Here is a 113,119-nt window from a genome sequence, read left to right as displayed (position 1 = left end):
CGCGGTGATGAGGGAGGCGATGCGGGAACTTCCCCGCATCGGGCGATACGCAAGGAGCTCGATGATCACACCGACCACGGCGCACACCGCCATCGAGCAGAGGATCATCAACAGCAGGTTCATCGGGTTGGACACCTTGTCCCCCTTCATCAGGGCCTCCGGCGTGAAGCCGAGGGCCCATGAGACGAAGAGCGAGGTGTAAGCGCCCAACATAAAAACTTCGCCGTGGGCGAAGTTGATCAGTCGCAAGACGCCGTAGACCATCGTGTAACCGAGGGCGAGCAGCGCATAGATCCCGCCGAGCAGGATCCCGTTAATCAATTGCTGTGGCAGGCCGGCGAAATCGAGGCCTGCCACAAGAGATGACGCCAAGTGCATGCGGTGCTACTCAGCAGGAATGCGCTGGGCGAACTTCCAGCCAGTCTTCGTCACTTCGACGACGATGGCGTCTTTCTTCGGGTTGCCACCCTGGCCCTTCAGGGTGATCGTGCCCGTCACGCCCTTGAAGCCGTCGGTGTTCTCCAGTTCGGCGATGATGTTCTTGGCGGTCAGTTCCTTGCAGCGCTTCATCGCTTCAAAGGTCATCATCGCGGCGTCGTAGGCGAGCGGCCCCATCGTCGTGCCGGGGTCTTTGCCGCCGTTGACCGCCCTCCACTTCTCGAGGAACGACTTGATCTCCGGTCGGTCCTCCGACTTGATGAAGTGGTTGCAGAAGTAGCCGCCGATGATCGCGTCGCCTCCGCCGGTGATCAGCGACTCGCTGTCCCAGCCGTCGCCGCCCAACAACTTGACGTCCTTCATCCCCGCCCCGCGGACGGCCTTGGCGATAGCGCCCACCTCGGTGAAGTAGCCGCTCAAGAACAGGCCGTCGGGGTTCAGGGCCTGCAGCTTGGCGACCTGGCCGCTGAAGTTGGCCTGGCCGGTCTCGTACTTCTCTTCGCCGACGATTTCGCCGCCAAGGGCCTTGAACGCGTCGATAAAGGTCTTGCTGAGTCCCTGCGAGTACGGCTGCTTGCTGTCGGTCATCACGCCGACCTTCTTGAGTTTGAGGCCGTTATAGGCGAACTTCGCCATGACGCCGCCCTGGAAGTCGTCGTTGTAGCAGACGCGGAAGAAGTTGGTGCCCGAGTCGGCCAGGCTGACGCGGGTGGAACCGATCGTGACGACCGGGATCCCCTTGGCAAACGCGACCTCCTGGACGAGGGCGGTCGTGCCGCTGGCGACCTCACCGAGGATCGCGACGACGCCGTCGCTCACGAGTTTCTCCGTGGCCGACTTGCCGCCTTCGGGTGTGCTGCCGCTGTCACCGACCAAGAGGTCGACCTTCTTGCCGTCGATGCCGCCCGCGGCGTTGATCTCGTCCACTGCGATCTTGACGCCGATCTCGCTGTCCACGCCCCACGGCCGTTGGTCACCGTTCTTGGCCGCGACCAAGCCCAGCTTGATGCGGTCGCCGTCGACTTTCACTCCGGTGTCGGGGGCCTCGGGCCGCTTGGCGGCGGTGCTGCCGGAGGTGCCTTCAGTCTTAGCGGGGGTGTTGCCCGAACCCGAGGGGGTCTCGGCGCCACCGTTGCAACCGGCCATGAACCCCACGGCCCCAATTCCGATGGCGGCTAGACCTGCGATCAAATAGCTGTTCCGAATCATAGCGCGTGTCCTTCTCCAGGCCTGGCGTAGCAGGGCCCGTCGCGTAACGTCCGATTATAACCAGAAGTGTGATGGGACGTTGGGTTGGCACCCGATAACCGTGCGTCCTGGTGCCGTATAACTGGAAAGAAGAGAAGAATGACCACCGCCCTGCTCCTTGGAATCGCCGCGGTCACCCGCGCCGAACCGATCGAAGTGCCGTTCCGTGTCGGCGAAAACGCGATGATCGTCGATGTCGAGGTGAACGGCAAAAAGATTTCCTGCATGTTCGACACCGGGTTTTCGGGGTCGTTCGTGCTCAGCGAAGAGGTCAACGTCGGCCCGCCGACGGGCACGACCCGCATCCAAGACTTCGTCGGCACGGCCGAGATGAAGACGATCGCGATCAAATCGGTCAAGTTGGCCGGAAAGAGCATCGTCCAGACCGACAAGGAGATCATCCAAGAGCCCGGCGGCTCGGACTACTCCTTCAGCTACGGCACCCACGTCGACGGCATCATGGGCCTCTCGGTCGTCGCCCCCTATGTGGTGGAGATCAACTTCCAGCGCAAGGTCATGCTCTTGCACCCCAAGTCCACCGACATCACCCAGCGGCAACCGGACAACAAGAAGACCTTCCTGGTCAAGATGCTCCCCATCGGCAACAAGTCCATCGAGCTCTCGGTGAAGACCAAAGACGGCCAAAGCATGCACCTCGCCCTCGACACGGGCAACGCCTTTTACGCCACGACCCATCGGGACGTGCTCGAGCGCGTCGGTATCTGGAAAGAAGGACGCGAAGCGAAGTTCCTCAAGAAGTCCTTTGTCGCGACCGGCGCGGTGGACTCGTGGTACTGCCGGATGAAGGACTTGACCGTCTTCGGGGTCCCCGTGCCCGAGAGCGTCTGGAGCATCATCGACCTCCCCTCCAGTTCGGCCGAAGGCGACGGCACCGTCGGGTTCGGGTTCCTCAAAAACTTCAACCTCACCTTTGACCTCGAACGCCGACGGGTGTGGCTGGAGAACTTCACCGGCCAAGTCAGCGAGCCCGAGGTCGCCCACACCGGCGTCTCGGCGATCTACGACCCCCGCGTCAAGCGTGTCCGCATCGCGCGGGTCACTCCCGACAGCCCGGCCGACAAGGCGGGCATCAAGGCGGGAGACTTCCTTCTGAGCGTGGGAGGGGTGGACATGACCTCGCAAAGTTACCGGGCCATCGAAGCCATGATGGAGGGGCCGGTCGGCAGCGAAGTGAAGATTCAGACCTCACGCAACAACGCCCTGCGCACCTCGGTGATCAAACGCGTCGCCATGGTCAACGACCCCTGACCAGGGCGGCGAACCGCCCGACCACGTCGTCAAGCATCGCCTCAGTCAGGCGCCCGGTGAAGGTGTTCTGCTGGCTGGGATGGAAACTTGCCAAGACCGGCGTCCCCTCGCGGCTCGCTGAAATGGCTCCATGGGTGAACTTGGGCGGCCGGACTTCGAGGACACGGTGGAGTTCCGTCCAGGCGACAGAGCCCAGACACAAATAGACCCGCCAGGGCCGGCTGCAGACGATTTCCTGGAGGAACGGTCGGCAGTTGGCGACCTCCTGGGAGGTCGGCTTGTTGTCGGGAGGCGCGCAATGGCAGGTCGCGGTCAGGAGGGCGCAGATGAGCCGCAGTCCGTCGTCCGCCGAGACCGCCGTCGGCTGGTTGGCCAGACCTGCCCGATGGAAGGCACGGTACAGCCAGTCCCCGCTCCGGTCACCGGTGAACATCCGGCCTGTCCGGTTTGCCCCATGGGCGGCGGGAGCCAAGCCGACGACCAAGCCGGTCGCCTCGGGGTCGCCAAAGTCGGGCACCGGCTTCCCCCAGTACGTTTCGTCGGCAAACGCCTTGCGCTTCTCTCGGGCCACCTGCTCGCACCAGGCGTTCAGCCGTGGACACCGCCGGCACGATACAATGTTTTCGTCGCGCGTCGGCACGGCGGGCGGTGTACCCCATGCCCCTTTACGAATACGAACTGCTGGAGACCGAGGCGATGTGCCCGATGTGCCCGGGCCGCTTCGGCGCCCTGCAAGACATCGGTGACCAGCCCCTCGCCCATTGCCCGGACTGCGGCTACCGCGTCCGGCGCGTCGTCAGCCAGGTGACGATCAAGACCCGGGGCGGACTGACCGCCGCCAAGGCGGCCAAGAAGGGTCTCACCACCTGGAAGAAGACCGGCGAGGGCCGATGGGAAAAGGTCGACGGGCCGGGTGTGGACGCCATCGTCGGGTCGCCTGACGACAACGCCTAAGGGAGTACGACGGCGCTTCCGTCCCGCTCCTCAAAGACCCGCCACATGTACCACGCCGCCGCCGATCGGTAGGGCCGCCACCTCTCGGCGAAGGCCGTCGTCTCGGCAGGCTTCATGTCCTCGCGCCGCAGGAGTTTGGCCAGGCCCTTGCGGACACCCAGGTCGCCGCTTGGCCAGACGTCAGGCCGGTTGAGGGCAAAGATGAGGAACATGTCGGCCGACCAGTCGCCCAGGCCCTTGACCTGCACGATCTGGGCCCTGACCTCGTCGTCGTCCATCGCGTCGACCGCTTGGAGGGGCAATGCCCCGTCGGCCACCTTGCCTGCCAAGTCTTGGATATAGGCCGCCTTTTGGCGGCTCAGGCCGACTGACCTCAGCTGGTCCGTGCTGACGGCTGCCACCGCTTCGGGGCTGGGGAACCCACCGGGCGGGAAGAGGCCGAGGAACCGGTTGTAGATGACCGTCGCGACCGCCCCGTTCAGCTGCTGGTAGACGATGGCCCGGACGAGCGACCTGAACCGGTTGTCGGAGAACTCGACGTCAGGGCGCGGAAGCCGGGCGACCGCCGGGCCGAGCACCTCGCACCGGGCGAGCGAGGCGACAGCAGCCCCGACGTCTAGGCGCGGTGCGCCGCCCACTTCAGGCCTCCGACGACAAGTTTGCGGAAGTCCTTGTCGGCGTAGGCTTCTTTCGTGTGCCCCAGGCCGCAATAGAACGAACGGCCCTTACCCACACTGTGGTACCAGACGATCGGGTGGTCGCCGTTCATTTCGCCGCCCTTGTACGTGCTCTCGTCCAGCTTCGCCAGGATATGGCACCCTTTCACCGGCTGCGCCCGATAGTTGTACAGCTCGTCCGTCCACACCCACTTCTCGGGCAGGTGCTTGGTCGCCGGGAACCTCCGGTCGACCACGTCGACGGTCACCTTCTGGATCGCCGGGTGCGACTTGAACCAAGCTCCACACAACTGCCCGTACCAGGGCCAGTCGTACTCGGTGTCGGCGGCCGCGTGGACGCCGAGCCAGCCCTTGCCCTTCTTCTCGACAAAATCTTGAAGGGCGGCCTCTTGATCTCCGGCGAGGACGTCTTGGGTCGTGTTCAGAAAGACGACGACGTCGTACTTGGCCAGGTTCTCTTTCGTGAACTTAGTGGCGTCTTCCGTCGCATCGACGGTGTACCCCTCACCGCCCGCGAGTTCTTGGAACATCGCCACCCCGGTCGGGATCGAGTCGTGTCGGAACCCGGCGGTCTTGCTGAAGACCAGGACGTGGAACGGCGCCACGGTGGCGAGGGCCAGAGCGGTGATCATGCCTAGATTATGCTCGCTCGTTCAGTTCTTGGCCCGCGTGGCGGAAATGGTGATGAAGGCGCTTTCCGTGTCCTTGTCCTTCATTGCCCGGACGAACGACAGCGTGTCTCCTGACCACGTCATCCGGATCGTCTGGCGCCGGTCTTTGGTCATGGCCGAGAGGGTGTCGCCCTGGACGTCGCCGAAGAAGTCGGTGAAAACCGCCCCGCCGTTGGTGACATGCACGACGACGTGGGGGTGCACCGTCCCCTGCTTGTCCTTCTCACTCGTCGTTTTGTCGCCATACAGCCCAAAAACGAGAAGGCTCTTGTTGTCGGTGGACCGGTACTCCAAGACGACGGCGTCGTCTAGGGCGGGCCGCACCTCGAAGGTGCCCTTGATCTCGCGCAACGCCCCCTTCTCCACCGTCGACCACGTGCCGACCAGAGTCCGCATTTTCTTGGCCAGCGCCTCATAGGGGTCGGCGGGTTGGGCCTGGGCGAGGGCGACGAAGACGGCTAGGCTGACCACGCCGCGATTGTACGCGGTCCCTTGCCGTGTCCTGCCCCTAGATACACTGGGGGGATATGGTCTCGATGCCTTGGCGTGCGCTGCTCGCGGGTTGCGCGGCGGTGTTGGTGGCCGGGTGCAACCTTTTCCCTAAGCGTGACCCGCTCCCGGTCGTCGACGAGCCCCAGAAGCCGGTCGCGTCAGACGCGCCGCGGGACACGTGGCCGTTGCCGATGAGACCCATGGCCGTCTCCGGGGCCACCGGCGACGTGATGGTCGTGATGGTCCACGACGTCATCTACAAGCGCAACCGCAAGAGCGAGTGGTTCGACTGCGAGGCCGAGAACCTTGAAAAGATCGTGAAGTGGGTCGTCAGCCAAGGCGGCACCTTCCTGACCATGGACGACCTCTACGCCCACTTGACTGAGGGCAGGCCCGTGCCGGAGAAGAGTGTCGTCATGACCTTTGACGACAACTACCAGGGGGTCTATGACTGGGCCTTGCCGGTCCTCGACCGTTACGACGTGCCCTTCACGGTCTTCGTCCACACCGACTTTGTGGGGAGCACGAAAGGCCACCCCAAGATGACATGGGACGAGTTGCGCAGCCTGGTCCGCGACCACCGGTGCACCGTGGCAAGCCATACCGCCAGCCACCCTGACGACTACACCAAACTCACCGCCGAGGAGCAGGTCGCCGACCTCCAAAGGGCGTCTGACGCGATCAAGGCCAACCTTGGGATCAACACCCCTTACCTGGCCTACGCGAACGGCAAGTACAACCAGGACACCCTCGTCGCGGCGGAGAAAGCGGGCATCCGTATGGCTTTTCTGATGCAGAGCGGGTCGGCCGAGGACTCGAACAGCATCCTGGAAGTCGCCCGCGTGCCCTTCAACAAGTTCTTCGAGTACTGGGACGTGATGGCCGCCCAGCGGGCCCTCCGGTTCACCCCGGCCGGCGGCAACCTGGCCACGGCCCCGGTCCAGGAGGAGAAGGTGCAGATCCGGCGGAACGAGTTCGTCGCCCTGACCGGAGGCGAACCTCGGTCGGTGATCGGCGACCACCGCAAGACCGTCCGCGAGTTTATGCAGGAGACCGGTGCGGTGGCGGGGGTCAACGGGGGGTTCTTTGCGCTGGCTGCCGTCGCCGCCGACGACAACCAGATGATGGGCCCGTGCAAGACGTCCAACCAAGGCGTTTTCGTCCCCAGCAAGCCTGAATACAACGTGGCGAGGTTGCGACACCGTCCCTTGGTCGTCTGGTCCCGCGACCGCTACGCCGTCGTGCCCTATGTCCCGGGCGAGCACAACCGGGAGTCCGCCGTCGAAAAAATCCTGCCCGGTTTTACCGACTGCTTCCTTGCCGGTGCATGGCTTGTCGTCGACGGCCGGCCCATGGGTAAGAACGCCATCCTCGCCCACGGGGCCCAAGACGCCGAAGACCCGCGGCGCCGGGCCTTCCTCGGGTTCCGTGACGACGGCGCCGTCGTCTGTGGGGCGTCCCTGGGCAGCGTGCCCAGTTCCATGGCCGCCCAAGCCGCCGTCGCACTTGGTTGCCGTACGGCCGTCCTCCTCGACAGTGGTTTTTCCACGTCCCTTGTGATCGGCGACGACATCCTGGCCAGCGGCCACAGCACCAAGACCAAACCCAGCCGGCCGGTCCCCCACGCGATCATGCTGATGGGCACCCTGGCGCCGCGAGAACCCAAGACGATCGTCGCCACCGAGGTTCCCGCCGTCATGGTCCCCGCCGTCCCCAAGCGGCCCCGCAACGAAGACGCCGCTCCGAAGCCTGACAAGGTCAGGCCCGCCCGGACACCAGACGATGCCGCCGGCCCTGCGGCCGCGCCGCCGGACGAGCCCGCCGTCAAACCCAAGAACGAAAGGCCCGTCAAGGAGGAAGAGCCCCCGTCAGCACCAGGGCCGGGGCTTCCCGACACTCCACCGGCGAAAGCCAAGGACAAGGGCAAGGGCGGCTAGGATCCGGCCCGGGCGCGCGCCTCGGCGATCCAGGGCTCAGGCTCGATCTGTTGCCAGTGTTCGGGTCTGATGACGGCCAAGACCTGCTCCGGCGTCGTCGCGGCAAGGTCGGCGAAGGTGAGGATGCCGGCGTCCCACAACCGCCTCTCGAAGACCGGCCCGACCCCGGGAATCTGACCCAGGGGGTCCGTGCCTGCCGGGACGCTGACGGCTGCCACCGGAGCCAGAGGAAGAGGCCCGACCTGGGCCGGGTCGACTGGTCGGGGTTCCTCGACCTTTTCGGCCGGTTCGGTGCCGGGGGCACCTTGGAGGTGGGCGACCAGGACCGACGTCGTCCGACCGACAGCGGCGATCCGCTCACGATGGCTGGCCAGGTCACTGGCCAGTCGGGCGTTCTCCGCGCCAAGAGAAGCGGCCTCGCCGCTCACCCGGGCCAGTTCCTCACGCAACTTTTGGGCGTGGGCCCGCGCGAGGTCGAGTTCGGCCTCAGCCAAGGCGAGGGCCTCGACCTTGGGCCTGAGCTCGATCAGTTCAGACTTCAAGGCGGCATAGTCGGCGGTGCGCTTGCGCAAGTCGGCCAGTTCCAACGTTTTCTCGCCGAGTTCGGCCATCAGGGTGGTCCGCGTCTCTCCGTCAATGCCTGGCCCGGCTGCGGCCAGGGTCGACCTTGCGGCTTCGGCTTCAGCCCGGGCGAGCCGAGCCTGCAAATCGGCCGTCTCCTTCCGGGAGCTCGACTTGACGAACACCGAATAGACGATCGTCATGGCGACGACCCCGATCACGAAACCGATCAGCAAGGCAAACGGATCCATCAGAACACAACCCGGCCCCCCACGGCCAGGCTAAGCCGACAGAGTACAACGCGCCGCCTTCCCGGCGGTAAGTCTGCGGCGAAACCTGTTAGAAATCGGGGATCAAAGCCCGTACTTCCCCGGGGTCTACCGGCCTTCCCTCGCGGGCCGACACGCGGGCTGCCTCCATGAGGCAAAAGACGTCGATGCCTTCCCTCAGGTCGGGGGAACAGGTCGTGCCCTCGACCAGCGCCTGGCAGAAGGAGTCGGTGTAGTTCGAGAACTCGCCGAAGTGCATGCCGTGGACTTCGTTGTCAAAGTAGTAGCCGCGCTTGGCGTACAGGAAGTCTTCGGTGACCTCCTCCCCCTCCGGTCCGGTGTGGCGGTGACGCATGTCGTGGTATTGGGCCTGGCTCGTGCCCCGCGCCCCGTACAGCATGAGTTCGATACAGTTCCGGGCGCTGGGGAGTTCGTGCAAGCCGTAGTGGCCGAACGCCCGCCCGATCCGGCCGTCGCGGGCGGTGAATTGGGCGCTGTAGACATCGTGGCCTGCCAAGCCCCACTCTCGGGCCAGGCTTGACTGGTAAGAGACCGCCGAGACGGAAGCGATCTCACCCAGGTACCAGCGCACGAGGTCGATGGGATGGCTGAGGCCCAGGAACACCCAGTCGGTGGAGTCGCGCACCCACGGGCTCTTTTCGTAGTACCAATCCATCCGGTGGACGTAATGCGCGTCCACAAACTCGACCTCGCCGATCTCGCCGCGAACATAGGCGGCCCGCTGGCGGCGGAACGGCTCGAAGAACCGTGTGCTTTGCCCCACCATCAGCTGCCTGCCGGTCTCCCGATGGGCGGCGACGACCCGTGCCGCGCCTTCGACCGTGTTGACGAGGGGCTTGGTGCAGATGACGTGCTTGCCCGCGCGCATCGCCTGTTCGATGTGCTCGGCATGGAGGGCGTCCGGCGTATAGATGACGACGACGTCCACCTCGGGCCGGGCGAGCATCTCGGCGTAGTCCTGGGTGTAGAAGACGTCGGGGCACACCGCGCGGCAGGCGTCGATCTTCTCCTGACGCAAGTCGCAACCGGCGACCGGGCGGCAGAAAGCGGCCCGTCCAGTCTCGCCCTCGGCCAACAGACGCCCGTGACTGACCCAATCTGGCACCGTGTGGCTCAGTCCGACGAGCAACGTGCGTCCCTCGTGCAGGCCCAGCACGCCGACGCCAAGTTTCCGGTCACCCATGCCCTATCGTCGCCCGCGACGAGGCGGTGGCCATGGGAAAGTCCCACCTGACCGCGAAGGAAGGGACGATTCCGACAAGCGAGGTCGGACAAGAAGGCGTCGAGGGGCCACAATCCACCCGATGATCGGTCGCACAACCCTTGGCCAACTCCCCTACTTGCGGCAATACCTGTCGCGTCGGTCAAGCAGTTGGGACACGACGGGGGGCAACGAGGACTGGTGGGTGGTCGAGCCCGGTCAGACCAGGACGCTGCTCGCGGTGGACAAGCCTGGGTGCGTCAAGCACATCTGGATGACGGTCGGCAACGACGACACGTTCCCCCGCAAACTGGTGCTGCGGGCGACGTGGGACGGCCAGGCGCACCCCTCGGTCGAGTGTCCGGTCGGTGACTTCTTTGGCCTCGGCCACGGCATGCTCAAGGAATTCGTCTCCCTCCCCTTGCAGATGTCTCCCGAAGACGGGCGGGGCATGAACTCCTGGTGGCCGATGCCCTTTGACCAAGCCGAGATAACCGTGGAGAACCAGGGGGAACGGGCCGTCAACGTCTACTTCTACATCGACTACGAGGAGTATCCCGTCCCCCACGGTGAGGGAGTCGCCCGGTTCCACGTCCAATGGCGGCGGGAGAACCCTACCGATGGGTGGTTGAAGGAGCGTCTTGGGCCCGACAACTACCTCGACGTTTGGCGTGACAACCCCAATCTCGATGACAGCGGCAACTACCTTGTCCTTGAGGCCGAAGGGTCAGGGGTCTACGTCGGCTGCCATCTGGACATCGACTGCTTCCAGCGCCAAGGGAACGACTGGTACGGCGAGGGCGACGACATGATCGTCATCGACGGCGAGCCCTGGCCGCCCCGACTGCACGGCACGGGGACGGAAGACTACGTCTGCACCGCGTTTGGACCGACGACAGAACACTCAGCCCCGTATCACGGGATCATCTTGAACTCCGGCAACAAGGACTGGCGGTGGAAGGGCAAGAACACTGTCTACCGCTATCATATCGAAGACCCGGTCAGGTTTGAAAAGTCCATCAGGGTCAGCGTCGAGCACGGGCACGCGAACAAGTTGGCGAACGACTACTCCAGCACGGCGTACTGGTACCAACTCCTCCCTAGTCGGCCCCTTGCCCCGTTGCCGCCCGTGGAGCGACGACTGCCCCGCCCCAACGAGCCGCAGTTCCCTTGACCTCGCCTTGATGTAACTTTTGGGGTCAAGGTGCGTTATGATACGCAGAGACCATGAAGCGTCCGCTGTTTGCTCCTGTCGTCGCGATCTCTGCGCTCGTCGCGGTTTTCGCGTTCACGCCCGCCAAAGCCGGCCAAGACCCCAAGCCGAAAGAGGTCACCTGGACCGAAGTCGCCCCGGTTTTCAAAAAGAACTGCGCCGGTTGCCACTCGGGTGACTACGCCAAGGCCGGGATCCACTTGGACAAGAAGGAAGCCCTTCTGAAGTCGAAGAACGCCATCGTCGCGGGCAAACCGGACAAGAGCCGGGTCTATCTCGCCGTCAGCGGCGGCAAGGGTGTCAAGAAGATGCCGCCCGGGCCGAAGAAGCTCGACGAGAAGAGCGTCGAACTGATCAAGGCTTGGATCACCCAAGGCGCCAAGTAAAGCGAAGCAAGTCATGGCGCCCCCGTGCCGCACGGCGCGGGGGCGTCTTCATGTGTCGACCGAGCTAACTTGAGGGGCCGCCTCGACCGACAATCTGCAAGAGATGGCCTCGGCCCCCGCACCAGTCGTCCGCGGTCTGTGGGACCTGTTCGACCTCACCACGTTGTTCGAGTCGGGCCTCCAAACCTACCTGGTCGAAACCCTCGAACGGAGCGCGCACTGGTTCCGGGCCTCGGGCGGCTCGATCTTCCTCCTCGACCCCAAGTCGGGGGAGCACACCCTGCGCGCCGCCACGGGCACGCAGCGGCACCTCTCCAAGAATGCCAGTGTCCGGATCGGCCACGGCATCGCGGGCCTTGTCCTCCAGACCGGGGAACCCCGGATCATCGAAGACCCCACCAAGGATCCGCTCTTCAAGGGGTCGGGCATCCAACGCAACCAATCGCTGACCAGCGCGATGGTCGTGCCCCTGGTCGGCGACGACGGGTTGGCCGCCGGCGTCATCAACCTGTCCCGCACCCTTGACGAGCCGCCCTACACCCTGGAAGAGCTCGACCTCGCCAGTACGCTCGGTGCCCAAGTCGTCCTGGCTGTCACCAACGCCCAGATCGTCTCCGCGATGGCCGCGCGGGAGAACGACCTCCGGGCCATGAACGAGAAACTGACCGCCGTGCTCGACAGCGTGGCCGGTGCCGTGGTCGTCGTCGACGACCATGGCGACGTCGTCAACCACAACCGGGCCGCGGCCGAAGACTCCTTCCTGACCGGTGGGGCGGACGCCGACCTCAGTGAAGTCCAGAACGCGCTCAAACTGGTCACGCACGAGACCCTGAAAGTCCAGCGGCCCACGCGGCACCAGGCCCATGAGTCCGGTGCCGACCGCACGTGGCTGGTCGAGGGCGTCCCCTTGCGGTCGGGCGGTGCGGTGGTGACCGTCAAGGAGACGACCGCGATCGAACGCCAGAACCGGGAGGTGGCCCGGGTCAAGCGGCTGGCGGAGATCGGCCAGATGACCGCCGCCGTCGCCCACGAGATACGCAACCCGCTGACAGGAATCCGCTCTGCCGCCGCGATGATCGGCCAAGACCCCGCGATGACCCAGGAACTGGTCCAGATGATCGAGGAGGAGGTGCTCCGCCTGAACGACCTGTGCGAGGACTTCCTTGAGTTCGCCCGGCCGCTCCAGATCCACCCCGAACCCACGGACGTCGCGGAACTCTGCCGCGCCGCCGTCCTACTGGTCGGACCTGATTTTGACGAAGTTGGCGTCTCGCTCCGTGTGGAGGTCGCCCCTGGTCTTCCGAAGATTGAACTGGACCCGCGACGGATCAAGCAAGTGGTGGTGAACCTGCTCCGCAACGCCGCCCAGGCGTCGCCAAGGGGCAACACCGTCCGCTTGTCTGCCGACGCGAACAGTTTGAAGGTTGAGGACGAAGGGGCCGGCATGACCGAGGACCAACTCGGCAGGCTGTTCTCCCCGTTTTTCACCACCAAGGCGGACGGGACCGGGCTGGGGCTGAGCACGGCGCGGAAGATCATGGACGCGCACGGGGGCAGCATCCGGGTCGAGTCGGCACCGGGCAAAGGGAGCACGTTTGAACTGACATGGGAAGCGCCAAGGGCATGAAGGACAAGAAGCGGGTGCTCGTCGTTGACGACGAGCAGAACATCAGGCGCATCCTCCAGGCCGCGTTCGAAAAACATGGCTGGCTGACCCTGACCGCCGAAGACGGCCTCCAAGCTCTGGAGACCTTGGCCAAGGAACCGGTCGACTGCCTCCTGACCGACGTGACCATGCCCGGCATGACGGGATACGAACTCCACCGCCGGGTCGCGGCGTCCCATCCCGGACTGCCCGTCATCATCATGACGGCCTTCGGCACGATCCCCCAGGCGGTCGACGCGATCCGGCGCGGGGCCTACGAATACATCACGAAACCGTTCGACCTGGAGTCCTTGAAGCGGGTCATCGGTGCCGCTCTGGAGGGCCGGGGCGTCGGCCAAGCCCCTTCGCCCAAGCGTGCCGCGAAAGGTGACGTCGGTCGGACGTTCATCGCCGAGTCTCCCGCGATGAAGGAGATTCTTGAGACCGTCCGCCAAGTCGCTGACTCCCGGGCCACCGTGCTGGTCACCGGCGAGAGTGGTACAGGAAAGGAAGTCGTCGCCCGGCTGCTCCACACCATGTCGCCACGGGCCGAGCAACCCTTTGTCGCCGTTTCGTGCGCCGCCCTGCCGGAGACCTTGCTGGAGGCCGAGCTCTTCGGCCACGAGAAGGGGGCCTTCACCGGGGCTGACAGCGCCAAGCCCGGGCGGTTCGAACTCGCCCACAACGGGACGCTGTTTCTCGACGAGATCGGCGATATCCCCATGGCCACGCAAATCAAGTTGCTGCGCGTGCTGCAAGAGCGTGAAATTGAGAGGCTTGGCGCGACAAAAACTACTCACATTGACGTGCGGCTCGTCACAGCGACAAACCAAGACCTCCAGCATCTGGTCGACGAAGGCACCTTCCGGCTGGACCTCCTCTACCGACTCCAAGTGGTCGAGATTCCGTTGCCTCCCCTGCGCCATCGGCGCGAGGACATCTTGCCGCTGTGCCGCCACTACCTCGCCAAGTACAGCGAAGAGAACGGGCGGGGGCTGGAGCAGGTCGGCCAGGAGGCGGAGCGTTGCCTGTTGGCCTACGATTGGCCCGGCAATGTGCGCGAACTGGAGAACACCATGGAGCGCGCCACCGTCATGGCCGGGTCGAACGAGTCCGAACTGGCCCTCAAGCACCTGCCCGTCAAACTTCGTCCCGCCGCTTAGAATTGGGACCATAGCGGGCCTTGTGGCTTAGGCCGTGCTCCAGTCGGGCGACAATCCGCCGTCAAGATAAGCAAGTCACTGGAGACTCAAGGCGTGTGGACAAGGATCGTCCATGCATCAGGCCGCAGATGAGCCTGGCCTTACCACGGGTAGACGTGGGTTCGTACAATAAGGAGACACAAACATGGTGGTATCACCATCACGGCGCCTGCCGTGGACGGGGTGGCTGGGTCTGTTCCAACGGAAATCGGAACCAAAGGCCGAACCGGTGAAGGAAAGCCAAGAGAGCATTGTCGAGCAAGTCGAAAAGATGTTCTCGCACGTTTTCGCACTGACGTTCAAGCAGGACTGAGCCTGAACAAAACCTCCGCCCATCGGGCGGAGGTTTTTGCTGTCGAGGGCCCTACTGGCGAACCTAGCTCCTCGGGCAGGCATTTCCACGGTCAGCAGCCGTTCCATTTGACCCGGGACCCGGGAACGATATGCCCTGGGATTGCTTTCAGATGTATGTCTGAGTCAATATTGGACTAGAACCATAGAACAATGGCACAAACACTCGCAATCGGCAACGACTCTCGGTTCAACGACCTGATGCAGGGGAGCTACAAGAAGGTGTTCAACCTGGCATACCGGCTGTCCGGCGACCGTGGGGACGCGGAGGACCTTACCCAAGAGGCCTTCTACCGTGCCTATCGCGGTTTTGACGCTTATGAGGGCGACCGCCCCTTTGAAAACTGGATCTTCCGCATCGTCACCCGCCTGTTCCTCGACCTCAAGCGGTCGCGGAGCCGGCGTGTCCAGGCGATGTCATATGACGCCCCGCTGCGTCCGGACGGTCGGGACGAGACAGTCCACTTTGAAACCGCCGACGACCGCCCCGGCCCCGAAGAGGTGTTGCTGGACGGCATCCTCTCCGAAGAGATGGAGGCGTCGTTGAAGCAATTGACCGAGGAGCAGCGCCGTCTGGTCTGGCTGGCGGACGTCGAGGGTGTCAGCTACAACGAGATCGCCGAAATGTTCGACGCGCCGGTCGGCACGATCCGCTCCCGCCTCCACCGCGCCCACAAACAACTCCGGTCGGTCTTCGAAGCGATGAAGACCAAGCCGGCCGCCTCACCCTGCATGGGGTGCTAGGAACCAAGTCGCGCGGGGTGGCTCACACACCCTGCGCGGCGCGGACTTGCCACACTTCGTAGACCCAGACGCCGGGCACGATGACGGCCAACGCCGGCAAGACAAAGACCCCGAGCCGCTGGACCAGCAACCCGGCGACGAGGACACCTGCCACAACAACAATCGTCGTGGACAATGCGGGCCGCGCTGCCTGCTTGATCTCTTCTCGACTGGGGAGGAACACGATGGTAAGTCTATCAGGCACGTGAACTCAAATATGGTCACGCAAGCCTGTTAGTCCTACCGGATATCACGCACTCTACACATCAAGAAATGCACCTGTGCAAGCTGACAATGAATGTCTGGACATTTGCTGTCCAGCCAGTGTCGTCAGGCGTTCAGGGCTTCTGCACCGCCGACGATCTCCAAGATTTCCTTGGTGATACCGGCCTGGCGGACCCGGTTGGCGGTCAGGGTGAGTTCCCCGATCATCTTGCCGGCACTGTCCGTCGCGTTGCTCATCGCCGTCATGCGCGCACCGTGCTCGCTGGCGGCAGACTCTAAGAGTGCCTGATAGGTGACGGTCAAGAGGTACTTCGGCAAGAGCAATCCAAGCAACTCTTCGGGTGCCGGCTCGAAGTCGTACTCCTTGCTCGGGCCGTCCACCGCCTTCTCCGCCGACGTCGGCGGTTCGATGGGCAAGAGTTGGACGATCTGAGGTTCTTGGCGGATCGGCGAGTAGAACTTTGAATAGACCAACTGCACCGAATCAAACTCGCCTGACTCGAACACTTTGCGGAGGTAGTCGGCCAGTTCTACCGCGTGGCTGAGGTCGGCGCCCGCCGTGGGCAACGACACCGAATGCACCACGTCATATCCGCGCTTGCCAAAGAATTGCTGTCCCTTCTTGCCGACGCAAGCCAGCGACGTCGGGACGGTGGCGGACTTGAGGTGTTCGGCGGTCTTCCGGATCAGGGCCGAGTTGAACGAACCAGCTAGGCCTCGGTCGCTAGTGACCAAGACGAGGAGGGCCTTCTTGACCTCGCGGCGCTCAAGCAGGGGGTGGCTGGGCAATTCGCCGGCAGAACCGATGCTGAGGATGAGCTCCCGCATCTTTTCCGCATAGGGCCGTGCCTCTTCCACGCGCAACTTCGCCCGGTTGAGCCGTGCGGCGGCCACCAGCTTCATCGCGCGGGTGATCTGCCGGATGCTCTTGGCGCTTCGGATGCGCTGTCGGATCTGCTTGAGCGTCGCCATGTCGTGTCCTCGTCACAGAGCGGCGACGAACGAGTCGGTGTACTCGCGGGTCGCCTTGCGCAGGGTCTCTTCGACGTCCTTGTCCAGCTTCTTCTCGCGGGAGATCGTCTCGACGACGTCGGGATACTTCTCCTTGACAAAGGAGAGCAGTCCCGCCTCGTAAGCCCCGACCTTGTCATTCGGCACGTCGTCCAGAAAGGCGTTGGTGCCGGCAAAGATCGAGATGATCTGGTCGACGACGTCGTACGGCACGCCCAGGCCTTGCTTCAGCAACTCGGTGAGGCGGAGGCCGCGCAGCAACTGGAGCTGGGTGGCGCGGTCAAGGTCGCTGGCAAACTGGGCGAAGGCCTGGACCTCGCGGAAGTTCGCCATCTCAAGCTTCATGCGGCCCGCGACCGACTTCATCGCCTTGATCTGGGCGTTACCGCCGACGCGGCTCACCGAGATACCGACGTTGATAGCCGGGCGGACACCAGCGAAGAACAGGTCAGGTTCCAGGTAGATCTGTCCGTCCGTGATCGAGATGACGTTGGTCGGGATGTACGCCGAGACGTCGCCGCTTTGGGTCTCGATGACGGGCAGGGCGGTCAAAGAACCACCGCCGAGTTCGTCGCTCACCTTGGCGGCGCGCTCCAGAAGGCGGGAGTGCAGGTAGAAGACGTCGCCGGGGTAGGCCTCGCGTCCGGGCGGCCGACGCAGGAGCAACGACATGGCGCGGTAGGCGACGGCGTGCTTGGAAAGGTCGTCGTAGACGGCCAAGGCGTGCATTCCGTTGTCACGGAAGTACTCGCCCATGGCGGCACCGGAGAACGGCGCAAGGTACTGCATCGCGTTCGAGTCGGAGGCCGACGCGGCGACGACGATGGTGTACTTCATCGCGTCGACTTGGCGAAGGGTCTCGACGACGCGGGCGACGTTGGCCATCTTTTGTCCGATCGCCACGTAGATGCTGTAGACGCGGTCCTTTTCCTCGCACTTCTCGTTCAGGCGGGCCTGGTTGATGATGGCGTCGACGCAGATGCTGGTCTTGCCCGTCTGGCGGTCGCCGATGATGAGCTCACGCTGGCCGCGGCCGATGGGGATCATGGCGTCGATGGCCTTGATGCCCGTTTGGAGCGGTTCAAAGACCGGCTGGCGGTCGACGACACCGGGGGCGAGGACTTCGACGTTGGTGAACTGCTCTGCGGCGATGGGGCCCATGTCGTCGATGGGCTGACCCAAGGCGTTCACGACACGACCCAAGAGCGCCCGGCCGACGGGGACCTGGATGATCTTGCCGGTCTGCTTGACGGGGTCGCCTTCCTTGATCTCGGTCGAGTCGGACACCAAGACGGCGCCGATCGAGTCTTCTTCCAAGTTAAGGGCCAGGCCGATGACACCGCCCGGGAACTCGAGCATTTCACCGACCTGACAGTGCGGCAGCCCATAGACACGGGCGATGCCGTCGCCGACCTGGAGGACGGTGCCGACGTGCTCGACGTCGACTTTTCGTTCGAAGGACGCGAGTTCCTGTTCGAGGATCGAGGTGATTTCTTCGGGTTTGATGGCCATGGTCGTGGGTGGTCCTCAGGCTTGTTTGAGGAGGTCGTAAAGCAATGTTTCCTTCATGCGGTCCAGCTGGCCGCGGACGGAACCGTCCAGGATGTAGTCGTCATAGATGACCTTGACGCCACCGATCAAGCTGGTGTCGATGTCGAACTCGGCCTCGACAGTGCGGCCGGTCTTGGCGGCGATCTTGGCGACCACCGCGTCTTGCTGGCCCTTGTCGAGGGGGGTCGACGAGGTGACGGTCGCCTTGGTCACGCCGTCCATTTGCCGGCGGAGTTCGGCGAATTCCTTCTGCAGGGCGAAGATCTCGTTGTCCCGGCGCTTTTTGATCAGCAGGCGAAGGGCCGACATCGTCAACGGGGTGACGCGGTCACCGAACACCTTCTCCATCAGCCCGGTCTTTTGGGCGTCGTCGGTCTGCGGGCTCTCAATGAACACCCGAAAACCGCTGCTGTCGCGAAACGCGGTGGTGACGGCCTTGAGGTCCTCGTCGACACCAGAGACGACGCCCTCCCGCTTCGCCGCGCTAAAGAGCGCGCGCGCATACCGCTTGGCGACGCGGGTGTCGTCCATTAGTTCTTAGCCTCGACAGTAGTCAAAAAGTCGTCGATGAGCTTGCGGTTCCGGTCGTTGTCGACGTTCTCCTGCAAGATCTTCTCGGTGGCCTGGAGCGAGAGGGTCGCGACGTGGACGCGCAACTCTGCGAGGGCCTGGCGGCGCTGGTTCTCAATCTCAGTCTCCGCCTCCTTGCGCAAGGCGTCGGCCTTCGCTTGGGCGTCGGCCATCAGCTGCTTCTTCAGTTCCTGGGCTTCCTTGATCTGGGCCTGGATCTGCTCGCGGGCGTCCGCCTCGGTCTTGTGGAGCCTCGCTTCGTAGTCCGCCTTGGTGCGGCTCATCTCGTCTCGCAGGTTCTCCACGTCGGCGAAGGTGCCTTCGATGGCGGAGTTCCGCTCGTTGATGATGTGCCACAAGGGGGTCGTGTAGAACTGCTGGATGACGCCCCACAGCAAGAAGATCAGGCCGATCGTGCCGATGATGACGGGCACGTTGAGATCGAAGAGCTTCAGCAACGCGTTGCTCTCCTTGACCGCCTCAAAGTCCCAGATCTTCTGCATGACGATGCTGAAGATGAACAGGACTATGCCGATGCCCATCCGGACGCCGGATCCACCCTTCTCTGGTGGGACTTCTTTGTGTTCGCTTGCCACTTGTGGTGCAGTTCCTAGATTTGTCAGTCCGCTCCCAGGCCGTCGGCACCGGGAGCGGGAAGTTGAAGTGACGCCTTTACTTGGCGATGTTGACGCCCATGACCATCATAAGGATGCCAAGGACGAAGGTCAGCAGGAAGACAAGCTCGGGGAAGACGAGCGAGATGAGGAGGCCCTGGCGGATGTTGTCCGAGTTCTCGGGCTGGCGGGCCATGCCGCTCAAACCGCCGTTAGCCATGATGCCTTGTCCAATGCCGACGCCCAGACCGCAGAGGCCGACGCCGATTCCGATTCCGATGAGTCCCATGTTTCTTTAGTGTTCTCCGTGATGTTTGTTCAGGTGAGTAAAAGCGTTCTTAGTGGGCGTGGGCGACCCCGTGGTCGTCGCCGTGGTCCGCGTGGGTGACGTTGTTCAGATAGACCGCGGTGAGCATGATCCAGACGAACGGCTGGAGCACGGCAGTGAGGAGCTTGATCGGCAGGAGGAGCGACCCGATCGGCACCTCGATGTGGAAGCCGTCGATGTGGAGCATCTGCTGGCCGATGACGACACTCAATTCGTCAAGGTTCTTGACGACGACCCCGCCACCGGCGATGTTGCCGAAGAGGCGCAGGCTGAGCGACACGATCTTGGCCGACTCCGACATGATCTCGACCAAGAAGATCAAGACGTTGATGAGGGCGAGCGCACCGACCATCTTCGGCCCGGCGAAGTGCTTGAGGTGACCAGCCAGGCCGTTCTGCTTGATCCCCACGACCTGGACGTAGGCGACGGTGAGGAGGGACATCCCCAGGTTGAAGCTGAGGTTGGCCGTCGGAGTCACGTGGATGACCAAGCCGAGGACGTTGCCGCAGAAGACGACCGTCCAAATCGCCGCCATAAAGGGCATGAACTGGCGGCCATGGGGCCCGATGACTGAAACGCAGACCTTCTCCAAGAAGAAGTAAGAGTGTTCGGCCAGTTTGGCGACGGTCGATTCCGGGCCCCTGACGGAATATCCCTTCTGTGCGACGACCAAAAACGCCCAGATGAACGCCACCAAGAGCGCGCCGATCCAAAGGGCCGCGTTCCCCATGACCGGGAGTGGCGGCGCGGCGTGTCCCTCGGCGAGGAGTCGGGTCGTCAACAACAAAGGCTCGTACATATAGGGAAGCACGTCAGGCCGGCCGTTGCTTGGCGACGGCGTCCCAGACGAAGAGGGAGTATACCGACACGACCAATATCAAGAAGATGGTCAGGGCTACAGGCCCAGACTTTGCCGCGCCAAAGGCGATCAGCCCGATCAAGGGGAATTTCGCAAGGATCGCGAGGAACATCATGAGCCGTGGTGCCTTGCCTCCGCGCATGGCCTCGGCCACACGGTCGACGGTACGCCGCGTGAGTTCGACCGACCACAGGGTCGCCGCCGATGTGACCACCGCCCACAACGCACCAAGCGGCGACTTCAGGACAAAGGCGACAATGACCGCGACCAGCGTCAGGACGGAAACCGCGACGACCAGGCGTTTGCTCATGCCCGTTTCTTGCCACCGCTCCGCAAAATCAGGAGGACAGCCCCGCCGATCCCGGCCACGGCACCAAAAATGATGCCGCCCACCTGCCCCCAGTACGTGCCGTTCGTGACCTTGTCAAACCCGAACCCGAGCAACCAGCCACCCAGCACACAGCCGACGAGGTTGTAGGCCACCGCGAAACCCACCGCGGTGCCGACGCTGGCCTCGGAGTGGGCGTAGTCAGTCTTCTTCCGGTAGTCATGGCGCTTTGCCTGGGCGGTCTGCTTGAGCCGGTCCAGGGCCTCCTCAAGGTCGTCGTGGCCGTCCGCCGGACTAACGGCCGCCCGGGTCGCCCCACCGACCTTGCCAAGCATCGACTCGACTTTGGCGCGGACCCGTTCGGCCTCTGCCTCCTCCTCGCTGAGTTCCTTCCCGGCCGTCTCGTCGTCCATTGGTATGGTGTCATTAAAGCAGATGGCTTCCGGCCACACCGACCGATTGGCGACCGACGTCCAGTACCTGAAGGGCGTCGGGCCGAAGCACGCCATGACCTTGCGCAAGCTGGGCTTGGTGACCGTCGGCGACGTCTTGTGGCACCTGCCCCGACGCTATGAAGATCGGCGCCACCTGCCCCTTGTCCGCGACCTGAGGGCCGGCGAGGCGGCGACCGTCCGCGGCCGCCTGCGGGGGGTCACTTCCCGTCCGACCCGGGGCGGCAAAGTGATCATCAAGGCACGCCTCGCCGACGCGAGCGGGGAGATTTCCCTCGTGTGGTTCAACCAGCGCCACGTACTGACCCAACTGCAGAAGGTGCAGGGAGAGATCGTCGCCTTCGGCGTGGTCAAGGAAGGGGAGCGGTACCAATTGGAGATGGCGTCCCCCGAATGGGAGGCGATCGACGAAGACGACGACCCCGAAGAGTTTGCCCGGCTCCAACCGGTCTATCCCTTGACCGAGGGTGTGCCCCAGTGGCTGGTCCGCCGCGCCGCCCGGTCGGCGGTCGAGCACTTCGCCCAAGACGTCCCCGACCCCCTGCCTGCCAGCTTGCGTGAGGCGCAACGGCTGCCCAAACTTGCTTGGGCGATGCGGCAGATCCACCGGCCCGACTCGCCGAAGGCCCAGGAAGACGCCCGAAAGCGGCTGGTCTTCGACGAGTTCTTCTTTCTCCAGGTCGCCCTCCAAATGCGTCGCCGCGAAGTCAAACAAGAGGTCGGGACCAGCTTTCCCATCTCGCAGTTGGCCGGGGCCCCGGCGTCCGGGGCCAACCTGTTCTCTGCCATGGAGGACCATCACAGCGGCGACCTCTGGGAGCAGGTCCACGCGATCCTGCCGTTCGAACTCACCTCCGCCCAACGCCGCGTCGTGGGCGAGGTCTGGGCGGACATGGAGCGGCCCGTGCCGATGAACCGGCTCGTCCAGGGCGACGTCGGTAGCGGCAAGACCGCCGTCGCCGCCTGCGCGATGTTGGCGGCGGTGCGGTGCGGCTACCAGGCCGCCCTCATGGCCCCCACCGAGATCCTCGCCGAACAGCACTTCATTAACCTCAGCCGCCTGTTTGAGCCGGCCGGGGTGGACATCAAACTTCTCGTCGGCAAGCAAGGAAGCCGGGAGAAGAAGCGCGCGATGGAGGCGACCGCCAACGGCGAAGCCCAGATATGCGTCGGGACCCACGCGATCATCCAAGAGCACGTGACGTTCCATAAGCTCGGGCTGGCCGTCGTGGACGAACAGCACCGGTTTGGCGTCGTGCAACGCATGGCCTTAAGGCAGAAGGGCTACGGGAACCCTGACTTCCTCGTCATGACGGCCACGCCGATCCCCCGGACGCTGACGATGACCCTGTACGGCGACCTCGACCTCAGCGTCATCGACGAACTGCCGCCGGGCCGCAAACCGATCAAGACCCACTGGCGTGCGCCCAATGACCGACCCCAGGTCTATGCCGGAGTCCGCAAGCTTGTCGAAGAAGGACGTCAGGCGTACTTCGTCTGCCCCATGATCAATGAGAGCGAGAAGATGCAGACCCAGGCGGCGGAAGACCTTTTCTACCGCCTGAAGGACTCCGAGTACCCCGACCTGCGCATCGGACTCCTCCACGGTCAAATGAAGGCCGCCGACAAGGAAGCGGTGATGGACCAGTTCCGCCGCCATGAGCTGGACATCCTCGTGGCGACGGTGGTGATCGAAGTCGGCGTGGACGTGCCTAACGCCTCGGCGATGGTGATCGAGGACGCCAACCGGTTCGGCTTGGCCCAGCTCCACCAACTCCGCGGACGGGTGGGCCGCGGCTCGACCCAGAGCTTTTGTGTCCTTGTCGCGGACGCCAAGACCGAAGACACCCGCAAACGCATGGAAGTCCTTGTCGAGACGACCAACGGGTTCGTGATCGCCGAGGAGGACCTAAAACTTCGTGGGCCGGGCGACCTCGCCGGCACCCGACAAAGCGGCGACGTCGAGTTCAAGATTGCTAACCTGGTCGACGACGGCCCGATGCTCGAAGTCGCCCGGCGTGCCGCGATCACCTTCCTTGAGCGAGACCCCGACCTGTCGCACCCCGAGCACGCCCTCCTCATCGACCGTGTCCGTGAGCGCCGGTCCGACGAGGCCCTTATCGCCGTGTCCTGATTCTTGGCACAATCAGGCCGTGGAGACGATCACCCCCGCTGCGTTGAAGGCCGAGCTTGATTCGGGCAAGGAACTGTTGGTCCTCGACGTCCGTGAAGAGCACGAACTCGCCAACGGCGCCATTCCCGGCCATGTCCACGTCCGCATGGCCCAAGTCCCCCACTCCTTGGACAAGCTGCCCAAGGACGCGGACATCGTCGTCGTCTGTCGGACGGGCAACCGTAGCGGACAAGTCGCCACCTTTCTGGTGCGTCAAGGCTACGCTAAAGTCCGCAACCTCGAAGGCGGCATGAACGGCTACGCCAGAGACGTCGACTCGTCGATGTCGGAGTATTGAACGCGGCTCACTTCGCCTTCTTATTGAAGCCGCCGCGCTTGAACGGCTTCTTCTTCGGCCCGGCGGCGGCCCGGGCCTGGATGAGGCGGACGGCGTCCTCCAAGGTCACGGCGGCCGGGTCGGTGCCCCGGGGGATCGTGGCGTTGGTCTTGCCGTCGGTCACATAGGGACCGAACCGACCGTCCATGACCCGGACGGGCCCTTCGACACCTTCCGCTTGGCCGAGTTCACGGAGCGGCGCGGGGGCCGACCCCCGCTTCGATCCTCGACCGTTCTTCAGCGCCTCGACCGCTCCGGCCAAGTCGAGGCCGGCGGCCGCCTTCCAGTCACCGACATTGCTGTTCGACGCACCGCTGGTGATGTAGGCCCCAAACCGACCCACGGCCACCGTCACCTCGTCGCCCGTCTCGGGGTGCTTGCCCAAGGCGCGCGGGAAGGTCAGGAGAAGGTGGAGTTCGTCCTCGCTGAGTGACGACGGCGCGACTCCGGGGGGGACGGTGACGCGCTTTGGTGGCTCGCCCTCCACTTCCAAGTAGTCGCCGAATCGGCCCTTCTTGTGGAAGACCGCCCGGCCGGATTGGTCGTGACCGATCGACGCGGGTCCGGCCCCACGCTCCTCAAGCAAGGCCAGGGCCTTGGCCAAGTCAAGTTCCGCCGGCGCCATGTCCTCGGGGACGCTCGCTGTGTTGCCGGTGCCGCCCGCTCCCCGCTGGATAAACGGGCCGTTCCGGCCGATCCGGACCACGACGTCGTCGCCCAGAGGGATGGCTGGGAACGGGATGTCCTTCGCCTTAGCGTCCACTTCGGCGACCAGGCCCGGCGACGTCCCGTCGCCCCGGTAGAACCGGCGCAAGTGGGCGACCATGTCGGCCGACCCATCGGCGATGTCGTCGAGCTCGTCCTCCATCCGGGCGGTGAAGCCAAGATCGACCAAGTCGCCAAAGTTGTCTTCCAACAGCCCGATCACCGCGAATGCGGTGAAGGTCGGCACCAGTTCGTTCTTCCGCTTGAAGACGTAACCCCGGTCTTGGACCGTGCCGATGATCGCGGCGTAAGTGCTGGGCCGTCCGACGCCCTCGTCCTCCAACTTGCGGACCAAGGTGGCCTCGGTGTAGCGCGCGGGGGGCCGGGTCTCATGGTCGCTGACTTCGACGCCTTCGCAGGCCAGAACCTCCCCGTCCTTGATCTCGGGGAGGATCTTCTCCCTTTCGCCGAGTTCGGACTCCGGGTCGTCCGTGCCCTCGACATAGACCCGCAGGAACCCGGGGAACGCGATGCGCTTGCCCGTCGCGGCGAACAGATGGTCGGTGCCGCCGTGGCCGACGGTCGCCTCGACTCGCGTCCGCTCGACTCGCGCCTGCGCCATCTGGCTGGCCATTGTGCGCTTCCATACCAAGTCGTAGAGGCGGAACTGGTCATGCGTCAGCCGGCTTTTGACCGAGGCCGGTTCACGGGACATCTCGGTCGGCCGGATCGCCTCGTGGGCCTCTTGGGCGTTCTTCGATTTGTTCTTGTACTTTGGTGAGGATTTGGGCAAGTACTCCGAACCAAACTTGCCGGCAATATACTTCCGGGCGTCGGCCACCGCGCGCTCCGCAAGGTTGAGGCTGTCGGTCCGCATGTAGGTGATCAGACCGACCGCGCCCCCGCCGATGTCGATTCCCTCGTAAAGTTGCTGGGCGACCTGCATGGCCTGGCGCGCGGTCATGCCCAACTTGCGCACGGCCTCTTGTTGCAGGGTCGAGGTCATGAACGGCGGGGGCGGGTTCTCGACCCCCGGTTTAGTCTCGACTTTGGTGACCGTCCATGGCTTGGCCCCCGCGAGGGCAGACGCCAGAGTCTCCGCCTCGGCACGCTTCAGCCAGTGGTGCTTCTTGTCCAGTTCGCCTTTGCTGTTGAAGCTGCCACCGTCCGCGACCGGCGTCGCTCCGATCGACTCAAGCGAGAATGTGGCGTCGCCCTTTGCGGCCCGGAGCTTGGCAGAAACCCCGCAGTAACCGGTGACGACGAAGTCACGGCGCTCGCGCTCACGCAGGACGATGAGCCGCACCGCGACGCTCTGGACCCGGCCCGCGCTGAGCTTGGGGCCGACCTTTTTCCAGAGCAGGGGCGACAACGTGTAGCCGTACAGGCGGTCGAGGATGCGCCGGGTCTCCTGGGCCCGCACCAGGGCCATGTCCACCTGTCGGGGATGGGCCAAGGCGGCCCGGATCGCCTCGGGGGTGATCTCGTGAAAGACGATGCGGGCGACATCGACCGACTTTTTGGGCTGAAGCACCTGCAGCACGTGCCAACTGATGCTTTCTCCCTCGCGGTCTTCATCCGTCGCGAGCAGGAGCTTGGCCGCGCCCTTGGCGGCGTCCTTCAGTTCTGAGACGCGCCGCTTCTTGTCGGCGGGGACGATGTAGAGGGGTTCGAAGTCCGCGTCGGTGTTGACCCCGAGCTTGGCCCACTTCTGCTTCTTGAGGTCGGCAGGGATGTCGTCGCTACTTTCGGGCAGGTCGCGGACGTGGCCGTATGACGCCTTGACCTCGTAGCCGTCGCCCAAGAACTGACCGATCGTGCGGGCTTTGGCGGGCGATTCGACAATGACCAAGGTCTTCGACATAGAGGGCGGCGTCATTCTTGCTGAGGGAGGCCCTGCTAAGTCAACAGGACAGGGCCATGTGCTGGGTTTGGAACCTGAACCAAAGGGCCCTTGGTATCATAATCACGGGAGTCGGGCGATGCTGCCAGACGTCCATCCTTTTGACGTGGCGTCATGGCACGAACGATCACCATCCTCCGCGCCGTTGTCTTCTTTGGCCTAACGCTTGTCGCTGCCTTCGTCCAAGCGGAAGAGACTTGGCTTGGCCTCTATATCGGGGCGGACAAGCTGGGCTACACGTACTACGACACCACCACCGCCGCGGGAAGCCGGACGCCCACCAAACGTGTCGCCAAGACGGTCCTGACCGGTAGGATGCTCGGCCAGAACTTGAATATTTCTGTCGATTCGACGACGACATTCACCACGAAGGGCGACCTTGACGTCCAGCAGTTCCACATGTCCAGCGGCGGCCGGGTCGTCAATGTGACAGCGAAGTTCACCGCCACCACCGTCGAGGTAGAGACCTCGGACGGCGGACCCAAGACAAAGCGGACTCTGCCGGTGCCGCCGGGCGGCGTCATCAAGGACGACCCCACCGCCGACCTCATCGAGGGTCAAGCGACCACGACGACTTGCTATGTCTTCGACCCCCAGACCGTGTCACTGGTCAAGACGACGCTGGTCAGGTTGCCCGACGAAGAGATCGACACGCCGCAGGGCAAGGCCAAGGCTCATGTCGTGAACGTCGACGACCCGCGGGCCCCGACCAAGGTGTACCTATCGGCCAAGGGCGACTTGATCCGTGCCGAAGGCCCCTTTGGCATGGTCATGAGGCCGGTCACCAAGGCCGAGGCCCTCGCCAGCGCCGACGGTGACCTCACCGACATCGCCGAGGCCTCGACGATCCCCATTGACGGCGACCTCGGCGACTGGGCGACGGCCAAGTCCATCTCCTTTGTTTTCCACGGCCCCAAGCTCGACAAAGTCCCTTCTGACGCGCACCAGACCGTGGCCAAGCAGGGCGACGACTGGCTGGTCGAGGTCCACCCGGTCACTTGGCACGACAAGACGACCACGATCGCCGAAGCCGCCAAGACCATGGCCCAATGGACGAAGCCCGAGACCCACGTCCCTTGCGACACAAGCCGGTTTGTCGAACTGGCCAAGCAAGTCACCGGAGGTGAGGACAGGGTCGCCGTGGCGGCAGAGAAGGTCCGCCAATACGTCCACGGCCTCGTCGCCGCCAACGCCGGTATCGGCGTCGTGCGTGACGCGGGCGAGATTCTGGACTCCAAAGAAGGCGTCTGCCGTGACCACGCCGTGCTGATGACGACGGTCCTCCGGGCGGCCGGCATCCCGACCCGGGTCTGCACCGGCATCGTCCAGTACGCCGGTTCTTTCTACTACCACGCGTGGGTCGAAGTGTTCGACGGCACCGGGTGGGTGGCCCTCGACTCGACACGGGCTCCCGAAAGGGTCGACGCCACGCACATCAAAACCGCCCAGGGCAGCGTCGCCGACGCGTTCACCAGCTTCATCCTCGACCGTGGCCGAGCCAAGGTGGTCACAAAGTGAAGGTTCCGGCGCGTGCATTGTTCATATCATGTTGCGCCCTCATCGGCGCGGTCTGCGCGGTGACGTTCGTGCCGCCCGTCCTTGACGCCCTGTTCAGTGGCCTGACCCAGTTGGCGAGCAAGCCCCAACAACCTTCGGAGACGGCGGCGATCGAAGAGCCCGCTCCGGCGGTGGCCAAACCGAAGCCACCGGCCGACTTCATCGGACCGCGCGACGCCCGGGTGCTCCAGATCCAAGCCGAACGGGAGGCTAAGTTCAGCGCCAGAGGCAAGAAGCTTGTCGCCGCGGCGAACAGCCCCAACCCGACGCCGACGCGATATGACCAAGGACGTCAACCGATCACGATGGTCGCCTTGGCCCTGCTCGGCCTGATCTTGGGCGGCGGCGTCGGCAGTTCCATGTCCAACGCCCAGGAGCGCCTCGCCGCCACATGGGAGAAGATGGCCACCGGTGACAAGGTCACCCTCTTCATGGGCGTGTTTGCCGGCATCATCGTCTCGATGCCCTTCTTGTCGATCTTCCAGTCGCTCGGCGCGGTCAACGCCCCCGTGATCGTGGTCGGCATGGTCATCGGCCTGTCGGCCCTGTCGGTCTACGCCCTCAAAACCATGGAGGAGGCCCTTCCCTGGTACTCCAGTTCGGTCAGACGCCGCAAGACCGGCATCAAGGTCCTTGACACCAACGTCTTGATTGACGGCCGCGTCTACGACCTCGTCCGCACCGGCTTCATCGAAGGTGAGATTTACGTCCCCGCCTTTGTCCTCCAAGAACTTCAGCACATCGCCGACAGTCACGACTCCCTGCGCCGCCAACGCGGACGCCGGGGTCTGGAGGTGCTCCGTCGCATCCAGGCCGAGTTCCAGGTGGAAGTCGGCACCCACGACCGCTTCGCCCCGGACGCCAAGGAGGAAGTCGACGCCCGCCTGGTGCGGTTGGCCAAGGCGATCGGGGCCGACCTGGTCAGCAACGACTTCAACCTCAACCGCGTCGCCACAATCCAGGAGGTGCGGGTCATGAACATCAACGACCTCGCCCTGGCCCTGCGGCCCAACGTCCTGCCGGGGGAGCCGCTGGACATCACCGTCATCAAGGAAGGCAACCAGTACCGTCAAGGTGTCGGCTACCTGGACGACGGCACCATGGTCGTCGTCGAGAACGGCGTCGACCTGATCGGCCAGGCCGTGAAAGTCCGCGTCACCCAGGTGATCCAGACCGAGCGTGGCAAAATGATCTTCGCTGATGCCAACGGGGAACCCACCGAGCCAGAGCGGAGCGGCCGACGACGCCACCAGCATTGACGGCCCGGTGTGTGCCGTCGTCCTTGCCGCCGGTTCGAGCAACCGGTTTGGAAGCGACAAGCTGGCCCAGGCCGCGGGTGGCAAGCCGGTTTGGCGGCGGTCCTTCGAGGCGTTCCGCCACCACCGCGACATCGACTACGTCGGCCTGGTCGCTTCCGCCGCCAACATCAACGAGCTTCGTGAGGCGGCACCGGACGCCGATTTTGTCGTGCTCGGCGGCGCGTCCCGCGCCCAGAGCTCCGCAGCAGGTTTGGCGGCGTGCCCGCCAGACGCCCAGGTCGTGCTCTTTCATGACGCGGCACGCCCGTTTGTGACCCCTGACCTGGTCGCCCGGGTCGTCGAGGGCGCAAGACGGGGCCCCGTGTTCCCCGGTCTTCCCGTCACCGAAACAATCCGGCAACGTGACGGGGAAGGCTTTTTCACCCTTGACCGATCTGGATTAGTGTCGGTGCAAACGCCGCAGGGCGCGCCGCGGGCAATTTGGGAACGCTCCTTTCAGGATGCCGACCCGGCGGCCACCGACGACATGCTGTTGGTTGAAAGGTTGGGGCTCCGACCCGCGATGGTCCATGGTGACGTCGCCAATCGAAAATTGACTTATCAAAGTGACCTACAAGTAGCTCTGGAGTACCGGTCGGGCATCGGTTATGACATCCACGGGTTTTCGACCGACCCAAACCGCCCGATGTGGATCGGCGGCGTCGAGTTTGCCGACGACCGGCCCGGACTCGAGGGCCATAGCGACGCCGACGTGCTCCTCCATGCCATCGTCGACGCGCTCTTGGGTGCGGCCGGTTTGGGCGACATCGGCCTCCACTTCCCTGACACCGACGCCAAATGGAAGGACGCGCGGTCGACCGACTTTCTTGTTCACGCGGCCGACCTCCTGAACGGCCGAAATTGGCTTATCATGAACATAGACGCCACCGTGGTGGCAGAACGGCCGAAGATCATGCGCCGTCATGGCGAGATTTGCGAGTCGGTGGCCCGTGCGGCCGGCGTCACGGCCGACCGGGTGAGCGTCAAGGCGACCACCAACGAAAGGTTGGGCGCGCTGGGCCGCGGCGAAGGAATCGCCGCCCTTGCCGTCGCCACCCTTGCCCGGGCCAGGCCCTGACAAGGTGACCAAACATATGAGACTGGTGGTCAGATCAGTCGGTGCTCCGCCCAGCAAGCGGGAAAACGACTACGCCGAGAAGAAGTTCCAACGACTCAGCCGGCTCGCCGGCCCTGTTGACAACGCCGAAATCGTCTACCGAGAGGAGAAAGTCGGCAGGAGGGTGGACCTCGTGTTCCAGGCCGCGGGCCGGGTGCACCGCGCCACGGCCCGCGACGTCGACCCGCTGAAAGCGGTCGATGTCGTCATGGACAAGGTCCAAGCCCAGTTGAGGAAGGCTCACGGCCGGTTGACCGACCATGCCCCGGCGCGGGGAAAGCGTGAGATCGCAGACCAACCCTTGGGTGACCATGTCCTCCCCGGCGAGGCGGGGCACGTGGTCCACACCAAGACCGTCAGCCTGCGCCCCATGACGCTCTCTGAGGCCACCTTGGCCTTCGAGGCGTCCAAACTCCCGATGTTCCCGTTCCACAACGTGGAGACCTCCCTTCCCGAGGTCGTCTACCGACGGGACACCGGCGGACTCGGCGTCATGCGCCTGCGCTGAATCCAACCCTGACTGCCTGACCGGGTGCCGAATCAGCCCGGTCAGGCGACCGCCGCGGTCTCAGCCCTTCAGTTCGCGGATCTTGATGTTCTTGAACGAGACGACGCCGTGGTCGCCCTGGATGGCGATCATGCCAGTCTTGCTCTTGGCAAAGAACGGGTACTCGCCGAACTTGCTGTCCTTGACCTTCTTCCAGAACTCAGGAGTGTCGATCTTGAACTCGTAGTACCGCTTGCCGTTGACTTCGGTCCAGCACGTGTCCGGCGCGATGTGGATCACGAACGAGTTCCAGTTTCCGGGCGGGACGGTGGCGTCGACCTTGGATCCGTACAACTCGTAGAGGAAGCCGCTCTTCTGGGCGCCCTCTTCGCCGTGGTCGTCGTAGATCTGGATCTCCGGCCCGCTGTTCCACGTCTCCTCGCCGTCGTTGGTGACGCGGAACATGATGCCGCTGTTGCCGCCCTTGGTCAGTCGGTAATCGACCTTAAGTTCGAACCACGTGAACGTCTTGTCGGTGCAAATGTCGCCGGCGTCGTCCGGGCTCTCCGACGTGAGCACACCGTTCTTGACGACCCAACCCGGCTTGACGGTCGTGGACTTGAAGTTGTGCCAGCCCTTCGTGGTCTTGCCGTCGAAGAGCAGTTGCCAACCCGCCTTCGTCTCCGCGGCGGATAGTTTGTTGTCGTCGGAGAGGGCGAGAACGAATGCGAGCATCGCGGTCATGCCCCTATTGTGCCTGCAACCGGGGTTTCTTGACCACGCCGGGGCCCGCGCCCCTATCGCAGGGGCCGGACCCGAATGTTGCGGAAGGCCACCGGGCCATGGTTGCCTTGGAACATGATCGGGCCGACCGGATGTTCGACTCCGGTGACACCACCGGGGGTCGGGCCGGTCAGTTCCAAGTCACGATGGATCTCGCGGCCGTTCAAGCGGACAGACAGGAGCCGGGCGTTCTCGACCTTTTTGCCTTGGGCGTCGAAGCGCGGGGCGCGGAACTTGATGTCGAAGGAGTTCCAGTCACCCGCCTTCCGATATCTGGGGTCGAAGGGGGCCCGAACGCCGTAGACCGCCCCCATGGCGGTGGCGTCCGGGTTTCGGTCGTGACCGTAGCTGTCCAGCACCTGGACCTCGTACTCGCCCATCAGGTAGATGCCACTGTTGCTTCCGTGCGGCACCATGACGTCGAGGGTCAGATGGATGTCAGGATACTGGGCCGTCGAGTGGATGTCTTGGCTCGTGCCATGGTCCGTCGCCAAGTTCACAAGTTCATTTCCTCGGCCCGAGACGACCAGGCGGGCGTCGTCGTGGGGGTCGATGACCGCATGGCCGACCGTCCACTTGTGCTCTTTGTCCGGGGCGGCGGGCAGCCAACCGTCAAGCGTCTTGCCGCCGAACGGCCGCTCCACCCACTGGACGGCCTGCGCCTGTTGCAGGAGGAGGGATGTGGCGAGCACAGCGGTGGTGAGCATGACGGCCTCATTGTGACGCACAAAGCGCCGCCACGGCCTCCCGCCCGGCCGCACCCGTCAGGCCGTGACCGAGTCCAGCCGCGCGAGGGCCGACTCCAACCGGTCGATTTCGGCCGGGGTGCCCACGCTGACCCGCAGGTATGTCGGCAGACCCAGCGGGCCACCGGCCCGGACAATGACCCCCTGCCGGAGCAGCGCGTCAAAGAGGGGCTGGGCGGGCTGGCCGGTGTCGACGCAGATGAAGTTTGCATGGGACGGGACGGCCCGCCAGCCCCGCTGCGCCGCGAGGGCGGCGATGCGGGCCAGGCCCTCGGCATTGACCGCCCGGCTCCTCTCAATATGGTCGACGTCGTCGAGGGCGGCTACGGCGGCCACCTGGGCCAAGGCGTTGACGTCGAACGGCTCGCGAGCCCGGTTGACCGCGTCGACGACGGCCTCTGACGCGAACCCATAGCCGATCCGGATGCCCGCCAGACCGTAGGCCTTGCTGAACGTCCGCAGGACGACGACCTCACGCCCCGCCCGCACGTAGTCCAGGCCGTCCGGCGAACCCGTGCCGTACTCAAAATACGCCTCGTCGAGGACGCAGGTGCACGTCGGGGGCAGCCGGTCAAGAAACGCCTCGAACGCCGCCCGGGTCACGACCGTGCCGGTCGGGTTGTGGGGGTTGGCGACAAAGACCAGCTTCGTCCTCGGGGTGACCGCGTCGGCCATCCTCTCCAGGTCGTGGGTGAGAGTCGCGTCAAGGGGCACACGGACCAGGGTCGTCTCGGCCAAGTGGGCCGCGGCTTCGTAGCGGACGAACGTGGGGTCAGCGACGACCATCTCGTCGCCCTTTTCCAGGAACACGAGCCCCAGAAGGTGGATCAACTCGTCGCTCCCGTTACCGAGTAACACCTGGGCCGGAGAGACACCGTGCTTCTCGGCCAACTTCGTCCGGACGGTGTGGGCGCTGCCGTCGGGATAGACATGCATGCTGGCCGCCGCTTCGCGGACGGCGGCGACCGCCTTGGGCGAGGGACCGAGAGGGTTCTCGTTGCTCGCGAGCTTGACGACGCTGTCCACGCCCAACTCGCGTTTGACCTCGTCGACCGGCTTGCCCGGGACGTAGGGCTGCATCCGCAAGACGTTAGGTCGCAAGCGTGTGGACATGGACGGCCAGTTTACTGACTGCCGCGGTTCCCCACGGGGGAGGCGGCCCTAATGAGCTTCGTCCAGTGCGGTCGGTTCGGGCTCCGGTTCTCCAAAGGTGTCTACCCAGAGCGTCAGTTCGTCGTCGCGCGGGCCGACGAAGTAGCCCGCGATGCCCCGGTGTTTGAAGTACCGGTCGCAAGCGACCACGACCACCAGCGGGGCGACCAAGCCACCAAACGGCAAAAGGCAACCAGCCGCCACGACCCAGGCCTTGGACCGATAGAGACTGTCGCTCGCCGGCTGGACAAACGTCAGGGCCGCCGAAAGCATATAGGCGGAGAGTGCTTGGGCAATGGCCATGGCAAACCACTTCTCCAGGGTGACAGTCGGCTTGCCCACATACCACCCGTTGGCTGCTCCATACGTCATGAGGATGGTCAGGCCGACGATGCCGAATATGAGGGCGGCCAAGGCGAAGCGCCGGCCTGACGCGACGCCCCAAAGGTCTTGCGACGGTGTGGCCGGCATACCGCCCGCATTTCCGGTGCGGGGATAGTCCACAAACGTCGGAGGTTCAGAAGACATACCCGTGACCCGACAAACACAAAGCCGTCACTGAAATGGCACAGGCGGCGCCTGCGGCGCGACAGGGTTTGCCGCCGCCCAGGCGACCAGTTCCGCGTCTTTCGGTCCCGCGATCCGTGGCTTGAATTTCCTCTCCTTGAAATACATGCCGCTGAGCATGTCCACGATCGCGGCGAACCAAACCGCGGTGACCGGGAGCAACAACCCCATGACCAGCCCAGGGGTCGCCCACCGGGCCGACGACCTCCAGAGCGGGTCGAGCTTGACCAGCATCTCCCGGACAAGGAACGCCGACCAGACGTGGCCGACCACCAGAGCCACTCCCGCAGGCACCAAGGGCCAGAACCCGCCGCCCGGGGGACTGACGGCCGCCCCCGCGACAAAGAGCAAGAGCGGTATCAGCACGTACACCAAGGCGATCCTTGCCCCGAGCCGCTTTCCTGCGGCGGCGGCGCGCAGCTCCTCCAGCGTCGCGGAAGGGAGGCGGGGCCGTCCGGTCAGGCTCGGGTGGGCTTGGTACGGCCCCCCTGGGGGTGGCATGGGAGGAGGCGGAGGGGCCTGCATAGCGTTTCCTGCCGCCATCTTATCGCGGGCGACGGGTGGTTTTGACCTTAAACCGCGATTTGCTTCAAGGCCGGCGAAACCACGAAGGGCGTCCCCGTCTTCGCTTGGACGTCCTCGACCGTCACGTCGGCGGCGTGCTCGACAAGCGTCAGGCCCGTCGGTCCGACCTCAAACACCGCCAGGTCGGTGATGATCAAGTGGACGCAGTTCCTTCCGGTCAGGGGCAGAGTGCACTCGGGCAGGATCTTGGGTTCTCCCGCCTTGTTGGTGTGCTCCATGACGACCACGACCCGCTTCACACCCGCGACCAGGTCCATCGCGCCGCCCATACCCTTCACCATCTTTCCTGGCACCATCCAGTTCGCGAGGTCACCGTGGTCAGAGACCTCCATCGCCCCCAGGATGGTGAGGTCGATGTGTCCACCCCGGATCATGGCAAAGCTGGTGGCGGAGTCGAAGAACGCGGTGCCGGGGATCTGGGTGGTCGTCTGCTTGCCCGCGTTGATGAGGTCGGGGTCTTCCTCGCCCTCGTAGGGGAAGGGCCCCATGCCAAGCATGCCGTTCTCGCTTTGGAGCACCACCTCGACGCCGGGTGGGATGTGGTTGGCGACCATCGTCGGGATGCCGATCCCGAGGTTCACGTAGTACCCGTCACGCAACTCAAGCGCCGCGCGCGCCGCCATTTGGTCTCGCGTCAAAGGCATGCCTCAGTTTAGCCCGGCGCGCCGGTCCCGGCCCACAAATGTCTTGCCCACCGCAGTGGGCCGCCGGTCGCTACGGCTGCGACGAATTTGAGAAAACTTTGACGACAGGCTGGACACAGGTTGAAGTTGGATTTGACCCAGCCGTACATGCTCATTTCTCTTGCGGCCCGACACCCTTTTGTCCGGGTTCAAATTGACCTTGCACTTCAACGGGTTTACTAGCCATGTCTTATTGAACATAATCTCACGTGCCCGTTGTCCGGGCATGAGACTTGGAGAAGAGCAACTTGAAAAGAATCCTTGCCGCAGCACTCGTGCTGAGCCCGTTGTCGTCGTTCGCAACCGTGTACGACGCCCACACTGATTTTTCCCTGGCCACCAATCCCAACGGGGTTTGGTCGTACGGCTACGCAAACACGCTGGGAGGCTCGTTCACGAGCTTCGACCAGACATCGACGGGCAGCTATGACCGCTGGTTCACGGGAATCGACTCACTGGGCGTCTACGACACGGTCAGTGGCGTGACGTTCAGCACGCTGGTCGTTCCTGCGGCTCAACTCTGGATGCACCCTGGGCCCAACGCCCAATACGCAGTCCTCCGGTTCACGGCGCCGACGACGGCGACCTACAATTTGAGCGCGGGTTTCTTCGGTGTGGACAACGTAGGCCCGACAACGACGGACGTCCACGTCTCGCACAACAACGTGCTTGTCTTCAGCGGCGTCGTGAACTCCTTCTCGTCGTCCCCGACCACGGGATATGTTGCTCCCTTGTCGTTGTCGGCGGGAGACACGGTCGACGTCGCCGTCGGCACCAATGGCAACGGCTACGTCTTTGACAGCACGGCCGTCAACCTGTCGCTGGAGTCTGTGCCAGAGCCGACGTCACTGCTCGCGCTGGGGGGCTTGGCGCTCCTCGTGCGCCGCCGCAAGGGCTAAGCTTCCCGAGGGCGCGTCGTCCGCCGCTCGATACGCTTCTCGTACTTGGGCCCCTGGAGGATGCGGTCGACCGCAATCCCGGGAGTATGGATGGAGTCGGCGTCTAGCTCGCCGACTTCAACCAGGTTTTCAACTTCTGCCACGCACACCTTGCCCGCAGTCGCCATCATCGGGTTGAAGTTCCGCGCCGTCTTGCGAAAGACCAGGTTGCCCCAACGGTCACCCTTCCATGCCTTGACGATGCTGAGGTCGGCGCGGAGGGCCGTCTCCATGACGTACCACTCGCCGCCGAACTGCCTGGTCTCCTTCCCTTCGGCCACCATCGTGCCATACCCGGTCTTGACGTAGAACGCGGGGATGCCGGCGCCGCCGGCCCGACAGCGCTCGGCCAACGTGCCCTGGGGGTTGAACTCCAACTCCAGCTCACCCGACAAGAACTGCCGCTCGAACTCGGCGTTCTCGCCGACATAGCTCGAGATCATCTTGCGGATCTGCCGTGTCTGGAGCAAGAGGCCGAGGCCAAAGTCGTCGACCCCGCAGTTGTTGCTCACGACGGTGAGGTCCTTGACCCCGCTGTCCCGGATCGCGAGGATCAGGTTCTCCGCGATCCCGCACAGGCCAAAGCCCCCGGACATGATGGTCATCCCGTCGAAAAGGAGGCCGTCCAAAGCGGCGGCCGCGTCGCGCACCAACTTGTCCATTGCCGTCAGTCTACTGAATCACGTCAGACATAAAAATAGGGACACGCTTGAATGTGGCGTGTCCCGAGATCAGGATGACGACTTGTTCCTCTCCAGTCGTGAGCAGATTGTGCACCGGGCCTTGTGCCAAAACAAAAGGAAAATGGTCCACTCTGGTGAAATTACGTGTGCATTTCTAAGACTTTTGCCAGGTGAAACGTTATCGTGCTGTTGCTCACGACCTGGTCACAACCAAGGTCGTTGCCCAACTGGGCCAAAGGACGCTCTTTATGCCCGGCATGCCCGACGACGTGCACCCCGGCCGACTTCAGACGGGGCACAAGCTCGGCGGCAGGCAGACGGGCCGAACCGAGGTTGACGATGGCCACCTCGCCCGACGGCAGACCGCCGGTCATCTTGTCCACCACGACGGGCTCGTGCCCCAGCGACCGCACCGAGTCGCGGAGCCGGGCACTCCACATCAGGTTGTCTTCAAAGATCAGGACCCGCATCCTCTAGTCTCTTACGGCCGAGAAGACCCGCTGGTACCCTGCTCCCGATGGATTTGAGGCCGATGGTGTGGGACGACGGCGTCCTGAGGATGCTGGACCAACGGGTGCTGCCCCGCACGGAGACCTGGTTGGAACTCCGCACCTGGGAGGAAGTCGCCGCCGCGGTGCGCGACATGGCTGTCCGGGGTGCACCGGCCATCGGGGTCGCCGCCGGATACGGGATGGCGCTCGCCGCCCTTGCAGGAGCGGATCGTGCCACGGCACGCGCCGGGTTGGCCGCTTCGCGGCCCACGGCGGTGAACCTTTTCTGGGCGCTTGACCAGACCGACCAGGCCCCATGGGACCCCTCCGCCGTCCTTGAGGTCGCGCGAAGGATCGAGGCGGACGACCTCGCCATGAACCAGGCGATCGGTCGGCACGGCGCGGCCCTCGTCCCGGAGGGGGCGCGGGTCCTGACGGTCTGCAACACCGGCTCCCTCGCCACGGCCGGCCACGGAACGGCCCTTGGTGTCGTCCGCACCGCCTATGCCCAGGGCAAGGTCCGCCACGTTTTCGCCTGCGAGACCAGGCCACGCCAACAGGGTCTGCGCCTGACCGCGTGGGAGTTGATGCACGACGGCATCCCGTTCCAAGTCATCCCCGACGGGGCGGCCGCATACCTGATGTCCAAGGGCGAAGTCGATTTTGTCGTCGTCGGAGCCGACCGGATCGCGGCAAACGGCGACACCGCCAACAAGATCGGCACGTACACCTTGGCCGTCCTCGCCCGGCACTTTGGCGTCCCCTTCACGGTGGCGGCCCCGACATCGACCCTTGACCCTTCCACCCCGACCGGGGCGGGGATACCCATCGAAGAGCGGGACGCTTCCGAAGTCACCCACGTGGACGGCGTCCCGGTCGGGCCAGACCGGTGCCCGGTCTGGAACCCCGCGTTTGACGTCACACCCGGTGACCTCGTCACGGCGATCATCACCGAAAGCGGCGTCCACCAGGGCCCCTATCGGTTCATGGGCCCCTCACAATAGGACCAACTATCCGGTGGCGCACCGGCGGGGTCTGGATTCCCGAGAGGCGCGCAGCGGATGTCCGACGGAGACCTGATGACCGACCAGACCACGGTGACTGCCTGGGTCTTGGCCGCTCAGAAAGGAGACGTCCGGGCGTTTGACGCCCTGGTGCTCCGGTTCCGGCCGGCCGTCCGTGCCGTCGTGCGGTCTCTCCTTGACAGTGAGGACATATGTGAAGACGTGGGACAAGCGGTCTTTCTTGCCGCCTTCCGCCACATCCGCAGCCTGGGGCGTCCCGACCGGTTCGCCCCTTGGCTCCATGCGATCGCCCGTAACGAGGCCCGCCGGGCCTACCGGGCCGGAAAGCCGACGCACTCCCTCGACGAGTTCGACGCTTTGGTCGTCAAAGCAAGCCGGACGATGTCGGATGCGGCGTGGGCAAGCGTGGACGCCAGCCTGGACGCAGGCCCGGTGGACCGGGCCGTCGACGAACTCGACGAACGGCAGGCCGTCTGCGCCCGCCTCGTCTATATCGAAGGCTGGAGTGTGGCGGAAGCGGCCTTGTTCCTCGACCTTCCCGTGACCACGGTCAAGTGGCGCCTCCATGAAGCCCGTCGCGCCTTGCGCGGACGCTTCCCCGACCTCGGTGACAACCCATGAGCGAAACCCAACTGCACATCTTCAAGAACCTCCTGCGCGAACTGGCCGACTTGGCCGAACACGCCAGCCTGACCGGGTCTATGGCAGGCGGACAGGCGACCGCCGTCCGCCGCTATAACCAGGCCCTTGCCGTCCTTGTCGACGAGGACGTCGTCCCCGAAGGGGTCTTCAGCAAACTGCCCGAAAGCACCACGTTCGACGAACTCGCCGTGGAGTGCAAACTGCTCCTCGCCACCCTGAAGGGTGACGCGGGCGAGCCCGACCGGAAGGGCAAGGGACGGCGCGGTGGGGACTTCGATTACAACGTCCTTATGGGTCTCGCCCCGTTCACGCGGGGTGAGGACCTCGCCAGGCTGGTCGAAAGCGAGATCAAGAGCGGTGCCCGGATCCCCGGCCACGTCCTCGTCGCTCTGGCCCCGTTCCTTCCCGGTGAAATGATCACCAAACTCGTCTCGGCCCGGCTGAACCAGGTGTCCGACCATGACGACCGGCCCGGAAACGAAGAGGACGACGACGTCCATGACGACGTGACCCCCGAGGAGCGACGCGCGGCGTCCACTGAGCTGGCCCAATACCTGGACGGAGACGACGCGGTCGACCGCATCATGGGCGACCCTGACCTCCCCGCCGAGGCCAAGCTGGAGCTTGTCCGGAAGGCTTTGGAGAGCAAGAAACCCTGACACGGGCCAAGCCCGTCCGGCGTCAAGCTGGGCGGGCCCTAAGCCAACCGAACGCACCGGACTGCCCCGGGAACCTCGGAGGGTGAGCCGCAGGTCTGGGTCGCCCCGGCCTGGACCAACTCTTCGCGGGTCCCGAACCCATAGAGCACTCCCACGCTCCGCATTCCGACTTGCCGCGCCCCCAGCACGTCGTGCTTGCGGTCGCCGACCATCACGCCGTCACCGGGGACAAGGCGCTCGGTGTCCGCGACATACCGAACCAAGTCGCCTTTCTTGCTCCTCGTCCCGTCCAGTTCCGACCCGTAGACCGCCCGGAAGCGGTCCGACAGGCCGAAATGGTCGATGATCTTCGTGGCGTAAACGGTCGGCTTGGATGTCGCGACGAAGAGGACCGAGTCGCGGCGCAGGTCGTCCAGCATTTCGGGGACCCCTTCAAACACGCTGTTCTCGAACATGCCGACGTCTGCGAACCGCTCCCGATAGAACTGCATCGCCTCGTCGGCTCGGCCGGGGACAAGGGTCTCGAACGACGCCCGCAGGGGCGGGCCGATACACCACAACAAGGAGTCTGGGTCGCGGGCCGGTTCGCCCAGCCGCTCGAGCGCATGGTTGACGCATCGCGTGATCCCGGGGGAGGGGTCGGTGAGCGTGCCGTCCAGGTCGAAAAGGACGGCCCCCTTCACTTCTCGGTCCTCTTCCGACCCGCCAAGGACCCTTCCACGGCGACCCAAGCGGCGACCAGGTACGACAGCCACAGGAACGCGGATTTGTATGGGAACGCGTCGGAGTGGTCGGGGACGGCGACCTCGACACGGAGCGCCTTCTGCTCAAAGGGCTTGGCCGCGACGATCACCTGGCCTCGGCAGTCGGTCGCCAGGGTCATGCCCTCGCCACCCACCCGCAGGAGGGGCAGGCCGGTCTCGATCGACCGGTACACAGAAGACATCCAGAGTTGCTCCCATGCCGGGGTCTTGATGTACCAGTCGTCGATGCTGATCTGGACAAGAAGCTGCGCCCCGTTGCGGGCGTGGATCTCGCTCAGGTCGGGGAAGACGCCCTCGAAGCACACCAGCGTGCCGACCTTGGTTCCGTCGATGGTGGGCGTCACCACCTTGTCACCGGGCGAGATGTCCGCCGTCGGCAAGTTGAACCCGGCCAACAGCGGTGAGTCGCGGAAGGGGACGTACTCGCCGAAGATGACCAACCTGGTCTTGTCGGCCCTCTGCCACTTGCCGTCGTAGAGCCAAGCGGTCTGGTACGTCTTCGTCCCGTCCGAACGGTGCGAGCCAAGGATGGTGGGCAGCGGCGGCCGGGGCCCGACGCCGCTGACCGGGGTGTCGCCGTCGGTCATCTCGCCGAACCCTTCCGGGAACACGACGAGCCGGCTGCCGTTGGACTCGGCGGTCGCCATCGTCGCCGCCGCGGCGGCGCCCAACTTCTGCCACCGCTCGACCCCTTTGGTGAAGGCCATGTCGACTCCCGGCTGGCCGAGGGTGGCGACCAGCTTCTTTGTCGGGGGCAGGTTGGACATCCGGAGCAACCCCGCGAGGAAGACGGCAAAGAACAGCAGGGAGAGGACCGAAGCCTGCCGCACGGACATTGCCTTCTTGGCCTCCTTGTCGGCGAAGAGGGCGTGGACCACAAAGAGGTTCACGACGACCGCCCAGGCCGACACCAGGAACACGCCCCCGAACGCGGCGTGCTGGACAAGCCAGGGCAGGCGCGCCATCGGGGTGCCCAGCAGCCCCCACGGGAAGGCGAGGGCAGGCACGTAGGCGCGGAAGCCCTCGCCCGCCGCCCAGACAAGGGGAACCATCCACGGCCGGCCGACCGCCCAGCACCGGTTGACCAACCACCCGACCGGGGCGACCAACAAGCCGCCGAGCAGGGCGGTGACGAGGTAGGGGACGACGGCGACGGCGGGCTTGTGGATCCAGTCGGTGACAAACTGCTGGACCCAGAACATCTGGACGAGGTAGTAGAAGAAGCCGAAGAGGTAGCCCGACGCCAAGGACTGCTTTGCGTCGAGGTCGCGCAGCTTGGCGAGCCACGGGGCGAGGGCGACAAAGACAAGCAGGAAGACGTTGAACGGCGGAAAGGCCAGGCCGGTCAAGACGGCGCTGAGCAGGGCGGCCCCGTGGCGGCCCAACCAAGCCTTCATCGGGCTCCGGCCAAATGTCTGGTGTCGTTGTAGCGGATCAACTGCCAGTGGCCGTCTGGCCGGCGCACCAACTCGGTGACCGAGGCGTTGTCAAACCGGAAACTGCGCGACGATTCGACGGTGGCGTTCACCAGCCGGGCCAGCAGGAGGGCGCATGTCCCGCCGTGGGCGACGACGACGGTGGTCTCGGTGCCCCGGTTGATCTCCCGGTCGACCGGGGCCAGGCGCTTCCACACGTCTTTCACCGACTCGCCTCCGTCGGGCCGCAACTCGAACTCGGTCAGGCCCTGGGCCCGGGCTTCCGCTTGGAACCAGAACCGGAGGTCAGTGTAGTGCTTGCCCTCGAGCACACCGAAAGTCCGCTCGCGAAGGGCCTCACGCTCGACGACTTCGACGCCTGTGGCCTCGGCCAACGGCCGGGCGGTCTGGACACAACGCTTCAGGTTGCTGGACAGGATCCGTCTGGGGCCAATGCTGACCAAGGCGCCCTTGAGCACCTCGGCCTGGGCAAGGCCGGTCTCGTCGAGCTCGACGTCGCTGTGACCTTGGGCGCGGCCGTCGGCGTTCCAAGCCGTCTGGCCATGGCGCACAAGGAAGAGACGCATCATTTCGTTATACCGCCCATGGTTTGAGGTCTTCGATCTCTTTGCCTAGGCTGTCGACCCGGAGAGTCCCCACCTTCAAGATGCGGACCGGGGCCGGGGCGACGGCCAAAGCGCGGACGTGAACCACCCGGCGGACGAGGTCGAGCGAAGAGACTAGGCCAAGGCCGAAGTCGGAGCCGTCCTGACGGGCGAGGCTGCACACCAAGCCCGCGTAGCGGTCGGGGGAGACGATGACCGACCGGTCGGCTTGGACCGAGTCCATCACCCTTCCCACCTCGGCGTCACCCATCGGGTCGTTGGTGACGACCAGGGCGGCCCCACCGCAGACCTCGGTGTAGGGGTCGGCGTCGACGACCTCGCCGCTACCCAGTCGAGAACCGACCACCACGACTTGGTCGAGGTCGACGCTGTGCTTCTCCGCCCGCTCGATCAGGTCTAACCACTGGGCGCGGCGTTGGGCTTCCTGGACGACGGGCGGAAACGCCTCGGGGAGGTCGACTCCTTCCGCGCCGACCGGCCACGGCTGGTGGGCCAGCCCCGACCCCTCCGGCACCAAGACCCTGCTGGGAGCGACCATCGTGGCCAGGTTCAAGGCGAGGTGCCGGCCCAGCGGCGAGGAACGCCAGGGGAACATCTGGACGACCGCGTCCGCGTCCGCTTGTCCGAGCAGCCGGGCGGCCCCGGCCAAGAGGGCCACCGGGTCACGAAACGGGTCTGGCGAACCGATGTGCGCCCATGCCGCCACCTTGCCGGCCCGGACGAGGAGGAGTCGGGTGGCCGGGCCGTGGTCGGCCACCGACGGGTCAAGCACGAGCAGGTCGCGGCCCGCCGCGTTCTCGCGGGCCCAGTCGCGCCAGCTCCAGCGGCAGTCACCGACCAGAAGGGTGCGGCCCATCTACGGCTATTGTGCCAGTCAGTGGTCGGCGTCGTGTTTGGCGCTGGGCCTCGCCCGGAGCTTGGCCCACTCGCGCAAGGCCTCGATGTCTTCCGCCATCATCCGGCTGAGCGGCACCTGGGCACCGGCTTCGTCAAGCAGGTACTTGTTTGTCAGCTCCTTGCCGTCGAAAAACGCCTCGTTGAGGGCCCCGATGACGACTTGCTCGATCTCCGCCCCGCTGAACCCATGGGTGGCCTTGGCCAGTTCGGCCAGCTTGAACTTCTTGGGGTCGCGGTCCCTTTTCGCCAGGTGGATGCGGAAGATGTCGGCGCGCTCGTCTTGGTCGGGTAGGTCGACAAAGAAAATCTCGTCGAACCGGCCCTTGCGCAGGAGTTCCGGCGGCAGGGCACTGACGTCGTTACCCGTGGCGATGATGAAGACCGGCTTGGTCTTTTCCTGCATCCAGGTGAGGAATGTGCTGAAGACCCGGGCGGTCGTGCCGCTGTCGCTGACACCGCCGCTGACCCCGGCGAAGCCCTTTTCCAGCTCGTCGATCCACAGGACGCAGGGGGCCAGGCTTTCGGCGATGCGGATAGCCCGGCGCATGTTCTCTTCGCTCTGGCCGACCAGGCTGCCAAAGATCCGCCCGACGTCGAGTTTAAGCATCGGCAGGTTCCAGGACGTGCTGACCGCCTTGGCCACCAACGACTTGCCGCCTCCTTGGACGCCGATGATGAGGATGCCCTTGGGCCACGGGATACCGAACTCTCGGGCCGCGTCGCTGAAGCTCTTCGTCCTCGTGGTGAGCCAGTTCTTGAGCAAGTCAAGACCACCCACGTCCTTCAGGTTGCTGGAGCTGGGATAGAACTCAAGGATCCCCGTCTTGCGGACGATCTGTTTCTTTTCCTCGATGATCTGGTCGACCACGAGCCTCTTCGCCTCGACCAGGCTCCGCGCCAAGGCGCTCTCAATCTCGTCGGCGGTCAGGCCCTGTGCGCTGCGGACGAGGGCCTCGTGTTCCTCGGGCTTGAGTTCGACGTTGACGCTGGGGTTGTCCTTCATCGCCGCCATCACGTCGTCCACTTGCTTCTGGATGTCCTCCGCGGTGGGCAGAGGGAACTCCATGACGGTCAGGTCTTTCTCCAACTCGGTGGGCAGGGTGAGTACCGGCGAAATGAGAATCAAGGTCTGACTCCGCGTGCGTAGGCGCGCGGCCAGATCGCGGAGGAGGCGCACCACCCGCGCGTCCTTCATGTAAGGGTGGAAGTCCTTGAGGACGAACAGAGTGAACTCGGGAGCTTCGTGGACCTGGGCCAATGCTTCCAGTTCGCCAGGCAGGTTGCTCGTCTTGGGAACAGCCCCGGGGCGGCTCACCGCCGGCCTCATGCCCTGGGTGACGCTCCAGGTGTGGACGTCGCGGCCCAGCCGCTTGGCGACGTCGGCGACGGCCGCCTCGACGCGCCGTTCTTCCCAACTCACGATGGAAACGATGGGGTACTTGGCCCGGACAAGGACCTCGATCTCGCGGGTGGCGTCCATGCGGTTCGGAATCTACCACGAGGGGGCGGGTGCTGCCGTTGCACCGGCCCAGCGGGTGGGCGCGTGGGGGGAGCCGACATTACGCCCCCTCCCACGCACCACTTGTCGTCAGCGGCGGCGGCGCGCGACGAGCAGGGCCAACCCACCGAGCACCGCCATCGTCGCGGGCTCGGGGACGGGGTTCAAGGACTCGCCGACCCGGCCCAATCCGGCGACTTCGTCGCTCGACAGGGCACTGTCCCAATAGGCGACTTGGCTGATCGACCCGGCGCCGTTGTCGCCGTTCTCGTCCATGAGCAACCAAAGGTTGTCGCCGTCGCTGTCACCGTCGCCGGTGGTGTAGAGCGCGAACCTTCCGTCGACGCCGCCCGCGACATCGACCGAGTTGACCAGGGTGCCGTCAACGTAGTAGTTCATGGTGTCGGTGTCGTGGGTCAGGTCGACAGTCATGACGACCCGGTGCCAGGCGTTCAGGATGGAGAAGTTCGCTGAACCGTAGTCGCCACTGATCCCGAGATTGCCGTCGTCGCCGCCGGAACCCTGAAAGAACATGTCGCCGTCGTTTGAGTTGTTGGCACTGGTCTGGTAGAAGCTCGCCCAACCTCCGCTGGTGTCGGTCAGCATAATGTCGAAGAGGATCGTGTAGACGTTGCCGTACGAACCGCCCCCATTGGACGGGATACCGTGGTCGGAACGGAAGCCCTGTGTCTTGGCGAACTGGGCCACCCGCTTGTTCGTCGCCCCGACCATGTCGGTCGCGTAGGTCGGCCCGCCCGGCTGGAACGTCGGGTCGCCTCCCCCCATGTAGAACTCAAGCGGTTTCGTGTCGGCCGACTTGGCAAACGAGGGGTTCAAGGTGTCGTTGAAATCAAAGACGCCGATCAAGGACGCCGGTGAAATGGCGGCAAGGGCGGCGAGGGAAAGAAATATCAGAGACTTCTTCATTGTGCTCCTCCGTGAGTCCACGCGGACTCAAGTAACAATGCTGGCACGAACCTCCACTAAAAGTACAGGGGTGACGGCCGGGACGCCGCCCGGGTCGCTGATACACTCCGGCCGTGTCCGCCACTGCCCAAAAACGGCTTATCGCGACCATGCGCCAGGCCGGCGGCCGGCCCGGTCGTTGGGACGTCCCCCTGATCGTCGCGGGATGCGCCGTGATGGCCCTGTCGTTCCGCCTGTTCCTCAACGGCAACGGCTTGGTCGCGGGCGGCATCGTCGGTGTCTCGACGATCTTGGAGAAGTCCCTCGGCTGGGAGCCGGCCTACTTCCAGTGGGGGGTCAACATCCCCCTGCTGGCCCTCGGCTTCCTGGTCCTCGGCCGGGCGGTCGGTGTCCGTTCGCTCATCGGCTCGTTTGTCTTGCCGTTGGCGGTCCTTGTGACCGCCAAGCTCCCCGTCCTCACCCATGACCCCCTGCTTGCCGCCCTGTTCGGCGGTTCGCTCTACGGCCTTGGGCTCGGCATGGTGCTGGTCGGTCGAGGCTCGGTCGGCGGCTACTCGCTGGTCGCTCCGATGGTGGTGAAGTTGGTGCCCGCGTCGGTGCCGGCGGTCATCCTCGTCTTCGACGCCTGCACGATCCTGTCCGGGGCGGCCGTCTTCCCGTTCGACAAGGTCCTTCTCGGCATTCTGTCGGCCGTCCTGGTCAGGGTGGCGGCCGACCGGGTGCTGGTCGGGTTGACCCCTTCGATGGCCGCCTTCATTGTCAGTGCCGAGCCCACCGAGCTCAAGCGCCGGGTGACTGAGGAGATGGACCGAGGGTCCACCGTCCTCCCCGCCCAAGGCGGCTACACCGGCGAAGCCAAGCACGTCCTGATGGTCGCGGTCACCAAGGCGGAGGTGGGCTGGCTCCGCCAAGTCGTCCGTGAGGCCGACCCAGACGCCTTCATGGTCGTCACCGAGGCGGCCGAGGTACGGGGCAAGGGATTCCGTCGGGATTGAAGCCGGCGGCCCGCCCCACCCGTCTTGAGGCATTGAGCCTATGAAACACGTCGCCTTGCTCCTCGCTTCGGCGCTCGCCCTCGGCGGGTGCGCGCGCCTGACCGCCGGGACCGACCTCCATCCCGACGGATCGTGGTCGAGGCACGTCCGCGTCGCCCGGTCTCTTGCCGCCAACCAAGCAAGCCCCGAGGACAAGATCACCGACCTCGTCAAGTTTTCCGGCCCGGGTTGGAAAACGGAGACCAAGACAGAAAAGTCCGACGAGGTCTACATGGGCACCCGGTCCTTCGCATCGGGTGAACCAGGCGGTGAGGACTTCACCCTCGGCTACAAGGACAAGGTGGCGGTTTCTTGCGCGGTGAAGTGGACCCCCCAGGGTGACGGCAAGATGCTCTACGAAGAGACCTACACCTGGAAGGGTGAACTGCCAGACCAAGCCAAGGAGAAGGAGAACCGGGCCAAATTCAAGGCAAGCGTCGCCAAGGGCCTTGCCGCGCTCAATCTCACCGACGCCCAGACCGACAAGTTGGTCGACCGCCTGATGGACCGGTTGTGGGCCGAGCTTATGGGGCCGAACAAGCCCAGGCTCTTTGACCTGGTCCTTCGTCCGGAGGAAACCCTGCGCGAACTCCGGACCGCCTTCTTCCAACAGACGCTCGACGAACTCCGGGCCGACAAGCTAGGGTCGTCCGAGTCCCAACGCAAGGACGCCGCACGCGCCTTGGCCAAAGACGTCATCGAGAACAGCCCGTTCGCCGACAAGACCGAGGTCGAGCCGCCTGCCGGCCCCCCCGATGAAAAAGAGAAGAAGGCCGGCCCCATGCAAGTCACCTCGTCGCTTGGCTTCAACGGCGACGTCATCGAGACCAACGGCGACGTCGACATCGTCGACGGACGGATCTACTGGTCGATGATCAGCGAGGCCTGTCAACGGGGCAAGGTCACCTTCCGCGCCCTTATCGACACGAAGAAGTAGTTTGCTAGGGCCGTAGACACATGGCTACTCGATTCGGCGTATGATGTTCGCAGGCCTATGTCTGCGACGATCGTCCGCTATGACGCCCCCTACGCGCTGAGCCAGGATTTCACCCCCAAGGGTGACCAAGGCACGGCGATCGAGGGCCTGCTCGACGGTCTGGACTCGGGATACCGGTTCCAGACCCTCTTGGGTGCGACGGGCACGGGCAAGACCTACACGATGGCCAACGTCATCGCCCAGTCGGGACGACCTGCCTTGGTGATGGCCCACAACAAGACCCTGGCCGCTCAACTGTGCCAGGAGTTCCGGGCGTTTTTCCCCGAGAACTCGGTCGAGTACTTCATCAGTTACTACGACTACTACCAACCCGAGGCCTACGTCCCCCAGACCGACCTCTACATCAGCAAGGACTCAAGCACCAACGAGGAGATCGAGCGTCTGCGCCACTCCGCGACCCAGGCCCTGCTCGAACGGCGGGACGTCGTGGTCGTCGCCAGTGTCAGCTGCATCTACGGCATCGGCTCGCCTGACGTCTACGCCGACTCGGTCGTGACGTTCGAGACGGGCGTGGAGTACCCCATGGACGAAGTGCTCCAAAGGCTGGTGCGCATGCAGTTCGTCCGCAACGACGTCGCCCTGGACCGCGGCGCGTTCCGGGTGAAAGGCGACCTGCTGGAGATCCAACCCAAAGACGAGGAGATCGTCACGAGGATCGAGTTCTTTGGCGACACCATCGAACGGATCCGCCTGGTCGATCCCTTGACCCAGGAGGTCATCGACCAGCCGACCAAGTGCAGCGTCTTCCCCGCCACCCACTACGTCACCCCGTTTGAAAAGATCGACATGGTGCTGGAGCAGATCCAGGAGGAACTCGCCCAGCAGGTCGCGCTCTTTGAGTCGCAGAACAAACTGCTTGAGGCCCAGCGGCTCCGGCAACGCACCGAGTTCGACCTGGAGATGATCCGCGAGGTCGGCTACTGCAACGGCATCGAAAACTACTCGCGCTACTTCGACGGCCGCAAGACCGGGGAACCTCCGTACACCCTCCTCGACTTCTTGCCCAAAGACGCGGTGGTCTTCATCGACGAGTCACACCAGACGCTGCCCCAGGTCAGGGCGATGTTCAACGGCGACCGTCAGCGCAAGTCGGTCCTCGTGGACTACGGCTTCCGGCTGCCCAGCGCGCTCGACAACCGGCCGCTGAAGTTCGAGGAGTTTCTGGAACGGGTGCCCCAGGTGGTCTTCGTCTCGGCCACGCCCGGCCCCTTTGAGACCGAGCACGAGAGCAACCGCGTCCAGCAGGTCATCCGGCCGACCTACGTCGTCGACCCCGAAGTCGTCGTCCGTCCGACCAAGGGTCAGATCGACGACCTGATCGGCGAGATCCAGACGCGGGTCGCCAAGAAGGAGCGGGTGCTGGTGACCACGCTGACCAAACGGATGGCCGAAGACTTGACCGGTTACCTCCAGGACCTCCACGTCAAGGTGAACTACATCCACAGCGAAGTCCATTCCCTGGACCGGCCCGAGATCCTGCGCGACCTACGCCTTGGCGTCTACGACGTCGTCATCGGCGTCAACCTCCTCCGCGAGGGCCTCGACCTTCCCGAGGTCACCCTCGTGGCGATCCTCGACGCCGACAAGGAAGGGTTCCTTCGTTCGGAGACCTCGCTGATCCAGACCATCGGCCGCGCCGCCCGCAACGTGGACGGCAAGGTGATCATGTACGCCGACACGGTGACCGGCTCCATGGAGCGGGCCATCGAGGAGACCAACCGACGCCGGGCCGTCCAGCAGGCCTACAACGACACCCACGGGGTCGCCCCGACGACCGTCCTGAAGGAAGTCCGCGAGACCGTCCGAAGTTACGACGCGGTGGCCGAAGTCGTCGCCCAGTACAGTGTCGAAGGTGAAGCCAAGGCGGGCCAGGCCGGCAGCCCGATCCGGGTCGAAGACATCCCCATGCTCATCGACAAGCTGGAGAAGGACATGAAAGACCTGGCCCGCGCCATGGAGTTCGAGAAAGCCGCGGCGGTCCGCGACGAAATCGCCGAACTACGTAAGACGATGGGCCTCAGCGAGGGCCGGATCGGAGTCGACAAACGGAAGATGCGTCGCCGAGGCCGGTGAGACCGACACGGTTCCCGGACGAACTGCGCCTCCCGGTATCCTCACTTCATGCGTCGCTTTGAAGTCGCCGAGGAGTTGTGCCGTGCCTCGACTCTTCCGAGCGCGTTCTACACCGACCCGGCGGTGTTTGAAGAGGCCAAAGAAAAGGTCTTTGCCCGTACTTGGCAGTGGGTGTCACCGGCCGAGGCGGTCAAGGTCCCCGGGCAGGTTTTTCCCTTTACTCTCCTTGAAGGATGCCTCGACGAGCCTCTGCTCCTGACCCGCGACATGGACGACACAGTGAGGTGTCTGAGCAACGTCTGCACCCATCGCGGCAACCTGGTCTGCGAAGGCGCCGGGAACGAGCGCAGCCTGCGTTGCCGCTACCACGGTCGGCGGTTCGGGCTCGACGGGAAATGCACGTTCATGCCCGAGTTTGAGGGAGTGGAGGGGTTCCCTTGTCCCGCCGACGACCTCCAGGAAGTGCCGCTGGGCCTCTGGCGGCAATTCCTCTTCACCTCTCTGGCACCCCAGGACGCATTGCCGGACGTCTTCCAGGCGGTGGAACAGCGTGTCGGATGGATGCCGGTCGAGCAGTTCGTCTTCGCCCCTTCCCGCGCCCGCGACTACCTGGTCAAGGCGCACTGGGGGCTGTACGTCGACAACTACTTGGAAGGCTTCCACATCCCCTACATCCACGCGGCATTGAACTCGACCCTCGACTACGGGGCGTACACCACCGAGCTCTTCGCCCATGGCAACCTCCAGTTGGGGGTCGCCGGAGACGGTGAGCCCTGCTTCGACCTCCCCGCCGGGTCTCCCGACCACGGAAGGCGGATCGGGGCGTACTACTACTGGCTCTTCCCCAACCTGATGCTCAATTTCTATCCGTGGGGACTCTCGGTGAACGTCGTCCGCCCCCTCGGCCCCTCCCTCACCAAAGTCTCGTTTCTTCCGTTTGTCTGGGACGAGGGCAAGCTGGACCAGGGGGCCGGTTCCGCTCTGGACCGCGTCGAACGCGAGGACGAGGCGGTCGTCGAGATGGTCCAGAAGGGGTTGAGGTCCCGATTCTATGACCGGGGGCGGTACTCCGTCCAGCGTGAAGGCGGCGTCCACCAGTTCCACCGCATGGTCGCGGCGGCGATGGAGAGGCCATGAGGGCGGCGGCCGGCGTGGCCTTCGCTAACCTGGCTTTGGCGGTGATGTTGGGCGCCTTCGGCACCCACGCGCTCCAGGAACGTCTTGCCCCCGACCAACTCCAGGTGTGGCGGGTCGGCCAGAGCTACCACATGGGTGTCGCGGTCGCGGTGCTCGCCCTGTTCGGCATGCCCTTTCTGACGGACAAGGCGAAGCGGGGCGGCGCATGGGCGCTCTTGGCCGGGACCGTGCTCTTTGCCGGAAGCTTGTATGCCCTGGCCCTCGGTGCACCCCGTGTCGCCGGCGCCATCACGCCGATCGGTGGGGCGACTTGGATTGTCACCCTCCTTGTCTTGGCGGTGGCGGCGGTCCGTGACAAGGGCAAAAAATAGCGCGGGACCCTGGAACAATCCCAAGTCTTGTGGTATTTCAACATTTGGGAACATGAAAAAGATCTTCGCCGCCGTAGCCCTGCTGGCCGTCGCCGCCTTCGCGACTGCCGCCGACACCTGGACCAACGATTACGCAAAGGCCGTCGAGATGTCCAAGAAGTCGGGCAAGCCGATCTTGGCGTTCTTCACCGGCAGCGATTGGTGCGGCTGGTGCAAGAAGCTGAACGCCGAGGTGCTGGTCACCAAGGAGTTCGCCACCTGGGCCAAATCGCACGTCATCCTTCTTGAGCTCGACTACCCGCGGGCCGTCAAGCAGAGCGATTCCTTGAAGCGCCAGAACCAAGCCCTGCAGCAGAAGTACAAGATCCAGGGTTACCCGACCGTCCTCTTCCTGAAGGCTGACGGTAAGGTCATCGGCGAGTACGGTTACGATGAGGGCGGCCCCAAGAAGTGGATCGCCAAGGCCGACAAGATTTTGAAGAAGGCCTGAGTCAGCGCCGCTGACATGAAGTACCGCCCCTAGCGACTGCTAGGGGCGGTTTTTCCTTACCTCCAGACTTTCGCCGCCACGCGCACCGCGACGTCGAGTTCGTCGTCGGTCGTGAGGATGTCGGGCCCGAACCGGACGAACGCCCCGCGAGCGTCGGTGTTGACCCCGTTCTCCCTCATCTCCTGGGCTGCCGACGACGGCGCAGGGTGGCCCACACAGACAAATGCTCCGAACTGGTCGGCGTCCTCCCCGCCCAAGACGGGAATGCCGGCATCCAGAAACTTGGCCCGCAACCGACGGGACATCCTAAGACCGTGATCTCTCAACCGGTCGGGACCGATCTGCCGGGTGAACTCCAGCCCTGCCCGTGCCTGAAACACGGGCAATACGGCTGGGGTCGACTCCAGCCATCCGTCCCCGCCCGGCTTGCGCTCCGTCTTCTCGGGCCGGGCGTAACCGAACGTGTCGGCCTTGGCAAACCATCCCGTGTCCAGGGTCCGGGGGCCGCCTGACGCCAGGTGGCGTGGGTGCACGGCCAGCCAGCAACAACCGGGGCCTCCCCGTAGGTACTTGTAGGATCCACCCATGGCAAAGTCGGCCTGGCCGACGGCATAGGGCAAGACGCCGACCGCATGGTAGGCGTCGACGAGCACCTGGGTCCCCCGCGCTTGGCATTCATGGACGAGGGTGTCCAAGCCGGAGACGACCTGGCCGGTCATGAAGACCACCGCGCTGACGACGACGAGGTCGGTGCCTGGCGTGACCGCCTCGACCAATTGTCCGACGTCCACCCACGGGGCCCCACCCTGGCGACCGGAGGCCACGAACCGCACGTCGGCCCGACCGGCCTCGTGGTACGACCGGAGGACAAAGTCGATGCTGTCGAACTCGACGTCGGTGGTGACGACATTGACCCGGCGTCCGGTGGGGAACGAGTTCAACACCGCCCGAAGGGCCTGGCCGCAGCTGGCCCGCGGGACGACCGCGTCCCCAGAAGGGAGCCCGACCAAGTCGGCCACGCCAGCCCGCCACGAGTCCGACTCCGCCATCCACGCGTCCCACGCGGAGTCCATCTCCCCGTACCAGGAGGCGACACCCTCCTGGACGTCCGCCTCGGTGCGGTCGAGGGGACGGCCCAGGGAGTGGTTGGCCAGATACACCTCGTTTCGGGCCAGCACCCTCGTGAACAGGGGGTTGACGTGGCGCTCGACATACGCGGCGTCCATCGGCCCCGGGGGCAGGTTCAACGACCGATCTCCGTCCGCACGTCCCACAGCTCGGGGAACAGGCGGATCTTGAGGGCTTGCTCCAGGAACCGGGCCCCCGAACTCCCTCCCGTGCCCATCTTGAACCCGATGATCCGCTCCACCGTCTTCAGGTGCCGGTACCGCCAAAGAAGGAAGTACTCCTCGACGTCGACCAGCTTCTCCGCCATTTCGTAGGCGTCCCAATGTCGGGCGGGGTCGTCGTACACCCGCTTGAAGGCGGCCACGACGGCAGGATGCGAGGCGTACGGTCGGCTCCAGTCCCGGTCCACGGCCTCCGCAGGCAAGTCAAACCCCCGACGGGCGAGGAGGCGCAGAAACTCGTCGTAGACGCTGGGCGAATTCAACTCCGTCTGGAGCTCGTCGTAGACCTCGGGCCGGTGTCGGAAGACGCTGACAGCGTCGGCGTCCTTGTTACCGAGCAGGAACTCGACGAGCCGGTACTGGTGCGACTGGAAGCCGCTCGCCCGACCCAAGACACCCCGGAACTGGGCGTACTCGGTGGGGGTCAACGTCTCCAGGACGGCCCACTGCTCAAAGAGCATCCGCTGGACTTGTTTCACCCGGGCAAGGACCTTGAAGCTTGGCCCAAGGTCGTCCTCCTGGACCGACCGTCGGGCGGCGCGGAGTTCGTGCACGACAAGCTTGAGCCAGAGTTCGCTCGTCTGGTGCTGGATGATGAAGAGCAACTCGTCGTGATGGGGCGGGTCGCTCAAGGTCTTCTGCGCACCGAGAAGACTGTCGAGACAGAGGTATCCGCTGTAGTCGAGCCGGCCGGTGAAGTCGGTCTCGATCGTCGGTTCGAGGGGGCGCGAGCCCATACCGTTCCAGACGTGCCTTCTGCGCACTGCGCGTCGGCCTTTAGAACCCGGCGTCGGCCTGGCCGTCCAGCATGGGGAAGTTCCAGACCGCCTCACCGCGCCGGTCGGCCCTCAAGCGGGCCCGGCGGACTTTGTCGATGAGTCCGGGCACGTTGTGGGGCGCCTTGGCTGGCTTGGCGAAGACCTTGGCGAAGACCGGCCAAAACTTGTCGATCCCGTGGGAAGCGTCGAAGACCATGACGCCTTCGCTGTTCGTCGTCGCCGCGCGGAGAGCGGTCTCCAGTGCGGCGGGACGGTCGGTGTAGTCCGTCAGCATGACGCCTGCGTACGTCCACGTGGCGTCATAGGCGGCGGCGACACTGACGAGGGCCCCCGCCTCCACGGTGAAGCCGACCGGCTTGCCGCTGGCCTGGGCCGAGGCGACGGTGGGGGTCGGATAGTAGCACCCGGTGACGAGGAGGTCGAGCCACGGGGCGAACCCGGCCTTACGGTAGTCGCTGGTGAGGAACGGGAATCCCGCCCGGTTGTCGGGCGACCCGTAATTGCTGCCGAACTTGTAGTAGTGCCCGTATGACGAGCCGGCGTAGACGCCGAAGGAGGCAGCGGGACGGGCTCGCTTGAGCACGGCCCGGGCGCGTGTCACAAACGACTTGACCGCCTCGGCCCGGACCACCAGCCAGTCCTGGAAGTACTTGCCGGGGATGATCGTCGTCGACTTGTCCGGTTGGTGGCGGACGGTGTAGACGTCCTCCGGCCATGCCACCGCACCGACCTTTCTCTCGAGGGCGGACCTTGCCTCGGGGCTGAACCCGCCGTCAAGGCCGGTGAACCGGAGCCGGTCGTCGAAGAGCAGGCCGTCGATGGGGTAGCCCCGGGCCACCTCGTCGACCATGACCAGGACATGGTCTCTGACCAATTGGTCAAACGGGTTCATCATCAGGGGGATCTGGTTTTGCACGGCGCCCGAGGGCCGGAACGTGTAGGCCGCCTTCGTCGGGTCCATCGGATCGGGTTCTGACCGAAGGACGACGGCCTGTCGTTCCGGCCACCGGTAACCCGGCCCGGCGTCACCAAACGGGCTGTCAGGCTTCCCCACCGCCGCCTTCGCGTAACTGTGCCCTTCACTGAACGCGTTCATCGAGACGCAGACATTGAGGCCGACGTGGTGCCCGGCCTGCAAGACCTCGGCCAGCGGGTTGTATCCGGGAGGGAACGCGACGCCCTTCCAAGAGGTCAGGGGGGCGGCGAACTCTGACGGGTAGAGCGTGCGGCCGACGATCGGCTTGATGTCGTACACCACGGTGTTGAACCCGACGTCCTTCGCCTGCTTCATAAACCGGCCGAGCCTTGCCCGGTCGGCGACCAAGTCGATGTTCGCGGTGCCGTCGATCCAGAGGAGCCTGCCCTGCAACCCGCGGTCGCGCGCGGCGCGATAGGCAAAGCTCGGCTCGGTGAACTGGGGCAGGCTGCGCCATGGCAGGATTGCCATCACGGCGAACGTGACTAAGGACACAGCCCGGTTTACCTGGTCCAGGTCTCAGGTGGCCGGGTTGCGCCAATGGGACTTCTGGCCCACTGGCAGAGCCCGACTTGGTGAACCGATTCAGCAAAGTTCTCGCCCATTGCGGCGAATCTGCAAAAAAGCTCTTGTGGTGAACCGGTTCAGCGGATAGAATCCAGCGTGAAGATGCGTTGCGACGTGGCGATCATCGGAGGCGGGCCGGGCGGTAGCACTTTGGGCTCGTTCCTGAGGCGGTATGGCCAAGGGCTGGACGTCCGCATCTTCGAGCGGGACAAGTTCCCCCGCGACCATGTCGGCGAAAGCCAGTTGCCGCTCACGTCCCACTTCCTTGCCGAGATGGGTTGCTGGCACAAGGTCGAGGCGGCAGACTTCCCCGTGAAGGTGGGGGCGACCTATAAGTGGGGCGTCACCAACGAGCTGTGGGACTTTGACTTTATCCCGCCCGCCCGCTTGGCCGACATGCAGCGGCCCGGAGACTTCGAAGGGCCACGCCAGTTCACCGCATTCCAGGTCGACCGCGCGGTGTACGACAAGATCCTTCTCGACCACGCGGCCGAGTTGGGGTGCACCGTCTATGAGGAGACGAAGGTGACCAAGGTCGCCCGCGAGGGCGACCGCGTCACCCACCTGACCCTGGACTCAGGCGAGACCGTCGAGGCCAAGCACTACATCGACGCCTCAGGGCATGTCGGGGTGCTCCGTCGCGCGCTCGATGTGCCCGTCGAGGTCCCCACCAGCCTGCAGAACATTGCGGTCTGGGATTACTGGCAGAACGCCGACTGGGCTGAGTCGATCGGGGTCGGCGGCACGCGCATCCAAATCATGAGCGTCGGATTCGGATGGCTGTGGTTCATCCCCCTCGGCCCGACGCGCACCAGCGTCGGACTGGTCATGCCGGCCGAGTACTACAAGAAGTCCGGCAAACGTCCAGAAGAACTCTACACCGAGGCCTTGGCCATGGAGGACCGCATCGCCGCCCTGATGCGCGACGCGGTGAGCGAAGGCAAGTTCACCACCACGAAGGACTGGTCGTTTTTGGCCCGACGCCTCTATGGGGAGAATTGGTTCTTGGTGGGCGAGTCGGCGGGCTTTGCCGACCCGATCCTGTCGGCGGGCCTGACCATCACCCACGCGGCGGGCCGGGAGGCCGCTTTCACGATCCTTGAGTTGGAACGCGGGCAAGAGGACCCCACGTGGCTCAAGAACGAGTACGAACGGCTCCAGTTCAACCGCGTGCGCAACCACATCCGGTTCGCCGACTACTGGTACTCGGCCAACGCCCAGTTCAAAGACCTCCAGGACTTCACCAAGGAGGTCGCGGAGATGAACGGCCTGGACTTGGCCCCGGACAAAGCTTGGGCGTGGCTGGCCCAGGGCGGGTTCATCGACGACGACCTCACCGCCGGCCGGGCGACGTACTCTGTCTCGGCGATCAAGGGCCTGGGCCAGCACCTCTCGCCCCTGGACGTCACCGACCCATTGAGCACGAACAATGTGTTCACTCTCGCTCTAGACGAGTCCGAGATCATCGAGCGTGCGCGTTATGTGGAGGGCGAAGTCCGACGCTATCAAGCTTATTTCCGCAACGGCCGGATGTTCCCTCTCGAAGGCCCGTACATCTTGATCCATGATGTGCTGCAAAAGTATCAGAAGCTCCCTGAGATCGGCGCCGAGATCAGGCGCGTCGCAAGCCTCAATCCCGACAACCAGCATTTCCAGAAGTTCATCTTGGGACAGGTGACCGTCGCGTTGGAGGCTCTCATCCATTCGGGCTGGGTCGTCCCCTCTTATGATCCAAGCCTACCGCTCTTTCCGCGGGACACTGAGTTCAAAAACATGCACTGGCACATTGATCTTGACAACCCCGTCCGGATGAGTAAAGAAGTCGCCAAGAGCACATAAAAAGACCAATGGAGAAAGCAGACGAAGAAGCCTTTTCCAGATAGATATATACAATATCTCTCATTGACAAGATGAGAGTCATGTCACAGTGATGTACCGGGCCGAATATTCGGCTCTTGATCGGATCTTTGCTTTGCCTGTAGATTGAACTCTTATCGAGTGATCATGCGTCGTCAAACGACACAGTTTTCAACATTTCTTCTTGCGAAATCTAGCAACCTATGATATAATGCGACCAGTTGGCTTGCGCACGCCTCGATGGCTGCGGCCAGGTGGCGGTAGACGTACCGGCGACGGCACAGACGCCCCGCCTCATTCCAACGGTGGGATATCGATGAAACGAAAGAAACGAGCCTTTACCCTCATTGAGCTGCTGGTGGTCATCGCGATCATCGCGATCCTGGCGGCCATCCTGTTCCCCGTCTTCGCCCAGGCGAAGATGTCAGCGAAGACTGCCGCGGGTCTGTCCAACGTCAAGCAGTTGGCGGTCAGCAACCAGCTCTACTACGCTGACTACGACGACACCCGCATGGGACGCCAGCAGATCGACGACAGCACGTGCATGAGCTACCGTCAACTGACCGACCCCTATGCCAAGAGCTCCGAGATCTTCACAGATCCTGTCAACCCGCTCGCCCGCTACTACGAGGGCTTCTCCGACCAAGCGATCCGCAACGTGATCTGCCCCGTGACCTCGGCGCCGATCGGCAACCTCAAGCGGTACCGCCGCGGCTACGACTGGGTCAACCTCTTCGGCGCCCGCGGTAACGGCGGGTATTGGGACGGCCACGGCCTCAGCCTGAGCGCGGTGGACGCCCCGGCGTCCACCGGTGACATCGCCGAAGCCAGCAACCTCTTCGCCGACCTTGGCCCGTTCGCCGTCTGGCACACGCCGGTCGACGACGACACCTCGTGGCTCGGCGCGGGCATCGCCCCGGTGACCGGCGGCGGATGGAACAACGGCAACGGCGGCAAGTACGGTGGAAAGGCGATGAACGTCGCCTACCTCGACGGCCATGCCAAGCGGACGAGCTACTCGTCGATGTGCGGCCCGTGGATGTCCGTCACCGCACCGGGTGGCACCGTGACGGTCACCGACCCCGCCTACAAGACCTTCTGGAACTTCTCGATCGACGAAATCAACGCGACGGGCCAAGGTTGGATGGCCGGCGCGGTCGAGCAGTACTGCCAGACCTTGCCGAACGAGTTCAAGTAAGGCACACCGGGCCGCGCCCCGCCTCTGGTCGGGGTGCGGCCCAAGACACGAACACGATCTATGAAGAACCTGGCTATCGCCGTCACTGCCGCCGCCTTGGTGCTGAGCGGGCTTACCTTGGTCGGTTGCGATGATAAAGTCCCTCCGGCCGAGTCTCCGGCCCAGGAGAAGGCCCGCGCCGACAACGGCACCAAACTCCGGACCTACTTCGACAAGTGCAACGGCAATTTCGACGCCCTGAGTCCGACGGACAAGGCCGAGGTTGTCAAACTCGTCGGCACGGAAGACAACGCCCGCAAGGCGTTTAGCTACATGGTGCCTAGCCGAGGTGCCGGGGCAGCCCCGGGGGGGCCGCCCGCGAGCGGCCCTGGCGTCCGCTGACTTCGACCTCACCTCTCCCGCCCAAGTCCCTTGGGCGGGAACTCGTTCATCCGGGCCTGGCGGAAACAACCCGTCGGTGACGTCGTCCAAGATGTATGGAACGTCCGCCTGTCTCCAATTTTGCCAAGTTGGCGGTGATCGGTGTCGGGGCATTCTTGGGTGGATACGCCGCCAACCTCGGCCCGAAGCCGGCCCTCGCCCAGATCAGGTCGCTACCCTCCCAGGGTAACCCTCGGGTCCAGCCCACCTTCACCGACACGTTCTTGGTGCCGCCTCAGGGCGTGCGGTTTGTCAATTCGGAGGGTCGCCCGGTCATGGTCTTGGCCGCCCAAGGCAGCCAATCGACGCTGGCCCTCTTCGACAGCAACGGAACGCCGTCGGTGACGATCGCGGCGGGCAACGGTGGCATGGTCAACATCTCCACCGCCACCGGGGCGCAGATCAAGGCAAGCTCGAACAACCGGGCGAACGTGGTCTCGCTGGACGCTTCGGGACAAGGCACCGGCATCTCTTTGGAGCGCGCGGGGCGTGACTCCGTGGTGCTGAAGGACGACGCTGCGAACGGCTCGCGATTAAGCATGGCGAACCGGGCCGGCCGCACCGCCCTGGAGATTCTGTTCTCGACCAACCGGGGGACACTCTCCATGTCCGACGACAGCGGTCAGCCCCTCGCGACGCTCGGGTTCACCGGCACCAACGGCACCATGGAGTTGAAGGACTCCAAGAAGAAGACCTCCAGCCAGATCACCGGGGAAGGCAAGGTCACCCTCACCGAAGGAGACAAGACCCTGTGGGTCGCCCCGCCTGCGGACAAAGGCGGCGGATCCGGGGACTAAGGGGACACTTCGTCAAGGGCCAGGCGGCACATGATCTCGATCGACTGGGGCAACACCGCGTCATTGAAGTCAAACCGTGGGGTGTGGACGCTGGCCGGGCTATCGTCTCCTGGCCGCCGTAGGCCGACGAGGAAGAACGAGGCAGGCGCATAGGCGCCATAGAAACTGAAGTCCTCGCCCCCCATGACCGGCGTCTCCTTCTCGCGGAGGTTGTCGGCCCCGACCACGTCACGGCAGACCGTGCGGAACCGGTCGGTCGCCCAAGGGTCGTTGGCGGTGACCGGATAGCCGACGTTCCAGTCGATGTCGGCGGTGCATCCGAACGCGGTGGCCACGGCCTCAACGACCTCATAGAACCGAGACCGCCCGAGGACCCGGGTCTCCGGCTTCAGTGTCCGCATCGTCCCGACAAACTTCATCGACTCGGGGATGATGTTGTGGGCGGTGCCCCCGTTCACCGCGCCGACGGTGAAAACGATCGAGTCTAGAGGGTCGACGCTGCGGGAGGCGATCGTCTGCAATGCGGTCAAGATGTGCGCGGTCGCGACGACGGGGTCTTTGGCCAGGTGAGGCGCGGCGGCGTGACCCCCCCGCCCCTTGACCGTCACGCGGTAGTCGTCGGTCGCCGCAAGGAGCGGGCCGGTGCGCGTCTGGATCTCGCCAGCCCGGACCTCGGGCCACCCGTGCAGCCCGTACACCACGTCGGCCTTTGGGCCAAGGACCGATCCGTCGAGGGCACCCTCCTTGCAGATAAGGTCGCCGCCCGCCCCGCCCTCCTCGGCGGGCTGGAACACAAAGAGGGTGTGGTTACGTCGGTGGGCCTCGCCGGCCAGGGCCCTCACCACGCCGATCAGGTTGGCAGTGTGGCCGTCGTGGCCGCAGGCGTGCATCTTGCCGGCAGTCTGGCTCGCGTACGGCAGTCCGGTCTCCTCGTGGATCGGCAGTGCGTCCATGTCCGCCCGGAGAGCGACCGTCTTGGCCCCTTCGGGCTCGGTCGCCGGCAAGTAGCCGAGGACGCCCGTGCCCTTGGCGAGCCCGCCGACAAACTGCACCCCGACTTTCTCCAACTCCCGGCGCACGACCCCGCTGGTGCGGTGCTCTTCGTACATCAGTTCGGGATGCTGGTGCAGGTCGTGGCGGATCTCGGTGATGTAGGCGTGGTCGGCCAGGACACGCTCGCGCAAGGTCGGCATGGGGCTACTTTACCGGGCACAATGTCGCCATGGCCGACCACACTGCCGTCGAGAAGTACGCCGCCCTTTGCACGGCCCTGGGAGAGATCCGATGGCGGGCTATGTTCGGCGGACACTGCCTCTATTGCGACGGCTTGGTTTTCGCCATCGTCGACGACGGGAAACTCTGGATCAAAGTCGACGCGGAGAATGCCAGGGCCTTCGACGAAGCCGGGGCCGCCCCTTTCACCTATCCTCTCAAGGACGGGACACTGCAGGAGATGCGGTACCGCCTCTGCCCCGACACATCGTCGGCCGAGGCCGTCGAGCCGTGGGCCAGTCTCGGGGTCGACGCGGCCCGCCGTGCGGCTGCCCGGAAGGGGAAGAAGAAGCCCAAGAAGTAGCGCATGCCCACCGGTTGGTTGACTTGTCGCACCGGCGCCACCTGGACAGCGTCATGAGCGGACAAGGTCAGGGACGGTGGGATTGGTTGAATGTCAAGGTGGAGGGGGCCGACCTTGTGGCGCGAGGCGTGCGGGCGACCCACTTTGGTCATTCCCGTGACCGGGAGGACAACGGCATCGGCTCGGGCGGCTGGCCCGTCGCCGCCCGTCCGGACGTGCCCGTCGTCGCCTTGCCCTACCGTGTCCCCGGCCACCGACAGTTCAAGGATTCGCCCCTGCCACGGCTCGCGGTCAAGACTCCTTCAACACCGGGCGCGGCGGTGCGCGTCTTCTGCCCTGCCACCGGCCGGTCGGTGCTGGCCGAACTGGCCGACCTGGGGCCGAGCCTTTACGTCGGGCGTGGTGCCGCGCGACGATACCTGCACACCGGCATCGACCTCAGCGAGGCCACCGTCCATGCCCTCGGCCTGACCCTCGACCAAGGGGTGTACACAGTGGACTTCCGCATCGTCGGTGGGGCCGGCCGGTGAGTGTCGGCGCGGCTTTACCGACTTCGGGCCACAACTGAGCTTTTGGAGGAGAGAGTGGGAATACCCACACAGGGAACCTAAACCTTCTCCGACCGACTCGAAGTGTACCAGCGGTTGAGTCTGCGCTCGACGTGAGGGCGAAGACAACGTGAGTACAGACCTGCGTACAAATCTGGCTCACGGAACCGCTTGCAGCAAAAGCTGCAAATGACTGACCGAAAACAATCGAAAGCGCATGACAGACCCCGTGTGCGAGCATACGCCACAGGGCATTTCGAATACCGAGAACGAGTGGGCGCAACAGGTCGAGTGACCAGATTTGCGTACGGCTACGTCTTCTCGAAGCACCCACTACCCAACGGGCTGCGCAAGCATTACGCTTCCGGGAAAACGAAAACGCAGGCAGAGCTGCTCGTGCAAAAGCAGATGCTCATGACGCCGAATGGCAGTTCAGGAACGGAGTGGCTCCCATGGTCGTTCCGACGCTTCGCCAAGCACTGACCGAGCGCCACTTGCACAACGATCAGCCATTCACTTCCTTCAAGAAGTACCCCTCGGTGGTTGAGTACGCATGCACCTTCCAGCCCTTGGGGGTTGGCAGACCGCTTGGGGACTACCTATTGAACGAGATTCAACTGCATCATCTGGAGCCGATGTATCGAGCCTGGTGCAAAAACCATGTCGGCCAAAGTCAGCCGTTCATGCGGGACATGCTCAACGGTCTTTTCAATCGGCCCATCAAGCTACGCAACGTTTCCGACAATCCAGCGGAAGACTTGCCAAGGGCGAAGCGAAGAAAGACTCGGAAGAAGCTGCAAGTCAGCGACGGCGACTTGCAGAAGTTGTTCGATGCCGCCGACATTCGCCTGAAAGCGGCACTGGTTCTGCTTCGGCGAAGTTTGCGGGCAGGAGAGGCACTTGCTGTGACCGAGGACTCCATCAAGGGCAGCATGCTCACCGTTTCTTACCAAGTCAATGACCTTTGGAATCCGAACGGTGCTGAATCAAGGAGCGTGTGGGGACTCGCAAAACTCAAGCACGACGCCGAAGAAAAGAGCTTCGAACTGACTCAGGCTGACCTCGACATCCTTCATGAATCCCTGAAGCTAGCCAAAGCAACAAAGGTTTACAACGAGGTGACCCGGAAGTGGGAGAGCCACAGATTCGTCGTGCCGAACGCCAATGGAGCGGACTGGCATTATAACAACTTCCTCTTTTGCGCTCAAGGAGTTGACCGACAAGGTCGGGGTTCCTTTAGACCCCACGATGGTCGTCGGCTCTATGCCACGGGATTGATGCGCACGGAGTCGGTGAGCCCAGATGCCATCGCCAGAGCATGGGACATTCCACGCTTGACACGACAATGCTGTACTTGCGGGGCAGCGATGAGAATGAAGCAAGGGTCAACGATGCCGCAGGACGCCAGGTGACGCAGGCTTTCGGGTTGCAGAGCAGGTAGCTGTGTCTCTGTAAACCTCGACCTAAACTCGGGTGGATTTCTCCAACCGGTCGATGGTATTCTGACTTTAAGTCGAGTGACTTACGACTTCAAGTCAGTCTCCATTGAACCTGGGCGAATCGCTCAACTCAGAAAACTCAGAGTTCGAATCTCTACATAGCGACTAGCTCGCCCGTCAGCCGAGGTTCTGGCTCCCAGTTGCCATCATGATGACCGTCGCCAAGAATCCAATCAACTGCCCTTTGAGCTTGCGATGAAGCCTTAATGATGAAGCTCGCATCAGACTTCAGTGCCTTGCTCGACCACGAGTTGATGTAGTTCGTTGTCGGCGACAGATTCTCGATGCCTGCCTCGCTACAGAGGAATGCCGCCCCAATCTCAGCCAAAACCTCTTCACTACCGTACTCTACAGAGTGAAAGTCGATGCCTGCGTCAAGGGAGATTCTACCCAAGCGGGAAGGGTGACCGTCGAATGGATAAGCTCGTGATAGAGCGTTCCGTTGCACGCCTCTGGGGTCTCAAAGTCTCGCATGTGGGGAACCACCACTGCGTCTCGAACAGGATAATATGCCGCCTGCTCGGTGCCGAAGTGAAGAGTTGGGCAGTCTCTGTATCCAGCGACGTTTCGCTCTGCAGCTTCGAACCCGCAGCCCTGAGCTTGAGCAATTGAGCCGCTCGGCAACTCAAGCCCGTTGCACTGCTCGACGTTGAACACGGTGAAAGCTCGGCAAACAACTCGCTCCTTCCCCGTCACCTCGTCTTCAACGTCCGACCATAACATCACCGTTGAACCCCTCTCGCCCTTGCAAACGGAACCGCCGAGAGCCCTTGCCTGGTTAAGGTGAGGCATCGGTGGTGAACTCTCTGAGCGAAAGCAAGACCCTATTGATTCCTCTATAGGGTCTGTTGGTCACTGCATTGCATGGTCGTCGAACAGCCCACGGCTTTTCCCACGGCAGCACGCTGCCCGCCTCGATTGCCTGGATGTCTTGGTCGGTGATTCTTTGATAGGTGCTCTTCACACCTGTGTATCTCTAAGCGCATCAGATTTGAGGAAATCTGTCTGCGTCCTGTCTGCCTTCAGAAATCGTTCCCTCGTACCCCTTGACCCAGTTGGGAATGAATCCATTGGCGGCGTGGGAGAAAAGGGTGAAATTGTCCCTCTTGACCTTAAGAGCAAGAAAATAGATTGCGGCTGCGATGCGTCGGTGCATGTCGGGCAAGAAGTTCAGTGGAGCCTTTGGTGGAACTTCCTGAAGAATCTTCTCAAGGTAATCCGGGTCGCTGCAGGGGAAGACCACGTGGTCACGCATCAGATAGGTCGTCAGCAGGCTTGTGTGCTGGACAAGATGGATGACCGTCTTGTAAGCCACTTCTTCGACAACGTCCCAAATGTCACTTGAGTCGAGCGGAGCACCTTCATGCAAGATCCCTATCAATTCCATCTTTGCATCGAGTGCGGTCGCCTCTCGTAGCCACTTGTACGTGTCTGGGAAAGGTTGGCTCATCGTTGCACGAGCCCCTTCTTGACGATACGTGAGTCTGGCGAGAGCCTCGCCCGACGATTTCGACCGTGAACGATGTAAGGCATGGTGAATCGCCTCGAACGTGATTTCCTGTGTTTGCTTTCCTGTCGCATGCAGGCTTACAGGCATGGCGAGCAGATTTGAGGAATTCAGGCTATATTCGAGCGAAGGTCAACGACTCCGAACTGTGCAGCAAGTCAGACAACTCTTGGGATTCGTCCTCCCGCCGATAGTCTTCACTGCAATCTGACTCGATGCCATACAGTCCGCCGCTCGAAAGCCGCTCGATTCGGAAGCTCCATCGAAGAGTTCGTAGCGAACCTCGGCGACCGCTCGGCAACTTTCGAACCACCAGCCACCTGCTCGAAAAACTCGAATCCGCTGAGCATCCTCTTCGGCGTAGTGACGACAGGCAGCCTCAATCGACCCGAACTGCTCGATGACTCGTGCTTTATCAGCATCGGAAACTGGCTCCAGCCATCTCCAAAGTGGTCTGCAGTGGAGCGCTCAAGGTAGTCGGGCTCACCACATGGGTCATGCTCCCAAACGAAGCTGAAGGAGTGAACGAAGGGAGCGGGTTGAACTGCCACATTTTCTTATCCGCAGCCCTTCACAACTTGAGGATATGAGGCTGGAACCTCATCCGGGTATCGTCTGAGAAAAGTATGATTGGAGGGGTGCGCCGATGCTGGATTTAAGACACGTCTACTCGCTGACCGACATCCTGCGGAACCATTGAGAGCACGTTGCTCGACTGTCGGGATCCAAGGCGCCGGTCTTGTTGACGGTCAAAGGAAAGGCGGCGCTAGTGCTCCAGGACGCCGAGGGATATCAAGAGCTTCTGGAGCGACTCGACCGGGCAGAGGGAAGCAAGCAGGGATGAACGCACAAACGCTGGGCTGGATTACGAATTTCATATGGGGCATCGCCGATGACGTGCTCCGGGATGTCTACGTGCGGGGGAAATATCGGGATGTCATTCTGCCGATGGTCGTCATTCGACGCCTCGACGCCGTCTTGGAACCGACCAAACAAGCCGTCCTCGACATGAAGAAGAACCTGGATGCAGCAGGAGTCGCCAACCAGGAGGCAGCACTTCGGCAAGCTGCTGGTCAGGCGTTTTACAATGCCTCCCCATTCACCCTCCGAGACCTCAAGTCCAGGGCTACTGCTCAGCGCCTCAAGGACGATTTCGACGCCTATCTAGACGGGTTCTCTTCGAACGTTCAGGAGATTCTCGACAAGTTCAAATTTCGGAATCAAATCCCAACCCTGGTCGAAGCCGACATCCTGGGCAGCCTCATCGAGAAGTTCCTCGACCGGTCAATCAACCTCTCACCTCAGCCAGTACTGGAAATGGATGGCAAGGAGAAGATTCCCGCCCTCGACAACCATGCGATGGGCACGATGTTCGAGGAGTTGATTCGCCGCTTTAACGAGGAGAACAACGAAGAAGCAGGCGAGCACTTCACGCCGAGAGATGTCGTCAAGCTCATGGCGGAACTCATCTTCCGACCAATCTCAGACCAGATTGAATCGGGCACGTACCTGGTTTACGACGCCTCATGCGGAACGGGCGGCATGCTCACCGTGGCGGAAGAACGGCTGAAGGAACTTGCCGAGGAGCACGGGAAAGCCGTCTCCATCCACCTCTACGGGCAAGAGGTCAACCCCGAAACCTACGCCATTACCAAGTCAGACCTGCTCCTAAAAGGTGAAGGAGAAGAGGCAGAGAACTTCCGGCTCGGCTCAACACTTTCTCAGGATGGATTCCCGTCCCGTGAGTTCGATTTCATGCTTTCCAACCCGCCCTACGGCAAGAGTTGGAAGACCGACCTGGAGCGCATGGGCGGCAAGGGTGAACTCACCGACCAACGATTCATCATCGAGCACGCAGGCGACCCTGAGTTCAGCCTCATCACCCGTTCCAGCGATGGGCAGTTGATGTTCCTGGTGAACAAGCTCGCCAAGATGAAGCACAACACCCCGCTGGGGAGCCGCATTGCCGAAGTACACAACGGCAGTTCGCTATTCACAGGCGACGCCGGGCAAGGTGAGTCCAACATCCGCCGGTGGATTCTGGAAAACGACTGGCTAGAAGCCATCATCGCTCTCCCGCTGAACATGTTCTACAACACCGGTATCGCCACTTACATCTGGGTGCTGACCAACCGAAAGCCAGAGAATCGGAGAGGCAAAGTCCAACTCATCGACGCCACCCAGTGGTTCAAACCGCTTCGCAAGAACCTTGGCAAGAAGAACTGTGAGCTTGCGCCCGAGGACATCCAGCGGGTCATGGATGTCTTCCTCGATTTCTCGGAATCGGAGCAATCCAAGCTCTTCCCCAACGAGGCGTTCGGCTATTGGAAAGTCGTCGTCGAGCGTCCTCTGCGCATCAAGGGAATCGACCCAACAAGAGCCTACTCCTCGAAGGAAATCAAGGAATTGAAGGCGACGAACGGCGTGGACGAGTCCGCTCCGCCCGTCATCAAGAAGATTCACAAGAGCGCCACACCCGACCCGATGCATGGACTGTTTGAAATAGTCATCGGCGGCAAGCCTTGTGTCGTCGAGTACGAGCCGGACACCGACCTCCGGGACACTGAGAACGTGCCACTGCTCGAAGAGGGCGGAATCGAGGCGTTCATCAAACGTGAGGTTTTGCCGCACGTGCCCGATGCATGGGTTGATGACGACAAGACGCAGATTGGCTACGAAATCAGCTTCACCCGCTACTTCTATAAGCCCAAGCCGATGCGGACATTGGAGGAGATTCGGAAGGATATTGAAGCGCTAGAGAAGGAAACCGAAGGTCTGCTCGACGAGGTTCTGGTCGAGGTGGAATCATGAGAATTCTGTGGAGCGAGTTGGCAGAAGAGAGCGGCGACCTCAATGATGCAACTCCGCTGTCAACGAACAAAGGATTTCAGAATTTTCTCCTTTCCTATGCTCAGCATTTTATGGCTAACTGGCAATTGCCAGTGCCGCCCATCTATACGATTCAGAGCAGAGGCAGTTGCTATGCTCTGGACTCGAAGTCTGTCTATCTCAACCTGGACAAAACGGATGCGCAGGCTCAAAGAGCCAACAAAGGTATGACAGCCGCTGCAGATGCCGAAGAGCTTGCGGCGCTCTTCTGTCTGTTTCACGAGTTAACCCACGCCGTTCAGCACCACTTCTATGGGGACGACCGGGTTTTGAAAAATAGACTTTTGATGGAAGCTCATGCGGACACTGTCGCAGGATTTTGGCTTACGCCGCAACTGCGAAACGGGGTGGCAGAGCTTGTCGCCAACATCGCCTTTCAACTGAGAAGCACCTTCCAATCGAGGACGCATCCTCCTGGATGCACCAGGCGTTCCTCAGTTCAAAAGGGAATGAGCATTGGCTCTGCAATGCTGTTCCAAGATGGTGACCTGACCGCTTCGATTAGCTCACGAGAAGAGCTACTCAAAGACTCAATCAACACAGCAACCGAGTGCCTGTTCAACACCCCTAGACCATGTGACGCACTGTCCGAGATTTGGTCTCAAGTGAACATCGAACTGTGCTCGACGTGTCCCAAGGCTAACCAACCTGATGGGGCAGCATGAGCACCCAGCGCTACTCTGTCACACCCCACCCCATCGAGACCCTACTGACCTGGGTCAAGTCGGGCGAAATCGCCATCCCGGAGATTCAGCGCCCATTTGTGTGGGACGCCAGCAAGGTCAGAAACCTCCTCGACTCCCTGTACCTGGGCTATCCGGTCGGCTACCTCATCGCTTGGCGCAACCCCAACATCAAGCTGAAAGACGGAACCAGCAGCAGCGGCAAGCGCATCCTCATCGACGGGCAGCAGCGAGTCACCGCACTGATGGCTGCGCTCCTCGGTCAAGAGGTCATCACCAAGGATTACGAGACCACCCGAATCCGCATCGCCTTCAATCCCCAGGAGGAGAAGTTCGAAGTCGCCAATCCTGCCATCCGAAAGGACAGCGCCTAGATTGAAGATGTTGCCATCGTCTTTGCCCCTGATGCTAGCCTCACGAAGCTTTCACGCCAGTACCAGGAGCGCAACCCGCAAACCGACGTAGATGAAATCGCTCTGGTGCTTGAGAAGCTGAAGAAGATAACGAACAACCATGTGGGCGTCATCGAACTCGCCGAAGACCTCGAAATCGAGACCGTCACCGAAATCTTCATCCGGGTCAACTCGGCAGGCGTCACGCTCAGCCAAGCCGACTTCGCCATGTCGAAAATCGCCGCCAACGAAACCTACGGCGGCAACCTGCTTCGCAAAGCCATCGACTACTTCTGCCATCTCGCCATTTCGCCCGAGTTCTTCGACCGCATCAGCAAGTTCGACAAGGCGTTTGTCGAGTCTGAGCACTTCGGCAGAATCAAGTGGCTCAAGGACGCCAGCGACGACATTTACGACCCGTCGTACACCGACATGCTCCGGGTGGCGTTCACCTCTGAGTTCCGACGTGGCAAGCTTCAAGACCTGGTGGCGCTACTCTCAGGGCGAAACTTTGAGACCCGGATTTACGAGGAGGAAATCGCCGAAGCGTCATTCGCCCAACTCAAGAGGGGAGTTCATGCTTTCGTAAACCAGACCCACTTCGAGCGCTTCACGATGATAATGCGCTCGGCAGGCTTCATCACCAATCGGCTCATTGGCGGTCAGAACGCCCTGAACTTCGCCTACATTGTGTTCCTGCTTGGTCGAGCGCAGAACCTGCCTCCCAGCCAAATCGAGGTTGCGGTAAGGCGTTGGTATGTATTCTCGATTCTTCGGGGACGGTATTCGGGCAACCCAGAGACCCAGTTCGATTTCGACATTCGTCGCATCGAGGCAGTCGGTCTTCTCGACTACATCAACTCGACCATCGAGGCGGAGATGTCGGACTCCTACTGGCAGAACTTGCTTCCTCAGGAACTGGAGACCTCCTCGGCAACCAGCCCCCTTTTCCATGCCTACCAAGCGGCTCAGGTCGTCATGCAGGACAAGGGCTTCCTCAGCAGCCACATCCCGGTCGATGCGCTCCTCCTGAATCGGTCGGACGCTCATCACGTCTATCCCAAGGACTTGCTGAAGAAGCAGGGGCTCCAACGGGGGCAATACAACCAGCTTGCCAATTTCGTGCTTGCCCAAAGCGAAATCAACATCGCCATCGGCAACAAGGCTCCAGAGGTCTATTTTGGCGAGCTTCGTGCCCAGGTCACGGGCGCTGGTGCGAAGTACGGTGGCATCACGGATGAGGCGACCATGCGAGCGAACTTCCGAATGCACTGCATCCCAGAGTCGATGCTCGATGGTGACGTTCCCAGTTACGAGGACTTCCTCCAAGCTCGCCGAGCCCTCATGGCAGCCAAGCTCCGAACCTACTTTGAACGGCTCGGTGAGGTGAAGACATAATGGCTCCGTACGCTCCCTCAGCATCCAGGTGGATTAGACCTCTCTATGCTCTGGGCAGCTTGGCTCCATTATTCATCGTTCTCCTCATCAAAGGAGAGCCGAAAGTGGACGGGAAGCCCATAGTGGCAGCCCTAACCTATTACATTGCGGTCGCTGCTCTGGCAATCCTCCCAATCGCTGCGATAGCTTTCAGGTGGCGTCAAGCCAGAGCAAACCATGACCACGCCGTCATCCGTGTTGCTCGTCCTGCCGACAGCAAAGACCACCTGCTGGTCTACCTGCTCACTGTCCTAACTCCGCTCTACAGTGCCTCCTTCGGAACGGTGCGGGACTGGTATGCCAGCGTCTTCATTCTCATTGTCATCGTCTTCCTCTTCTGCCACTTCGACCTTTACCACATGAACCTCCTGTTCGCCCTACGCGGTTACCGAACATTCGTGATTCAAGGTCATGGCAACAGCCCACTCGATTGTCGCAAGCCAGTTATTGTCCTAAGCAAGCGAACCTTCCTTACTGAAATGGACTTGCACTGCGTTAGGCTGTCGAACACCGTCTTTATCGAGAGAGAAGAAGCATGAAGACCATCACGTTTGGAGTCCTCGTCAAACACCAAGGCGATTTGAAAGCATTCCTTGTCCCCATTGACCAGGCAGGGCAGGGTCACATCGAGCATATGTTTGAAAAGACCCAGGCGAAGGTAGCGAGTGCCCAGGTTCAGCAGTTTCAACTTGCAGAGAAGTATTCGGATGACCAATGCGCAAAATTGGACTTGAGTGACCCGCTTGCTGAAACGATAAAGGGGCTGTTTGATGCGACGAGTGTAGAGGTAAACCCCGATGTGCTCGATGATATGGAGCATGTCGTCGCCTACTTCGGAGCGATTGAAGAAACCAACTCTCCAAAGCGGCTCGGCATTCGACAAGCCCGAACCTTCAAGAGCTTGAGAACCAAGCCGGTTTGGACTTTCGCTGAAGGTCAACTGACTGAGGACAAGCGCCCGAAGGTCACCCTCTCCGACAGTTGGGAATTGCTCACTGAGGGGAAGGGACTTTTCATCGTGAGTGCGACGGCGTTGGAGCGTATCTGCGACCTAGCACCAGCAATTCGCAAGTCTGCAATTGATGGCTTAGCAGAAATCTCGCCCAACATTCCATTCCTCAACATGGAGCCACTCATAGCTCGGGTCGAAGGCTATACGAGGTCTGCACGCATTGTTGCCGACCTTCAGAAACGAGGTGACCTAGCGGTTGTTTCGGAAACCGCCTTGAAGAACGAAAGCGATAAACAGGGCATCGAATACGAAATCATCGACCACAAATACATGGTCAAAGTGGGGAGCGAAGAAGGGTTACTGATGCTTCTCGACCGGCGAAGATACGCTGACCCGCTTGTTGCCGTGAACCCAGATATCTACGAAGCCGACAGTCGGCATAAGGTCGGGAAGGCTAGGCCCTGATGCTTTTCCGCATAAAGACGGGCGAGGTGAAGGTTTGAGCGCCACCTTGACTGGATACGAAGCCTATCAAGACACCGGGCTGCTTTGGGTCGGTCGCTGTCCCGCTCACTGGTCGCTGCGAAGGATGAAGTACCTAGTCGATGAGCGTGTTGAGAAGGGCTATCCAGACGAACCCCTCTTGACTGCCTCCCAGAGTCACGGCGTCATCGCCAAATCAGACTACGGCTCTCGAACGGTTGAAGCTCAGAAAGACCTGCACCTGCTCAAATTGGTCGAGCCAGGTGATTACGTCATCTCGCTGAGGTCGTTCCAGGGTGGCATTGAATACGCCCACGTCCGAGGCATCATCAGTCCTGCTTACACCGTGCTCGAACCCAAGCCAGAGATTCGGCGTGGCTATTACGAGCACTTCTTCAAGTCCGCCGACTTCATCAGCAGCATGACGCTCTTCGTGACGGGAATCCGAGAAGGGCAGAACATCGACTACGTGCGGCTCAGCCGAGCTTACATGCCCGTTCCTCCGCCCGAGGAACAGGATGCGATAGGGCGCTTCATCCGCCACCTCGACCAGCGGGTGAATCGACTCATCAAGACCAAGCGGCTGCTCATTGAACTCCTGAACGAACAGAAGCAAGCCATCATCCACCGTGCCGTCACCCGAGGTCTCGACCCCACCGTCCCCCTCAAACCCTCCGGCATCGACTGGCTTGGTGACATTCCCAGCAACTGGCAGACGCACGAGTTGCGTCGCCTTGCAAAATTCGTTAGCGGCGGCACGCCGAGCAAAGCGGAGCCTTCGTATTGGATTGGTGAGATTCCGTGGGTCTCTCCGAAGGATATGAAGAAACCGGTCATCGGCGATGCCATAGACCACATTTCCGAAGAGGGTCGAGCGTCCTCAGGACTCACTCTGCTCCCTGTCGGCACGATGCTCATTGTAGTGAGGGGCATGATTTTGATTCGGACGGTGCCAGTCGCCATCACTTCAGCCCCGGTCACCATCAATCAGGATATGAAGGGGCTCCTCGTAGACCAGAGCCGAGTTCTCCCGGAGTTCCTTTACATTGTTATGAGAGCCGCCGAGCCTGCCATATCGTCGATGGTTGAGATGAGCGGTCACGGAACTAGAAAGCTCGTGACCGAGCGGTTGCAGAGGCTCAAGCTTCCAGTTCCTGACCTGAAAGTTCAGGCTGCAATGGTTAGCGGAATCACGTCCGACACCCATGCAGTGGACGCAGCGATTGGCAAAGCACAGTCCGAAATCGACTTCATTCGGGAGTATCGCACTCGCCTCGTCGCCGACGTGGTGACCGGTCAACTCGATGTCCGCCATCTTGATTTGCCCGAAGTCGAAGAATCCCTCATCGAAGCTATTGATGCGGTTGATGGCGACGAGTTGGACGAATCGGTCGAAGGAGAGGAGAGCGACTGAGCAAGCCGTCGAGGTCAAAGTGCTAGTAGAGCAGGCGTTCATGAATCTGCCCGAAATCCTGACGGGCAGCGGTTATCCATCCCAGGATTACGAGGGCGGCATTGTCGCCGCATACGCTCTGGCTCTGCTTCAGGAGCTAAATGGGCGCAACGTCAACAACCCTATATCTGCGCTGCATATGGAGCGCCCGTTCAGACCAAGAAGTACACCGTTACTCACAGCAACAGGTGTGCCCCGTTATTTCCGCTGTGACGTTCATGTGGATGGTTCGAAGGCCAGAGTGGGCTCAAGGCTGCTCTCACTCTATGGATGGAGGCACAGTAATTGGATTGAAGCGAAGTTCTTCCGGTGCTTTGAACCCACGTCAGGGGAGCCAAGGGCATCTGGGAACAAGGATGTCAACAAAGGCGCATTGCTGGCTGACCTGATTAGGCTCCTCACTCTCGTACCGAAGACATCCTCGACGAGAAACCCGGATGTGGACATATGCGGTCGCTATTTGCTCCACATTTATTCACGCAAACCAGGTGACCATCTGAGCTTGAGCTTCAATTCAGGGAATGGCAATAAGAGAACAGAAAGACTGTGGCTCAAAGGGCTGCTCAAGGCGGGACAGAACGAGGTCAAGACATTCAAGATAGATTCAGAGAAACCTGCCGTTAAGGACGCATGTGGAGTCGGACTTGCCACTCTAGAAATCACGTTCCAATCAACATGCTTCGTTCTTGAACCTCTACCGATTCCTGCTGATGAACGAACCTATCACTGCGTGCTCGCACGGATTGACTCGTTTACTGTCGTCAACGGAGGGGACTCTGTTACCTATTCTCTGGGAAGGGAGGTGACCGAACAGCCTGATGGGGCACAGGAGCGAATTGCCACGTTTGTGACAACGCACCTGACCAAGAAATCTAAAGCGGACGATGAGAAACCGCCTGAAGAGCCTGCGGAAACCTATGATGGTGGTGCAATTGACGAACCGGCTCCAGCCCCCGCAGACGTACCAGTTGCCCCACCAGATGGAGCGGAGGCAGAGGTGTGAGCTTAGCCACCGTTACGGGGCTCGATGGGGCGGAGGGAGCTTTGTCGTATCCATTGCGCACAGATTCCCGCCGCATTTGCTCTGACCTCCAAGATTCTAGTCTGCCTTGGCTCGCTTTATGCCCTGCTCACTGGCGCATCGTTCGACCCAAGACCATCCTGCGCCGCATGCAGCGACCGGTGAGACTCTGCGACGAGGTGGTCACTTGCTTTCGAGACGGCGAGGTCACGCTGCGCCACCCCAAGAAGCCCCAGGGCATCATGGAATCGCTGCATGAGGTCGGCTATCAAGGAGTCCGAGCGGGTGACCTGGTTATTCACGACTTGGACGCTTACGCTGGAGCCATTGGGGTTTCCGACTCGGATGGAAAGACCACGCCTGCCTGCGCCGTCTGCACGACCCTGCCCGGAGCCGACGCTCACTATCTTGCGCTGTTGTTTCGAGAGATGGCTCGGAACGGCTATCTGCTGGCGGCTGCCCGTGGGGTTCGGGAACGAGTCGCCGACCTGCAGTTTGGCAACTTCGCCTCCCTGAAGATTCCTCTACCACCTCTGGATGAGCAGGTTGCCATTGTTCGGCACGTGGCGGAGTTCGACGAGAAGATGAACCGCCTGGTCGCTGCCAAGGTACGGTTGCTGGCGCTCTTGGACGAACAGGAGCACGCACTGCTTCAGCATGCGGTGGACACGAATACGGCAACAATGAGATTGTGAGACTCCCCTTCACCCGATGCTTCTCGACTCGCATCGACAACCGAGGCACGACACCCAAGCGCACCGACTTGGGACGTCGTCTGGTGACCTCGAAGAACGTCCGGCAAGGCTATGTGGACTTGTCGGTGGACTTCGACTCAGAGTCTCACGAATTGGAGAGTGCCCGCCAGCCCGAGATAGGCGACCTATTGATGACAACCGAGGCTCCGGTGGGGCATTTTGCTCTGGTTGACCGCCCGGACATCGCCATCGCCCAGCGGGTGGTCGCCTTCCGCCCTCGCTTGGACTTGGTGGTTCCTGAGTATCTGCTGATGCTGTGTCGGTCGAGGGCATTTCAGGATGAGCTTCGACGGCTTGCGACCGGAGCCGGTGCGATAGGAATTCCTACGAGTCGCCTCTCGGAGATTCAGGTTGACCTGCCATCGTTGGGTAGTCAGCGCACGACCGTGCGCTGGTTCGACGACCAAGTACGTCATGTCCTTAGGGCGAAGCAGAAGCTAGTGAGGGAATTGGCTCTTCTGCGGAAGTATCGGGCGAGGCTGGTTTCGGACGTGGTGAAGGGACACCGAACTCCAATCGAGATGCGAGAGAAAGTGGGATGTTGTTAGTCGATGCAAGAGACCAAGGTGCGCTTGAGCGACTCTTAGATGGGTTGCTGAAACTCGGGCGGGAATGCGAGTGGGTTGAGTTCAAGCACAACTGGTCAGAGCCCGATGGCATCGGAGAGTACATTTCCGCCCTCTCAAACTCTGCTGCGATTGCCGGTATGCCTCAAGGCTTCCTCGTTTGGGGAATCGAAGACGACTCTCTCGAAATCGTTGGAACGGAGTTCGACCACGCTACGAAGAAGGTTGGGAACGAGAACCTCGAGAACTGGCTGAGCCGATTGATTTCACCGAGGCTCAACCTTAGATTCATTCGGTTCGAAGTCAATGTGAAAGGCGCTCCGAAGCCCATTCTGCTCTTAGAAATCGACCGAGCCTTTCGCCATCCCACCCGGTTCAAGACGGAGGAATTTGTCCGGGTCGGGAGTTACACCAAGAAGTTCAAAGAGCATCCTGAGAAGGAGGCGCTACTCTGGCAGCAGTTTGCAGATGTTCCTTTTGAAGACTTCGTTGCCCTCGAAGACTTGACCGACGAGCAGGTTGCCGAGCTTCTCGACATCGAGGCATATTTCGCCCTGAATAGGGTTCCTATATCGGATGATCTGGCTCGAAACCTCGAACGCCTCGAAGTCGATGAACTCATCAAGCGAGAAACCTCTGGTCGCTGGGCTATCACGAACCTCGGAGCGCTCCTGTACGCTCGCAACCTGGAGTCGTTCAGAACTCTTTCACGCAAGGTCATCCGAATCGTTCGCTATGAAGGGACAGACCGAATCTCCATCCTGAAGTAGTGGACGATTGCCAAGGGCTATGCCACCGGTTTTGAGCCTGCAGTCGATGCCGTGATGGAGCAACTGCCCTCCCGTGAAATTATTGAAGGCGCTCGACGGCAGACAGTTACGATGGTGCCAACGGTTGCTGTCCGAGAGCTTCTTGCCAACGCCGTGATTCACCAGGACTTAGCGGTGGCTGGAGCGGGTGTTTTGGTCGAGGTGTTCCAGGGCAGGATTGAAATTTCAAATCCAGGCGAGCCTGTGATCGGCGACATCAGGAGATTGCTCGACTTCCCACCTCGCTCCCGAAACGAGGCGCTTGCTTCCCACATGCGACGTGTTGGGTTCTGCGAGGAGCTTGGGAGCGGAATTGACCGTGTTGTTGCACTGGTCGAGGCTTCACAGCTTCCCGCACCTGAGTTCAGCGTGCCGGATGGAAGCACCAGAGCGACTCTCTTTGGCACTCGGCTCTTGAAGGACATGGACGCAGACACTCGGGTGAGAGCTTGCTATTGGCACGCCTGCCTGAAGCGAATCCGGCGAGAATACGTGACGAACGCTAGCTTGAGGGAGCGATTTGGCATTCCTGAGCGAAACAGCGCCACTGTGTCCCGGCTCATTAAGGAGGCTGTCGAGAGCGGACTCATCAAGCCTCATGCGGAGAATGCTTCCAATCGGCTGAAGCGATATGTCCCCTTCTGGGTTGACTGAGTTTATTTGATGGGTATTTTATTGAGAGCCCTCTGGGAGCCGAATTCAAGTTCAAATCTAGGGCTGAGTTTATTTGACGGGCATTTGACGACGAATCAGGAGCCTGAAAGGATTCACAGACGGGTGTCTAGGCATTTCAGGAAGCGCAGGAGCTACTGCAGCCGGAGTTGACCGGCTCTCTCCAGGTCAGAGTTCATTTGATGGGTATTTGATTGAGAGCCCTCTGAGAGCCGGTTTTAGGTTCAAAATCTGCCCGAATCTTATTTGACGGTCATTTGATGGAGGCTCTCCTAAGGTTGCGGATATTTCAGTTGGAGCCATAATTGGATGGTGCGTGCAAGTCAGGACATCCGAGTCGAGCCAGGTGCAGTCTCAGCAGAGTCTCTGCAGAGGCTAACCAAGCTTTGCCGAGAGGGAGAAACAGCCTCACTGGTCGGTCGGAACGGCGAGAAAGTCGCTTTGCCTTGTGAGTTGCGCCGAGTTCTCTCATTCGTTCTGGGAGCCTTTGAGAAGCAGCAGTCGGTCTGCCTGATTCCAGAAGATGAGGCGTTCACGACCCAGGCGGCAGCAAACTTCCTGGGAATGTCTCGCCCGTACCTGATGCGGCTGCTCGATGCCGGAGAGATTCCCTTCCACCGAGTTGGGACTCACAGGAGAGTGCTGTATCGGGACTTGGTGGCGTTCCAGGAACAGCGGAGCGCAGCCCGCCAAGAGGCGCTCTCAAAAATGACTCAGGAACTAGTCGAGGCAGGCGTCTATGACAGAGTTGTTGACGTGGAGAGAGGCTCATGAGCACAGACACAAGTGAGAAGGGGCTTGAACTGCTCATCATTCGCAGCCTCACGGGTCTGACCAACGAGCAGATTCTCAAACCGGTCGCTCCAGGCATTGCCAAGAACCCGCCGGGTTACGGCGGCGCTGGCTACGTTCTCGGACGCTCCCAAGACTACAGCAGGGAATATGGCGTTGACCTCACCTACCTCCTCAAGTTCATCTCACAGACTCAACCGAAGGTTTTTTCTCAGCTTGACCTTGGCACGGATGGAATAAAGCGCACCCAGTTTTTGACCCGGCTCCAAGGCGAAATCGCCAAGCGTGGCATCGTCGATGTGCTTCGCAAGGGTGTCTCCCACCAGGCGGCGCACGTCGAGCTTTTCTACGGGACGCCCTCTCCTGGCAACCAGAAGGCGAGGGAACGCTGGGACGCCAACATCTTTAGCATTACCCGACAACTGTGCTACAGCAAGGATGAAACCCAGCTTGCCCTCGACCTCTGCCTGTTCATCAATGGGCTGCCGATTGCCACCTTTGAACTGAAGAACAGCCTGACCAAGCAGACCGTCGAGGACGCCGTTCAGCAGTACAAGAGAGACAGGGACAGTCGTGAACTGCTCTTTCAGTTCGCCCGGTGCCTGGTTCACTTCGCTGTCGATGACGCCGAGGTTCGCTTCTGCACCCACCTCCGGGACAAGGCGTCCTGGTTCCTGCCCTTCAACAAAGGTTGGAACAACGGCGCTGGCAACCCCACGAACCCGAATGGGCTCAAAACGGATTATCTATGGAAGGAGATTCTCACCAAAGAGGGTCTCACCGACATCATCGAAAACTATGCTGAACGAGTCGAGGAGAAGGATCCCAAGACAGGCAAAGTCAAGCGCCTCCTCATCTTCCCAAGGTTCCATCAGCGGGATGTCGTGCGGAAGCTTTTGGCGGACACTCGAACTCACGGCTTGGGCAAGCGCTACCTGATTCAGCACTCAGCAGGCAGCGGTAAGTCAAACTCGATTGCCTGGCTCGCCCACCAACTTGTGGGTCTGGAGAAGGACTCCGTCTCCGTTTTCGATTCGGTCGTCATCGTCACGGATAGGAGAATTCTTGACAAGCAGATTCGGGACACGGTAAAGCAGTTTGCACAAGTCGGAAGCACTGTCGGAGCCGTCAAAGAAGGAGATTCCAAGTCGAAAACGCACCAGTTGACCGACTACTTGAAAGACGGCAAGAAAATCATCATCACAACCGTCCAGACATTCCCGTTCGTCCTAGACAAAATTGGAAGTGAGCACAAGGGGCGAAGCTACGCCATCCTCATCGATGAGGCTCATTCCGGCCAAGGTGGTCAGACCGCAGCCAAGATGAACATTGCTCTCTCGGGCACCGCTGCAGATGAGGATGAAGACACCGAAGACCAGATTAACCGCATCATGGCAGCCCGGAAGATGCTGCCGAATGCTTCCTACTTTGCCTTCACAGCGACTCCCAAGAACAAAACGCTGGAGGTCTTTGGCGAGCCCTATCCCGAGGGAGATGTGGTCAAGCATCGCCCGTTCCATAGCTACACGATGAAGCAGGCAATTCAGGAGGGTTTCATCTTGGACGTTCTAAAGAGCTACACGCCGGTCAACAGCTATTACAATCTTATCAAGACGGTCGAGGATGACCCCGAATTCGACTCGAAGAAGGCTCAGCGGAAGCTCCGCAAGTACGTCGAGTCACATACCCACGCCATTCGGGAGAAGAGCGAAATCATGGTTGACCACTTCCACGACCATGTGATTGCCAAGCAGAAAATCGGCGGTCAGGCGAGGGCAATGGTCATCACTGGAAGCATCAAACGAACCATCGACTACTTCCACGCTTTTCAGGACTACCTGAAGGATCGGAAGAGCCCGTACAAAGCAATCGTTGCATTCTCTGGCGAGCACGAATACGGCGGACAGAAAGTGACTGAGGCGTCATTGAACGGCTTTGCAAGCAACAAGATTGCCGAGATGATTCAAGATGACCCATACCGTTTCCTCATCTGCGCCGACAAGTTCCAGACTGGCTACGACGAGCCTCTTCTCCACACAATGTACGTGGACAAGCCGCTCTCGGGAATTAAGGCTGTGCAGACCCTTTCACGGCTCAACCGTGCGCACCCTAAGAAGCACGACACGTTCGTTCTGGATTTCGTGAACGACATCGACATCATTCAGATGGCGTTTGACGATTACTACCGCACGACCGTTCTGGCTCGGGAGACTGACCCGAACAAGCTGCATGACCTCAAAGCTGACCTCGATGCCGCTCAGGTTTACAGCGACTCAAATATTCGGCAGCTTGTCGAGCTTTATCTGGCTGGTGCTGACCGAGACACGCTTGACCCGATTCTCGATGGCTGCGTTGCAACGTACCTGGCGTCTCTCGACGAGGATGGTCAGGTTGAGTTCAAAGGCAAAGCCAAGGCATTCGTGCGGATATACGGATTCCTTGCTTCTGTGCTCAGCTACAGCATCGCTTCATGGGAGCGACTGTCCATCTTCCTAAATTTCCTCATTCCCAAACTTCCAGCCCCTAAAGAGGAGGACTTGTCCAAAGGAATCCTGGAGTCCATCGACATGGACAGTTACCGGGTCGAGGTTCGGTCGGCTCTCTCAATTTCACTTACGGACGAGGATTCCGAGATTGAACCAGTTCCGACTGCTGGCGGAGGGCATCCTCCCGAGCCCGAGCTTGACCGGCTGAGCAACATCCTCAAGTCGTTCAATGACCAGTTCGGCAATATTGAGTGGAAGGACGGGGACAAGATAAAAGAGGTCATCACTCAGGAGATTCCTGCGAAAGTGGCGGCGGACAAGGCGTACCAGAACGCCATCGCCAATTCCGACAAGCAGAACGCTCGCATTGAGCATGACAAGGCTCTGCAGCGGGTTCTCGTCGAGCTACTCACCGACCACACGGAGTTGTTCAAACAATTCTCGGATAATCCCGCCTTCAAGAAGTGGCTGTCGGACACGAACTTCAAATCGACGTACAAGGACGGGCGCTGAAATAGCGCTTGCCTGAATATGGGAGCCTCTGACTAATCAAAACTGATGATTGCTTCGAGGTCATCCAACCAGCCATCGAGGGCTGCTTGAAACTTGTGATGCACTTTGCCTCAATCGCAAAACAACATCATTCTTGTTCGCGAGCCCGGAATTGCCAAAACCTCCATTGTCAAGGCGGCAACTAGTGGCTCCGGTAAGCACATTGACGGTAACCTCTCTGCGTTTGAGTTCTACAAGCTGCTGTACCAGCACCAGGACGAACTCTTTGTGCTGGACGATGTGGACTCCCTGTACGGCGACCGTGCCTTCATGAGACTGCTCAAGCAAGCGTGCCAGACGGTACCTGTGAAAACGGTGTCCTGACGGACAAGGCATAGTGACCTTGGCGATGAAGGCGTCCCGGTTGAGTTCGAGACTAAGAGCCGCTTCGTCATTATTGCCAACGACTGGCGCACCCTGAATCGCAATGTCGCCGCAATCGAAGACGGGGGACTTCTCATCCACTTGCACCGAGCCCGGAAGACATCCACAATTACGTCGAGACCTGGTTCGACGACCGAGAGGTTCTTGACTTCGTTTGGAAATGGCTCCCATATGTCGGCACAGTCAGCGCCCGACTTTACATCACGGCGTCGCAGTTGAGGTAAGGCAATCTGGACTGGTAGCGCACCGTCCTCGATACGCTGGGCATCGACAACACCACTCGGCTGCTCGTCGATTTGAAGACGCTCGACACTCCAACCGAAAAGAGGCTTGAGGAGTATGCGAAGCTAACCTGAGCAGGGCAACCTACTTCTGAGACCTGAACAGGTTCATGGAGCGCCGCAATCGAGACCGCTCAGCAGATGGAGAGTCACAGTCATGAGCGTCATCCGGTATTGCTCGCAATGGTTCCGTGATGAGATCTTGAGACTCAATCCGGCTCTCGATTCGAAGCCGGGGCGGTGGGAGTTCCTACAGCATCTGCTCTACGGAGTTCACTTCAACGAGGACGAGAGGCTCATCATCTAAAGGAACGAGCTTTCCGAATGGATGTGCAGACAAGGGCACATCGGCAGTGGGCACGGCAGCGTGAGAAGAATTGCAGAAGACTTTTCAACGCATGTGCTTGCAGTCTCACTTGGCGGTCATGAATACAGCCCCTTAAGGGGATAGTTCCTCTCAATATCCGTGAATTCGCCACTTCCAACATCACTATCGGGGCTCTGGGAGAGAGAGCAGCGCACGCGCCAAACCACAAGGATACAGTTTGTATCTGGCTCGAAGGCAATTGTGCTCGATGAGTTGCCCGTGCTCAAGTCGTCTTGTGATGCATCAATTGAGATGGCGCAGTACATGAATGACCTCCCTACGAAGCGATTCACGACAGCCGTGGAGCGACATTGGGAAGAGGCAGCTTCTCTCGCAGCGGAACTGGGAGATGTTAACTGTGGGGCAGGAAAGCATTGTGCGGCTACGCTGACCCGCCTCTTCTTCGGCAATTCCCAGAGAGGAACCTGCGAACACAGCCCTTCTATTGAGGTCACCTAAAATCAGCAAACAAATTGGCGAGCTTATTGGAAGCGGCTCGAAGACGCGACTGAGCACGGTCAACGGATATGTCGAGGATATTTGCAGCGTCTTGATAGCTCAACTGCAGCAACCTGACGAGTTCAATGACCGCAGCATCGAGTTCAGGAAGCTGAGCCAGAGACCACCTCGCCAGAGCTTCTCCTTCCATCTCGTCGAGCGACGAGCAATGAAGGGATTGGCAATCGTCCTGATGTCGTCAAAGCAAATCTTCTTCGAAAACTGCAGGTGTCCCCAGGCTAATTCCGTTGTGGGTGCCCGCGAGGAGAGGGTCGAGCACCAGCGCCAGGAATCGAAACTGGAGTAGACGATCTAAGCGCCGCAACAAGAAGCCGTTTCACGACATGTCAACGTGCAAAGAACCGACAAGAACGGCATGGCTCGAGGCAGGACACGCCCTAATTGCATTGATGAACCATTCAGAATCCGTCTGCAGCTTGGAACACTACGGTGGCGACTCATTTGACAGTGCTCTTGGCGTTTGTCGTTTGGAAGACCTTACTCCGTACGGTCACTTCGATGACTACATGCAGCCGGAACTTGGCCTTGCAGGAGTGGTCGCCGAGTGCATTCTCACCCGAGAGAACTTCTATGATGTTTGGTGGTCACACAATCTCGAAGGTCACACCGACTTCTGCTACTTCATGGAGAGATGCGAAAAGTGGGACATCGAGGTTTATGCCCAAATGGACGAAATGGTCGAACGCACATTCGCGCTGCTGGTAGCTCGCCGAGTAGCATGGCGTAAGGTGGCAAAGGAGCTGATGCGATGCAAGTGTTTGTTCTCGTATCGGGTTCGTGGTTGAATAAGGTTGGGCGCACGCTCACTCCAATTCAGAACCCTAGATTGCACGAAGCCTTGGAATGCAGACACCAATGGACGCAGCAATTCCTGGCAGACAATGAGGTTCTGGATGCGTACTACGAGCGAGGGCTGAATGCGAGTGGCGCATGTAGCCAAACATAACTCCGATGAGCCACAGAAGATGGGGCAGAGTTGCCAAGGTTACTGAGCATCCTCGACACAGGGTTGCTGAAGGTTGACCAGGAACTTCCCCATCAACTCGATGGAGTCAACTCCAATGGCTCGGACGAGGGCAACAAACTCGACAACGTCAAGTAATCTCGACCCATTCTCCACCTTGTGGTAGACGGTGGGATTGAAACCGAGACTCTTGCCTACTTCTCGCTGAGACAAACCAGCCGACTCCCTTGCGTCACGAATCGTCGTGAGAAGGATGTCCGTTTCCAAAGAGATGGACGACTGCCGAGTGCGCTTTGGCACGTATTGGCGACAGGGTTGCACTCAAGGCTGTAGGTAAGAGAACTACATGCGGAGCAGCGCTAACCCACTGAGCGGCTGGATTGGCAGCGTCTTGTTTGGTTGCACCCTCCTTTGCGCCATTATCTCGTGCTCCGGATGGAAGAAGTCGCCTGTTCGAGCGTCGGTGACCGTCTTCGATTACGTTTCCACCGCAGGTGCGACCAAGGGAATAGCCACTGTTCTGAAATGCTAGGTCGACGGGTCAGCCGAGATGATTGGGCTCGAAAGGGGGCTTTGGTACAGGAGCAATTTGCTCGGTGAGCCCAAGGGCTCCGACTTGACTTTGCAGGGCTTCGTTGATGCAACGTCATACATCGACACTTTCCACCCCTATCGGGACGGCAACCAAATCCTCATGAAATCGCACGAACTGAATATGAGTTGCAGAAGCCGTTGAAAGAGGGCACAGGGAGGTCTGATGAACTGTCCGATCTGCATGAAGCCACTGACATCCCAAGAGAAGTTTGGCAGGATGTACACCTGCGTAAGCTGCGCCAACAAGACGGAAGCGCCACATTCTGGTGGTGATGTCACTCAAGGATGTGCACTTGGGTGTGGCAAGACTGCCCAAGCCATCTTCGGGATTTTCCTCGTGGTCGGCGGGGTTCCAGTCCTTTTTCACCCCCGGATTCGCAGGCGGCATTTTGATGGTTCTGCTTGGCGGTGCGATGGCTCTCTCAGCTTTGCACGACCTTTTTGTCGGCTGAGCCTCTCGCAAGATTGGGGCTCCCCAAATCGGGAAAGGAGACTCAAATTTTTGACCCCACCGGGGGGTGCCGCGAGAAATCTACGTCTGCGCGGAGAGGTCGCAGAGGGTCTGGAAGCCGCACTCATGCTTTGAAACCTTGCGTGCCTTTGAGTCTGAGAGACCGTGGCAGATTGGGATTGAATCTGTTTCAGACCCAAATCAAAAAGGCTGGAGGAGAGAGTGGGATTCGAACCCACGGGACGTTGCCGCCCAACGGTTTTCAAGACCGTCGCAATCGACCACTCTGCCATCTCTCCTCGACGGGGCCACGAGGATACCGCCCATGTTAGAATCAGGCATGGACTTCGGGTTGCGGGGCAAGGTCGCCATGGTCGCGGCAGGCACGCGGGGGATCGGCTTGGCGTGCGCCAAGCTCCTCGCCGCCGAGGGGTGCCGCGTCTCCATCTGCGGGCGGGACGAGGACCGCTTTTTGCCCGCCCTGGCCGAAATCGGCGGTGACGCTCAGGCCTTCTCGGCCGATGTCAGCACGCTTCAGGGCATCGAGCGATGGTTCGAGGCGACCGCAGAAAGCTACGGCCCGGCCGACATCCTTGTCACCAACACCGGCGGGCCCCCGGCGGGAGCCTGGAAGGACATGACCGACGAGCAGTGGACCGCGGGGTTTGAAAGCACCCTCTTGAACGTCGTGCGTATGGTCCGACTCGCCTCCCCGGCGATGGTCGAGCGTAAGTGGGGACGGATCGTCCACATCACCAGCCTCGTCGCCAAGCAGCCGAACCCGCTCCTTCCGATCAGCTCCACATTGCGCGGCGGGCTTATGAACTTGACCCGGCTCCAAGCGGGCGACCTGGCCCCTCACGGCGTGACCGTCAATGGGGTCCTGCCGGGCCACACCCTTACTGACCGGCAACGGCACCTCGCCTCCGTGCGCGCGGAACGGAGCGGCATCACGCCGGACGAGGCGTTGCGGATCCAGGCCGAAGAGGTCCCCGTCCGCCGCCTGGCGGACGCAGACGAGATCGCGGCGGTGGTGGCGTTCTTGGCCAGTCGGCAAGCCTCCTATGTGACGGGGACGAGCGTTCTTGTCGACGGTGGACTGACGATGGGCCCCGGTTAGCCGCCGAGAGAGTCGAGGGCGGCGCGGATCTTGGCGTATTCGTCGTCCATGCCGCGCGTGAAGGCCTGGGCTTGGTAGAGAGCCTCCCTCGCCCGCGTGCGCTCACCGCCTTGGGCAAGGTAGTCGGCCGCGCTCAGAAAGGTCTCCACTGCCGTCCGGTTGACCATGTCCGCGTCGGCGGGGCTCTCGGTCGCCGCCTTGGCGTACAGGCTCGCCGCCTCTTCCCAAAGTTCCCCACGACGCTTGTCGAAGTCCTCGTTCATCGCCCGGGCCACTGTCTCTTGAGCCTGCCTCAACGTCGCAGGGACGTCGATCGCGGGGCGCCCCGGGCCTCCATCAGCGACCCGTGTCGGACCACGACTTGCCGCCGGGGCCGTCACCGGCGAGGCTGACGACCGGGGTGCCACACGGGGCTGACGCTGCGCGTCGGCGACCGCCGAACTCAGGGCGTTGATACCGACCAGCACGATCAGGAGCATGAGGCCGACGATGATCGTCCACTTGAGCAGGTTTCCCATCGTGGCCTTTGCCTCCGCGCTGATGATGGGGCGGCGCGGGGGCGGAGGATAGTAGACCGGGACGGGCTGGACCGGACTGACCCCCGTCGGCATGTACGGCTGTTGGGAGCCGTAAGGAGTCGCCGTCCCATAGGGCTGCGGCTGGGGATAGGCCGGCGCACCGTAGGGGGTTTGGATATACGGGACCGGTTGTCCGTATGGAGCCGTCGAATAGGGGGCGGGCTGGCTCAATGGCGCGGTCTGGACCGGCGGGGCAAAGGGGTTCGCCGGGCCACCGCTCGGTTGCGCATAGGGCATCGGCTGGGCCGACTGCGTGGTGGAGAAGGGGTCGATCACCGCGCCAGGGGCGAGTCCTTTCTCCGCCGAAGCCAGGGCGTCGATCATGGCCTGGGCCGACGCATAGCGCATCACCGGGCTCTTGTCAAGCGCCCGGTTGACGACCTGCCAGAGCCCGTAGGGGCATTGGGCCGGTTGGTCGGGCTCCTTGTTCATGATCGCGTAGGTGATGCCCATGACGCTGTCGCCGGTGAACGGCTTGACCCCCGCGATCATCTCGTACAGGATCACGCCGACACTGAAGACGTCGCTCCGCGCGTCGATCTCCTTGCCGTTGATCTGCTCGGGGGACATGTAGCTAGGCGTGCCGAAGACCTGGCCGTCCATCGTCAGGTTGGGTTCGAACATGAGCCGGGCGATACCGAAATCGGTCAGCTTGATCTGACCGTTCTCGAGGATCTGGATGTTCTCCGGCTTGATGTCCCGGTGGACGACGCCGTTTTTGTGGGCGAACTCCAAGCCGGCGAGAATCTCCTTGGCGACCAGACACGCCCGGGCCGGGTCAAGGAACCCGGCCGCTTCCATTTCTTGACGGAGCGTCTGCCCGTCGAGGAACTCCATGGCGAGAAAGTGCCGGTCGCCCTCTTCGGCCACCTCGTAGACGGTGACGATGTTGGGGTGCACCAGCGAGCCGGCCGCCCGGGCCTCGCGCAAAAACCGCTTGATGCGGTCTTGTTTCTGCTGGGCCGTCGCCCCGCCCGGCATGTCGAGTTCCTTGACCGCGACACGCCGGTGCATCACGGGATCGTAGGCCTCGTAGACGATGTCGTTCGAGCGGGCGATCTCCCGGATGATTTGGTACTTACCCAGCGTGTTGGGTGTCTGGGGCATACAGCGGCGCTTCCCTAGTCAATGTTCGGTCGCCGACGGCGACCCCTCCTTATTATCAACGTTGGGAAGGTGGTTAGGTGGCACCAGTTCAGCGCGAGTACTGGCGGACGGTGTCCCGGGCCCAGGGACGGAGCTCTCGGAGGCGTCTGGCCAGGGTCAGTTGGCCAATGCCCCGGGTCTTGTTCAGATCCGCCGGGTCTTCTGGGCCAAGCAGGAAGTAATTGTCTCCCCGCAGATAGTCGGTCAGGAACCGGACACCGAGCTCGGTGGCGATCGTCTCTACCGCCTCCGGCATCAAGGCGGTCTCGGCAGGAGTGGCCTCCTGTGCGGTGCTCAGGAAACCGCGGGTCACCGCGGCGTAGACGTCCTTGTCAACCTGGATCTGCTTGGTGTCAGGCTCTTTCTCCCCGGCGACATTCGCGAGCGACCGCACCATGTCCCCCCAGTCGGCCAGCCACGTGTAAGGCATGATCGTGTCGAGGTCGACAAGGCTTCGCACTTGGCCGGTGTACTTGCAGAAGAGGAAGTTCTCGATTTTGGTGTCGCCGTGGACGGCGGTCTGGCGCACCTCGCCCGCTTGGACGGCCTGTTGGAGGCCCATGGCCCACTGCTCGTCGGCCAGGATTTGCTCGATGTACGGCGCCAACTCGGGGTCTTCCCGCCTTCGCTCGGCCTCAGCCGGGTCGAGGGCCAAGCGATACAGTGAAGCCGTCGCATGGCGGACCTCGTCTGAGGCAGGCAGGAGGTGCTCGACATCCTCCGCGGCGAAGTTACCCGCCAAGACCGAATGGAACTGCTTGAAGTAGCCGGCGGTGTCACGGTAACCGGGCAGAGAACTGACCAATTGGTCAGTCGGCATTTCAGACACAAGGTCAGAGTTCAAGGCAAGGCCACGGCCCGTCTCCTCGGCCAGGTTGAGCGACTTCGTCCGCGTGGGGACTTGACCAAGACTCTTATAGGAAAGGGTGTCAGTGATGCGCACCATCGTGCGCCAGACGGAGAGCCCCGACTCGTCGGACAGGTCCAGATAGGGGGCGCCAGACCGTGTGGGAACCAAAGTGATCGGCACCCACTGCACCCCGCGCGACGCCACCGACGCCGACTGGTGCCTGATCCACTCTTGCATCGTGTCCATCAGCCGGTAAGGGTTGGTGAACACGTCGGTGTTCAGGCGCTGGAGGAGAAATCCGCCGCCTTCCTCGTTTTGGACAAAGAAGGTGTGGAGGTTGATGTTGCCGCGTTCGACAAAGTACTCGAGCCCGGTGATCGGGCCGACGTCAAACTCGCTGGCGATCCAGTAAAGGTCTTCGGGTGAAAAGTCGCGGGTCGACCCAGCAAGATTCATGGGGCGAGAGACGGCCACTCCTTGGGCGTCTAATGACATGCGGGTTCCATTCTACACAACGGGTGCCATTTCAAACTAGGAAGCCGACAATGTTTGCGCCACACCGTCCTCAAGTGTCCGGAACTGATGTGGACAACCCCAAGACCTGAGCCTGGACAAGTCTGCTTGGGTGTGGGTTTGGTAGTGGGCCAGCAGTCCGGCAGGGAACGGAACGTACTCGATCCGACCCGTCCCTAACGCGGCCACGACGGCCCGAGCCAAGTCGTTCCAAGTCCGCGCCACACCCGTCCCCGCGTTCACGACACCCTGTCGAGGGTCGCTCTGCCAAAAGTGGAGGTTGAGGGCGACAACGTCGTCAACGTGGACGAAGTCACGGGTCTGCTCGCCCGCCGCGTAGCCTGGCGAGGGGCCAAAGAGCTTGGCGACGCCCGTCGCCTTGACCTGGTCGGCGAACTGAGTGACCATCGACGCCATCCGACCTTTGTGACGGTCACCGGGGCCGTACACGTTGAAGTAGCGGAGGCCGACCATCGTCGAGTCGACTCCCGGAGCAAGCGTCTCGACATGGCGGTCGAACATCAGCTTGGAGTACCCATAGATGTTGAGGGGGACGATATCTCGTTCGGACTCCGAATAAGATGACCCCAGACCGTACACCGCCGCGCTCGACGCGTAGACGAACTTGGTCGAGTTGCGCACGGCCCAATGGAGCAGCCTCTTGGACCAAGCGGTGTTGTTCGCCATCATATAGGCCTCGTCACGCACCAGTGTGTCCGTGCATGCGCCCTGGTGGAACACCACATCCACCTGTTGGTTGAACTTCCCGTCATCGACAAGCCGGATGAAAATGTCCTTGTGGATGTAGTCGGCCAGCTTGAGGCCGTCGAGATTGCGCAGCTTCGCCGGATCACTGTCCAAGTTGTCAACGACAAGGACGTTGTCGCATCCCCCCTGGTTCAGGGCGCGCAAGAGGCGTGACCCGACAAACCCGGCTCCGCCGGTCAAGACGACCAAGCCGCTCACAGCTTGTTGATCGCGGCGGCCAGGCGCGTTGTGCTGAGGCCCTCCCAGAGCGGGACAAGCTCGACCCGCCCGCCATACGATTCGACGATGTCGGCTCCGACGACCCGGTCCTTGGTGTAGTCGGCCCCTTTGACCAAAACGTCGGGCCTCAACGCCTTGACCACGTTGATCGGAGTGTCTTCGCCGAAGACGACTACCGCGTCGATCGACTGGAGGGCGGACAGGACGGTCAGTCGCTGGTCTTCCGGCATGAGGGGCCTGCCCTCGCCCTTCAGCCTGGTGATCGACTCATCAGAGTTCAACGCGACGACAAGCCGGTCTGCGGTCTTGGCACATGACTCGAGCAATTTGACGTGCCCCGCGTGGAGAAGGTCGAAGCATCCGTTGGTGAGGGCGACGGACAAGCCCTGGGCGCGCCAGGCCTCGCGCAGGTCGACCAACTCGTCCAGCGCGAAGTGCTTGCTGTCCGAGTCGCGGCGGACGTGGCTGATGACAGACACGAGCAGCCGGGCCCGATCTACCGGCCGAGTGCCGACCTCTCGGATCACCTGAAGAGCGGCGAGGTTCGCCAACCGCGCGGCGTCCGCCCATCCGATGCCAGCCGCCGAGGCGGCGGCGAGCGTGGCCATCACGGTGTCACCCGCCCCAGACACATCGAAGACTTCGCGTTGGTCGGCGCTTTCACTGGCAAACCTTCCCTCCGTGTCGATCTGGATCCCGCGTTCGCCCAGGGTCACGGCGACCCGGGAGTCCAAGTGCCCGGCCATCTGGACCGACGCGGCCACCGCGTCCTCGGCCCAGCCATGATGGCGGGCGATCGCCGACATCTCCGCCTCATTGGGTTTGACGAGGCACGCGCCCCGATACTTCTCCACGTCAACCCCCTTCGGGTCCACATAGACCTTCACGCCGCGCAGCCCGGCGGTGCGCATGAGGTTTGCACACAGGTTTGGCGCGCAGACGCCCTTGGCGTAGTCTGACAAGACGACGGCGTCGAACTTGTCCGCGGACAGGGCGGTGACCAAGGAATCGGACAGCCGCTCGTACACCGAGTTCTCGAAGTCCGAGGTGTCCTCCACATCGACCCGCACCACCTGCTGCCCCCCGCCGAGGACGCGGGTCTTGGTCGTCGTGCGGCGTCCGGCGACGGTCTCGACCGCTCCGGTCCCGATCTGCTCATCAGCCGCCCGGGCGAGGAACGACCTGCCCGGCGCGTCGTCGCCAAGGCACCCGACCAACTCGACCTTGACTCCTAACCGGGCCAGATTGAGCGCGGCGTTCGCCGCGCCGCCCAAGCACACGTCTTGGTCTGGGTCTTGATCGGCGGCACGGACGACCGGCACAGGGGCCTCGGGCGAAACCCGGTGCACGGCGCCCCGGACGTACATGTCGAGCATCAGGTCGCCGACGACCAACACCCGCAAGTCCCTGAACCCGTGCAGGAGGGCCGCTTTGACCGCCTCCGGGTTGTCGAACGCCGTGCTCATGAGTCCGTCAGACACCCGCCACCCCAAGCCGGACCTCGACCTCTTCGATCCACGCGTGCAGGGCGCACATGTGGACCTCCTGGATCCTGTCCGACGTCTCTCCCGGAGCCATGACGACGTCGTCGCAAAGCGGGGCAAGCCGACCGCCACCCCGACCGAGGAACCCTACGGTGCGGGCACCAGCCTCGCGGGAGGCCTGGGCGGCCAGGACCAGGTTGTCCGAGTTCCCGCTCGTGCTCAAGAGGACGAGCATGTCACCCGGTTTTGCCAATGCGGTGACCAGACGGCTCAGGCCGTGTTCGAAGCCGTAGTCGTTCCCCACGCAAGTCATGTGGGTGGCCTCGCCCAAGGCGATGGCGGGCAGGGGGACGCGGTCCTTCTTGAACCGTCCCGTCCACTCCTCGCAGAAGTGGAGGGCGTCGGCATGGCTCCCACCGTTGCCCGCCGCCATCACTTTGTTCCCGTCCCTGAAGCACTGGGTCAGCCGCGCGGCAAGGTCGTCCAGCGTCGCCATGGCCGACTCGTCGGACCTGAACTCGCGCATCAGACGTTCCGCGTCGAAGAAGGAACGCGCAAAGACGCCAGCCATCGGGGCCGAGGGTACCCGCGCCGCTTCGGCAGGCAGACCACCGGCCCCAATCCGCGGTCGTGCCACGGGTCAGCCCATGTGGGCGATGATGTTGTCCCCAAAAGCGCTGCAACTGATCTCAGTCGCACCTTCCATGAGCCGGGCAAAGTCGTAGGTCACCTTCTTTGACCCGATCGCCCCGTCCATGCCCTTCAGGATCAGGTCAGCCGCCTCGGTCCAGCCCAGGTACCGGAACATCATCTCGCCGCTCAGGATCACCGAGCTCGGGTTCACCTTGTCGAGACCGGCGTACTTGGGAGCCGTGCCGTGGGTGGCCTCGAAGATCGCGTGACCGGTCAGGTAGTTGATGTTCGCCCCAGGCGCGATGCCGATGCCGCCCACCTGCGCCGCCAAGGCGTCGCTCAAGTAGTCCCCGTTCAGGTTCAGCGTGGCGATGACGTCGAAGTCCTTCGGCCGGGTCAACACCTGCTGAAGGGTGATGTCCGCGATGGCGTCCTTGATGACCAGGCCTGCACCCGGCTTACCGGCGGGGATTTGGCACCACGGCCCGCCGTCGATCTCGACGGCTCCGAAGACTTCCTTCGCCAACTGGTAGCCCCAGTCGCGGAACGCGCCCTCGGTGAACTTCATGATGTTGCCTTTGTGGACCAGGGTCACGCTCTTCCGCCCGTTGTCGATCGCGTATTTGATCGCCGCGTAGGCGAGGCGCATGGAGCCCGACTCGGAGACCGGCTTGATGCCGATCCCGACCATGACCTCGGGTTCAGAGTCTTGACCGGTCGCCGTGAGAAAGTCTCTGGTCTTCTCAACGGTGCCGAACCGCACCTTGTCGAACATCTTGGGAAACTTCGCGCGGAGAAAGTCGAGCGTCTCCTGGGCTTCCGGCGTGCCGGCGGCGAACTCGATGCCCGCGTAGATGTCCTCGGTGTTCTCGCGGAAGATGACCATGTCCACCGCACCGGGGTCTTTCACCGGAGATGGCACCCCCTCGAACCAACGAACAGGGCGCAGACAAACATAGAGGTCGAGGATCTGGCGAAGGGCGACGTTGAGCGACCGGATACCGCCACCGACGGGCGTCGTCAGGGGGCCCTTGATACCGATCAGGTGGGAGTTGAAGTCGTCCAGCGTCGCTTGGGGCAACCACTCGCCTGTCTGGATAAACGCCTTCTCACCGGCCAAGACCTCGCGCCACGAGACCTTCCTCTTTCCGCCATAGGCCTTCTCCACCGAGGCGTCAAACACACGGACTGACGCGGCCCAGATGTCCGGGCCCGTCCCGTCTCCCTCGATGTACGGGATGATCGGCTCGTCGGGCACGACGAGCCCGGTCGGCGACATGGTGACGACGCTAGGCATTGCGAGGGCAGAGCATACCAACCCTCGTCGTCGGTCCCTACCGGACCGCTCAGAGCCCCACGCCCGCACTGTGGCCCAGCGCAGACATGTAGGAGATCACCTTCGCCAAGCGGCCGACGTCGGGCCGGCAGACGATGAACTTGCCTTGCTTCTCGACCGTGATCAGACCGGCAGATTTGAGTTCCTTGAGGTGGAAGCTGATCCTTGGGTTGGCCTTGTCGATCCCGGTGACGGCTTTGCTCACCTCGCCGACGGTGGCGCCGTCTTGACCCGCTGCTGTCACCTGACAAAGGAAGGCGACAATGCCGAGGCGTGTGGAGTCGCCCAACGCTTTAAACGCCCGCGAAATGTCTTCGATATCGTGTTCGCCCGGCCCAGACCTGGTACGCACCTTGTTGCTCATTTCTGACCCCATATCCATAAGCACCTTCCGCCCGCACCCCTATTGTGACACTTCTGGGCGTCAGGACAAGAAAAAACCGCTGACTGACGCGGTGACTTATCGAACTATTGTGACATCGCCCCGTTGCGACATTGGCCGGAAACAGTAGGCCCCACGGTCTATGTCGCGGCACAGATTTCATGGTTTGAGCCATAATTCAGTGCGTCTGCAACTTTTATAGTTCACGACTCAACGATCAATGGCCACCAAGACTCTCGCCGACAGCCCGATGTGGTCGTATCTGACTAACCACGCCTTCGTCCTTCTGTGCCTGTTTAGGAACCCCGATGTGCGCCTTCGCGAGGTGGCTCTCACCGTGGGAGTCACGGAACGGGCCGTCCAACGGATCGTGTCCGAACTTGAGGCCGACGGAGTCTTGACCCGGACGCGGGTGGGACGGCGCAACACGTACACGATCGCCATGGACTCGCCGTTCCGATGTGGCTTGGTCAAGGACCGGACCGTGGGCGAACTGCTTCAGTTTCTTGGCAAGTAGTCGGTCGGCACCGGGCCATACTTGCGGTCAGCAGCCATGTCCATGTCGAACCCTGGCCCCTGGAAGTTAGCCGTCGTCATGGCCTTAGGGGCTGTCTGGGCGTCCGGGTGCGTTCCGGACGGAGACCGTAAAGTCCTCCGCGTCGCCAACTGGGGCGGGGCGGGCGATGACAGCGCGGTGATGGTCGCCTATCGCGAGGTCTTCGAAGAGTTCGAGCGGCAACACCCCGGTGTCGAAATCCAGGTCGAGGGGACACCCGGGTCGCAGGACTACGTCAACAAGATGCTCCTCAGCTTTGTCGCCAAGTCAGCCCCCGACGTGATCACGCTCGACGCTTCCAGTAGCGGCGTCTTCGTCGACAACGGGCTGATGCGCGACCTGACTCCGTTCATCGCCCAAGACAAGCAGTTCTCGATCGACGCCTATTTTCCCAACGTCCTCGACATCTACCGGCGCGGCGGGAAGCAGTATGGGGTGCCCCTCGACTTCACACCGATGGTCGTCTACGCGAACCGTAGACTGTTCCGCGAGGCGGGAGTCCCCGTCCCCAAGCCCGATTGGACGGTCGACGACTTCCGCCAGACCGCCCGCCAACTCACCAAAGGGAACAAATACGGGTTCAACTTCACCACCTGGATGCCCGGCTGGATCATGTGGGTCTGGAACAACGGTGGTGACGTCCTCTCTGCGGACGGCGGCCAAGCTTCTGGCCACCTGGACGGGCCCGAGTCGACCGCCGCACTCCAAATGCTTGCCGACATGGTCTTGGTCGACAAGTCGGCGCCTGCCCTCTCCCAGGCCGCCGCGGCCGGGGTCGACCCCTTCGCCAACGGAGACTGCGCGATGGAAGTGAGCGGACACTGGGCCCTGACGTCGTTCGCCGAGTCCGAGCACCTGGACCTCGACGACATTGTCGTCCTCCCCATGCCGCGCGCCAACGGCAAGCCGAGCAAGACGGTGGTTTACGCCGCCGCCATGGGGGTGTCGAGGGACGCGAAAGACCCTGGGCTCGCGTGGGAGTTCGTCAAATACATGACGAGCGCCCCCGTCCAGCGAAAGATCCAGGCCTCCCGGGTCGCGGTCTGCGCCCGCAAAGACGTGGCCCGTGAGTTGGCCAAGGACGACCGGGAAAAGGCGTTCCTCGCCATCACCGCCACGGCCCGGCCACCCTGGGGCAGCCGGGTGCGGGGGTACGACTTTGTCGAGACCGAAGGGGCCAAGCTGATGGACGGCGTCCTCAAGAACGGTCTGGACCTTCGGCAAGGGGCACGCCAAGCCGCCGGGGAGATCGACCGCTACCTGGCCAAGCAGTAGGTCGTCAACCCAGCAACGCCCGGTAGGCGACGACCGCCGCGGTGACGTGGACGTTCATCGAACGGCCTTTGCCGTACATGGGCACGTACACCGCCCCGGCGCACTTCTTGAGGACGTTGGCGTAGACCCCCTTCTCCTCGTTCCCCATCACCAGGCATGTCCGCTCGGGGAAATCGAACTCCTGGTAGGGCTCCGCGCCCTCCGCGATCTCCACCGCGACCAGCGACCAGCCGTCGGCCAAGAGGGCGGCGCACGCGTCGTCGTGGCGGGCAAAGTGGCGGTACGGCACCCGGCGGTGGTTACCCAGGGACGTGACGCCGATCATCGGGTCTGGCGGAGTCGGGGTCTTCCCCGACATCACCAGCTCGGTCGCCCCACAGGCGTCCGCGACACGGAACATCCCACCGACGTTGTAGGCGTCGTCCCAGTCTTGCAGGTAGAAAGAGACCTCGACCCGGGGCGGAAACTGCCGGCGGGCCGCCTTCTGCAGTTGGCGCGCTCCCGTCTTGCTCCGGATCGTCTCCATGGGCGCGATTGTAGCCCCGCGTAAAATGGGCGGCATGGACGCCGTCTCGGTCATCGCCCATCGCCGTGACGGCCTTGTGCAGACCGCCGAGGAACTCAGCGCCCTCGCCAATGCGGCCGCCGACGGTACCTGGACCGACGACCAACTCGCCGCCTGGCTGATGGCCGCCTACCTCCGTCCCTTGACCCTCGACGAGACCGCGGACCTCACCCTCGCGATGGCCGGTTCTGGTGAGCGGCTGGACCTGGGCGGCCTTCCCCGTCCTCGCTTGGACAAGCACTCCACCGGCGGAGTCGGCGACAAGACGACCCTTGTCCTCCTCCCCCTCCTCGCCAGCTTGGGCCTGACCATGGTCAAGATGAGCGGCCGTGGCCTGGGAATCACCGGGGGCACGATTGACAAACTGGAGTCCGTGCCCGGGTTCCGGGTGGACCTCACGCCGCAGGAGATGGTCGCCCAGGCCGGGCAGATCGGCCTCGCCCTCACCGGGCAGACGCCCCGTCTCGCCCCCGCCGACGGCAAGCTCTACGCCCTCCGCGACGTCACCGCGACGGTCGCGTCGATCCCCCTCATCACCAGCAGCATCCTCAGCAAGAAGATCGCCGGCGGGGCGGAGACCGTGGTGATCGACGTGAAATGCGGATCGGGGGCGTTCATGCGCGACGCCACTTCGGCCCGAGAGCTCGCCAGTTGGCTGACGGAGGTGGGCCGCCGGGCCGGGCTCCACGTCGCGACCCATGTCACCGACATGGACCAGCCCTTGGGCCGCTGCGCGGGAAACGCCCTCGAAGTCAAGGAGGCGCTGGCCGTCCTCGCCGGGAGGGAGACGGGCCGGTTCGCCGACCTGTGCGTCAGGCTCGCCCATTCGGCCCTGGCGGAAGTCGGCCGCCCCACCGACATCGACGAGGTCCGCCGAGCCCTCGTCGACGGCCGGGCCTTGGCCAAGGCCCGCGACTGGTTCGCCGCCCAGGGTGCAGACATGACCGTCTTTGACTCCGACGACTGGGCATGCGCCCCTCACGTCCACGACGTGGTCTGGCCAGGCCCGGCGGGTTGGGTGGAGCGCATCGACGCCCAAGCGGTCGGCCTGGCCGTCGTCCACCTCGGGGGCGGCCGCGAGTCCAAGGCGGACCGGATCGACCCTACCGTCGGCGTCGAGACCCTCGTCACCGTGGGCGACCGTGTCGAGGTCGGCCAGGTCGTGCTGCGGGTCCACTCCCGGCGAACCGCCCCGCCCGACATCGCTGGAGCCGTCCACGTGGCCCCGGGGCCCGTGCCTGCGTCACCTCTGTTCCTCGACTGACCGTCATTTGCGGGCCGTCAGACTCGCGAAGGCCTCTTCCAACCGCTCCAAGGGCAGGCCGACCACGTTCGTCACCGAGCCTTCCACCTTCTCGACAAAGCTCTGGGACCCGTCCTGCAGTCCGTAGGCCCCCGCCTTGTCCATCGGCGAGCCGGTGTCCACGTATGCCTCCGCCTCACCCGGCTTCAGGGCCCGAAACGTCACCTTGCTCGCCTCGGTGAACGCCGAAAGGCCACCAGGCCAGCGGAGGCAGACGCCGGTGACGACGGTGTGGGTGCGTCCAGAAAGCAAGGTCAGCATCGCCACAGCGTGGGCCTCGTCAATTGGCTTTGCCAACTGCCGCCATTCATTGCCGTCTTGGAGGGCCACGACGGTGTCCCCGGCGACCACCATGGCCTCGGGGCGAGACTCCGCCACGGCCAAGGCCTTTGTCCGCGCCAACTTCTGCGCCGTCGCGTACGGGTCGTCGACAGTGAGGGCGTCCTCGTCAATGTCGGCCGGCAGGACTTCGAACTCCGGGACCAAGCGCCGGAGCAGGTCTTGGCGGCGGGGTGACGCCGAGGCGAGGACTACGGGCCAGGGCAAAGGGCGCACCCCGCCATTGTGCCCCTCCGGCCCCTGGACCTCTCCGTCACCAGCCCCATACTGGGGCACCGTGCGCGTGCCTTTCATCGACCTGAAAACGCAGTACAACGAAGTCAAGGACACCGTCGAGGCGTCGTTCGCCGAGATTCTGTCGAGCGGAGCCTACGTCTTGGGCAGGTTCAACAAGGAGCTTGAGGAGGGCCTCGCCCAGCGCCACGGCGTGAAGCACGGGATCGCGGTGAACAGCGGCACTGACGCTCTGCGCATCATGATGCAGGCCGCCGGCGTCGGCCCGGGCGACGAGGTCATCGTCCCCGCTTTCACGTTCGTCGCCACGGTGGAGGTCGTCGTCCAGATCGGGGCCACTCCCGTCTTCGCCGACATTGACGCCGACACCTTCTGCCTGGACCCCGAGGCCGTCAAGAGGGCGGTGACGAGCAAGACCAAGGCCGTCCTTCCCGTGCACCTCTACGGCCAGCTCGCCGACGTCAAGGCGTTTGACGCGATCGCCAAGGAGAATGGGTTGCTTGTCTTTGAGGACGGCGCGCAGGCGGTGCTGAGCCACCACGAAGGCATTTACACCGGAGCGTGGGGCGTGGCGAGCGGCCTCAGCTTCTACGTGACCAAGAACCTGGGCGCGGCGGGCGACGGCGGCCTGATCCTGACCAACGACGATGAAGTCGCCCGGCGCAGCCGCAGCCTGCGGATCCATGGGATGGGCCGTGAGCGTTACTACTACGACGAGGTCGGCTATACCAGCCGCATGCCGGAGTTGCAGGCCGCCTTCCTCTGCGCGAAGCTGGCCCGCCTCGACGATTGGAACGCGAGACGGGCGTCGGTCGCTTCGACCTACCTGCGGGACATGGCGGGTCTGCCGCTGCACCTGCCGACCACTTCACCCGGCAACCATCACACCTGGCACCAGTTCAGCGTCCGCACTCCCCGTCGCGACGCCCTCATGGCCCACCTGAAAGAGAACGAGGTCGATTCCGCGATCTACTATCCCGTGCCGCTCCACTTGCACGAGCCGTACGCGCACTTTGGAAAGGGCAAGGGTTCGTTGCCGGTCACCGAAGAAGTGTCCGACCAAGTTCTGTGTCTGCCCGTCCACCAAAACATGACCGACGAGCAAGCGGCCTGGGTGGTCGAGTCTGTGCGGAGCTTCTCGACTGCCAACGTGTGAAGGCTCAGTCCTCGACGCCCGCCAAGGTGCATTGGCCAGATTCAAGCTCGAGGAGCCGTTTCTTGCGCCAGAGCCCGCCGCCGTAGCCGCACAGCGTGCCGTCCGACCGGACGACCCGATGGCACGGCACGATGATCGCGACCCGGTTGTCTCCGTTGGCCTTGCCCACCGCCCGCTGGGCGTCCGGCCTACCAAGTTCCTTGGCCATTTGGCCGTAAGAACGCGTCTCGCCAAAGGGGATCGTGCACAGATAACGCCACACTTCCTCCTGGAACGGAGTGCCCGGCGTCGCTAGGGGGACATCAAACCTGGTCCGCTGGCCGGCGAAATACTCGTCCAACTGGCGGCCGACTTCGTCGAGCAGTCCGCTGGGGCCCTGGACCACGACGCAACCCAGTCGGTTCTGGAGCGTCTTCATCTGGGTCTCCAGCATGCGCCGGTCGGCAAACTCAAGCAAGACAAGATGGGTGTCCGTCGCGCAACCCACCAAGGGCCCGAGCGGCGAATCAAACCACCGCATCGTCACGGTGCACAAGTGGCCGACCCGGTTCGGACTCACCCCGAACACCCGGTCAAACGCCGCCCGGAACCCGCTGCTTGACGAGAACCCACTGTCCATGCCTGCCTCCAATGCCATCTGACCCCGGCGCAGGGCGTCCATCGCCGTCCCCAGGCGCCGCGCCCGGCAGTACGCGGCGAAGGTCATGCCGTACTGGCGCTTGAAGTATCGCCGGACCCGCGCCGGGTCGACGCCTTGCTCGACCAGGTGACGGGCCTGCCACCGTGTCTGCGGTTCGGCCTCGACCATCGATATGACCGGCCGTACCCACTCCGGCGGCTTGACTCCCATGTCCATGGGGCGGCACCGCTTGCAGGGCCGGTACCCCGCCGTCAAAGCGTCCTTGGCATACTCGAAGAACTCGACGTTCTTGGGAAACGGCTTCCGCGCCGGACACACGGGCCGGCAGAAGATCTTTGTCGTCTTCACCGCGACAAAGAAGAGACCGTCGTAGGCGGCGTCGTTCTCCAGGTATGCCCTGGTCCATTCATTGCTTTGTGCGGCCGTGGTCATGGAGCCTTGGTACCTGCCACCATGATGGCCCTGCCGACAAAAAAACGACACGACGGTCTTTTGCCCCTCGTCAAAAAGAACTGAAGCGTTGTAACACTCGAAGGCCCATGCTCACCTACCTCCTCGCTCCCGTCCTCATCTACCCGACCCTCCTAGCCCCCGCGGAGGACGAGACGTCGCACGTGATGGTCGTCATCAACATGGCGAGCCTGGAGAGTCGCTCCATCGGGGGCTATTACCGGCTCAAGCGCAACATTCCCAAAGAAAATGTGGTCACGGTGGACATGAGCCAGACCGAGACCGTGAGCAAAGACGAGTTCACTTACGCCCTGCTCAAGCCGGTCCAGAAGGCGGTCAAGGCGAGCAAGACCCGGATCGACTACATCGTGCTCACCAAAGGTGTCCCCATCCGCATCGGGGACGGCGGGGGCCCCAGCACCGACGCCTACCTCGCGGTGATGAACCGCGACATGCCCGGCATCGGCAAGCTGACCGAGGAGGAGATCCGCAAGAGCATGAACCCTTACTTCGGCAAGAAGGAGCACTTCGACAGCGCAAAGTTCAACATGTATCTGGTCACCCGGCTGGACGGTTACACCATCGAGGACGCCAAGGGCCTGGTCGACCACTCTCTGGCCGCCAAACCCGTGGCCGGGCCGTTCTACATGGACGAGGCCGGCAACCGGACGACGGGCGGCTATGGCGAACTCCAGGGGACGATGGCGACGGCGGCGGGGCTCCTGCGAAAGGCGGGTAAGGAGGCGGTCGTCGAGAACAGCGCCGTCTACGGTGACCCCGGACGCGCCGTGATGGGATACATCACCTGGGGCAGCAACGACGGCAAGTTCAACCTCAAGGTCTACCGTGGAATCAAGTTTCTTCCGGGCGCCTTGTGCGAGACGTTTGTGTCCACCAGCGCCCGGACGTTCAAGCGGACCACCGGCGGACAAAGCCTGATCGCCGATCTCATTTCCTCGGGGGTCACCGGGGTGAAGGGTTACGTCAGCGAGCCCTACACTTTCGCCCTTGCGCGGCCCGACATCCTCTTCGACCGGTACGTCTCCGGATACAACCTCGCCGAAAGTTTCTACATGGCGTCGCCGGTGGTCAAGTGGAAAGACCTCGTCGTCGGTGACCCGCTCTGCAACCCTTACAAATAGATCTCGCGGTCGCGCAACAAGTAGAGGAGAAGCGGGGCGCCCAAGACGGCGGTGACCGCCCCGACCGGTAGCTCGATGCCAGGCAGCAACCGGATGGCGAGCACGTCGGCCACGAGGAGCATCGCCGCCCCCAGGGCCATGGACGCCGGTAAGGTCCGCCGCAGGTCCGGCCCCAGGAGGGTCCGGGCAATATGGGGTGCGGCCAGTCCGACAAACCCGACGAGCCCCACCGCCCCGACACTGACCCCGACCATCGCCGACCCGGTCCAAAGGACCGTCCTTGTCAACGACTTGGCGTCGACCCCCATGGTGTCGGCCAATTGCCCCGTCATCGCGACCGTGTTCAGCGCCCTGGCCTGGCGGGCCAGGACCGCCGTCCCCGCCGCCAAAGCCACCGCCAAGACGCCGACGCGGTCCCAAAACATGGGGGTCGTCGAACCCATCATCCACCGCAAGACCTGGTTTGTGTCGCGGTGCCCCATCAGGAGCACAAGGACGGTGACGGCACCGAGCAAGGTGCCGACGACGACACCGGCCAACAGGAGCCTGCCCACCGAGGCCGACCCTTGGGGCCGCCCCAGGGCGAACACCAGGGCCAGGCTCGCCATACCGCCCAGCCAAGCCGCCACAAGGAGCCCAAGCCCGCCCGCGACCCCCGCGACGACGGCAAGGGCCCCCGCCGCCGACGCCCCACTGCTGACGCCGACGACGTAGGGCTCGGCCAGAGGGTTGCGGAACAGCGACTGGAACGCCGCCCCGACGACGGCGAGGAGCGCTCCGGCCAAACCTGCGCCCAGGCCACGCGGCAACCGGACCTGCCACAAGACCGTGGCCACCGGGTCGTCCGCGCCTGGTCGGCCGAACGCGCCGATCAACTCGGCCGGCCCAAAGTGGGCCGACCCGCCCCAGAGGACGTGGACGGCCAAGGCCAACACGCACACCCCGGCCAAGGTCGGGCCGAACCTGGGCGGACGTCGGTCCGTGGGGGGCATCGTCCGGTATTATGCAGGTTCAGTGGACACCCTGGCCCTTGCCGACCGCACCTCCCTTCTGAAGCCCTCGCCGACGCTGGCCATGACCGCCCGGGCCCGGAAGATGCAGGCCGAGGGTATCGACGTGATCAGCTTTGCCGCGGGCGAACCCGACTTCAACAGTCCGGACGCCGCCAACACGGCGGCGAAGGAGGCGATCGACAAAGGCCTGACCAAGTACGCCCCCAGCCGAGGCCTCCCTGCCCTCAGCCAGGCCATCGTCGAAAAGTGCTCCCGGGAGAACGGGCTGGAGGTCACGGGCGACCAGATCGTCGTGAGTTGCGGCGCGAAGCACAGCCTTTACAACACGATGATGGTCCTCGTCCAGTCGGGCGACGAAGTGGTCCTCTTTGCCCCGTACTGGATGACATATGCCGACCAGGTCCGTCTGGCCGGCGCCACCCCCGTCGTAGTCCACACCGGCATCGAGTCCGGTTACGTGCCGACACCCGAGCAGATCGCCGGGGCGATCACCCCGCGCACGAAGGCCATCGTGATCAACTCGCCGAGCAACCCGACTGGCGGGGCCTGGCCCCTGGAGACGCTGAGGGCCGCCGCCGAGTTGGCGGTCAAGCACGGGGTCTGGATCATCAGCGACGAGATTTACGAGCGCCTGACCTACGGCCACCAGCACGTTTCGGTCGCGACCTTGGGAAAGAACGTCGCCGACCAAACCGTGACCATCCTCGGCTGCAGCAAGACCTACGCGATGACCGGTTGGCGCATCGGCTTCGCCGTCGCCCCCAAGCCGGTCGCTGCCGCGATGGCGAACCTGCAAGACCAGGTGACGAGCAACGCGACGACGTTCGCCCAGGCTGGCGCGGTGGCCGCCCTGAACCTACCGCCGGCCGAGGTGGAGGCGATGCGGGCCGAGTTTGAAGCCCGTCGCGACATCGGGGTCAAGCTCCTCCGGCAGATCCCCGGCGTGAAGATCGCCGAACCCAAGGGCGCGTTCTACTTCTTTGCCGACTTCCGGGAGCATATCGGCGGTGACATTCCCGACGACCTCGCGCTGGCCGAGCGCCTCCTCGCCGACGCCCATGTCGCCACGGTGCCCGGATCGGTGTTCGAGGGGCCGGGCCACCTCCGCCTCAGCTATGCCACCAGCCGATCGAACATCGAGAAAGGCATCTCCCGCATCGCCGAGGCCCTCGACAAACTCCGCACATGATCCCGAAAGCAATCCCCCTGAAGAGCGAGGACTTGTTCCGGGTGGCCATGTGCCACCGCTCCGCGGCGGCCAATTCGGTGCAAGACAGTTACGAAAGGATGGAGTTCTACGGTGACGCTGTCGTCGGCCTCATCGTCGCCCAATATTTTTACGAGCACCAGCCCGATTGGGACCAGGGGATGATGAGCAAGGCCCGCTCGTCCGTGGTCCAGGAGGGCCCCTTGGCCGAGCGGGCGCTGACCCTCGGCCTGGACCAGCACCTCGTCCTCGGCCCCGGTGAAGAGACCACCGGAGGGCGGACGCGCCCGTCCGTCTTGTGCGACATCTTCGAGGCGGTCGTCGGCGCGGTCTACATCGAGTCGGGTCTGGAAAAGGCCCGATGGTTCGTCCTTGAGCAACTCCACCCCTACTTGATGCAAGTCAGTGCGGGGGACGTCAGCCCGAACGACCATAAGTCCCGCCTCCAGGAAGTCGCGCAATCTTTATGGAGAAAGACGCCGGTCTACCGGGTCTCCCGGGAGGGTGGGACGGCCCACGAGCGCCGGTTCACGGTCCAAGTGATCTTCGACAACGAGGTCATGGGCGAAGGAGACGGCCGCAGCAAGAAGGAGGCCGAGCAGGCCGCCGCCAAAGACGCCCTAGAGGTTATTGACAGGGCGAACCGCGCCCGCGCCGGCATGGATGCCAGATTCGAACAGGAAATCTAACTAGATTCTTTGGGAAAAGCCCGTTCTGACCTAGCTCTTGCAGAACAGGCTTTTCATGGCGTCGTCAAACGAACATGGAAGTCGGAGCCAAAGCCCACGCCGCGCACATGGTAATGTTACGGTGTTCGGCCGTCACATATTGGTCGAGTCGGTCGGTCTGCAGGATGGAAGGGACTCCCGCGGTATGAAGCGCCTTGGCCTCGTCATGGCGGTCCTTGGGTTGATGGCCATGGTCGCCCCAGCCCAAACTTTGACTCAGTACCACCGGCAACCTGGGGACGCGGTCACCGGCCGCGCCGAACCCAACGCGTTCCTCAACAAATCGGTGAGGAACCATGCCGAACTGATGCGGCAGATCAAGAACGACCGCACCGTCATGGACCGCTACGAGCGCCACTTCGGCATGACCCGTGAACAGGTCATCGACATGATGTCGGGGCTCCGACTGGGCGCGACCCAGGAAGACGGGGTTTTCCTCGTCTACAACGTCCCCGAGTCCGGTGAGCTGCGGGCCCGCTCGATCTTCTATCGGAAAGGCACCAAGATCTGGGTCGACAAATCCGGTCAGCCGGTGCTTAAGGCGTCGTGCGGCAACCCGCTCATGCGCGGTAGCGACAAGCCGGACCAGCCGGTCCTCGCCGACATGGAACCCGGTGACGAGACAGTCCGCGACCTGACTGGGGTCGAGCGGCCTGGTGAGACCGTCCCGAGCGACCTTGTCGCGATGACGGCTCCGGCGGAGTTGGAGGCCGCCCCAGCCGAGCTCGTGGCCCTCATCGAACCAGGCGTGCCGAGCCTCATGGCCCCACCCGTCATCCCCACCGGGTTCAACCCCGGCGTCCTGATCCCTGCGGTCAGTATCCTGGTTCCGTTCGGGGGAGGCGGGGGCGACGACGGAGGACGGGAACCCGTCCCTGAGCCGGCGACCCTCTTCGTAGCCGGCGGCATGGCCGCCGCAGTGGCCCGACGGGCCCGTCGCAAGTAAGCGTGGTGCGGGGGTATCCTCGCACTCGGCTTGCCGGATCGTCTAACGGTAGGACACCGGTTTTTGGTGCCGTACGTCTAGGTTCGAATCCTAGTCCGGCAGCCAGTTCCCCCTGGCTTGTCAAGCCACCCCCTACTCGTTCGGTACTGCGGCGCTGACCTTGACCCTTGGCGAATAAGCCAGCAGGACGAGGGCCAGGACGCAGGCGGGCCAGAGGTTGAAAGACCGCAGGTGCGCGTGGGTCAACGCCCCCAGGGTGGCCCCGCTCACGAGCCCGACCCAGAGAAGGAAGTAGGGGAACCAGGATGTCCTGGAGCCACCCAGCAGCATCGCCGCGAGGTTCTGGCCCATTTTCACAAGCGTCCCGGTCATGTAAGTCACGCCGATACTCACCTCGCCGTCCCGCTGAAAAACGGAGTTCTCCGCCCCCATGGCCATGACCATGAAAGCAGTCGCCACGTAGGTCGAGCCGATGGAGAGGGCGACGGCGGCGACCAAGAGAAAGGTCACGACCAGACCAAGGACAGCCGTCTTGCGCCGGTCACCCGAGAACCGCGAGACCAGCGTCCCCGCGATGACCCCGCACACAAAGAGCGCGATGACGCCGAAGATGAGCACCACCATCAGCCCTTGGCTGGCCGCGCTCTTGACCCCGAGTCTCGTCGAATTGCCGCTCATGAACGAGACGAACAGACCGCCCGTCGACAGGAACCCCGATGCATCGACATAACCTGCCAGGAGGGAAAGGGCCATCGCAAAGGTAATGGACTGGCGGTCATAGCGGGTCACGCGACAAATTGTGACGAGAACCCGGCAGATTCTCAGGCACCGTCCCGACGGCCGGGCCGTTCAGGCGATAATGACGGTGCCATCGCCACCTCGTCCGCCCGACTCGTCGCCAGCCTGCCCCCGGTCGGTGACCTTGGCCAGAGCCTCGAAGACCAGGCAAGGTCGGTACTCCGACACGTTCTGCTGGCCGACAGTGACCAGCCCCAAGCCGTCCCCGAGGACCCGCTCCGGTGCCCCAACTGTGACGCCGTCCATCACGGACTCTCCAGCCCCTACTGCTCTGAGCCGTGCCGCAACCAGGCGTCCTTTGTCCGACAGTTCCGCGGGGCCTTGGCGACGGGCACGATCATCTCCGCCGAAAAGCAGGTCGTGTTCGGCGAGCGTCTCTGGTGGCTGTTGGGCGGCGGACTGCCCTTGCGTGAGAGCCGCATCCCAGAATCGGCCAAGCGGCAGGTGAACAAGCGTTGCGGGGGGCGGTGCGAGTCCTGCGGTGAGCCCATGGTCACGGTCGAGAACATCGGCAGCGGGTGCAACCGCCCCCTCCACCTGCGCGCCGTCTGCGCGGCCTGTTCGCGGACCAAGCCTTACACCGACACCGCATACCCTCTGTCCGAGGGTGTCGCCAAAACCTTGGCCACCCTTGCCTCACGGGCCATCTCTCCCAAGCCGCTCAGAGTGTGTGACGACCCCGACTCGTGGGACTGGCGGGCCCACCTCGCCCAGCGCCGCCTCGCCCTCTCAGTCAACCCCTGTCCTGGCCAGGGCCAGCCTCCAGAGGTACCCTGACCTGAAGTAATGAGTTTGCTCAAGGTCATCCCCCTCGGTGGTGCAGGTGAGATCGGCAAGAACTGCACCGTCGTGGAGATGGGTGACGACCTGGTGCTGGTCGACTGCGGACTGTCTTTCCCCCACGAAGAACACTTTGGCGTCGACATCGTCGTCCCCGACTTCACTTACCTTCGGCAGAACAAGCACCGCCTCAAAGCCGTCTTCCTGACCCACGCCCACGAAGACCACGTCGGTGCCCTCTCCTTCTTCGTCACCGAGTTCGACTGCCCCATCTACTGCACCGAGTTCACCGAAGCGATGGTGAGGGCCAAGTTGGAAGAGCGGGTCAAACTCCTCAAGGTCAACCTGGAACGGATGGCACCGGGCAAGCGCGTCAAGGTCGGGGCCTTGGAAGTCGAACCGGTCCGCCTCACCCACTCGATTCCGGAAATGTGCGCCTTGGCCGTGCACACCCCCCACGGGGCGGTGCTGTTCACCGGCGACTTCAAGTTCGACTTCACCCCGGTCGACAACCAACCGAGCGACATCAAGCGGTTGACCGAGTTGGGCGACGAGGGCGTCCTTGTCCTCCTCAGTGACTCGACCAACGTGGACCGGCCGGGCTGGGGCCCCAGCGAGTCGGCGGTCACCGAGGGATACCGCCGCGAGTTTGCCAAGGCCACCGGGCGGATCATGGTGACGATGTTCAGCAGCAACATCCACCGGATGCAGCAGGTGTTCGACGTGGCCAAAGAGCTGGGCCGCAAGGTCGCTGTCGCCGGCCGCCGGATGGACGAGACCGTCCGCATGTGCCAGCGCACGGGCTATCTCAACGTCGCCGAGGGCGTGTACCTGCCCCTGGAGGAGATCAACAAGCAACCGGCGGACAAGGTGGTCATCCTTGTCACCGGCAGCCAAGGCGAGCCAATGGCAGCCTTGAGCCAGATGTCGCGGCAGGAGTACTCCCGCCTCCGCATCGTCGAGGGCGACACCGTCCTCTACTCCGCCCGCCCCATCCCCGGAAACGAGGGGATGATCTGGCGCACGGTCAACCGTCTGATCCGCCTCGGGGCCAACGTCGTCACCGACGCCCCGACCCCGATCCACGTCAGCGGCCACGGCTACCAGGACGAACTGAAGATGATGGTCCAGCTGACCAAGCCGTTCTACGTCGCCCCCGTCCACGGCGAGCCCCGCCATCAACTGCTCTATCTCGACATGGTCAAGGCGATGGGCCACCCCGAACACCGGATGTTCCACATCCACAACGGGTCGCAACTCTGCTTCGACGACCAGAAGGCGTGGGTTGACGAGAAGTCCGTCGAATGGGGCGAGGTCCTCATCGACCAACATGGCAACGTCCCGGTCACCGACACGGTCTTGGGGCAACGGTCGGCCCTGGCAATGGACGGGGTCGTCGTCGTCTCGCTGGCCGCCGACCTGGGTGCAGGCCACCTCGAAGGTCGGCCCGAAGCCCAAGTCCGCGGGTTCAGCGGCCCTGGCGAAGTCATCGAGGACGCCCTCGACACCCTTTGCGACGAACTGGCCAAGCTGAAACCCGCCGAACTCAAGTCCCGCGAGGCCCTGGAGGGCGTCATCGTCGACGTCACCAAGCGGGTCGTCCAGCGCAAGTGCCAGCAACGGCCCGTGGTCATTCCGGTCGTCGTTTCGGTCTAGTCGCCACCACAAGGCCCGAAGACCCCTATAATGGGGCGAGCCATGGACGTCCTCGTCATCGGCGGCACGAAGTTCGTCGGCCGCGCCCTCACCGACGCCCTCCTCGCCAGAGGTCATCGGGTCACCCACTTCAACCGGGGCCAGTCTGGCCCCGACGTCTTCCCCCAGGTCGAGACTGTCCTCGGCGACCGCAAGACCGACCTGCACCGGTTGCCTGACCGCACATGGGACGCCGTCGTCGACACATGCGGCTATCGGGCGGTCGACCTCCAAACCAGCACGTCGTTCCTCGGGAGCCGGGTCGGCAGGTACCTCTACGTCTCCACGATCTCCGTCTACTCCGACGACAACCCGCCGTTTGTCGTTGAGACCGACCGGCTCTCTGGGCCGGACTTCGGCGACGGGGAGATCACCAGCGAGACATACGGCCCCATGAAGGTGGCGACCGAGGTGGTTCTGCGCGAGGCGCTGGGCGACCTCGCGACGATCGTCCGACCCGGCGTGATCATCGGGCCGCACGACCACACCTGGCGGTTCACCTACTGGCCCCACCGGTTCCGAGAGGGTGGTGACGTCCTCGTGCCCGACGCGGCCGAGAAGCGGGTGACGAGCGTGGACGTCCGCGACCTGGCCGATTTCCAGGTCAACTTGCTCGAACAGTCAGTGACCGGAGTCTTCAACGTGGACAATGCCGACCTGACCTTTGGCGCCCTGGTCGAGGCCGCGTCGGCAGGGACCGGCGGTCGGCCCGTCCATGTCAGCGACGCGTTTCTCACCGAGAACAACGTCCAAGACTGGACGGAGCTGCCCATCTACCTGCGCAAGAAGTTTCCCCTTGCCGACACGTCAGCGGCGCGCGCGGCGGGATTGCGTACCCGACCGCTGGCCGAGACCGTCAGAGACTTGATGGCCTGGGTGGACGAGTCGGGTGTGCCCGACTCGAGGCCCGGCCTTGCCCCCGAACGAGAAAAGGAACTATTGGCACAATGGCGCGCACGAGCTTGACCCTGGGACTCGCCGTCCTCTCGACCCTTGCCGGTGCGGCGCACTACCATGTGGTGCCCCAGCCCGAGACCCGGACGGCCAAGGTCACCGTCACTCTGGCCCCGGGCCGGTCCAGTAAGGCCTTCCGCATGTGTTCATGGATCCCGGGGGACTATGAGTTGGTCCACTACGGCAAGAAGATCAGCGACGTGAGCTTCACCCTCAAGGGCACGTCCGTGCAGGCCGACCACAATGACTCCGATCCAGACCTCTGGTCGGTACCGGGCGGAGCTGACACCGTCACGTACACCGTCGCCGAATCCCGCGGCAATTTCAGCCCCAACCTGAGGGCCCGCGCCAACGAGCTGTTTATCAGCGGTGGCGGCGTGTTTGGTTGGTTTGACGGCCATGCGGCCGAAAAGCAGACCCTCACGATCGCCAACCCTTATGGCGCTGACGCCAAGACCGAGACAGCGCTTCGGACGACGCCAGAAGGCTGGACCGCCCCAGACTTTGACCGCCTGATCGACAGCCCGCTCGTGATGGGGACGACGGTCAAGTCAGCCGAAGTCGACCTCGGCGGGCGCAAAGTCATCGCGGTCGGCTATGGGCCGGGCCGGATCCCCGCCGACATGTCGGGATTCGCCAAAGTTGGTGCCCAGGCGGCGGAACAGACCCTGCGCCTGGTCGGTGACCTGCCGTGGAAGGAGTACCGGTTCTTCTTCGACTTCGGCGGAGGAGGCGGGGGCCTTGAGCACCTGGAGTCCTGCCGTATCGGCGCGTACGGGAGCGACGCCAAACAGATGGCCGGCATCATCTTCCACGAGTTCTTCCACTGCGTCAATGTCAAGACGGTGCGCGCCCTGCCGCTCGGCCCGTTTGACTACACGAAGGCGGCCAAATCGTCGACGCTTTGGTGGCTGGAAGGGGTCACCGACTACTACGCCGACGTCCTCGCCATGCGCGCCGGCCTCAACGACCCGCAACAGACGGTGCGGGGCATGTTCCGGTCTTGCGACAACCTGAACAAGTCGGCGGGCGCCCAAAAGGTGACGGCCAGCGAGGCCAGCCTGAAGGTGTGGGATGTCCGGGGCAGCTTTGGCTACGGTGGCCTCAGTTATTACAGCAAGGGAGCCGTCGTCGGCCAGGCCCTCGATTGGGCGGTCCGGGCCGAAAGCAAGGGCAAGCACAGCTTGGACGACGTGGTGCGTCAACTCTACAAGGAGTGCCACGGCGGGCCCGGATACCGCGACTCGCGTATTCGAGAACTGGTCGTCCGCTACGGTGGCGAACAGCTGGGGCCGCTCTACGACGCCTGGGTGGACGGGTTGGGGCCGGTGGACTGCCGCCTCGCCGCCAAGTCGTTTGGCGTCGACGCGGACGGCGCGGTCGTCGCCGGACCGAGCGAGTCCCAGGCGGCGATGTTCCGGTCGTGGGTGCAAGGGGTGCCCTACAACTAGGGCGCCACACAGCCCGGGCGCGTCCCGAACTGGCGGTGAGTCCAGTAAATATACGGTCAAGGGCGACCCATAATGTAACTGGTCGCCATGCGCAGTTTGAAGTACGCCCATTCGTTCGAAGTCGTCCGAGAACTCCCGCCGGAGCTGGCCGGGCTCAAGGAGTTGGCGTACAACCTGCGCTGGACGTGGCACCATGAGTCGCAGCAACTCTTCCGTGACGCCGACACGGAGCTGTGGCGCGCCACCGACCAGAACCCTATCGAGGTGATCAACCAGCTCTCCGGCGACCGCGTGGACGAGCTCCTGAAGGACGAGGTGTACCTGGCCCGCCTGCAACTCTGCGTGAAGGACTTGCGCGAGTACATGGCGTCGGAGACGTGGTTCGACCAGAAGTACCCCGGCGAACGCGCCTCGACGAACATCGCTTATTTCTGCTTTGAGTTCGGGATCAGCGAGTCGGTGCCGATCTACTCCGGCGGCCTTGGCGTCCTCGCCGGTGACCACCTGAAGGCGGCCAGCGACCTCGGCATCCCGCTGGTCGGCATCGGACTGCTCTATTCCCGCGGCTATTTCCGTCAGCAACTGAACCCCGACGGATGGCAGGTCGAGGTCTATCCGCAGCACGACTTCTACCGGATGGCCCTGACCTTGGTGCGTGGCGACGACGGCCACCCGGTGCGGGTACGGGTCGAGTTCCCCGACCGCGCCGTCACCTGCCAGATTTGGAAGGCCCAAGTCGGCCGTGTCGAGCTCTACCTGCTCGACAGCAACATCCTCGACAACGCGGCCGTCGACCAGTCCATCACCGACAACCTCTATGGCGGCGACGAGGAGATGCGCATCCGCCAGGAAATCATCCTGGGGATCGGCGGTTTCCGGGCCCTGCAGGTCCTCGGCAAGAAGCCGACCGTCTGCCACATGAACGAAGGCCATGCCGCATTTTTGAGCTTGGAAAGGCTCCGCCAGTTCATGACCGAGCACAACTGCGACCTACGCACCGCCCGCAAGTGCGTGGTCGCCGGCAACGTCTTCACGACGCACACTCCCGTCCCGGCGGGGTTTGACATCTTCCAAAAGCCGATGTTGGAGAAGCACCTTTCCAAGCTCGTCGGCGAACTGGGGATGCCGTTCGACCAGTTCCTCCGCCTCGGCCGCATCAACAAGGGTGACGAGGCCGAGCCCCTCAACATGGCCGTCCTTGCCATGGAGAACTCGAACCATGTGAACGGCGTGAGCAAGCTCCACGCCCAAGTCACGCGCGAGATGTTCCAAGACCGCTGGCCCGACTACCCGCTGGAAGACGTGCCGGTGGACGCGGTGACCAACGGCATCCACACGATGACATTTGTGGGCAACCGCATCGGCGCTCTGCTCGACAAACACATCGGCCCCGAATGGCGTGACGACCCTAGCGACCGCCAGATGTGGGCCAAGGTCCGCGACATCCCCAACGAGGCGCTGTGGGAGTCACGAGAAAACGCCCGCGGTGACTTTGTGCGCTTCTGCCGGGCCCACCTCCGCAAGCGCCTGCGGGCCCAGACGGGGACAATCGACCTCAGGAGCGTTCAAGACATCCTGGACCCGCGCGTCCTGACCATCGGGTTCGCCCGAAGGTTTGCGACATACAAGCGGGCCACCCTGCTCTTCAAGGACAAGGAGCGTCTCAAGAGCCTGCTCTTCCACCCCGAGCGGCCCGTCCAGTTCGTCTTCGCCGGAAAGGCGCATCCCCGCGACGACGGCGGCAAAAAGCTGATCCAGGACATCGTCCAGTTCATCCGCCACGAGGGGGCTCGGACACGGATGGTCTTTCTCGAGGACTACGACATGCACGTCGCCCGACGCCTTGTCCAGGGCGTGGACGTCTGGCTCAACAACCCGCGCCGCCCTCTGGAGGCCAGCGGCACCAGCGGCATGAAGGTCGTGCCCAACGGCGGGTTGAACTGCTCGATCCTCGACGGCTGGTGGGCCGAGGGGTACCGCAAGGGCCTCGGCTGGGCGATCGGCGACGAAAGCAGCAGCCCCGACGAGGGACACCAAGACTGGCTCGACTCGCGCGCCCTCTACCAACTCATCGAGCAAGAGATCGCGCCCACCTTCTATCACCGCGGGGAGACCGGTGTCCCCGTGGGATGGGTAGAGATGATGAAGGACAGCATGGCCGAGCTCGCCCCGACCTTCAGCACCCTGCGCATGGTCCGCGAGTACACGTCGAGGTGCTACATGCCGGCGTCTCAGATGTTCAACCGTTTGGTTGATAACGGTCTCGA

General features: G+C 62.8%; 117 protein-coding genes and 2 tRNA genes (1 of these 119 cut by a window edge). 62 read left to right on the top strand and 57 right to left on the bottom strand.

What is annotated here, in order from left to right:
• Nucleotides 1-357, bottom strand: partial view of a branched-chain amino acid ABC transporter permease gene (locus KF857_08945; GenBank protein ID MBX3112122.1) — the 5' portion only. It extends 801 nt beyond the left edge of the window; the window shows 357 of its 1,158 coding nt (coding positions 1-357); the start codon lies at nt 355-357; the stop codon falls past the left edge of the window.
• Nucleotides 358-384: 27 nt separating this feature from the next.
• Entirely contained in the window at nt 385-1,629 is a 1,245-nt protein-coding gene (locus tag KF857_08940) for an ABC transporter substrate-binding protein (protein ID MBX3112121.1), read from the bottom strand.
• Between the two features lie 156 nt (nt 1,630-1,785).
• Between KF857_08940 and KF857_08935 the strand changes: the two genes are divergently transcribed.
• Nucleotides 1,786-2,955, top strand: a complete 1,170-nt coding sequence (locus KF857_08935; GenBank protein ID MBX3112120.1) for a PDZ domain-containing protein — start codon at nt 1,786-1,788, stop codon at nt 2,953-2,955.
• Here KF857_08935 and KF857_08930 read toward each other — a convergent pair.
• Nucleotides 2,942-3,595 carry a uracil-DNA glycosylase gene (locus KF857_08930; GenBank protein ID MBX3112119.1) on the bottom strand — a complete coding sequence of 218 codons (654 nt, stop codon included), beginning with the start codon at nt 3,593-3,595 and terminating at the stop codon, nt 2,942-2,944. The genes KF857_08935 and KF857_08930 overlap by 14 nt on opposite strands.
• A gap of 17 nt (nt 3,596-3,612) precedes the next feature.
• Here KF857_08930 and KF857_08925 point away from each other — a divergent pair, with 17 nt between their 5' ends.
• Nucleotides 3,613-3,909, top strand: a complete 297-nt coding sequence (locus KF857_08925) for a zinc ribbon domain-containing protein (GenBank protein ID MBX3112118.1) — start codon at nt 3,613-3,615, stop codon at nt 3,907-3,909.
• Here the strand turns inward: KF857_08925 and KF857_08920 are convergent.
• The 3 genes from KF857_08920 to KF857_08910 are packed head-to-tail and all read right to left on the bottom strand — an operon-like array spanning nt 3,906 to nt 5,728.
• Nucleotides 3,906-4,547, bottom strand: coding sequence for a DNA-3-methyladenine glycosylase 2 family protein (locus KF857_08920; GenBank protein MBX3112117.1), 642 nt, complete (start codon nt 4,545-4,547; stop codon nt 3,906-3,908). The genes KF857_08925 and KF857_08920 overlap by 4 nt on opposite strands.
• Nucleotides 4,526-5,218 (bottom strand): ThuA domain-containing protein, encoded by a 693-nt coding sequence (locus KF857_08915; GenBank protein MBX3112116.1) that lies wholly within the window; start codon nt 5,216-5,218, stop codon nt 4,526-4,528. Before KF857_08915 ends, KF857_08920 begins: the two co-directional genes overlap by 22 nt.
• A gap of 21 nt (nt 5,219-5,239) precedes the next feature.
• Entirely contained in the window at nt 5,240-5,728 is a 489-nt protein-coding gene (locus tag KF857_08910; GenBank protein MBX3112115.1) for a hypothetical protein, read from the bottom strand.
• A gap of 65 nt (nt 5,729-5,793) precedes the next feature.
• Between KF857_08910 and KF857_08905 the strand changes: the two genes are divergently transcribed.
• Complete coding sequence (locus KF857_08905) at nt 5,794-7,686, top strand: polysaccharide deacetylase family protein (protein MBX3112114.1); 1,893 nt, start codon at nt 5,794-5,796, stop codon at nt 7,684-7,686.
• On the opposite strand, the gene KF857_08900 is transcribed toward KF857_08905, so the two are convergent.
• Both KF857_08900 and KF857_08895 read right to left on the bottom strand, forming a co-directional pair.
• Entirely contained in the window at nt 7,683-8,498 is an 816-nt protein-coding gene (locus tag KF857_08900; GenBank protein MBX3112113.1) for a hypothetical protein, read from the bottom strand. The two genes, KF857_08905 and KF857_08900, sit on opposite strands and share 4 nt — an antisense overlap.
• 88 nt (nt 8,499-8,586) lie before the next feature.
• Nucleotides 8,587-9,720: a Gfo/Idh/MocA family oxidoreductase gene (locus tag KF857_08895; protein MBX3112112.1), complete on the bottom strand. Its 1,134-nt coding sequence runs from the start codon at nt 9,718-9,720 to the stop codon at nt 8,587-8,589.
• 121 nt (nt 9,721-9,841) lie between these two features.
• Here KF857_08895 and KF857_08890 point away from each other — a divergent pair, with 121 nt between their 5' ends.
• The 6 genes from KF857_08890 to KF857_08865 all read left to right on the top strand — a co-directional run bounded on the left by KF857_08890 (nt 9,842) and on the right by KF857_08865 (nt 15,279).
• Nucleotides 9,842-10,912, top strand: coding sequence for a DUF2961 domain-containing protein (locus KF857_08890; GenBank protein ID MBX3112111.1), 1,071 nt, complete (start codon nt 9,842-9,844; stop codon nt 10,910-10,912).
• Nucleotides 10,913-10,965: 53 nt separating this feature from the next.
• Nucleotides 10,966-11,337 (top strand): c-type cytochrome, encoded by a 372-nt coding sequence (locus KF857_08885; GenBank protein MBX3112110.1) that lies wholly within the window; start codon nt 10,966-10,968, stop codon nt 11,335-11,337.
• 103 nt (nt 11,338-11,440) lie between these two features.
• The gene (locus KF857_08880; protein ID MBX3112109.1) at nt 11,441-12,964 is read left to right on the top strand and encodes a GAF domain-containing protein; all 1,524 of its coding nucleotides are present in this window, start codon (nt 11,441-11,443) and stop codon (nt 12,962-12,964) included.
• Nucleotides 12,943-14,145 (top strand): sigma-54-dependent Fis family transcriptional regulator, encoded by a 1,203-nt coding sequence (locus tag KF857_08875; GenBank protein ID MBX3112108.1) that lies wholly within the window; start codon nt 12,943-12,945, stop codon nt 14,143-14,145. The genes KF857_08880 and KF857_08875 overlap by 22 nt, the downstream gene beginning before the upstream one ends.
• 184 nt (nt 14,146-14,329) lie before the next feature.
• A complete protein-coding gene (locus KF857_08870) occupies nt 14,330-14,497 on the top strand; it encodes a hypothetical protein (GenBank protein ID MBX3112107.1) in 168 nt (55 codons plus the stop codon).
• 191 nt (nt 14,498-14,688) lie between these two features.
• Complete coding sequence (locus KF857_08865; protein MBX3112106.1) at nt 14,689-15,279, top strand: sigma-70 family RNA polymerase sigma factor; 591 nt, start codon at nt 14,689-14,691, stop codon at nt 15,277-15,279.
• Between the two features lie 22 nt (nt 15,280-15,301).
• Here the strand turns inward: KF857_08865 and KF857_08860 are convergent, their stop codons facing one another.
• From KF857_08860 to KF857_08820, 9 genes are all read right to left on the bottom strand, one after another.
• Nucleotides 15,302-15,523 (bottom strand): hypothetical protein, encoded by a 222-nt coding sequence (locus tag KF857_08860; protein MBX3112105.1) that lies wholly within the window; start codon nt 15,521-15,523, stop codon nt 15,302-15,304.
• 125 nt (nt 15,524-15,648) lie between these two features.
• A complete protein-coding gene (gene atpG / locus KF857_08855; GenBank protein MBX3112104.1) occupies nt 15,649-16,515 on the bottom strand; it encodes an ATP synthase F1 subunit gamma in 867 nt (288 codons plus the stop codon).
• A 12-nt stretch (nt 16,516-16,527) separates the two neighbouring features.
• Nucleotides 16,528-18,066, bottom strand: coding sequence for a F0F1 ATP synthase subunit alpha (atpA, locus tag KF857_08850; protein MBX3112103.1), 1,539 nt, complete (start codon nt 18,064-18,066; stop codon nt 16,528-16,530).
• A 15-nt stretch (nt 18,067-18,081) separates the two neighbouring features.
• Complete coding sequence (gene atpH / locus KF857_08845) at nt 18,082-18,636, bottom strand: ATP synthase F1 subunit delta (protein MBX3112102.1); 555 nt, start codon at nt 18,634-18,636, stop codon at nt 18,082-18,084.
• Nucleotides 18,636-19,271, bottom strand: a complete 636-nt coding sequence (gene atpF / locus KF857_08840; protein ID MBX3112101.1) for a F0F1 ATP synthase subunit B — start codon at nt 19,269-19,271, stop codon at nt 18,636-18,638. Before atpF ends, atpH begins: the two co-directional genes overlap by 1 nt.
• Before the next feature lie 76 nt (nt 19,272-19,347).
• Nucleotides 19,348-19,578, bottom strand: coding sequence for a hypothetical protein (locus KF857_08835; GenBank protein MBX3112100.1), 231 nt, complete (start codon nt 19,576-19,578; stop codon nt 19,348-19,350).
• A 49-nt stretch (nt 19,579-19,627) separates the two neighbouring features.
• Nucleotides 19,628-20,398, bottom strand: coding sequence for a F0F1 ATP synthase subunit A (locus KF857_08830; protein ID MBX3112099.1), 771 nt, complete (start codon nt 20,396-20,398; stop codon nt 19,628-19,630).
• A gap of 31 nt (nt 20,399-20,429) precedes the next feature.
• Complete coding sequence (locus KF857_08825) at nt 20,430-20,786, bottom strand: hypothetical protein (GenBank protein ID MBX3112098.1); 357 nt, start codon at nt 20,784-20,786, stop codon at nt 20,430-20,432.
• Complete coding sequence (locus KF857_08820) at nt 20,783-21,217, bottom strand: hypothetical protein (protein MBX3112097.1); 435 nt, start codon at nt 21,215-21,217, stop codon at nt 20,783-20,785. The genes KF857_08825 and KF857_08820 overlap by 4 nt, the downstream gene beginning before the upstream one ends.
• Before the next feature lie 22 nt (nt 21,218-21,239).
• Here KF857_08820 and recG point away from each other — a divergent pair, with 22 nt between their 5' ends.
• Nucleotides 21,240-23,390: an ATP-dependent DNA helicase RecG gene (recG, locus tag KF857_08815; protein ID MBX3112096.1), complete on the top strand. Its 2,151-nt coding sequence runs from the start codon at nt 21,240-21,242 to the stop codon at nt 23,388-23,390.
• A gap of 19 nt (nt 23,391-23,409) precedes the next feature.
• Nucleotides 23,410-23,727 (top strand): hypothetical protein, encoded by a 318-nt coding sequence (locus KF857_08810; GenBank protein ID MBX3112095.1) that lies wholly within the window; start codon nt 23,410-23,412, stop codon nt 23,725-23,727.
• A gap of 7 nt (nt 23,728-23,734) precedes the next feature.
• Here the strand turns inward: KF857_08810 and topA are convergent, their stop codons facing one another.
• Nucleotides 23,735-26,335 (bottom strand): type I DNA topoisomerase, encoded by a 2,601-nt coding sequence (topA, locus tag KF857_08805; protein MBX3112094.1) that lies wholly within the window; start codon nt 26,333-26,335, stop codon nt 23,735-23,737.
• Between the two features lie 153 nt (nt 26,336-26,488).
• Between topA and KF857_08800 the strand changes: the two genes are divergently transcribed.
• Genes KF857_08800 through KF857_08785 form a run of 4 tightly spaced genes read left to right on the top strand, consistent with a single transcriptional unit; the run spans nt 26,489 to nt 30,854 of the window.
• A complete protein-coding gene (locus KF857_08800; GenBank protein ID MBX3112093.1) occupies nt 26,489-27,892 on the top strand; it encodes a transglutaminase domain-containing protein in 1,404 nt (467 codons plus the stop codon).
• Nucleotides 27,889-29,190, top strand: coding sequence for a TRAM domain-containing protein (locus tag KF857_08795; GenBank protein ID MBX3112092.1), 1,302 nt, complete (start codon nt 27,889-27,891; stop codon nt 29,188-29,190). The genes KF857_08800 and KF857_08795 overlap by 4 nt, the downstream gene beginning before the upstream one ends.
• Nucleotides 29,132-30,307, top strand: coding sequence for a 2-C-methyl-D-erythritol 2,4-cyclodiphosphate synthase (gene ispF, locus KF857_08790; GenBank protein ID MBX3112091.1), 1,176 nt, complete (start codon nt 29,132-29,134; stop codon nt 30,305-30,307). Before KF857_08795 ends, ispF begins: the two co-directional genes overlap by 59 nt.
• Before the next feature lie 16 nt (nt 30,308-30,323).
• Complete coding sequence (locus tag KF857_08785; protein ID MBX3112090.1) at nt 30,324-30,854, top strand: HPF/RaiA family ribosome-associated protein; 531 nt, start codon at nt 30,324-30,326, stop codon at nt 30,852-30,854.
• Between the two features lie 60 nt (nt 30,855-30,914).
• On the opposite strand, the gene KF857_08780 is transcribed toward KF857_08785, so the two are convergent.
• From KF857_08780 to KF857_08755, 6 genes are all read right to left on the bottom strand, one after another.
• Entirely contained in the window at nt 30,915-31,577 is a 663-nt protein-coding gene (locus tag KF857_08780; GenBank protein MBX3112089.1) for a DUF1080 domain-containing protein, read from the bottom strand.
• 53 nt (nt 31,578-31,630) lie between these two features.
• Nucleotides 31,631-32,323: a DUF1080 domain-containing protein gene (locus KF857_08775; protein MBX3112088.1), complete on the bottom strand. Its 693-nt coding sequence runs from the start codon at nt 32,321-32,323 to the stop codon at nt 31,631-31,633.
• Nucleotides 32,324-32,380: 57 nt separating this feature from the next.
• Complete coding sequence (locus KF857_08770; GenBank protein MBX3112087.1) at nt 32,381-33,475, bottom strand: histidinol-phosphate transaminase; 1,095 nt, start codon at nt 33,473-33,475, stop codon at nt 32,381-32,383.
• Nucleotides 33,476-33,523: 48 nt separating this feature from the next.
• Entirely contained in the window at nt 33,524-34,042 is a 519-nt protein-coding gene (locus KF857_08765) for a hypothetical protein (GenBank protein MBX3112086.1), read from the bottom strand.
• Nucleotides 34,043-34,069: 27 nt separating this feature from the next.
• Nucleotides 34,070-34,582: a hypothetical protein gene (locus KF857_08760; GenBank protein ID MBX3112085.1), complete on the bottom strand. Its 513-nt coding sequence runs from the start codon at nt 34,580-34,582 to the stop codon at nt 34,070-34,072.
• 71 nt (nt 34,583-34,653) lie between these two features.
• The gene (locus KF857_08755; protein MBX3112084.1) at nt 34,654-35,310 is read right to left on the bottom strand and encodes a CoA transferase subunit B; all 657 of its coding nucleotides are present in this window, start codon (nt 35,308-35,310) and stop codon (nt 34,654-34,656) included.
• A 287-nt stretch (nt 35,311-35,597) separates the two neighbouring features.
• On the opposite strand from KF857_08755, the gene KF857_08750 reads away from it, so the two are divergent.
• Nucleotides 35,598-36,248: a PEP-CTERM sorting domain-containing protein gene (locus KF857_08750; protein ID MBX3112083.1), complete on the top strand. Its 651-nt coding sequence runs from the start codon at nt 35,598-35,600 to the stop codon at nt 36,246-36,248.
• On the opposite strand, the gene KF857_08745 is transcribed toward KF857_08750, so the two are convergent.
• Both KF857_08745 and KF857_08740 read right to left on the bottom strand, forming a co-directional pair.
• Nucleotides 36,245-36,949: a CoA transferase subunit A gene (locus KF857_08745; protein ID MBX3112082.1), complete on the bottom strand. Its 705-nt coding sequence runs from the start codon at nt 36,947-36,949 to the stop codon at nt 36,245-36,247. The genes KF857_08750 and KF857_08745 overlap by 4 nt on opposite strands.
• A gap of 161 nt (nt 36,950-37,110) precedes the next feature.
• Nucleotides 37,111-37,440, bottom strand: coding sequence for a hypothetical protein (locus KF857_08740; protein ID MBX3112081.1), 330 nt, complete (start codon nt 37,438-37,440; stop codon nt 37,111-37,113).
• 47 nt (nt 37,441-37,487) lie between these two features.
• Between KF857_08740 and mtnA the strand changes: the two genes are divergently transcribed.
• Genes mtnA through KF857_08725 form a run of 3 tightly spaced genes read left to right on the top strand, consistent with a single transcriptional unit; the run spans nt 37,488 to nt 39,787 of the window.
• Nucleotides 37,488-38,465: an S-methyl-5-thioribose-1-phosphate isomerase gene (gene mtnA, locus KF857_08735; protein ID MBX3112080.1), complete on the top strand. Its 978-nt coding sequence runs from the start codon at nt 37,488-37,490 to the stop codon at nt 38,463-38,465.
• A gap of 57 nt (nt 38,466-38,522) precedes the next feature.
• The gene (locus KF857_08730; protein MBX3112079.1) at nt 38,523-39,107 is read left to right on the top strand and encodes an RNA polymerase sigma factor; all 585 of its coding nucleotides are present in this window, start codon (nt 38,523-38,525) and stop codon (nt 39,105-39,107) included.
• Nucleotides 39,104-39,787, top strand: a complete 684-nt coding sequence (locus KF857_08725; protein ID MBX3112078.1) for a hypothetical protein — start codon at nt 39,104-39,106, stop codon at nt 39,785-39,787. Before KF857_08730 ends, KF857_08725 begins: the two co-directional genes overlap by 4 nt.
• Nucleotides 39,788-39,825: 38 nt before the next feature.
• Here KF857_08725 and KF857_08720 read toward each other — a convergent pair whose 3' ends face one another.
• From KF857_08720 to KF857_08695, 6 genes are all read right to left on the bottom strand, one after another.
• Complete coding sequence (locus KF857_08720) at nt 39,826-40,470, bottom strand: HAD family hydrolase (GenBank protein ID MBX3112077.1); 645 nt, start codon at nt 40,468-40,470, stop codon at nt 39,826-39,828.
• Nucleotides 40,467-41,948, bottom strand: a complete 1,482-nt coding sequence (gene lnt, locus KF857_08715) for an apolipoprotein N-acyltransferase (protein MBX3112076.1) — start codon at nt 41,946-41,948, stop codon at nt 40,467-40,469. The genes KF857_08720 and lnt overlap by 4 nt, the downstream gene beginning before the upstream one ends.
• Nucleotides 41,945-42,553, bottom strand: a complete 609-nt coding sequence (locus KF857_08710) for a histidine phosphatase family protein (GenBank protein MBX3112075.1) — start codon at nt 42,551-42,553, stop codon at nt 41,945-41,947. Before KF857_08710 ends, lnt begins: the two co-directional genes overlap by 4 nt.
• A gap of 7 nt (nt 42,554-42,560) precedes the next feature.
• Nucleotides 42,561-43,448, bottom strand: coding sequence for a hypothetical protein (locus tag KF857_08705; protein ID MBX3112074.1), 888 nt, complete (start codon nt 43,446-43,448; stop codon nt 42,561-42,563).
• Nucleotides 43,449-43,466: 18 nt separating this feature from the next.
• Nucleotides 43,467-44,969 carry an AAA family ATPase gene (locus KF857_08700; GenBank protein MBX3112073.1) on the bottom strand — a complete coding sequence of 501 codons (1,503 nt, stop codon included), beginning with the start codon at nt 44,967-44,969 and terminating at the stop codon, nt 43,467-43,469.
• Between the two features lie 108 nt (nt 44,970-45,077).
• Nucleotides 45,078-45,914, bottom strand: a complete 837-nt coding sequence (locus tag KF857_08695) for a PEP-CTERM sorting domain-containing protein (GenBank protein MBX3112072.1) — start codon at nt 45,912-45,914, stop codon at nt 45,078-45,080.
• Nucleotides 45,915-46,027: 113 nt separating this feature from the next.
• On the opposite strand from KF857_08695, the gene KF857_08690 reads away from it, so the two are divergent.
• The 6 genes from KF857_08690 to KF857_08665 are packed head-to-tail and all read left to right on the top strand — an operon-like array spanning nt 46,028 to nt 52,016.
• Entirely contained in the window at nt 46,028-46,909 is an 882-nt protein-coding gene (locus KF857_08690; protein ID MBX3112071.1) for a YitT family protein, read from the top strand.
• Between the two features lie 40 nt (nt 46,910-46,949).
• Nucleotides 46,950-47,885 carry a hypothetical protein gene (locus KF857_08685; protein MBX3112070.1) on the top strand — a complete coding sequence of 312 codons (936 nt, stop codon included), beginning with the start codon at nt 46,950-46,952 and terminating at the stop codon, nt 47,883-47,885.
• A gap of 57 nt (nt 47,886-47,942) precedes the next feature.
• Nucleotides 47,943-50,018, top strand: a complete 2,076-nt coding sequence (gene uvrB / locus KF857_08680) for an excinuclease ABC subunit UvrB (protein MBX3112069.1) — start codon at nt 47,943-47,945, stop codon at nt 50,016-50,018.
• A 48-nt stretch (nt 50,019-50,066) separates the two neighbouring features.
• Nucleotides 50,067-51,155: an aromatic ring-hydroxylating dioxygenase subunit alpha gene (locus KF857_08675; protein MBX3112068.1), complete on the top strand. Its 1,089-nt coding sequence runs from the start codon at nt 50,067-50,069 to the stop codon at nt 51,153-51,155.
• On the top strand, nt 51,152-51,526 hold the full coding sequence (locus tag KF857_08670; GenBank protein MBX3112067.1) for a DUF423 domain-containing protein: 375 nt from the start codon (nt 51,152-51,154) through the stop codon (nt 51,524-51,526). Before KF857_08675 ends, KF857_08670 begins: the two co-directional genes overlap by 4 nt.
• Before the next feature lie 52 nt (nt 51,527-51,578).
• Nucleotides 51,579-52,016 (top strand): thioredoxin family protein, encoded by a 438-nt coding sequence (locus KF857_08665; protein MBX3112066.1) that lies wholly within the window; start codon nt 51,579-51,581, stop codon nt 52,014-52,016.
• Nucleotides 52,017-52,072: 56 nt separating this feature from the next.
• On the opposite strand, the gene KF857_08660 is transcribed toward KF857_08665, so the two are convergent.
• The 3 genes from KF857_08660 to KF857_08650 are packed head-to-tail and all read right to left on the bottom strand — an operon-like array spanning nt 52,073 to nt 55,591.
• A complete protein-coding gene (locus tag KF857_08660) occupies nt 52,073-53,263 on the bottom strand; it encodes an aminotransferase class V-fold PLP-dependent enzyme (protein MBX3112065.1) in 1,191 nt (396 codons plus the stop codon).
• Entirely contained in the window at nt 53,260-54,129 is an 870-nt protein-coding gene (locus KF857_08655) for a tryptophan 2,3-dioxygenase (protein ID MBX3112064.1), read from the bottom strand. The genes KF857_08660 and KF857_08655 overlap by 4 nt, the downstream gene beginning before the upstream one ends.
• A gap of 13 nt (nt 54,130-54,142) precedes the next feature.
• Entirely contained in the window at nt 54,143-55,591 is a 1,449-nt protein-coding gene (locus KF857_08650; GenBank protein ID MBX3112063.1) for a family 10 glycosylhydrolase, read from the bottom strand.
• Between the two features lie 198 nt (nt 55,592-55,789).
• On the opposite strand from KF857_08650, the gene KF857_08645 reads away from it, so the two are divergent.
• The 4 genes from KF857_08645 (at nt 55,790) to KF857_08630 (ending at nt 59,959) form a co-directional block, all read left to right on the top strand.
• Nucleotides 55,790-57,526, top strand: a complete 1,737-nt coding sequence (locus KF857_08645) for a tryptophan 7-halogenase (GenBank protein ID MBX3112062.1) — start codon at nt 55,790-55,792, stop codon at nt 57,524-57,526.
• 334 nt (nt 57,527-57,860) lie between these two features.
• Nucleotides 57,861-58,742, top strand: coding sequence for a prepilin-type N-terminal cleavage/methylation domain-containing protein (locus KF857_08640; protein ID MBX3112061.1), 882 nt, complete (start codon nt 57,861-57,863; stop codon nt 58,740-58,742).
• A gap of 60 nt (nt 58,743-58,802) precedes the next feature.
• Complete coding sequence (locus KF857_08635; GenBank protein ID MBX3112060.1) at nt 58,803-59,123, top strand: hypothetical protein; 321 nt, start codon at nt 58,803-58,805, stop codon at nt 59,121-59,123.
• Nucleotides 59,124-59,218: 95 nt separating this feature from the next.
• On the top strand, nt 59,219-59,959 hold the full coding sequence (locus KF857_08630) for a hypothetical protein (GenBank protein MBX3112059.1): 741 nt from the start codon (nt 59,219-59,221) through the stop codon (nt 59,957-59,959).
• Here KF857_08630 and KF857_08625 read toward each other — a convergent pair.
• On the bottom strand, nt 59,956-61,152 hold the full coding sequence (locus tag KF857_08625) for an amidohydrolase (protein MBX3112058.1): 1,197 nt from the start codon (nt 61,150-61,152) through the stop codon (nt 59,956-59,958). The genes KF857_08630 and KF857_08625 overlap by 4 nt on opposite strands.
• Before the next feature lie 29 nt (nt 61,153-61,181).
• Between KF857_08625 and KF857_08620 the strand changes: the two genes are divergently transcribed.
• From KF857_08620 to KF857_08610, 3 genes are all read left to right on the top strand, one after another.
• Nucleotides 61,182-61,535, top strand: coding sequence for a TfoX/Sxy family protein (locus KF857_08620; GenBank protein ID MBX3112057.1), 354 nt, complete (start codon nt 61,182-61,184; stop codon nt 61,533-61,535).
• A 53-nt stretch (nt 61,536-61,588) separates the two neighbouring features.
• The gene (locus KF857_08615; GenBank protein MBX3112056.1) at nt 61,589-62,065 is read left to right on the top strand and encodes a hypothetical protein; all 477 of its coding nucleotides are present in this window, start codon (nt 61,589-61,591) and stop codon (nt 62,063-62,065) included.
• A 470-nt stretch (nt 62,066-62,535) separates the two neighbouring features.
• Nucleotides 62,536-63,495 carry a hypothetical protein gene (locus KF857_08610; protein MBX3112055.1) on the top strand — a complete coding sequence of 320 codons (960 nt, stop codon included), beginning with the start codon at nt 62,536-62,538 and terminating at the stop codon, nt 63,493-63,495.
• Between the two features lie 181 nt (nt 63,496-63,676).
• Here KF857_08610 and KF857_08605 read toward each other — a convergent pair whose 3' ends face one another.
• The 4 genes from KF857_08605 to KF857_08590 all read right to left on the bottom strand — a co-directional run bounded on the left by KF857_08605 (nt 63,677) and on the right by KF857_08590 (nt 65,032).
• Nucleotides 63,677-63,976 carry a hypothetical protein gene (locus KF857_08605; protein MBX3112054.1) on the bottom strand — a complete coding sequence of 100 codons (300 nt, stop codon included), beginning with the start codon at nt 63,974-63,976 and terminating at the stop codon, nt 63,677-63,679.
• Nucleotides 63,931-64,239, bottom strand: a complete 309-nt coding sequence (locus KF857_08600; protein MBX3112053.1) for a hypothetical protein — start codon at nt 64,237-64,239, stop codon at nt 63,931-63,933. The genes KF857_08605 and KF857_08600 overlap by 46 nt, the downstream gene beginning before the upstream one ends.
• Nucleotides 64,240-64,360: 121 nt before the next feature.
• Complete coding sequence (locus KF857_08595) at nt 64,361-64,546, bottom strand: DUF1738 domain-containing protein (protein MBX3112052.1); 186 nt, start codon at nt 64,544-64,546, stop codon at nt 64,361-64,363.
• 21 nt (nt 64,547-64,567) lie between these two features.
• Nucleotides 64,568-65,032: a hypothetical protein gene (locus tag KF857_08590; GenBank protein MBX3112051.1), complete on the bottom strand. Its 465-nt coding sequence runs from the start codon at nt 65,030-65,032 to the stop codon at nt 64,568-64,570.
• An 897-nt stretch (nt 65,033-65,929) separates the two neighbouring features.
• Here KF857_08590 and KF857_08585 point away from each other — a divergent pair.
• The 14 genes from KF857_08585 (at nt 65,930) to KF857_08520 (ending at nt 80,992) form a co-directional block, all read left to right on the top strand.
• The gene (locus tag KF857_08585) at nt 65,930-67,900 is read left to right on the top strand and encodes an SAM-dependent DNA methyltransferase (GenBank protein MBX3112050.1); all 1,971 of its coding nucleotides are present in this window, start codon (nt 65,930-65,932) and stop codon (nt 67,898-67,900) included.
• On the top strand, nt 67,897-68,643 hold the full coding sequence (locus KF857_08580; protein ID MBX3112049.1) for a hypothetical protein: 747 nt from the start codon (nt 67,897-67,899) through the stop codon (nt 68,641-68,643). The genes KF857_08585 and KF857_08580 overlap by 4 nt, the downstream gene beginning before the upstream one ends.
• A complete protein-coding gene (locus KF857_08575) occupies nt 68,640-69,035 on the top strand; it encodes a DUF262 domain-containing protein (protein MBX3112048.1) in 396 nt (131 codons plus the stop codon). The genes KF857_08580 and KF857_08575 overlap by 4 nt, the downstream gene beginning before the upstream one ends.
• Before the next feature lie 105 nt (nt 69,036-69,140).
• Nucleotides 69,141-70,451 carry a hypothetical protein gene (locus KF857_08570; GenBank protein ID MBX3112047.1) on the top strand — a complete coding sequence of 437 codons (1,311 nt, stop codon included), beginning with the start codon at nt 69,141-69,143 and terminating at the stop codon, nt 70,449-70,451.
• Nucleotides 70,451-71,029, top strand: coding sequence for a hypothetical protein (locus KF857_08565; protein MBX3112046.1), 579 nt, complete (start codon nt 70,451-70,453; stop codon nt 71,027-71,029). The genes KF857_08570 and KF857_08565 overlap by 1 nt, the downstream gene beginning before the upstream one ends.
• Entirely contained in the window at nt 71,026-71,907 is an 882-nt protein-coding gene (locus KF857_08560; protein MBX3112045.1) for a hypothetical protein, read from the top strand. Before KF857_08565 ends, KF857_08560 begins: the two co-directional genes overlap by 4 nt.
• A gap of 124 nt (nt 71,908-72,031) precedes the next feature.
• A complete protein-coding gene (locus KF857_08555) occupies nt 72,032-73,339 on the top strand; it encodes a restriction endonuclease subunit S (GenBank protein MBX3112044.1) in 1,308 nt (435 codons plus the stop codon).
• Nucleotides 73,293-74,381, top strand: a complete 1,089-nt coding sequence (locus KF857_08550; protein ID MBX3112043.1) for a hypothetical protein — start codon at nt 73,293-73,295, stop codon at nt 74,379-74,381. The genes KF857_08555 and KF857_08550 overlap by 47 nt, the downstream gene beginning before the upstream one ends.
• Nucleotides 74,382-74,548: 167 nt before the next feature.
• Nucleotides 74,549-75,094 carry a restriction endonuclease subunit S gene (locus KF857_08545; protein MBX3112042.1) on the top strand — a complete coding sequence of 182 codons (546 nt, stop codon included), beginning with the start codon at nt 74,549-74,551 and terminating at the stop codon, nt 75,092-75,094.
• A gap of 83 nt (nt 75,095-75,177) precedes the next feature.
• On the top strand, nt 75,178-75,702 hold the full coding sequence (locus KF857_08540; GenBank protein ID MBX3112041.1) for a restriction endonuclease subunit S: 525 nt from the start codon (nt 75,178-75,180) through the stop codon (nt 75,700-75,702).
• Nucleotides 75,693-76,490 carry an ATP-binding protein gene (locus KF857_08535; GenBank protein ID MBX3112040.1) on the top strand — a complete coding sequence of 266 codons (798 nt, stop codon included), beginning with the start codon at nt 75,693-75,695 and terminating at the stop codon, nt 76,488-76,490. The genes KF857_08540 and KF857_08535 overlap by 10 nt, the downstream gene beginning before the upstream one ends.
• Before the next feature lie 111 nt (nt 76,491-76,601).
• A complete protein-coding gene (locus KF857_08530) occupies nt 76,602-77,183 on the top strand; it encodes a hypothetical protein (protein ID MBX3112039.1) in 582 nt (193 codons plus the stop codon).
• Nucleotides 77,184-77,513: 330 nt separating this feature from the next.
• Complete coding sequence (locus KF857_08525) at nt 77,514-77,975, top strand: helix-turn-helix domain-containing protein (GenBank protein ID MBX3112038.1); 462 nt, start codon at nt 77,514-77,516, stop codon at nt 77,973-77,975.
• Nucleotides 77,972-80,992: a type I restriction endonuclease subunit R gene (locus KF857_08520; protein MBX3112037.1), complete on the top strand. Its 3,021-nt coding sequence runs from the start codon at nt 77,972-77,974 to the stop codon at nt 80,990-80,992. The genes KF857_08525 and KF857_08520 overlap by 4 nt, the downstream gene beginning before the upstream one ends.
• Nucleotides 80,993-81,052: 60 nt before the next feature.
• Here the strand turns inward: KF857_08520 and KF857_08515 are convergent, their stop codons facing one another.
• Nucleotides 81,053-81,502 carry a hypothetical protein gene (locus tag KF857_08515; protein MBX3112036.1) on the bottom strand — a complete coding sequence of 150 codons (450 nt, stop codon included), beginning with the start codon at nt 81,500-81,502 and terminating at the stop codon, nt 81,053-81,055.
• 1,012 nt (nt 81,503-82,514) lie between these two features.
• Nucleotides 82,515-82,712: a hypothetical protein gene (locus KF857_08510; GenBank protein ID MBX3112035.1), complete on the bottom strand. Its 198-nt coding sequence runs from the start codon at nt 82,710-82,712 to the stop codon at nt 82,515-82,517.
• 259 nt (nt 82,713-82,971) lie between these two features.
• Here KF857_08510 and KF857_08505 point away from each other — a divergent pair, with 259 nt between their 5' ends.
• Nucleotides 82,972-83,367: a hypothetical protein gene (locus KF857_08505; protein MBX3112034.1), complete on the top strand. Its 396-nt coding sequence runs from the start codon at nt 82,972-82,974 to the stop codon at nt 83,365-83,367.
• Nucleotides 83,368-83,567: 200 nt separating this feature from the next.
• Here the strand turns inward: KF857_08505 and KF857_08500 are convergent, their stop codons facing one another.
• Together KF857_08500 and KF857_08495 are read right to left on the bottom strand one after the other, a co-directional pair.
• A complete protein-coding gene (locus KF857_08500; protein ID MBX3112033.1) occupies nt 83,568-83,813 on the bottom strand; it encodes a helix-turn-helix transcriptional regulator in 246 nt (81 codons plus the stop codon).
• 989 nt (nt 83,814-84,802) lie between these two features.
• Nucleotides 84,803-84,890 (bottom strand) — tRNA-Ser (locus KF857_08495).
• Nucleotides 84,891-84,931: 41 nt separating this feature from the next.
• Between KF857_08495 and KF857_08490 the strand changes: the two genes are divergently transcribed.
• A complete protein-coding gene (locus tag KF857_08490; GenBank protein ID MBX3112032.1) occupies nt 84,932-85,711 on the top strand; it encodes an SDR family oxidoreductase in 780 nt (259 codons plus the stop codon).
• Here the strand turns inward: KF857_08490 and KF857_08485 are convergent.
• From KF857_08485 to KF857_08455, 7 genes are all read right to left on the bottom strand, one after another.
• Nucleotides 85,708-87,396, bottom strand: coding sequence for a protein kinase (locus KF857_08485; GenBank protein MBX3112031.1), 1,689 nt, complete (start codon nt 87,394-87,396; stop codon nt 85,708-85,710). The genes KF857_08490 and KF857_08485 overlap by 4 nt on opposite strands.
• 88 nt (nt 87,397-87,484) lie before the next feature.
• Nucleotides 87,485-88,780, bottom strand: a complete 1,296-nt coding sequence (locus KF857_08480; GenBank protein MBX3112030.1) for a phosphotransferase — start codon at nt 88,778-88,780, stop codon at nt 87,485-87,487.
• Nucleotides 88,781-88,816: 36 nt separating this feature from the next.
• Nucleotides 88,817-89,764 (bottom strand): ADP-glyceromanno-heptose 6-epimerase, encoded by a 948-nt coding sequence (gene rfaD / locus KF857_08475; protein MBX3112029.1) that lies wholly within the window; start codon nt 89,762-89,764, stop codon nt 88,817-88,819.
• Nucleotides 89,761-91,251, bottom strand: a complete 1,491-nt coding sequence (gene rfaE2 / locus KF857_08470) for a D-glycero-beta-D-manno-heptose 1-phosphate adenylyltransferase (GenBank protein ID MBX3112028.1) — start codon at nt 91,249-91,251, stop codon at nt 89,761-89,763. Before rfaE2 ends, rfaD begins: the two co-directional genes overlap by 4 nt.
• A 7-nt stretch (nt 91,252-91,258) precedes the next feature.
• Nucleotides 91,259-91,840, bottom strand: coding sequence for an SIS domain-containing protein (locus KF857_08465; GenBank protein MBX3112027.1), 582 nt, complete (start codon nt 91,838-91,840; stop codon nt 91,259-91,261).
• 69 nt (nt 91,841-91,909) lie between these two features.
• Entirely contained in the window at nt 91,910-93,199 is a 1,290-nt protein-coding gene (gene icd / locus KF857_08460; GenBank protein MBX3112026.1) for an NADP-dependent isocitrate dehydrogenase, read from the bottom strand.
• 49 nt (nt 93,200-93,248) lie between these two features.
• A complete protein-coding gene (locus KF857_08455) occupies nt 93,249-93,602 on the bottom strand; it encodes a helix-turn-helix transcriptional regulator (GenBank protein MBX3112025.1) in 354 nt (117 codons plus the stop codon).
• Nucleotides 93,603-93,840: 238 nt separating this feature from the next.
• On the opposite strand from KF857_08455, the gene KF857_08450 reads away from it, so the two are divergent.
• A complete protein-coding gene (locus tag KF857_08450) occupies nt 93,841-94,137 on the top strand; it encodes a winged helix-turn-helix domain-containing protein (GenBank protein ID MBX3112024.1) in 297 nt (98 codons plus the stop codon).
• A gap of 42 nt (nt 94,138-94,179) precedes the next feature.
• On the top strand, nt 94,180-95,451 hold the full coding sequence (locus tag KF857_08445) for a sugar ABC transporter substrate-binding protein (GenBank protein ID MBX3112023.1): 1,272 nt from the start codon (nt 94,180-94,182) through the stop codon (nt 95,449-95,451).
• Between the two features lie 4 nt (nt 95,452-95,455).
• Here the strand turns inward: KF857_08445 and KF857_08440 are convergent, their stop codons facing one another.
• Nucleotides 95,456-95,977, bottom strand: coding sequence for a hypothetical protein (locus tag KF857_08440; GenBank protein ID MBX3112022.1), 522 nt, complete (start codon nt 95,975-95,977; stop codon nt 95,456-95,458).
• A gap of 34 nt (nt 95,978-96,011) precedes the next feature.
• On the opposite strand from KF857_08440, the gene KF857_08435 reads away from it, so the two are divergent.
• Nucleotides 96,012-97,280 (top strand): thymidine phosphorylase, encoded by a 1,269-nt coding sequence (locus tag KF857_08435; protein ID MBX3112021.1) that lies wholly within the window; start codon nt 96,012-96,014, stop codon nt 97,278-97,280.
• A 3-nt stretch (nt 97,281-97,283) separates the two neighbouring features.
• Here KF857_08435 and maf read toward each other — a convergent pair whose 3' ends face one another.
• The gene (gene maf / locus KF857_08430; GenBank protein MBX3112020.1) at nt 97,284-97,952 is read right to left on the bottom strand and encodes a septum formation protein Maf; all 669 of its coding nucleotides are present in this window, start codon (nt 97,950-97,952) and stop codon (nt 97,284-97,286) included.
• Between maf and KF857_08425 the strand changes: the two genes are divergently transcribed.
• Complete coding sequence (locus KF857_08425; protein MBX3112019.1) at nt 97,936-99,048, top strand: DegT/DnrJ/EryC1/StrS family aminotransferase; 1,113 nt, start codon at nt 97,936-97,938, stop codon at nt 99,046-99,048. The genes maf and KF857_08425 overlap by 17 nt on opposite strands.
• A gap of 4 nt (nt 99,049-99,052) precedes the next feature.
• Here the strand turns inward: KF857_08425 and KF857_08420 are convergent, their stop codons facing one another.
• The gene (locus KF857_08420) at nt 99,053-100,120 is read right to left on the bottom strand and encodes a bifunctional transcriptional activator/DNA repair protein Ada (GenBank protein MBX3112018.1); all 1,068 of its coding nucleotides are present in this window, start codon (nt 100,118-100,120) and stop codon (nt 99,053-99,055) included.
• Nucleotides 100,121-100,227: 107 nt separating this feature from the next.
• Here KF857_08420 and KF857_08415 point away from each other — a divergent pair, with 107 nt between their 5' ends.
• Nucleotides 100,228-101,280: a TIGR03790 family protein gene (locus KF857_08415; GenBank protein ID MBX3112017.1), complete on the top strand. Its 1,053-nt coding sequence runs from the start codon at nt 100,228-100,230 to the stop codon at nt 101,278-101,280.
• Here the strand turns inward: KF857_08415 and KF857_08410 are convergent.
• Nucleotides 101,271-102,272, bottom strand: coding sequence for an iron ABC transporter permease (locus KF857_08410; protein ID MBX3112016.1), 1,002 nt, complete (start codon nt 102,270-102,272; stop codon nt 101,271-101,273). The genes KF857_08415 and KF857_08410 overlap by 10 nt on opposite strands.
• Nucleotides 102,273-102,294: 22 nt before the next feature.
• On the opposite strand from KF857_08410, the gene KF857_08405 reads away from it, so the two are divergent.
• The 4 genes from KF857_08405 to KF857_08390 all read left to right on the top strand — a co-directional run bounded on the left by KF857_08405 (nt 102,295) and on the right by KF857_08390 (nt 105,279).
• On the top strand, nt 102,295-103,482 hold the full coding sequence (locus KF857_08405) for a pyridoxal phosphate-dependent aminotransferase (protein ID MBX3112015.1): 1,188 nt from the start codon (nt 102,295-102,297) through the stop codon (nt 103,480-103,482).
• Complete coding sequence (rnc, locus tag KF857_08400; GenBank protein ID MBX3112014.1) at nt 103,479-104,189, top strand: ribonuclease III; 711 nt, start codon at nt 103,479-103,481, stop codon at nt 104,187-104,189. The genes KF857_08405 and rnc overlap by 4 nt, the downstream gene beginning before the upstream one ends.
• A 184-nt stretch (nt 104,190-104,373) precedes the next feature.
• Nucleotides 104,374-105,174, top strand: a complete 801-nt coding sequence (locus KF857_08395) for a hypothetical protein (protein MBX3112013.1) — start codon at nt 104,374-104,376, stop codon at nt 105,172-105,174.
• Nucleotides 105,175-105,205: 31 nt separating this feature from the next.
• Nucleotides 105,206-105,279 (top strand) — tRNA-Gln (locus KF857_08390).
• A gap of 27 nt (nt 105,280-105,306) precedes the next feature.
• Here the strand turns inward: KF857_08390 and KF857_08385 are convergent.
• Together KF857_08385 and KF857_08380 are read right to left on the bottom strand one after the other, a co-directional pair.
• The gene (locus KF857_08385) at nt 105,307-105,963 is read right to left on the bottom strand and encodes a DUF1275 domain-containing protein (GenBank protein ID MBX3112012.1); all 657 of its coding nucleotides are present in this window, start codon (nt 105,961-105,963) and stop codon (nt 105,307-105,309) included.
• A 60-nt stretch (nt 105,964-106,023) separates the two neighbouring features.
• The gene (locus KF857_08380; GenBank protein MBX3112011.1) at nt 106,024-106,218 is read right to left on the bottom strand and encodes a hypothetical protein; all 195 of its coding nucleotides are present in this window, start codon (nt 106,216-106,218) and stop codon (nt 106,024-106,026) included.
• A gap of 75 nt (nt 106,219-106,293) precedes the next feature.
• Here KF857_08380 and KF857_08375 point away from each other — a divergent pair, with 75 nt between their 5' ends.
• From KF857_08375 to glgP, 5 genes are all read left to right on the top strand, one after another.
• Nucleotides 106,294-106,749, top strand: coding sequence for a hypothetical protein (locus KF857_08375; GenBank protein ID MBX3112010.1), 456 nt, complete (start codon nt 106,294-106,296; stop codon nt 106,747-106,749).
• A gap of 9 nt (nt 106,750-106,758) precedes the next feature.
• A complete protein-coding gene (locus KF857_08370; GenBank protein ID MBX3112009.1) occupies nt 106,759-108,408 on the top strand; it encodes a ribonuclease J in 1,650 nt (549 codons plus the stop codon).
• A 42-nt stretch (nt 108,409-108,450) separates the two neighbouring features.
• Nucleotides 108,451-109,413 carry an NAD-dependent epimerase/dehydratase family protein gene (locus KF857_08365; protein ID MBX3112008.1) on the top strand — a complete coding sequence of 321 codons (963 nt, stop codon included), beginning with the start codon at nt 108,451-108,453 and terminating at the stop codon, nt 109,411-109,413.
• On the top strand, nt 109,395-110,852 hold the full coding sequence (locus KF857_08360) for a hypothetical protein (GenBank protein ID MBX3112007.1): 1,458 nt from the start codon (nt 109,395-109,397) through the stop codon (nt 110,850-110,852). Before KF857_08365 ends, KF857_08360 begins: the two co-directional genes overlap by 19 nt.
• An 87-nt stretch (nt 110,853-110,939) precedes the next feature.
• Nucleotides 110,940-113,119 (top strand): alpha-glucan family phosphorylase (glgP, locus tag KF857_08355; protein MBX3112006.1); only part of this gene is annotated, 2,180 nt, incomplete at its 3' end.

The organism is Fimbriimonadaceae bacterium (genome assembly GCA_019638795.1).
Classification (GTDB): Bacteria; Armatimonadota; Fimbriimonadia; order Fimbriimonadales; family Fimbriimonadaceae; genus JAHBTB01.
The sequence above is the reverse complement of the archived record's forward strand: the minus strand, read 5'-3'. Positions and strand labels throughout refer to the sequence as shown.

Excerpts from the sequence above, each read along its gene's own strand:
- KF857_08610 (MBX3112055.1), top strand. The coding sequence starts at position 62,536 with ATGGTCGTTCCGACGCTTCGCCAAGCACTGACCGAGCGCCACTTGCAC.
- maf (MBX3112020.1), bottom strand. The coding sequence starts at position 97,952 with ATGAAAGGCACGCGCACGGTGCCCCAGTATGGGGCTGGTGACGGAGAG.
- KF857_08650 (MBX3112063.1), bottom strand. The coding sequence starts at position 55,591 with ATGGCAATCCTGCCATGGCGCAGCCTGCCCCAGTTCACCGAGCCGAGC.
- KF857_08580 (MBX3112049.1), top strand. The coding sequence starts at position 67,897 with ATGAGAATTCTGTGGAGCGAGTTGGCAGAAGAGAGCGGCGACCTCAAT.
- KF857_08895 (MBX3112112.1), bottom strand. The coding sequence starts at position 9,720 with ATGGGTGACCGGAAACTTGGCGTCGGCGTGCTGGGCCTGCACGAGGGA.
- uvrB (MBX3112069.1), top strand. The coding sequence starts at position 47,943 with ATGTCTGCGACGATCGTCCGCTATGACGCCCCCTACGCGCTGAGCCAG.
- lnt (MBX3112076.1), bottom strand. The coding sequence starts at position 41,948 with ATGAAGGCTTGGTTGGGCCGCCACGGGGCCGCCCTGCTCAGCGCCGTC.
- KF857_08365 (MBX3112008.1), top strand. The coding sequence starts at position 108,451 with ATGGACGTCCTCGTCATCGGCGGCACGAAGTTCGTCGGCCGCGCCCTC.
- KF857_08615 (MBX3112056.1), top strand. The coding sequence starts at position 61,589 with ATGAGCGGACAAGGTCAGGGACGGTGGGATTGGTTGAATGTCAAGGTG.
- KF857_08670 (MBX3112067.1), top strand. The coding sequence starts at position 51,152 with ATGAGGGCGGCGGCCGGCGTGGCCTTCGCTAACCTGGCTTTGGCGGTG.
- rnc (MBX3112014.1), top strand. The coding sequence starts at position 103,479 with ATGATCCCGAAAGCAATCCCCCTGAAGAGCGAGGACTTGTTCCGGGTG.
- KF857_08765 (MBX3112086.1), bottom strand. The coding sequence starts at position 34,042 with ATGTCTTCTGAACCTCCGACGTTTGTGGACTATCCCCGCACCGGAAAT.
- rfaE2 (MBX3112028.1), bottom strand. The coding sequence starts at position 91,251 with ATGAGCACGGCGTTCGACAACCCGGAGGCGGTCAAAGCGGCCCTCCTG.
- KF857_08370 (MBX3112009.1), top strand. The coding sequence starts at position 106,759 with ATGAGTTTGCTCAAGGTCATCCCCCTCGGTGGTGCAGGTGAGATCGGC.
- mtnA (MBX3112080.1), top strand. The coding sequence starts at position 37,488 with ATGGATTTGAGGCCGATGGTGTGGGACGACGGCGTCCTGAGGATGCTG.
- KF857_08760 (MBX3112085.1), bottom strand. The coding sequence starts at position 34,582 with ATGCCACCCCCAGGGGGGCCGTACCAAGCCCACCCGAGCCTGACCGGA.
- KF857_08665 (MBX3112066.1), top strand. The coding sequence starts at position 51,579 with ATGAAAAAGATCTTCGCCGCCGTAGCCCTGCTGGCCGTCGCCGCCTTC.
- atpH (MBX3112102.1), bottom strand. The coding sequence starts at position 18,636 with ATGGACGACACCCGCGTCGCCAAGCGGTATGCGCGCGCGCTCTTTAGC.
- KF857_08800 (MBX3112093.1), top strand. The coding sequence starts at position 26,489 with ATGGCACGAACGATCACCATCCTCCGCGCCGTTGTCTTCTTTGGCCTA.
- KF857_08875 (MBX3112108.1), top strand. The coding sequence starts at position 12,943 with ATGGGAAGCGCCAAGGGCATGAAGGACAAGAAGCGGGTGCTCGTCGTT.
- KF857_08880 (MBX3112109.1), top strand. The coding sequence starts at position 11,441 with ATGGCCTCGGCCCCCGCACCAGTCGTCCGCGGTCTGTGGGACCTGTTC.
- KF857_08410 (MBX3112016.1), bottom strand. The coding sequence starts at position 102,272 with ATGCCCCCCACGGACCGACGTCCGCCCAGGTTCGGCCCGACCTTGGCC.
- KF857_08585 (MBX3112050.1), top strand. The coding sequence starts at position 65,930 with ATGAACGCACAAACGCTGGGCTGGATTACGAATTTCATATGGGGCATC.
- atpA (MBX3112103.1), bottom strand. The coding sequence starts at position 18,066 with ATGGCCATCAAACCCGAAGAAATCACCTCGATCCTCGAACAGGAACTC.
- KF857_08870 (MBX3112107.1), top strand. The coding sequence starts at position 14,330 with ATGGTGGTATCACCATCACGGCGCCTGCCGTGGACGGGGTGGCTGGGT.
- KF857_08685 (MBX3112070.1), top strand. The coding sequence starts at position 46,950 with ATGAAACACGTCGCCTTGCTCCTCGCTTCGGCGCTCGCCCTCGGCGGG.
- KF857_08520 (MBX3112037.1), top strand. The coding sequence starts at position 77,972 with ATGAGCACAGACACAAGTGAGAAGGGGCTTGAACTGCTCATCATTCGC.
- icd (MBX3112026.1), bottom strand. The coding sequence starts at position 93,199 with ATGCCTAGCGTCGTCACCATGTCGCCGACCGGGCTCGTCGTGCCCGAC.
- KF857_08675 (MBX3112068.1), top strand. The coding sequence starts at position 50,067 with ATGCGTCGCTTTGAAGTCGCCGAGGAGTTGTGCCGTGCCTCGACTCTT.
- KF857_08780 (MBX3112089.1), bottom strand. The coding sequence starts at position 31,577 with ATGACCGCGATGCTCGCATTCGTTCTCGCCCTCTCCGACGACAACAAA.
- KF857_08710 (MBX3112075.1), bottom strand. The coding sequence starts at position 42,553 with ATGCGTCTCTTCCTTGTGCGCCATGGCCAGACGGCTTGGAACGCCGAC.
- KF857_08450 (MBX3112024.1), top strand. The coding sequence starts at position 93,841 with ATGGCCACCAAGACTCTCGCCGACAGCCCGATGTGGTCGTATCTGACT.
- KF857_08575 (MBX3112048.1), top strand. The coding sequence starts at position 68,640 with ATGAGCACCCAGCGCTACTCTGTCACACCCCACCCCATCGAGACCCTA.
- KF857_08915 (MBX3112116.1), bottom strand. The coding sequence starts at position 5,218 with ATGATCACCGCTCTGGCCCTCGCCACCGTGGCGCCGTTCCACGTCCTG.
- KF857_08560 (MBX3112045.1), top strand. The coding sequence starts at position 71,026 with ATGAAGACCATCACGTTTGGAGTCCTCGTCAAACACCAAGGCGATTTG.
- KF857_08865 (MBX3112106.1), top strand. The coding sequence starts at position 14,689 with ATGGCACAAACACTCGCAATCGGCAACGACTCTCGGTTCAACGACCTG.
- KF857_08645 (MBX3112062.1), top strand. The coding sequence starts at position 55,790 with ATGCGTTGCGACGTGGCGATCATCGGAGGCGGGCCGGGCGGTAGCACT.
- KF857_08590 (MBX3112051.1), bottom strand. The coding sequence starts at position 65,032 with ATGAGCCAACCTTTCCCAGACACGTACAAGTGGCTACGAGAGGCGACC.
- KF857_08380 (MBX3112011.1), bottom strand. The coding sequence starts at position 106,218 with ATGGACGGCGTCACAGTTGGGGCACCGGAGCGGGTCCTCGGGGACGGC.
- KF857_08530 (MBX3112039.1), top strand. The coding sequence starts at position 76,602 with ATGGTGCCAACGGTTGCTGTCCGAGAGCTTCTTGCCAACGCCGTGATT.
- KF857_08435 (MBX3112021.1), top strand. The coding sequence starts at position 96,012 with ATGGACGCCGTCTCGGTCATCGCCCATCGCCGTGACGGCCTTGTGCAG.
- atpG (MBX3112104.1), bottom strand. The coding sequence starts at position 16,515 with ATGGCGACGCTCAAGCAGATCCGACAGCGCATCCGAAGCGCCAAGAGC.
- KF857_08695 (MBX3112072.1), bottom strand. The coding sequence starts at position 45,914 with ATGAAGAAGTCTCTGATATTTCTTTCCCTCGCCGCCCTTGCCGCCATT.
- KF857_08565 (MBX3112046.1), top strand. The coding sequence starts at position 70,451 with ATGGCTCCGTACGCTCCCTCAGCATCCAGGTGGATTAGACCTCTCTAT.
- KF857_08555 (MBX3112044.1), top strand. The coding sequence starts at position 72,032 with ATGAAGTACCTAGTCGATGAGCGTGTTGAGAAGGGCTATCCAGACGAA.
- KF857_08925 (MBX3112118.1), top strand. The coding sequence starts at position 3,613 with ATGCCCCTTTACGAATACGAACTGCTGGAGACCGAGGCGATGTGCCCG.
- KF857_08640 (MBX3112061.1), top strand. The coding sequence starts at position 57,861 with ATGAAACGAAAGAAACGAGCCTTTACCCTCATTGAGCTGCTGGTGGTC.
- KF857_08415 (MBX3112017.1), top strand. The coding sequence starts at position 100,228 with ATGCTCACCTACCTCCTCGCTCCCGTCCTCATCTACCCGACCCTCCTA.
- KF857_08705 (MBX3112074.1), bottom strand. The coding sequence starts at position 43,448 with ATGGGCCGCACCCTTCTGGTCGGTGACTGCCGCTGGAGCTGGCGCGAC.
- KF857_08620 (MBX3112057.1), top strand. The coding sequence starts at position 61,182 with ATGGCCGACCACACTGCCGTCGAGAAGTACGCCGCCCTTTGCACGGCC.
- KF857_08630 (MBX3112059.1), top strand. The coding sequence starts at position 59,219 with ATGGAACGTCCGCCTGTCTCCAATTTTGCCAAGTTGGCGGTGATCGGT.
- KF857_08505 (MBX3112034.1), top strand. The coding sequence starts at position 82,972 with ATGAACCATTCAGAATCCGTCTGCAGCTTGGAACACTACGGTGGCGAC.
- KF857_08395 (MBX3112013.1), top strand. The coding sequence starts at position 104,374 with ATGAAGCGCCTTGGCCTCGTCATGGCGGTCCTTGGGTTGATGGCCATG.
- KF857_08635 (MBX3112060.1), top strand. The coding sequence starts at position 58,803 with ATGAAGAACCTGGCTATCGCCGTCACTGCCGCCGCCTTGGTGCTGAGC.
- KF857_08550 (MBX3112043.1), top strand. The coding sequence starts at position 73,293 with ATGGCGACGAGTTGGACGAATCGGTCGAAGGAGAGGAGAGCGACTGAG.
- KF857_08885 (MBX3112110.1), top strand. The coding sequence starts at position 10,966 with ATGAAGCGTCCGCTGTTTGCTCCTGTCGTCGCGATCTCTGCGCTCGTC.
- KF857_08775 (MBX3112088.1), bottom strand. The coding sequence starts at position 32,323 with ATGCTCACCACCGCTGTGCTCGCCACATCCCTCCTCCTGCAACAGGCG.
- KF857_08725 (MBX3112078.1), top strand. The coding sequence starts at position 39,104 with ATGAGCGAAACCCAACTGCACATCTTCAAGAACCTCCTGCGCGAACTG.
- KF857_08480 (MBX3112030.1), bottom strand. The coding sequence starts at position 88,780 with ATGTCATTAGACGCCCAAGGAGTGGCCGTCTCTCGCCCCATGAATCTT.
- KF857_08465 (MBX3112027.1), bottom strand. The coding sequence starts at position 91,840 with ATGGCTGGCGTCTTTGCGCGTTCCTTCTTCGACGCGGAACGTCTGATG.
- KF857_08745 (MBX3112082.1), bottom strand. The coding sequence starts at position 36,949 with ATGGACAAGTTGGTGCGCGACGCGGCCGCCGCTTTGGACGGCCTCCTT.
- KF857_08485 (MBX3112031.1), bottom strand. The coding sequence starts at position 87,396 with ATGCCCCAGACACCCAACACGCTGGGTAAGTACCAAATCATCCGGGAG.
- KF857_08440 (MBX3112022.1), bottom strand. The coding sequence starts at position 95,977 with ATGGAGACGATCCGGAGCAAGACGGGAGCGCGCCAACTGCAGAAGGCG.
- ispF (MBX3112091.1), top strand. The coding sequence starts at position 29,132 with ATGCCAACGGGGAACCCACCGAGCCAGAGCGGAGCGGCCGACGACGCC.
- KF857_08420 (MBX3112018.1), bottom strand. The coding sequence starts at position 100,120 with ATGACCACGGCCGCACAAAGCAATGAATGGACCAGGGCATACCTGGAG.
- KF857_08770 (MBX3112087.1), bottom strand. The coding sequence starts at position 33,475 with ATGTCCACACGCTTGCGACCTAACGTCTTGCGGATGCAGCCCTACGTC.
- KF857_08730 (MBX3112079.1), top strand. The coding sequence starts at position 38,523 with ATGTCCGACGGAGACCTGATGACCGACCAGACCACGGTGACTGCCTGG.
- KF857_08700 (MBX3112073.1), bottom strand. The coding sequence starts at position 44,969 with ATGGACGCCACCCGCGAGATCGAGGTCCTTGTCCGGGCCAAGTACCCC.
- KF857_08445 (MBX3112023.1), top strand. The coding sequence starts at position 94,180 with ATGTCGAACCCTGGCCCCTGGAAGTTAGCCGTCGTCATGGCCTTAGGG.
- KF857_08625 (MBX3112058.1), bottom strand. The coding sequence starts at position 61,152 with ATGCCGACCTTGCGCGAGCGTGTCCTGGCCGACCACGCCTACATCACC.
- KF857_08835 (MBX3112100.1), bottom strand. The coding sequence starts at position 19,578 with ATGGGACTCATCGGAATCGGAATCGGCGTCGGCCTCTGCGGTCTGGGC.
- KF857_08905 (MBX3112114.1), top strand. The coding sequence starts at position 5,794 with ATGCCTTGGCGTGCGCTGCTCGCGGGTTGCGCGGCGGTGTTGGTGGCC.
- KF857_08755 (MBX3112084.1), bottom strand. The coding sequence starts at position 35,310 with ATGCCTTTGACGCGAGACCAAATGGCGGCGCGCGCGGCGCTTGAGTTG.
- KF857_08785 (MBX3112090.1), top strand. The coding sequence starts at position 30,324 with ATGAGACTGGTGGTCAGATCAGTCGGTGCTCCGCCCAGCAAGCGGGAA.
- recG (MBX3112096.1), top strand. The coding sequence starts at position 21,240 with ATGGCTTCCGGCCACACCGACCGATTGGCGACCGACGTCCAGTACCTG.
- KF857_08935 (MBX3112120.1), top strand. The coding sequence starts at position 1,786 with ATGACCACCGCCCTGCTCCTTGGAATCGCCGCGGTCACCCGCGCCGAA.
- KF857_08490 (MBX3112032.1), top strand. The coding sequence starts at position 84,932 with ATGGACTTCGGGTTGCGGGGCAAGGTCGCCATGGTCGCGGCAGGCACG.
- KF857_08455 (MBX3112025.1), bottom strand. The coding sequence starts at position 93,602 with ATGAGCAACAAGGTGCGTACCAGGTCTGGGCCGGGCGAACACGATATC.
- KF857_08820 (MBX3112097.1), bottom strand. The coding sequence starts at position 21,217 with ATGGACGACGAGACGGCCGGGAAGGAACTCAGCGAGGAGGAGGCAGAG.
- KF857_08900 (MBX3112113.1), bottom strand. The coding sequence starts at position 8,498 with ATGGATCCGTTTGCCTTGCTGATCGGTTTCGTGATCGGGGTCGTCGCC.
- KF857_08890 (MBX3112111.1), top strand. The coding sequence starts at position 9,842 with ATGATCGGTCGCACAACCCTTGGCCAACTCCCCTACTTGCGGCAATAC.
- KF857_08740 (MBX3112081.1), bottom strand. The coding sequence starts at position 37,440 with ATGCGGGTCCTGATCTTTGAAGACAACCTGATGTGGAGTGCCCGGCTC.
- KF857_08535 (MBX3112040.1), top strand. The coding sequence starts at position 75,693 with ATGTTGTTAGTCGATGCAAGAGACCAAGGTGCGCTTGAGCGACTCTTA.
- KF857_08545 (MBX3112042.1), top strand. The coding sequence starts at position 74,549 with ATGCAGCGACCGGTGAGACTCTGCGACGAGGTGGTCACTTGCTTTCGA.
- KF857_08510 (MBX3112035.1), bottom strand. The coding sequence starts at position 82,712 with ATGGAAGGAGAAGCTCTGGCGAGGTGGTCTCTGGCTCAGCTTCCTGAA.
- KF857_08360 (MBX3112007.1), top strand. The coding sequence starts at position 109,395 with ATGGCGCGCACGAGCTTGACCCTGGGACTCGCCGTCCTCTCGACCCTT.
- KF857_08825 (MBX3112098.1), bottom strand. The coding sequence starts at position 20,786 with ATGAGCAAACGCCTGGTCGTCGCGGTTTCCGTCCTGACGCTGGTCGCG.
- topA (MBX3112094.1), bottom strand. The coding sequence starts at position 26,335 with ATGTCGAAGACCTTGGTCATTGTCGAATCGCCCGCCAAAGCCCGCACG.